General features: G+C 59.3%; 107 protein-coding genes (1 of these 107 cut by a window edge). 47 read left to right on the plus strand and 60 right to left on the minus strand.

Going from position 1 to position 113,992, the window contains the following annotated elements; translation table 11 throughout:
* Nucleotides 1-197: 197 nt before the first annotated feature.
* Complete coding sequence (locus tag ABJO61_RS03505; protein WP_348322732.1) at nucleotides 198-1,133, minus strand: hypothetical protein; 936 nt, start codon at nucleotides 1,131-1,133, stop codon at nucleotides 198-200.
* Nucleotides 1,134-1,501: 368 nt separating this feature from the next.
* Between ABJO61_RS03505 and ABJO61_RS03510 the strand changes: the two genes are divergently transcribed.
* Together ABJO61_RS03510 and ABJO61_RS03515 are read left to right on the plus strand one after the other, a co-directional pair.
* On the plus strand, nucleotides 1,502-2,686 hold the full coding sequence (locus ABJO61_RS03510; RefSeq protein WP_348322733.1) for a DNA repair exonuclease: 1,185 nt from the start codon (nucleotides 1,502-1,504) through the stop codon (nucleotides 2,684-2,686).
* 3 nt (nucleotides 2,687-2,689) lie between these two features.
* The gene (locus tag ABJO61_RS03515) at nucleotides 2,690-5,359 is read left to right on the plus strand and encodes an AAA family ATPase (RefSeq protein WP_348322734.1); all 2,670 of its coding nucleotides are present in this window, start codon (nucleotides 2,690-2,692) and stop codon (nucleotides 5,357-5,359) included.
* A 308-nt stretch (nucleotides 5,360-5,667) separates the two neighbouring features.
* On the opposite strand, the gene ABJO61_RS03520 is transcribed toward ABJO61_RS03515, so the two are convergent.
* The 8 genes from ABJO61_RS03520 to ABJO61_RS03555 form a co-directional block, all read right to left on the minus strand.
* Complete coding sequence (locus ABJO61_RS03520; protein WP_348322735.1) at nucleotides 5,668-7,839, minus strand: DEAD/DEAH box helicase; 2,172 nt, start codon at nucleotides 7,837-7,839, stop codon at nucleotides 5,668-5,670.
* Nucleotides 7,836-9,143, minus strand: a complete 1,308-nt coding sequence (locus ABJO61_RS03525) for an ATP-binding protein (protein ID WP_348322736.1) — start codon at nucleotides 9,141-9,143, stop codon at nucleotides 7,836-7,838. The genes ABJO61_RS03520 and ABJO61_RS03525 overlap by 4 nt, the downstream gene beginning before the upstream one ends.
* 2 nt (nucleotides 9,144-9,145) lie before the next feature.
* Nucleotides 9,146-11,488: a TerB N-terminal domain-containing protein gene (locus ABJO61_RS03530; RefSeq protein WP_348322737.1), complete on the minus strand. Its 2,343-nt coding sequence runs from the start codon at nucleotides 11,486-11,488 to the stop codon at nucleotides 9,146-9,148.
* 621 nt (nucleotides 11,489-12,109) lie between these two features.
* Nucleotides 12,110-12,988: a hypothetical protein gene (locus ABJO61_RS03535; protein WP_348322738.1), complete on the minus strand. Its 879-nt coding sequence runs from the start codon at nucleotides 12,986-12,988 to the stop codon at nucleotides 12,110-12,112.
* Nucleotides 12,985-14,250, minus strand: a complete 1,266-nt coding sequence (locus ABJO61_RS03540; RefSeq protein ID WP_348322739.1) for a methyl-accepting chemotaxis protein — start codon at nucleotides 14,248-14,250, stop codon at nucleotides 12,985-12,987. The genes ABJO61_RS03535 and ABJO61_RS03540 overlap by 4 nt, the downstream gene beginning before the upstream one ends.
* Nucleotides 14,251-14,253: 3 nt before the next feature.
* A complete protein-coding gene (locus tag ABJO61_RS03545) occupies nucleotides 14,254-15,099 on the minus strand; it encodes a hypothetical protein (protein WP_348322740.1) in 846 nt (281 codons plus the stop codon).
* Nucleotides 15,096-16,202: a hypothetical protein gene (locus ABJO61_RS03550; RefSeq protein ID WP_348322742.1), complete on the minus strand. Its 1,107-nt coding sequence runs from the start codon at nucleotides 16,200-16,202 to the stop codon at nucleotides 15,096-15,098. Before ABJO61_RS03550 ends, ABJO61_RS03545 begins: the two co-directional genes overlap by 4 nt.
* Before the next feature lie 73 nt (nucleotides 16,203-16,275).
* Nucleotides 16,276-16,494, minus strand: a complete 219-nt coding sequence (locus ABJO61_RS03555) for a hypothetical protein (RefSeq protein ID WP_348322743.1) — start codon at nucleotides 16,492-16,494, stop codon at nucleotides 16,276-16,278.
* A 224-nt stretch (nucleotides 16,495-16,718) separates the two neighbouring features.
* On the opposite strand from ABJO61_RS03555, the gene ABJO61_RS03560 reads away from it, so the two are divergent.
* Nucleotides 16,719-17,003 carry a hypothetical protein gene (locus tag ABJO61_RS03560; RefSeq protein WP_348322744.1) on the plus strand — a complete coding sequence of 95 codons (285 nt, stop codon included), beginning with the start codon at nucleotides 16,719-16,721 and terminating at the stop codon, nucleotides 17,001-17,003.
* A complete protein-coding gene (locus ABJO61_RS03565; protein ID WP_348322745.1) occupies nucleotides 17,000-17,188 on the plus strand; it encodes a hypothetical protein in 189 nt (62 codons plus the stop codon). Before ABJO61_RS03560 ends, ABJO61_RS03565 begins: the two co-directional genes overlap by 4 nt.
* Before the next feature lie 330 nt (nucleotides 17,189-17,518).
* On the opposite strand, the gene ABJO61_RS03570 is transcribed toward ABJO61_RS03565, so the two are convergent.
* The gene (locus ABJO61_RS03570) at nucleotides 17,519-18,049 is read right to left on the minus strand and encodes a transposase (RefSeq protein WP_348322746.1); all 531 of its coding nucleotides are present in this window, start codon (nucleotides 18,047-18,049) and stop codon (nucleotides 17,519-17,521) included.
* 157 nt (nucleotides 18,050-18,206) lie between these two features.
* On the minus strand, nucleotides 18,207-18,887 hold the full coding sequence (locus ABJO61_RS03575; RefSeq protein ID WP_348322747.1) for a thermonuclease family protein: 681 nt from the start codon (nucleotides 18,885-18,887) through the stop codon (nucleotides 18,207-18,209).
* Nucleotides 18,888-19,624: 737 nt separating this feature from the next.
* Between ABJO61_RS03575 and ABJO61_RS03580 the strand changes: the two genes are divergently transcribed.
* The 5 genes from ABJO61_RS03580 (at nucleotide 19,625) to ABJO61_RS03600 (ending at nucleotide 26,529) form a co-directional block, all read left to right on the plus strand.
* On the plus strand, nucleotides 19,625-20,953 hold the full coding sequence (locus ABJO61_RS03580) for a HipA domain-containing protein (RefSeq protein WP_348322748.1): 1,329 nt from the start codon (nucleotides 19,625-19,627) through the stop codon (nucleotides 20,951-20,953).
* A 595-nt stretch (nucleotides 20,954-21,548) separates the two neighbouring features.
* Complete coding sequence (locus ABJO61_RS03585) at nucleotides 21,549-22,229, plus strand: TnsA endonuclease N-terminal domain-containing protein (RefSeq protein WP_348322749.1); 681 nt, start codon at nucleotides 21,549-21,551, stop codon at nucleotides 22,227-22,229.
* 8 nt (nucleotides 22,230-22,237) lie between these two features.
* Complete coding sequence (locus tag ABJO61_RS03590; RefSeq protein WP_348322750.1) at nucleotides 22,238-24,535, plus strand: Mu transposase C-terminal domain-containing protein; 2,298 nt, start codon at nucleotides 22,238-22,240, stop codon at nucleotides 24,533-24,535.
* Entirely contained in the window at nucleotides 24,522-25,493 is a 972-nt protein-coding gene (locus tag ABJO61_RS03595; protein WP_348322751.1) for a TniB family NTP-binding protein, read from the plus strand. The genes ABJO61_RS03590 and ABJO61_RS03595 overlap by 14 nt, the downstream gene beginning before the upstream one ends.
* A gap of 4 nt (nucleotides 25,494-25,497) precedes the next feature.
* Nucleotides 25,498-26,529, plus strand: a complete 1,032-nt coding sequence (locus ABJO61_RS03600; RefSeq protein ID WP_348322752.1) for a TniQ family protein — start codon at nucleotides 25,498-25,500, stop codon at nucleotides 26,527-26,529.
* Between the two features lie 153 nt (nucleotides 26,530-26,682).
* Here ABJO61_RS03600 and ABJO61_RS03605 read toward each other — a convergent pair whose 3' ends face one another.
* Both ABJO61_RS03605 and ABJO61_RS03610 read right to left on the minus strand, forming a co-directional pair.
* Nucleotides 26,683-27,258, minus strand: coding sequence for a zeta toxin family protein (locus tag ABJO61_RS03605; protein WP_348330646.1), 576 nt, complete (start codon nucleotides 27,256-27,258; stop codon nucleotides 26,683-26,685).
* Nucleotides 27,259-27,266: 8 nt separating this feature from the next.
* Nucleotides 27,267-27,623 (minus strand): ParD-like family protein, encoded by a 357-nt coding sequence (locus ABJO61_RS03610; protein WP_348322754.1) that lies wholly within the window; start codon nucleotides 27,621-27,623, stop codon nucleotides 27,267-27,269.
* Nucleotides 27,624-27,786: 163 nt separating this feature from the next.
* On the opposite strand from ABJO61_RS03610, the gene ABJO61_RS03615 reads away from it, so the two are divergent.
* Nucleotides 27,787-28,311: an MbcA/ParS/Xre antitoxin family protein gene (locus ABJO61_RS03615; RefSeq protein WP_348322755.1), complete on the plus strand. Its 525-nt coding sequence runs from the start codon at nucleotides 27,787-27,789 to the stop codon at nucleotides 28,309-28,311.
* Nucleotides 28,308-28,979, plus strand: a complete 672-nt coding sequence (locus ABJO61_RS03620) for an RES family NAD+ phosphorylase (protein ID WP_348322756.1) — start codon at nucleotides 28,308-28,310, stop codon at nucleotides 28,977-28,979. Before ABJO61_RS03615 ends, ABJO61_RS03620 begins: the two co-directional genes overlap by 4 nt.
* Before the next feature lie 245 nt (nucleotides 28,980-29,224).
* On the opposite strand, the gene ABJO61_RS03625 is transcribed toward ABJO61_RS03620, so the two are convergent.
* The 3 genes from ABJO61_RS03625 to ABJO61_RS03635 all read right to left on the minus strand — a co-directional run bounded on the left by ABJO61_RS03625 (nucleotide 29,225) and on the right by ABJO61_RS03635 (nucleotide 32,603).
* On the minus strand, nucleotides 29,225-29,569 hold the full coding sequence (locus ABJO61_RS03625; protein ID WP_348322757.1) for a DUF6634 family protein: 345 nt from the start codon (nucleotides 29,567-29,569) through the stop codon (nucleotides 29,225-29,227).
* 410 nt (nucleotides 29,570-29,979) lie between these two features.
* Nucleotides 29,980-31,848 carry a hypothetical protein gene (locus ABJO61_RS03630; protein ID WP_348322758.1) on the minus strand — a complete coding sequence of 623 codons (1,869 nt, stop codon included), beginning with the start codon at nucleotides 31,846-31,848 and terminating at the stop codon, nucleotides 29,980-29,982.
* Nucleotides 31,849-32,273: 425 nt separating this feature from the next.
* Entirely contained in the window at nucleotides 32,274-32,603 is a 330-nt protein-coding gene (locus ABJO61_RS03635) for a hypothetical protein (protein WP_348322759.1), read from the minus strand.
* 35 nt (nucleotides 32,604-32,638) lie between these two features.
* Here ABJO61_RS03635 and trpS point away from each other — a divergent pair, with 35 nt between their 5' ends.
* Nucleotides 32,639-33,640: a tryptophan--tRNA ligase gene (trpS, locus tag ABJO61_RS03640; protein WP_348322760.1), complete on the plus strand. Its 1,002-nt coding sequence runs from the start codon at nucleotides 32,639-32,641 to the stop codon at nucleotides 33,638-33,640.
* 183 nt (nucleotides 33,641-33,823) lie between these two features.
* Here the strand turns inward: trpS and ABJO61_RS03645 are convergent, their stop codons facing one another.
* The 7 genes from ABJO61_RS03645 to ABJO61_RS03675 all read right to left on the minus strand — a co-directional run bounded on the left by ABJO61_RS03645 (nucleotide 33,824) and on the right by ABJO61_RS03675 (nucleotide 41,094).
* Entirely contained in the window at nucleotides 33,824-34,057 is a 234-nt protein-coding gene (locus ABJO61_RS03645; protein ID WP_348322828.1) for a type I restriction enzyme endonuclease domain-containing protein, read from the minus strand.
* 121 nt (nucleotides 34,058-34,178) lie between these two features.
* Nucleotides 34,179-34,283 carry an N-6 DNA methylase gene (locus ABJO61_RS03650; protein WP_348322761.1) on the minus strand — a complete coding sequence of 35 codons (105 nt, stop codon included), beginning with the start codon at nucleotides 34,281-34,283 and terminating at the stop codon, nucleotides 34,179-34,181.
* Nucleotides 34,284-34,429: 146 nt separating this feature from the next.
* Nucleotides 34,430-34,600, minus strand: a complete 171-nt coding sequence (locus ABJO61_RS03655) for a hypothetical protein (protein WP_348322762.1) — start codon at nucleotides 34,598-34,600, stop codon at nucleotides 34,430-34,432.
* Entirely contained in the window at nucleotides 34,566-35,249 is a 684-nt protein-coding gene (locus ABJO61_RS03660) for a TetR/AcrR family transcriptional regulator (RefSeq protein ID WP_348322763.1), read from the minus strand. Before ABJO61_RS03660 ends, ABJO61_RS03655 begins: the two co-directional genes overlap by 35 nt.
* Before the next feature lie 44 nt (nucleotides 35,250-35,293).
* Nucleotides 35,294-36,730, minus strand: coding sequence for an efflux transporter outer membrane subunit (locus ABJO61_RS03665; protein WP_348322764.1), 1,437 nt, complete (start codon nucleotides 36,728-36,730; stop codon nucleotides 35,294-35,296).
* A complete protein-coding gene (locus tag ABJO61_RS03670) occupies nucleotides 36,727-39,858 on the minus strand; it encodes an efflux RND transporter permease subunit (protein ID WP_348322765.1) in 3,132 nt (1,043 codons plus the stop codon). Before ABJO61_RS03670 ends, ABJO61_RS03665 begins: the two co-directional genes overlap by 4 nt.
* A 60-nt stretch (nucleotides 39,859-39,918) precedes the next feature.
* On the minus strand, nucleotides 39,919-41,094 hold the full coding sequence (locus tag ABJO61_RS03675) for an efflux RND transporter periplasmic adaptor subunit (RefSeq protein ID WP_348322766.1): 1,176 nt from the start codon (nucleotides 41,092-41,094) through the stop codon (nucleotides 39,919-39,921).
* Nucleotides 41,095-41,409: 315 nt separating this feature from the next.
* On the opposite strand from ABJO61_RS03675, the gene ABJO61_RS03680 reads away from it, so the two are divergent.
* A complete protein-coding gene (locus tag ABJO61_RS03680; RefSeq protein ID WP_348322767.1) occupies nucleotides 41,410-41,754 on the plus strand; it encodes a DUF6634 family protein in 345 nt (114 codons plus the stop codon).
* A gap of 2,529 nt (nucleotides 41,755-44,283) precedes the next feature.
* On the opposite strand, the gene ABJO61_RS03685 is transcribed toward ABJO61_RS03680, so the two are convergent.
* A complete protein-coding gene (locus tag ABJO61_RS03685; protein WP_348322768.1) occupies nucleotides 44,284-44,997 on the minus strand; it encodes an RNA polymerase sigma factor in 714 nt (237 codons plus the stop codon).
* A 168-nt stretch (nucleotides 44,998-45,165) separates the two neighbouring features.
* Between ABJO61_RS03685 and folE the strand changes: the two genes are divergently transcribed.
* From folE to mazG, 9 genes are all read left to right on the plus strand, one after another.
* Nucleotides 45,166-45,813: a GTP cyclohydrolase I FolE gene (gene folE, locus ABJO61_RS03690; protein ID WP_348322769.1), complete on the plus strand. Its 648-nt coding sequence runs from the start codon at nucleotides 45,166-45,168 to the stop codon at nucleotides 45,811-45,813.
* Nucleotides 45,814-45,897: 84 nt separating this feature from the next.
* Nucleotides 45,898-46,419: a DUF4142 domain-containing protein gene (locus tag ABJO61_RS03695; protein WP_348322770.1), complete on the plus strand. Its 522-nt coding sequence runs from the start codon at nucleotides 45,898-45,900 to the stop codon at nucleotides 46,417-46,419.
* A gap of 47 nt (nucleotides 46,420-46,466) precedes the next feature.
* Complete coding sequence (locus ABJO61_RS03700; protein WP_348322771.1) at nucleotides 46,467-46,754, plus strand: amicyanin; 288 nt, start codon at nucleotides 46,467-46,469, stop codon at nucleotides 46,752-46,754.
* 204 nt (nucleotides 46,755-46,958) lie between these two features.
* The gene (locus ABJO61_RS03705; protein ID WP_348322772.1) at nucleotides 46,959-47,594 is read left to right on the plus strand and encodes a YdcF family protein; all 636 of its coding nucleotides are present in this window, start codon (nucleotides 46,959-46,961) and stop codon (nucleotides 47,592-47,594) included.
* A complete protein-coding gene (gene murC, locus ABJO61_RS03710; RefSeq protein ID WP_348330649.1) occupies nucleotides 47,594-51,406 on the plus strand; it encodes a UDP-N-acetylmuramate--L-alanine ligase in 3,813 nt (1,270 codons plus the stop codon). Before ABJO61_RS03705 ends, murC begins: the two co-directional genes overlap by 1 nt.
* 77 nt (nucleotides 51,407-51,483) lie before the next feature.
* On the plus strand, nucleotides 51,484-52,539 hold the full coding sequence (locus ABJO61_RS03715) for a glycoside hydrolase family 3 N-terminal domain-containing protein (RefSeq protein WP_348330652.1): 1,056 nt from the start codon (nucleotides 51,484-51,486) through the stop codon (nucleotides 52,537-52,539).
* A gap of 41 nt (nucleotides 52,540-52,580) precedes the next feature.
* On the plus strand, nucleotides 52,581-53,231 hold the full coding sequence (locus tag ABJO61_RS03720; RefSeq protein WP_348322775.1) for an MBL fold metallo-hydrolase: 651 nt from the start codon (nucleotides 52,581-52,583) through the stop codon (nucleotides 53,229-53,231).
* Nucleotides 53,232-53,452: 221 nt separating this feature from the next.
* Nucleotides 53,453-54,871 (plus strand): MFS transporter, encoded by a 1,419-nt coding sequence (locus ABJO61_RS03725; protein WP_348322776.1) that lies wholly within the window; start codon nucleotides 53,453-53,455, stop codon nucleotides 54,869-54,871.
* Between the two features lie 10 nt (nucleotides 54,872-54,881).
* On the plus strand, nucleotides 54,882-55,688 hold the full coding sequence (mazG, locus tag ABJO61_RS03730) for a nucleoside triphosphate pyrophosphohydrolase (protein ID WP_348322777.1): 807 nt from the start codon (nucleotides 54,882-54,884) through the stop codon (nucleotides 55,686-55,688).
* Here the strand turns inward: mazG and ABJO61_RS03735 are convergent.
* From ABJO61_RS03735 to dusB, 10 genes are all read right to left on the minus strand, one after another.
* A complete protein-coding gene (locus tag ABJO61_RS03735) occupies nucleotides 55,685-56,518 on the minus strand; it encodes an inositol monophosphatase family protein (protein ID WP_348322778.1) in 834 nt (277 codons plus the stop codon). The two genes, mazG and ABJO61_RS03735, sit on opposite strands and share 4 nt — an antisense overlap.
* Nucleotides 56,515-57,846, minus strand: a complete 1,332-nt coding sequence (hflX, locus tag ABJO61_RS03740; protein ID WP_348322829.1) for a GTPase HflX — start codon at nucleotides 57,844-57,846, stop codon at nucleotides 56,515-56,517. The genes ABJO61_RS03735 and hflX overlap by 4 nt, the downstream gene beginning before the upstream one ends.
* 115 nt (nucleotides 57,847-57,961) lie before the next feature.
* The gene (hfq, locus tag ABJO61_RS03745) at nucleotides 57,962-58,210 is read right to left on the minus strand and encodes an RNA chaperone Hfq (protein WP_293330835.1); all 249 of its coding nucleotides are present in this window, start codon (nucleotides 58,208-58,210) and stop codon (nucleotides 57,962-57,964) included.
* Nucleotides 58,211-58,416: 206 nt separating this feature from the next.
* Entirely contained in the window at nucleotides 58,417-59,271 is an 855-nt protein-coding gene (locus tag ABJO61_RS03750; protein ID WP_348322779.1) for a D-amino-acid transaminase, read from the minus strand.
* A gap of 28 nt (nucleotides 59,272-59,299) precedes the next feature.
* A complete protein-coding gene (gene trkA / locus ABJO61_RS03755; RefSeq protein WP_348322780.1) occupies nucleotides 59,300-60,676 on the minus strand; it encodes a Trk system potassium transporter TrkA in 1,377 nt (458 codons plus the stop codon).
* Nucleotides 60,677-60,713: 37 nt separating this feature from the next.
* Nucleotides 60,714-62,108, minus strand: coding sequence for a sigma-54 dependent transcriptional regulator (locus ABJO61_RS03760; protein WP_348322781.1), 1,395 nt, complete (start codon nucleotides 62,106-62,108; stop codon nucleotides 60,714-60,716).
* The gene (locus ABJO61_RS03765) at nucleotides 62,098-64,440 is read right to left on the minus strand and encodes a PAS domain-containing sensor histidine kinase (RefSeq protein ID WP_348322782.1); all 2,343 of its coding nucleotides are present in this window, start codon (nucleotides 64,438-64,440) and stop codon (nucleotides 62,098-62,100) included. Before ABJO61_RS03765 ends, ABJO61_RS03760 begins: the two co-directional genes overlap by 11 nt.
* Nucleotides 64,441-64,636: 196 nt before the next feature.
* Complete coding sequence (gene ntrC / locus ABJO61_RS03770) at nucleotides 64,637-66,079, minus strand: nitrogen regulation protein NR(I) (protein ID WP_348322783.1); 1,443 nt, start codon at nucleotides 66,077-66,079, stop codon at nucleotides 64,637-64,639.
* 14 nt (nucleotides 66,080-66,093) lie between these two features.
* A complete protein-coding gene (locus ABJO61_RS03775; protein WP_348322784.1) occupies nucleotides 66,094-67,221 on the minus strand; it encodes a nitrogen regulation protein NR(II) in 1,128 nt (375 codons plus the stop codon).
* Nucleotides 67,221-68,249 (minus strand): tRNA dihydrouridine synthase DusB, encoded by a 1,029-nt coding sequence (gene dusB, locus ABJO61_RS03780; RefSeq protein ID WP_348322785.1) that lies wholly within the window; start codon nucleotides 68,247-68,249, stop codon nucleotides 67,221-67,223. The genes ABJO61_RS03775 and dusB overlap by 1 nt, the downstream gene beginning before the upstream one ends.
* Before the next feature lie 112 nt (nucleotides 68,250-68,361).
* On the opposite strand from dusB, the gene ABJO61_RS03785 reads away from it, so the two are divergent.
* Genes ABJO61_RS03785 through ABJO61_RS03795 form a run of 3 tightly spaced genes read left to right on the plus strand, consistent with a single transcriptional unit; the run spans nucleotide 68,362 to nucleotide 70,521 of the window.
* Entirely contained in the window at nucleotides 68,362-69,525 is a 1,164-nt protein-coding gene (locus tag ABJO61_RS03785) for a bifunctional 2-C-methyl-D-erythritol 4-phosphate cytidylyltransferase/2-C-methyl-D-erythritol 2,4-cyclodiphosphate synthase (RefSeq protein ID WP_348322786.1), read from the plus strand.
* A gap of 4 nt (nucleotides 69,526-69,529) precedes the next feature.
* Entirely contained in the window at nucleotides 69,530-70,030 is a 501-nt protein-coding gene (locus ABJO61_RS03790; protein WP_348322787.1) for a phosphatidylglycerophosphatase A, read from the plus strand.
* Nucleotides 70,027-70,521 carry a CinA family protein gene (locus ABJO61_RS03795; protein ID WP_348322788.1) on the plus strand — a complete coding sequence of 165 codons (495 nt, stop codon included), beginning with the start codon at nucleotides 70,027-70,029 and terminating at the stop codon, nucleotides 70,519-70,521. The genes ABJO61_RS03790 and ABJO61_RS03795 overlap by 4 nt, the downstream gene beginning before the upstream one ends.
* 1 nt (nucleotide 70,522) lies before the next feature.
* On the opposite strand, the gene ABJO61_RS03800 is transcribed toward ABJO61_RS03795, so the two are convergent.
* From ABJO61_RS03800 to ABJO61_RS03850, 11 genes are all read right to left on the minus strand, one after another.
* The gene (locus ABJO61_RS03800; protein WP_348322789.1) at nucleotides 70,523-71,062 is read right to left on the minus strand and encodes a type II toxin-antitoxin system RatA family toxin; all 540 of its coding nucleotides are present in this window, start codon (nucleotides 71,060-71,062) and stop codon (nucleotides 70,523-70,525) included.
* Entirely contained in the window at nucleotides 71,031-71,996 is a 966-nt protein-coding gene (gene lipA, locus ABJO61_RS03805; RefSeq protein ID WP_348322790.1) for a lipoyl synthase, read from the minus strand. The genes ABJO61_RS03800 and lipA overlap by 32 nt, the downstream gene beginning before the upstream one ends.
* Before the next feature lie 111 nt (nucleotides 71,997-72,107).
* Entirely contained in the window at nucleotides 72,108-73,628 is a 1,521-nt protein-coding gene (locus tag ABJO61_RS03810; RefSeq protein ID WP_348322791.1) for a sulfatase, read from the minus strand.
* 24 nt (nucleotides 73,629-73,652) lie between these two features.
* Nucleotides 73,653-74,387: a TerC family protein gene (locus ABJO61_RS03815; RefSeq protein WP_348322792.1), complete on the minus strand. Its 735-nt coding sequence runs from the start codon at nucleotides 74,385-74,387 to the stop codon at nucleotides 73,653-73,655.
* A 203-nt stretch (nucleotides 74,388-74,590) separates the two neighbouring features.
* Nucleotides 74,591-75,988, minus strand: a complete 1,398-nt coding sequence (gene lpdA / locus ABJO61_RS03820; protein WP_348322793.1) for a dihydrolipoyl dehydrogenase — start codon at nucleotides 75,986-75,988, stop codon at nucleotides 74,591-74,593.
* Entirely contained in the window at nucleotides 75,988-77,319 is a 1,332-nt protein-coding gene (locus ABJO61_RS03825) for a pyruvate dehydrogenase complex dihydrolipoamide acetyltransferase (RefSeq protein WP_348322794.1), read from the minus strand. Before ABJO61_RS03825 ends, lpdA begins: the two co-directional genes overlap by 1 nt.
* 11 nt (nucleotides 77,320-77,330) lie before the next feature.
* The gene (locus ABJO61_RS03830) at nucleotides 77,331-78,737 is read right to left on the minus strand and encodes a pyruvate dehydrogenase complex E1 component subunit beta (protein WP_348322795.1); all 1,407 of its coding nucleotides are present in this window, start codon (nucleotides 78,735-78,737) and stop codon (nucleotides 77,331-77,333) included.
* A gap of 5 nt (nucleotides 78,738-78,742) precedes the next feature.
* Complete coding sequence (gene pdhA, locus ABJO61_RS03835) at nucleotides 78,743-79,807, minus strand: pyruvate dehydrogenase (acetyl-transferring) E1 component subunit alpha (RefSeq protein ID WP_348322796.1); 1,065 nt, start codon at nucleotides 79,805-79,807, stop codon at nucleotides 78,743-78,745.
* A 162-nt stretch (nucleotides 79,808-79,969) separates the two neighbouring features.
* Nucleotides 79,970-80,323: a septum formation initiator family protein gene (locus ABJO61_RS03840; RefSeq protein ID WP_348322797.1), complete on the minus strand. Its 354-nt coding sequence runs from the start codon at nucleotides 80,321-80,323 to the stop codon at nucleotides 79,970-79,972.
* Between the two features lie 70 nt (nucleotides 80,324-80,393).
* On the minus strand, nucleotides 80,394-81,668 hold the full coding sequence (eno, locus tag ABJO61_RS03845; protein WP_348322798.1) for a phosphopyruvate hydratase: 1,275 nt from the start codon (nucleotides 81,666-81,668) through the stop codon (nucleotides 80,394-80,396).
* Nucleotides 81,669-81,782: 114 nt separating this feature from the next.
* Nucleotides 81,783-83,636: an extracellular solute-binding protein gene (locus ABJO61_RS03850; protein ID WP_348322799.1), complete on the minus strand. Its 1,854-nt coding sequence runs from the start codon at nucleotides 83,634-83,636 to the stop codon at nucleotides 81,783-81,785.
* Here ABJO61_RS03850 and ABJO61_RS03855 point away from each other — a divergent pair.
* Nucleotides 83,635-83,850 (plus strand): hypothetical protein, encoded by a 216-nt coding sequence (locus ABJO61_RS03855; RefSeq protein WP_348322800.1) that lies wholly within the window; start codon nucleotides 83,635-83,637, stop codon nucleotides 83,848-83,850. The two genes, ABJO61_RS03850 and ABJO61_RS03855, sit on opposite strands and share 2 nt — an antisense overlap.
* Before the next feature lie 49 nt (nucleotides 83,851-83,899).
* Nucleotides 83,900-86,251 carry a TonB-dependent hemoglobin/transferrin/lactoferrin family receptor gene (locus ABJO61_RS03860; RefSeq protein ID WP_348330655.1) on the plus strand — a complete coding sequence of 784 codons (2,352 nt, stop codon included), beginning with the start codon at nucleotides 83,900-83,902 and terminating at the stop codon, nucleotides 86,249-86,251.
* Between the two features lie 88 nt (nucleotides 86,252-86,339).
* Here the strand turns inward: ABJO61_RS03860 and ABJO61_RS03865 are convergent, their stop codons facing one another.
* Nucleotides 86,340-86,891, minus strand: coding sequence for a PadR family transcriptional regulator (locus tag ABJO61_RS03865; protein ID WP_348322802.1), 552 nt, complete (start codon nucleotides 86,889-86,891; stop codon nucleotides 86,340-86,342).
* A 264-nt stretch (nucleotides 86,892-87,155) separates the two neighbouring features.
* Between ABJO61_RS03865 and ABJO61_RS03870 the strand changes: the two genes are divergently transcribed.
* The 6 genes from ABJO61_RS03870 to ABJO61_RS03895 all read left to right on the plus strand — a co-directional run bounded on the left by ABJO61_RS03870 (nucleotide 87,156) and on the right by ABJO61_RS03895 (nucleotide 92,917).
* A complete protein-coding gene (locus ABJO61_RS03870) occupies nucleotides 87,156-89,096 on the plus strand; it encodes a DUF1302 domain-containing protein (RefSeq protein ID WP_348322803.1) in 1,941 nt (646 codons plus the stop codon).
* A 119-nt stretch (nucleotides 89,097-89,215) separates the two neighbouring features.
* Entirely contained in the window at nucleotides 89,216-89,929 is a 714-nt protein-coding gene (gene queC / locus ABJO61_RS03875) for a 7-cyano-7-deazaguanine synthase QueC (RefSeq protein ID WP_348322804.1), read from the plus strand.
* A 4-nt stretch (nucleotides 89,930-89,933) separates the two neighbouring features.
* Complete coding sequence (queE, locus tag ABJO61_RS03880; RefSeq protein WP_348322805.1) at nucleotides 89,934-90,566, plus strand: 7-carboxy-7-deazaguanine synthase; 633 nt, start codon at nucleotides 89,934-89,936, stop codon at nucleotides 90,564-90,566.
* Nucleotides 90,566-90,934: a 6-carboxytetrahydropterin synthase gene (locus tag ABJO61_RS03885; protein ID WP_348322806.1), complete on the plus strand. Its 369-nt coding sequence runs from the start codon at nucleotides 90,566-90,568 to the stop codon at nucleotides 90,932-90,934. The genes queE and ABJO61_RS03885 overlap by 1 nt, the downstream gene beginning before the upstream one ends.
* A gap of 10 nt (nucleotides 90,935-90,944) precedes the next feature.
* A complete protein-coding gene (gene queF, locus ABJO61_RS03890) occupies nucleotides 90,945-91,421 on the plus strand; it encodes a preQ(1) synthase (RefSeq protein ID WP_348322807.1) in 477 nt (158 codons plus the stop codon).
* Nucleotides 91,422-91,555: 134 nt separating this feature from the next.
* A complete protein-coding gene (locus ABJO61_RS03895) occupies nucleotides 91,556-92,917 on the plus strand; it encodes a HAMP domain-containing sensor histidine kinase (protein ID WP_348322808.1) in 1,362 nt (453 codons plus the stop codon).
* An 11-nt stretch (nucleotides 92,918-92,928) separates the two neighbouring features.
* Here the strand turns inward: ABJO61_RS03895 and ABJO61_RS03900 are convergent, their stop codons facing one another.
* Nucleotides 92,929-94,281 (minus strand): oxygenase MpaB family protein, encoded by a 1,353-nt coding sequence (locus ABJO61_RS03900; protein WP_348322809.1) that lies wholly within the window; start codon nucleotides 94,279-94,281, stop codon nucleotides 92,929-92,931.
* Nucleotides 94,282-94,352: 71 nt separating this feature from the next.
* Between ABJO61_RS03900 and ABJO61_RS03905 the strand changes: the two genes are divergently transcribed.
* A complete protein-coding gene (locus ABJO61_RS03905; protein WP_348322810.1) occupies nucleotides 94,353-94,991 on the plus strand; it encodes a TetR/AcrR family transcriptional regulator in 639 nt (212 codons plus the stop codon).
* Between the two features lie 18 nt (nucleotides 94,992-95,009).
* On the opposite strand, the gene ABJO61_RS03910 is transcribed toward ABJO61_RS03905, so the two are convergent.
* The gene (locus ABJO61_RS03910; protein WP_348322811.1) at nucleotides 95,010-96,179 is read right to left on the minus strand and encodes an acyl-CoA dehydrogenase family protein; all 1,170 of its coding nucleotides are present in this window, start codon (nucleotides 96,177-96,179) and stop codon (nucleotides 95,010-95,012) included.
* A gap of 252 nt (nucleotides 96,180-96,431) precedes the next feature.
* Here ABJO61_RS03910 and ABJO61_RS03915 point away from each other — a divergent pair, with 252 nt between their 5' ends.
* The 8 genes from ABJO61_RS03915 (at nucleotide 96,432) to ccoS (ending at nucleotide 102,145) form a co-directional block, all read left to right on the plus strand.
* Nucleotides 96,432-97,244 carry a crotonase/enoyl-CoA hydratase family protein gene (locus ABJO61_RS03915; protein ID WP_348322812.1) on the plus strand — a complete coding sequence of 271 codons (813 nt, stop codon included), beginning with the start codon at nucleotides 96,432-96,434 and terminating at the stop codon, nucleotides 97,242-97,244.
* Between the two features lie 202 nt (nucleotides 97,245-97,446).
* Nucleotides 97,447-99,090, plus strand: a complete 1,644-nt coding sequence (gene ccoN, locus ABJO61_RS03920; protein ID WP_348322813.1) for a cytochrome-c oxidase, cbb3-type subunit I — start codon at nucleotides 97,447-97,449, stop codon at nucleotides 99,088-99,090.
* Nucleotides 99,091-99,094: 4 nt separating this feature from the next.
* Nucleotides 99,095-99,847, plus strand: a complete 753-nt coding sequence (gene ccoO, locus ABJO61_RS03925; RefSeq protein ID WP_348322814.1) for a cytochrome-c oxidase, cbb3-type subunit II — start codon at nucleotides 99,095-99,097, stop codon at nucleotides 99,845-99,847.
* Nucleotides 99,848-99,860: 13 nt separating this feature from the next.
* Nucleotides 99,861-100,031 (plus strand): cbb3-type cytochrome c oxidase subunit 3, encoded by a 171-nt coding sequence (locus tag ABJO61_RS03930; protein ID WP_348322830.1) that lies wholly within the window; start codon nucleotides 99,861-99,863, stop codon nucleotides 100,029-100,031.
* Nucleotides 100,022-100,903: a cytochrome-c oxidase, cbb3-type subunit III gene (gene ccoP, locus ABJO61_RS03935; protein ID WP_348322815.1), complete on the plus strand. Its 882-nt coding sequence runs from the start codon at nucleotides 100,022-100,024 to the stop codon at nucleotides 100,901-100,903. The genes ABJO61_RS03930 and ccoP overlap by 10 nt, the downstream gene beginning before the upstream one ends.
* A complete protein-coding gene (locus ABJO61_RS03940; protein WP_348322816.1) occupies nucleotides 100,900-101,097 on the plus strand; it encodes a hypothetical protein in 198 nt (65 codons plus the stop codon). Before ccoP ends, ABJO61_RS03940 begins: the two co-directional genes overlap by 4 nt.
* Before the next feature lie 13 nt (nucleotides 101,098-101,110).
* Nucleotides 101,111-101,929 carry a DUF2189 domain-containing protein gene (locus ABJO61_RS03945; protein WP_348322817.1) on the plus strand — a complete coding sequence of 273 codons (819 nt, stop codon included), beginning with the start codon at nucleotides 101,111-101,113 and terminating at the stop codon, nucleotides 101,927-101,929.
* 12 nt (nucleotides 101,930-101,941) lie between these two features.
* Nucleotides 101,942-102,145 carry a cbb3-type cytochrome oxidase assembly protein CcoS gene (gene ccoS / locus ABJO61_RS03950; protein WP_348322818.1) on the plus strand — a complete coding sequence of 68 codons (204 nt, stop codon included), beginning with the start codon at nucleotides 101,942-101,944 and terminating at the stop codon, nucleotides 102,143-102,145.
* Nucleotides 102,146-102,382: 237 nt separating this feature from the next.
* Here the strand turns inward: ccoS and fdxA are convergent, their stop codons facing one another.
* Together fdxA and ABJO61_RS03960 are read right to left on the minus strand one after the other, a co-directional pair.
* Nucleotides 102,383-102,721 (minus strand): ferredoxin FdxA, encoded by a 339-nt coding sequence (gene fdxA, locus ABJO61_RS03955; protein ID WP_348322819.1) that lies wholly within the window; start codon nucleotides 102,719-102,721, stop codon nucleotides 102,383-102,385.
* 76 nt (nucleotides 102,722-102,797) lie between these two features.
* On the minus strand, nucleotides 102,798-103,307 hold the full coding sequence (locus ABJO61_RS03960) for an Rrf2 family transcriptional regulator (RefSeq protein ID WP_348322820.1): 510 nt from the start codon (nucleotides 103,305-103,307) through the stop codon (nucleotides 102,798-102,800).
* 206 nt (nucleotides 103,308-103,513) lie between these two features.
* On the opposite strand from ABJO61_RS03960, the gene ABJO61_RS03965 reads away from it, so the two are divergent.
* The gene (locus ABJO61_RS03965) at nucleotides 103,514-104,689 is read left to right on the plus strand and encodes an NnrS family protein (protein ID WP_348322821.1); all 1,176 of its coding nucleotides are present in this window, start codon (nucleotides 103,514-103,516) and stop codon (nucleotides 104,687-104,689) included.
* A gap of 39 nt (nucleotides 104,690-104,728) precedes the next feature.
* On the opposite strand, the gene gdhA is transcribed toward ABJO61_RS03965, so the two are convergent.
* Nucleotides 104,729-106,078 carry an NADP-specific glutamate dehydrogenase gene (gene gdhA / locus ABJO61_RS03970; RefSeq protein WP_348322822.1) on the minus strand — a complete coding sequence of 450 codons (1,350 nt, stop codon included), beginning with the start codon at nucleotides 106,076-106,078 and terminating at the stop codon, nucleotides 104,729-104,731.
* Between the two features lie 202 nt (nucleotides 106,079-106,280).
* Nucleotides 106,281-106,634, minus strand: coding sequence for a DUF488 domain-containing protein (locus tag ABJO61_RS03975; protein ID WP_348322823.1), 354 nt, complete (start codon nucleotides 106,632-106,634; stop codon nucleotides 106,281-106,283).
* Nucleotides 106,635-106,875: 241 nt separating this feature from the next.
* On the opposite strand from ABJO61_RS03975, the gene ABJO61_RS03980 reads away from it, so the two are divergent.
* The 3 genes from ABJO61_RS03980 (at nucleotide 106,876) to ABJO61_RS03990 (ending at nucleotide 108,839) form a co-directional block, all read left to right on the plus strand.
* On the plus strand, nucleotides 106,876-107,220 hold the full coding sequence (locus ABJO61_RS03980; protein ID WP_348322824.1) for a 2Fe-2S iron-sulfur cluster-binding protein: 345 nt from the start codon (nucleotides 106,876-106,878) through the stop codon (nucleotides 107,218-107,220).
* 96 nt (nucleotides 107,221-107,316) lie between these two features.
* Nucleotides 107,317-107,928: a TetR/AcrR family transcriptional regulator gene (locus ABJO61_RS03985; RefSeq protein ID WP_348322825.1), complete on the plus strand. Its 612-nt coding sequence runs from the start codon at nucleotides 107,317-107,319 to the stop codon at nucleotides 107,926-107,928.
* Between the two features lie 2 nt (nucleotides 107,929-107,930).
* Nucleotides 107,931-108,839, plus strand: coding sequence for a phytanoyl-CoA dioxygenase family protein (locus ABJO61_RS03990; RefSeq protein ID WP_348322826.1), 909 nt, complete (start codon nucleotides 107,931-107,933; stop codon nucleotides 108,837-108,839).
* Between the two features lie 18 nt (nucleotides 108,840-108,857).
* Here the strand turns inward: ABJO61_RS03990 and ABJO61_RS03995 are convergent, their stop codons facing one another.
* The 8 genes from ABJO61_RS03995 to ABJO61_RS04030 form a co-directional block, all read right to left on the minus strand.
* Nucleotides 108,858-110,486, minus strand: coding sequence for a CTP synthase (locus ABJO61_RS03995; protein WP_348322827.1), 1,629 nt, complete (start codon nucleotides 110,484-110,486; stop codon nucleotides 108,858-108,860).
* A 114-nt stretch (nucleotides 110,487-110,600) separates the two neighbouring features.
* Nucleotides 110,601-111,026, minus strand: a complete 426-nt coding sequence (gene secG / locus ABJO61_RS04000; RefSeq protein WP_348330659.1) for a preprotein translocase subunit SecG — start codon at nucleotides 111,024-111,026, stop codon at nucleotides 110,601-110,603.
* Nucleotides 111,027-111,187: 161 nt separating this feature from the next.
* Entirely contained in the window at nucleotides 111,188-111,409 is a 222-nt protein-coding gene (locus ABJO61_RS04005) for a hypothetical protein (protein WP_348325708.1), read from the minus strand.
* 3 nt (nucleotides 111,410-111,412) lie between these two features.
* The gene (locus tag ABJO61_RS04010) at nucleotides 111,413-111,574 is read right to left on the minus strand and encodes a hypothetical protein (RefSeq protein ID WP_293330987.1); all 162 of its coding nucleotides are present in this window, start codon (nucleotides 111,572-111,574) and stop codon (nucleotides 111,413-111,415) included.
* Between the two features lie 3 nt (nucleotides 111,575-111,577).
* Nucleotides 111,578-111,802: a hypothetical protein gene (locus tag ABJO61_RS04015; protein ID WP_348325710.1), complete on the minus strand. Its 225-nt coding sequence runs from the start codon at nucleotides 111,800-111,802 to the stop codon at nucleotides 111,578-111,580.
* Nucleotides 111,803-111,855: 53 nt separating this feature from the next.
* Nucleotides 111,856-112,065 carry a cold-shock protein gene (locus tag ABJO61_RS04020; RefSeq protein WP_293330993.1) on the minus strand — a complete coding sequence of 70 codons (210 nt, stop codon included), beginning with the start codon at nucleotides 112,063-112,065 and terminating at the stop codon, nucleotides 111,856-111,858.
* 205 nt (nucleotides 112,066-112,270) lie between these two features.
* Entirely contained in the window at nucleotides 112,271-113,203 is a 933-nt protein-coding gene (locus ABJO61_RS04025) for a hypothetical protein (protein ID WP_348325712.1), read from the minus strand.
* Nucleotides 113,200-113,748 (minus strand): RNA polymerase sigma factor, encoded by a 549-nt coding sequence (locus ABJO61_RS04030; protein WP_348325714.1) that lies wholly within the window; start codon nucleotides 113,746-113,748, stop codon nucleotides 113,200-113,202. The genes ABJO61_RS04025 and ABJO61_RS04030 overlap by 4 nt, the downstream gene beginning before the upstream one ends.
* Before the next feature lie 185 nt (nucleotides 113,749-113,933).
* Between ABJO61_RS04030 and ABJO61_RS04035 the strand changes: the two genes are divergently transcribed.
* Nucleotides 113,934-113,992, plus strand: the beginning of a protein-coding gene (locus ABJO61_RS04035) for a DUF4168 domain-containing protein (protein ID WP_348325716.1). Its footprint extends 346 nt past the window's final position; the window shows 59 of its 405 coding nt (coding positions 1-59); it begins with the start codon at nucleotides 113,934-113,936; its stop codon lies off the right edge, out of view.

Genomic DNA, 113,992 nt, shown 5'->3' on the forward strand with positions numbered 1-113,992 from the left:
ACAGAAGTCATAAAACAGCTGCGCCGGCGCCACCTGTGTTCCCATCATTGCTCTGCCCTCCGATAAGCCAGCACGATGGAATCACGCACCAGAAACCCGTTCAACCGCAGATTAAATCAACACAATCCGCCAGAAGCGGACTCTCCAATCCAACTCGACTCCCGGAGCACTCAGCCCGGTCCCCTTCGCTTCTCCACTTATCCCGTCAGAAAAATGACAAAGGTGAGCAGTGCCAAGAGAACTACTATCCAGCGCGCCGACAAATTCAGCGAAGCTAGCAACTTTGGTAGCTGTGCATCGACATCGACTGGCCTGAGATCGTTGACCTCGGCCTGATCAAGCGATGTCATTTGTTCATCATCTTCAACAGACTTAAGGCTCAATTTCGTCAGCTTCGAAGTCTGCTCTTTCTTCACGTTGATGTAGAGATTTGTTTCGCCAATCGACCCTAGTCGCGGCACATCGAATGCGACCCCCTCCGACAGCTCCACGGTGTGTTCACTGCCGCGCGTCAACACCTTTATCTCGCGAGTGGAAATTGACGGCGACCACTCGGAGTAGAAGCCCGATACTCTGCCGACGCTAAGAATGACTTCGTCTACAGCTCCGGAGGCGATCCTCTGTTCGTAGCGCTCAAATGTGCTTGGCTTCACCCTCAGAAAAAAGGTCACACAATCCTCAATTGTATCATCACGGAAATCGATTTCAGCGGTGTAGCTGACTGAGCCCCAAGCCTGACAGCTCTCGATCTTGTCCTCAGATTCGAGAGGTAAGATATCGAGTTGGAACTCTCCGATAACCCGATCGGTGCCGAACATTCGATAGGTTGTTTGTCGGAACCACATGTCATCGCCGCGAGGGTCGCCTGGGCTGAGCTTTATCGTGATTGTGCGTCGGTTAGACACCTCGGATTTTTGCGACAAGCCACCTTCGGCTTCACCGACCTCTTCCACAGCTATCTGGTCGCTCAGAACAATCTCGGTCCCGGTGAAGTAAAGGGTCCACGCCCATGGTATTTGGTCGTGGCCGATGACCTGACCATGCTCGTCGACCTCAGTGATCGCCCAACTGTAGAGACTTTTACGCTCAGGCTCAGTGAGCAAGCGTAATTGTCGATCCAAATGGAAATCCATGACGCCCCCGACCTTCAAGGTTCAATCGTGCCCGACAAGTGAGTTCCTGACAACTTGTCGAGTGCTGGCGTATGTCCGCTTTGGGTCAGAAGCTGCTCTTAAACGATGTGTCCGGACGATTCGCCAGCTTCGCACCAAAATGGCATCCGGTTGTGCCGAAGAATGTAGAATTAGCCGGCGCTAGACCGTCGTGTAGTATCCAGCCGACCTCTTTCGACGTATCGTCAATCATCGACGCCTGCTTGCCCAGATTTCCGCGGAGAGTGGAGATACCAGCTCGCTGTGAGAAACAACAATAAGTACCAAAGCTTAGGTGGCGAAGCCGATGGTTCTGTGTTTCTCGCCAACGACTGAGCAATAGGATAAGTTTGAGCACAAACTTCGGCTGTTCATGCGTGCCGCTCTACCCGACTTGTAGTGAGAAAGAGGGGTTCGAGGATTTGAGTGTCAGGTTTCTGCATACGGCCGATCTCCAAATTGGAAAGGGCTTCGGCCAGCTTCCTTCCGAGATTTCTGTCGTTCTACGCAACGCACGACTTGAGACACTGAAAAAGATCGCAGTTCTTGCCCGTGAGCGCCGCGTTGACGCGGTCCTCGTGGCCGGGGATTGCTTCGATGATATTGCGGTTGGTGATGAGACTTTGCGTCGCTTCAAAGTAGCTTTGGAGCCATTCGGGGGAACTTGGGTGCTGCTACCGGGCAACCATGACCCTGCCACAGCTGAATCTCCTTGGAGTCGGCTCAAACGGTTGACTCTGCCTGAAAATGTAATTGTCGCCGACGAACCGATTCCAATCGCACTCGGCGACAAAGCCATGATCCTGCCGGCACCACTGAAGCGTCGCCGTGACGCGGCTGACCTCACGGAGTGGTTCGATACGGCAGAGACAGATGATCACCTGATCCGTATCGGGCTTGCTCACGGCTCGGTGCGGGAGTTCCTGCCCGAAGCCAGCGAGGCGGCGAACCCGGTTGCGATGGATCGCGATATACGAGCCCGGCTTGACTACTTGGCTCTCGGCGACTGGCACGGCAAGCTCCAAGTGACAGATCGCACTTGGTATGCGGGTACGCCGGAACCGGATCGGTTCCGGGCCAACGAGCCCGGCTACATTCTCAACGTCGCCATCGACGCTCCGGGAGCCAAGCCGACCATCGAGCCGGTAGCTGTCGCTGAATATCGGTGGATGGAACAGACCAGAGACATTATGCCCGGCGGCACTGACGATGTGTCTCAGGGGTTGGATATCCCAGCAGCTGAGTTGTCGCGCCTTATTGTTCGGCTCGAGTTGCAAGGAACGATCGATCTCAGCACGCGCGCTGCTCTCGACGAAGCCCTCGGAGACCTGAGGGCGCGCGTGCAATATCTTGAAGTCGACGATGCCGGATTGGTGGTCGAACCGACCGAAGATGATCTCGACATGATCGACACCACCGGATTTGTTCGGACCGGGATGGAACGGCTGCGCGAGCAGCTGAACGGACCCGACGCGGAGACGGCGCGCCGCGCGCTTGCGCTGTTGTATGGCCTTCATCACCAGACCGGCGGTTGAATTATGCTCTTTCGCCGCATTGCCATCCGGAATTTTCGCAAACACCTGTCACCGGTGGTGATTGACGAGCTCGGCGAAGGTGTGACGGTGATTGCCGGCGACAATGAAGAAGGCAAGAGCACGTTGCTCGATGCGATCCGTACAGGACTCTTCGAACGTCATAATCTCGGCGGCAAAGCCGCAGACACCATGCAGCCGTTCGGATCAACAGTTCGCCCGGAAGTCCGGATAGATTTCGAGGTCGATGGTTCTCTCTACTCGATCACTAAGGGATTTATCCAAAAGGCATCAGCGCGCCTGACGACGCCAGCCGGTACATTCGAAGGTGCTGCGGCCGAAGAACGGCTCGCCGAACTTCTTACGTTCCGGCTATCGCAGCGCGGGGAATCCAAGCCAGATGATCGGGGCATTCTGGGGCTGTTCTGGCTGGAGCAGGGCCGTGTGCTTGATGGCCTCGGACTTGGCGAGACCGGAAGGTCGACGCTACGTGGTTCGCTGGAAGACGAAGTGGGCAATGTTCTCGGCGGCACCCGCGGCCGCAAACTTCTGGAAGCAGCGAGAGCACAGCGTGACGCCCTTTTGACCTCTACCGGCAGACCGCGTGGTGATCTCTCGGCTGCCAACGACGAAGCCGAGAAGGCGACGGCGCGTGTCTCGGAATTGGAAGCAGAGCGAGCCGAGTATGATCAGGAAATCGATCACCTGACGCAAGTCCGCCGCGACCTTGCACAGATCTCGCATGATCGCGTGCTCGAGAAAGCCGAGGAGGCTCTGAGCAAGGCTGAAAGCGAGGCCAGGTCGATCGCGCTGCTCAACCAGCGACACGAAGCGGCGGAGCAGGCGGTCGCTTTGACTAAGGCCCAGCTGGACAATGCAACGGACCATTCCGATCGTCGGCAGGCGCTGATCCAAGCAGTGGAAGGACGGGAGCGTGACCTGATAGATAAACGGGACGCGCACACGCGATTGAGCGATGAGGCAAGCCCCATTGCGGACCGCCAACAAGCGGCCGAAATCGAGATGATGGCAAAAACTGAAGCCAGGGAGACGGCGGAAACTCGCGTTGTTGTCGCCCAAGGCCGCTCCCGGATCGAGTCTCTGGACAAGCAGATCGCGGAGCTACACCGGAAAATCTCGGAGATCGAGAAGCTGGCTTCACAACGCAAGGCTGACCAAGATCGTATTGCCCAGATCGTGATCGACCAGCGCGGCTACGAGAAACTTCAGACTCTTGAGAGCGATATTCGAGCGGCCAAGGCAGCGCTCGGGGCTGTAGCCACGCGCGTGCGCTTCGCACCGACCGGCGGCCAAAGAGTGAAGAGAAACGGCATGGAACTCACGACTGGCGATACGGTGCAGGTTACCGACAGATCGCATTTTGAGTTGGATGGGTTCGGTGAGATCGACATCGAACCCGGCACGTCGGAGTTGGCCGATCGGCGTGCGCGGCTAAAAAAGGCTGAAGATGCGCTCGACAAGGGACTGACCGGGGTGGGTATGGCAGATATCGCCGCCGCCAAAATCCAACTCGAACAACGCACGTCGCTAGACGCACAAGTCAAGGAAGCCAAACGGTTGATTGATGCCTTGGCGCCGGAGGGCGCTGAGGCACTAGCAACGGTACTTGGAGAACAAAAGGCCGAGCGAAGTCGCCTCAGCGACACAACAAGTGCTCTCATGCTCGCCGATACTGCCGATCCGGAGACGGAAAGCCGCGTGTTGACCGCAGCCAAAGATGCCGAGAAGGAGGCAAGAGCAGCGCTAGATTTAGCTCAGAAGGAACATCAGGAACACGTCATTCAACTAACTGTTGCTGTCACAGCTTTAGAAGCGGCCGCTGAGGCGGTCACGACGGCCAAAGCCGATCTCCAGAAGGCGCGTGACGACGCAAGCGATGCTGAACTTACAACCAAGCTGGAGAGCGCGAAGGACGCGCTGACAAAGGCACAGAATACCCACGCTGAATCTACAAAGCGGCTGAATGCTGCGAATCCCGAAGAGGTAGAGCTGCGGCGAGAGCGGGCTCAATCAACTCTCGCGACCGTTGACGCCGAGCGGCGCCAGTTGCGCGAGGAGCAAATCGGATTGCAAAGTCGTCTGACGGCACTTGGCAAGAACGGGATCAGCGAGCTACTCGAAGAAGCCCGAGGCCGTGAGACACGAACCCTTGCGCGTCGAGATCGCTTGCAGCGGGATGCTGCGGCCTGGAACCGGTTGGTGTCCACCCTCGTTGACGCTGAACGCGATGCGAAAGAGGCCTTCCTGGAGCCGGTTCTGAAGCGGGTCGATCCGTTTCTGCGCCTTCTGTTTCCTGACGCTCGGGTCACACTCAATGAAGAAACATTGGAGATTACGGGTGTTGTTCGTGGGGGCTGCGAGGAACCTTATCCATTGCTGAGCATTGGGACACGGGAGCAGCTTTCGATCCTCGTTCGACTTGCCTTCGCCGTCTATCTGCGAGAGAAAGGATTTCCTGCCGCCGTCATCCTCGACGATGCTCTGGTGTACGCAGACGACGACCGCTTCGAGCGAATGCAACTTGCGTTACGAAAGGCAGCGGAAACCGTGCAGGTCCTGATTCTGACCTGTCGTCCCCGGGATTGGCGCGAGTTTGGAGCTCCGATTCGTCGCTTGGGTGATGGGAAGACGAAGAAATTTGGACCGCTTCAATAGACCGCTTCAATAGAAAGACTACGACTAGCAAATATGTGCCATCGGATCCTTAATCTCTGGCTAACGGTTCATGTCTCCCTGCCGTTGTCTCCCACTTTGAACACCGTGACATCTTCTGCTCCCGCAGGTTCGCGATGATCCGCTCTTCCGTGAATCTCGATCGCTTCATCGTCCGCCCCCTTCGGTTGACGGACTCTACTCAAATCGAAAGGAAGTTCAGGAACTCAGGTCAGTCCTAGCCACGTGGGAGAACGACCGCTCTTGGCGCATTAATCATTTCCGATACTGGAATTGAAAGTTTTTCCGCATCATCCGCCAAGGATATCGGCACAAATCCGAGGAAGAGACTGCTGATCCAGCTTAGACGATACGACGTCCAACCGAAGAAGATCGTCTGTCAAATAAGGATGGAACTTCTCGGATATCAAATTCGGGTCGGATGAGAATAAGTCAATATTTTCTCCTCGCGCGATGGCCTTCAATGTATCGATTGGTGATGACTGGGCCTCGCTGAGTGCCCCCTCGATAAAGCCGTCATGAACATGAACGCGATATCCTTGCGAGCGGAGAGCAAGCGCAAGTGTTTCAGTTTTGATGGTTCCGAGCCGGGTTGCGATGAGGAATTCGCTGTCCGCAGTCTGGACAATGCCGCCGGTATCGAAGCGTATCTGGGCGTAATTTCCACGCGCCTCGTCTAGAAGATCGAGCGCGGTGCGGTCCATGTAAATCGGCCGTTCCCGGGACTCCAGAACCTCGAACATCCGTTCGACGACCCGGTCGTGAATGATGCCGGGATCGCCGCCAAATCTTGGCGGTACGCCTGCCTTCGCGGGCACGACGACGATGACGCGTTCGCGATCGTGGATTTCCTGAACATGCCAGCGTCTGCCGGAGAATATAATCAGCATTCCGGGAGCGAGAAGACTATCGATCGAAATTGTTCCCAGCGCCTTTCCGTTCGCGACAATCCGGTATTCCTCTGGCGTTTTAAAAACGGCAAAGAAGCTGTAATGGTCGGTCAACTTCTCGCCGGCCTCGCCGAGCAGCAGAATACCTTCCTCGCCTTGTTCGATGAGCGCTACATCCGGGCGCCCGATTGCGCGGAGCACGTCGAGAAACATTGCCGACGAGACCGATCGGAAGGGGCCATACTGACAAAGGACCTTGTAGATATCGGGAGCCTTTGCGCCACCCCGCCCGGATATCACCGAAAGAATTTGATGAACCAGGGTGGAAAGATGAAGCGCGCCAGGCCGCGGCGGCTCACACCATCCCTCGAGGAGGAGTTCGATCATCGCAACGGCCCGCACGAGGCCAAGTCGAAGCCTGTCTACGACATTGCTGTCCGCGCGCAGTTCCGATTCGATGGCGTATTGCCGCAGTATGGCGGGACTGCCCTCTCTCCGTCCGGAGCGTCCCAATCGCTGACGAAGAGAGGCGACGCTGAAGGGGGCGCCTATCTGTGCGACACAGGTCACGTCTCCGATGTCGATCCCGAGTTCAAGCGTCGATGTGCAAATGGCGGTGGTCGGCACGGTGCCTTCCTTGAGCCTGCGCTCCACGAACTCGCGATGTTCGCGGGAGAGGTTCGCGTGATGGGGATAGAACTCTTGCGGCAGATGTGCGTCCTCGCACAGCGTTCGAAGCCTGTCCGCGTAAATCTCGACGGACTGGCGCGTGCCGGCGAAAACAAGGTTGTCGCTCCCGCGCAGATGCGTAAAGAGATGGTCGGAGATGGCCCCAACCGGAGTTGGGACTTCGTCGTCCTTGTCGCCGGAAACATAGCCACGAAGTTGAATCCGGAGTTCCGAACTACCTTTGTCCGCCTCAATGACATGAACGTCGTCAGGCGTGTCGGGACGCAGGTACTCCCGGGCAAGCTTCATGTCGCCAAGGGTCGCCGAAAGCCCCACACGGCGGATAGGCCTTCCGGCCGCAAGCTCCAGGCGGGTAATCAGGGAGCGCACCTGGACGCCGCGCTCTGCATCCAGAAGGCTGTGGATCTCATCGATGATGACGGCGCGAGTACTCCTGAAAAGGCGTGGAATCTCGAGGCCACGACGGACGAAGAGTGCTTCCAGCGATTCCGGTGTAATAAGCAGGATGCCGCGCGGATTTTTGACCGCCCGCGATTTCGATGAGGCGGCAATGTCGCCGTGCCAAGGCACGACGGGCAGTTCTGCTTCCTGGCAGATATCCTCGAGTCTTCGCGCCTGGTCGGATATCAACGCCTTGAGAGGGCCGATATAGAGGAGGTCGAAGCCGGCAACTGCCGCGGGGTCATCAAGCACTTGCGAGATGAGCGGCAAAAATGCTGCCTCGGTTTTCCCGCCTGCCGTGGACGCCGCAATGATGAGGTCTCCCTTGTCTTCGGACAAGATATGAATGGCGCGAGTCTGTATGTCGCGTAATTCTCGCCAGCCTTGCGCGCGAATCCATTTCTGAACGGGCCTGGCAAGCTTGTCGAATGCTGGCGTCACAAGCGAAAGCTCGCCATTTCGTCACCTTCCGGCTGCACTCCGCCAACGCTCTCATCGACATCGCTCATGTCTTCGCCGCCATCCGCCCCGACATCGACATCCGACACCAGATCCGTCCATTTGACGTCGGGGTTCTGCTCGAGAACAGCCAAGAGATTGACGAAGGCGGTAATAGTATTTCTTGGTGTCCGGAAATACGCCTCACCAATCCGCTCGGCGCAATGGGACATGAAGGCTTCAAGCGCCTCATCAGGCAGGTCATTGCCGCTACTCTGCATAATCGCTCTTATGTTTGAGAGCAGAATGAACAAGTCTTCCGGCGTGAGGTTCGCGAGGCGAATGACCGGTCCCGACAGATCGACCAGTCCGTCGCGAGCGAAGCTGTTGGCGGCAAGCCGCGTCTGAAGTGCCTCGTAGCTGTAGAGCCCGCGCCTCGTATTCATCAGGAACTCCGGTGTCCCTCCCATGAGAAAACCGAGATGGCCGGCGCTGCCCTGAAGCACGTCGTTCAGAATGCGGAGGATCTGCTCGTAGTTCGCGTTTCGCGCCTGCGCCGAGCTGAGCTTGTAGAGATTGACCATTTCATCCAGGCCAACCAGCAGACCCTTATAGCCTGCGGCTTTGACGAATGACGACATGAGCTTCAGGTGGTCATAGACGGTGGCGTCATCGACAATCGTGCGCACGCCGAGCGCCTTGCGCGCATCCGTGCGGGTCGAAAACTCGCCCCGTAGCCATCGCAGAGCAGAGGTCTGGAGCTCCTCGTCTCCAGCTTCGTGACCTTCCCAGTAGCGCTTGATGACGGTAGCGAAATCAAAGCCACCCGTCAGTTCCTGGATATGGGATAGCCGCTCGTGGATGACTGCTCCGGTCGCGAGGTCCCCTTTTTCAGCGTCATGATGTGCTTGGCTGACGAAGCGTTCGACAACGCTGGAAAGGGCGCCGCCATCCGCCTTTGTTCTCGTTGCCATGTTTCTTGCCATTTCGGCATAGAGACTTCGTGCCTGTCCGCCGGAGGCGTGAATGCGCCGGTCCGGGGCGAGATCGGCGAACATCGCAACGAGCCCCTTTTCCAGAGCGACGAGCCGGATGAGGTTCATGAAGAAGGTTTTGCCGGATCCGTATTCGCCGATAATGAAGCGAATAGTCGCCCCGCCATCCGCGATATGGTCGATATCCTTGACGAGTTGTTCGATCTCCATGGCTCGGCCGACTTGGATGTGCCGCAAGCCCTGTTTCGGAACGACGCCCGCGCGCAGAGCCTGAACAATTGCGTCACGCTCTCGTGGTTTAATGTTGACCATGTTCACGCCTCTATTTCTTTCTTCAGCGCCGCCGATATGTTCGGCGACACGTCATATCCGTCATACTCATCAAGCAGGGCTTCATCGTACCTCTCGAAAGCCCATTCATTGAGTGCTTCCAGGGTGCCGGACGGCATTAGCTCGTGCCTGCCGGAAAGCTCCAGAAATTCCTCTTCAGACCAGTGTTGCCGTTCGATGATCTCGACGACAAGGCCGGCATGTTTCACGCTCAATCCCGCAAGGGCCGATGACAAAGCGGGCGGTTCGTCCCCATTGGTATCATTGGTTTCATCGGTCGAGAAAATATCGCCCAGAACCGAGGAAACGCGCTTTGTATCTGACCTGATGGCGGCAATACGCTCTGGGTCTAGCCTGGATATCACCGAGGAGTGGTCTGGCGGGATGGCTTCTCCGGGAGCGCCCGGTTCGGCACCCCGCATGGCAACAGGTCCATCGAGGACGCGCCCGGCATGCAAGTCGTTATAAGCGGCCTTTGGGTCGATACCCAGGGCCTTGTAGATTTTCTCTATTTCAGCCACTTCTTCGGATTGAACAACGGTATCAGCATGAGCGATGGCAACCACCGCGGCCCGAATTGACGCCTGTTGTTCGAGGCTTGCGCTTTTCAGCTTTTGACGCAGAAGCGACATGTTGGGCGGCACCGCGACGAGCCAATCGAGATTGGCGAATAGCCTTCTCTGCTCCTGCTCGTCCAATCCATTCGTGTTGAGGATGCGGTTGCGCAGGGTAAGACGCTCCGCTTCGGCAAAATGTCCGTCGGCATGGGCAACGAATGTGCCGATGGCAAGCTCGATCAACGCTTCGTGGAACCGGGAAGAAACCTCTTCGAGTTTCTCGACGGATGTCCCGAGATCGAAAATGACGACGGGCTCGTCGGCCTTTGGCGTACGCAATGAGAAACGCGGATCGGGCGCCATCCCAAAGCCGACGCGCGCAAGCGCATCGGCGGCATCCATCAGCTGACGCTTGCCTATCTTGCCGCTCTCTCCACCCTCAAGTCTAGCGATGACGTCCGTCACCGGTGTAAGTCCGCCGGCTTCAGCTCTGGAGCGGGCCCAAGTCTTGAGGTTCTCAAGCTCAGCGGAAGGGAAGAGTTGACGGAGGTCTGCGGGCAGCAACGCCTGCGCTTCGAGACTTCCTCTTCCATCCGGTTTACGCCCGATGAAACGGGAGAACTTGTCCAGTTCGTCGGTCACTTGATCGGCGATCTTCTGGGCGATATTAACAGGCTTTTTCAGATTTGAGATGTCGGGTATCGGCTGACCATCGAGTGCGGGACTAAGGTCAACATGGAACTCGCCAGATGCGGCTCGGTAGCTTTCCTTGAGGATTTTTTTCGGTGTCTGGACCTTTAATCCACCGGGGAATTTCTCGTCGAAACGCAGCTTGAACAGGGCTTTAAACTCTTCGGGGCATCTCGTCGCGGGGGTGCGGAGATTGCGCTCCGGGTGACACATCAGCCAACTGAGGACCCAATCAGATGAAAGCGTTTCGCCCGCCGCGACGCTGGCGCCCAACGTCATCTTAAGCGACAGGGGAATTTCCCACCCCGGATTCTCGAAAATTGGTTCCTGAAGAGATTTGTCATTCAGGTCCAGCTTCGCAATCTCAATGAAGCTTCCGAGATAGCGTCGAGCCGAACCGCTACTCTCATAGAGTTTCTGAAGCCGGAGAACCTCGTCGAGAATTTCTCTCTTTTCATCATCGGACGGACGGTCGACCAGGAATCGCCGCTCGAGACCATAGAAATAAAGGAACATGTATCCAGGATTGTACGAGGCATCCGTGCGCCCTCCCGCCAACCAGTCGAGATAGGTGGCACGGCACTCCGCAGGGATGTCAGAGTATCCCGGCCAGTAGGGCAACGAATTCCCAGCCATGTCTGTTCCTGCCTTGGTCACCGGCAGCGAAGGATCGATATATGCCCGGCACTTGCTGTATCCGCCGGGGCTCAGAAGAGGAGGCGCACCAACATAGATCATGCCGCCAAGGTTGCGGCCGCCGATATCGACGGTCTCGTTTTTTGGTATCCAACCCTTCGAATACTTGGGCTCCATCCAGCTGGCATTCTTTCCAACAGCCCCACGAGTCAGCGGATGTGATCCGCCGACAGGCAACCTTTCCGGCGAGGGCTTCGGTTTATGCGGCTTTGGATTTTTCCTTGCTGATCGCCGACGCTCACCAACCCAAACCAGCAATCCGGGAACAACAAAGGCAAACAGCGCCTGTGTCCCATCGGACCAATCTTGAAGGACTGTCACGACGGCAAACATGCAAGCAATGAAATAGAGGCCGTACAGCGATACAAGGCGTATGAATGTCACGGTGAAATCCGAATAGAGCTGACCAAGAGAAAGCTACTAAGGAACACCCATAAGCTATCCGTACACAAAGCTACATTCTATGCAAAACGTCCTTCTCCTAGTGTGTGACAGGTCGCCCAATCCTTTCAAAACTCCATCTCATCTGTATCGATCAGCTACCGACGCTGGTGCGGCGTCATTTGAGCTGAGTAGGAGAATGAAAGCGCAGACCCAGTGCCGATTCTACGCCGGCGGCGGAGTGAAAGCCCTTTGCTCGTCACTTGGACTATTTCAGTAGAGAACCCCATTCGTATCGGAACCTTTCTTGCCGTTTGTTGATGTTCCTTTTAGCGCGAAGCCGACGAATCGCACGAACTCATCGTTTAAGGACCGCTTCTGACCCGAGACGACTAAAAGTCAACTGGACGCCTTTCCAGCCCCACACTCGTATCATTTGGGTTTGGGCTCGAAGTCTATGGACCGAACCATGCACGGATGCGCGTGCTTATCCATGGCCCAGGCGCTTCATCGATCAACGTCGTGTCTGAAATCGCTGAAGATGCCACTTTACGGCGCGCCACTTCCTTTAGGCGCGCCAGCGACCGCGCTAAGGCTGCTTCCGCTTCGTTGGGCGACATATTCCTACCTCACGTCCAGGATATAGAAATAACCCTCCACCGTCCGGCGCAAGCCCTTGTACCGCTCGCGGCCGCCAGTGTCGAAACCATCATACAAACGCACGTAGAAACGGCATTCGTGTTCGTCGCTCCATTTCAGCAGTGGCTGAGATGCCGAGGCAAAACGCTCATGCTCCATTCCCTCGCCATACACCATTCCCTCAAGCGGCAGAGCCGCCTGATCCTCTTCCCGGCCGGGCACCTTGTTGTCCTTCAGGACAACACCATCATCGGTCAGAACGGCATCGAAAATATACTGGATACGGCCGTTCTCATCCGCCCAGCACGGCGGCAGGCCGAACCCGCCAATTTGTTCGTTCAGACGCCGGTTGAGATAGGCTGTTTGTCCCTGACAACTGGACAGCTCGGTCCTGCACATCGCAGCCGATTCAAGAAGTTTTTCTGCGGAGCCTCCCGACTGCTCGACCGCACGGCCAAGAAGCGCGTCCTTGCGAAAACTCTCGATCACTTCCGATACCGACATTTCCGGACCATGCTGTTCGCGCACCTCTTCGATGAGCGCGAGTGCGGCTTCGGCGTCCTCAAGGCGCTTGTTTGCCGTAGCGAGCTCTTTCTTCGCGCGCACATATTCTTTTGTTATGTCCAGCGCGTCGACGCCCGTACGTTCAATAATCTCGACGACCGGACGAAGCTGTTCGAGTTCTTCCGCGGCATCGGCGGCGCGGTTCTCCGCTTCCTCCCTTGCTTCTCGCTCCTTCGTAATCTGTGAGGCGAGTAAAAGCATAAGAAGAAATGTGAGCAGCAGCAGAATTTCGGCCATGGTCAGGCCGAGGACCACGCCGCGTCGGAAATGACGATCATCCCTGGAAGGCGTAACGCTCATCCGATCCGCTCGACCACGGAGTCCGCGAGCTCGCTCAGCGCCGCTCCCGTTTGAGCGACCATGCGCCGCGAGCGCTCGAGTTCGCTTGCAAATTCCTCGTTATGCGCCTTGAGAGTGCTCGTTACTTCCGAGAGAGACTTGTCGAGCGCTCCCACTAATGCCCTCTGCTCCGCGAGAAGCTCCTCGACAAGATTGCGGATACTCTCTTTCGCTTCCGCGGCCCCACGAAGCTGTCCGTCGATCATGTCACCCGTCTGTTCGAGTGCCTTTGCCGTGTTCTGCGCCGCGCTTTCCGTGGCCTTCGTCGCCCCCTCCATACGTGTGGCGGTGTCGGCCAGCATATTTGTTGCCGCCGCAATCTTCTCTATGACCTGCTCGATTCGCTCGACGGTTGCGAGGCTCTTGTCCGCCGCCTTGGAACGAATTTCCTCTTCGTTGCGCAATAGCCCATCCATCCGTTCGATGGCCTGCGCTGCCTTCTCCATAGCTGGCTCAAAGCGTCGGCTCACGAGGTCGGACGGCGCCTCTATCTTGTCGATCTTCTTCACCAGACTGCCGAGACCCTTCACCGTTTGAGCGGAGGCCTCGTTCAACTGCGCAGAATGATTTGAAAATTGCTCGAAAGCTTCGTCGATGCGTCCCAGTACGCGATTGGCGGAACTGCCGACCTTCTCCACCGCCTCGTCGAGAGCGCTTGCCGCATGATTTGCCGAGGCATTTATCTGCTCTTCAATGGTCTGGCGCGCGATGTGGAAGAACCCATCCAGCGCAAGGACTGTGTCATCGATCTTCGCACGTAGGCGCATGACCGCCTGCGCGAGTTCCATCCGCGCGTCTTCCTCTGTTTCGAGGACGTCCTTTCGCACCTGATTGATTGTAACGCGCAGCAGAACGCCGGCGATGGTCGAACCGAGCGCAAGTCCGAAGTTGGAAATGATAACCGAAACATCCGGTCTTTCGGCAAACTCGTAGAGCGCGAAGGAGAGGCTCGCGAGCGTGAAAAGAAAGCCGAGGTAGTAGCAATTATCCCCCGCAACGTCATCGCGCAGCCGCAATTGCGGGACGGCGGTGACGGCAACCAAGTAGCCACATATGATGGCGACAGCGGCAATGGTTACCCATAGCTGGGGGACTTCATAGGCCTTCATCGCGATTAGGATGCCACCGCCACCCAGGGATGCGAACAGGAACGGTGCGCGCGCGAACCAGACATACTGTGTCGGCGTGAGCCAGCCCCGCAGACGGGAGTCGAAAGAAGCCATGACTTATCCTGGTAATGGTGAATAGCGACCGATGATGGCACCCTGGTCTTCGAGCCATCTCATCCAGAACCCGACGAGATCCTCGGATTGCCTGCTTCGTTCCGATTTCCGGTGAAGAAGGTGAAGTTCAACCTCAACGCCCGAGAGGTCCGCCATGCTGGAGACGCCGTAGGCACTCCGGCGGAATGTCTCGTAGTCGGGTATTCCTCGATAGAGACTGAACTCCGGCACGTATTGGAGAAAATCACTGACGATAATGAGTTTGCGCTCATGCGCGGAGGTATCCGGCCCGAAGTTCGTGACAGCGATTGATTGCACGGCCTCGAAAATAGGCGAGCGGTCGGCCTCCGTGTCGGTGCGCATCGCGGCAAGCATGCCGCGTACCGGCTTTTCGAACGTCTCCTTATAGCGTTTCTTTGCCATTTCCGGATTTGCGGTCAGAACCGACAGGTCCGATCCGTCACCTGGATTGCACAGCGCCACCACCGGCTTCAACAGAATTCCGTCCGCACTCACCTCATAAATCTCGAACAACCCCTGCTTTGGCACCTGTCTGGCCCACATGACGATTCGGCGATGAAGTGCCTCGGCCTGTATCGGCCCGAGGCCGTCCGTCCTGTCGATGAGTACGGCGTGAATAGCGGCCGGCCCATCCTTCGGACAGAAGGTCTCCGAATCGAGCCCCGCCTGTTCGGCCTTTTGTTCGCGCGAGAGCAACAAGATACCGCCCAGCACGAGAAGAACAGCACCGACAACAATTCCTGCGACGAGCTTTGATACGAAACCGCTATCCTCGCCGTCGTACTTCGAACTGCGCGAGCGGGGCCGCCGCCTTTGCGAACGGCTCATTCGGCACTCCCTGCTTCTACCGCACGCTTTTCAATCCAGGTGATGCCCTCGCCGTAGGCATTCTGGAGCTTCTTCGTGGCCTCTCTCAGCGCCTCATCCGCTGCCCTGAAATCTTCGTCGGGGAAATTGTAGGCCGCGTCATCGAGAGCGGGCACTTCGAAACCATCGAGAACCCAGCTCTCCGAGAAATGTGCAGGCGGCGGCGCCTTGCGGGCCTTGCGGTTCGCATCCCGGTAGATGGAAAGAAGCGCACGACCCGTCTCCTGAACATGCGCGCGGAAACTCGCATAGCGCTGTACCAGGCGTTTCCTTCCCTCCAGAATGCGTGGAACCTGCTGCCGGCGGTCACGAAGCGAGGAACGCTCATTGCCCACCTTCTCAATGAACTCTTCCTCCAGATCCTTCAGATCCGCCAGACTGTCACCAATCATGCGATGAAAGTTCCTTGCCGCCCGGCGGCGTGCCTCGGCCGCACCTTCATATCCAGGATAGGGGTCTCTCCACGCACGCCCCTCCAGCAGCGCTCCAAACGCGAAGAGCATGCCGAGACCGGCTATCAGCACCGAATTGATGTCGCCCAGATTGAAGGGGTCGGATATCAGCGAAGGCAATGTCTGCGCGGCGGCCTCGACGGACGTCGCGCCGGCGATGACGGCGGCGCGGAAATGTGCGAGCGAGAGATTTATCGCCAGCACCAGACAAATCAGAACGGCAGTCACCACCCATCCGACAACACGAAGCGCAACTTTCCTGTGACCGGCATATGGCAGGCTGAGTATTCCCGTCAGAAATCCGAGTGTCATGCTGAGGAAAGTGAAGATGACGGCGCTTGCGAAACCGCCGAGAAGGCCGCCTTCGTCGCCTGGCGCTATCATGAAGGCGCTCGGGACTACCTCAACTAGCGCCATAACAGCCAGGCCTGCAAGCAACCAGTGCTTCGGCTTCTTCGGTTGCGGCGGGCGTCTTAGTCCATTGGCTTCCCTGAACTCCATGAGAGCCGCTTCCGCATCCGTGAGGTCACGGCGGGCGTCTGTAAGTCTTCCTTTCCATTCGGCAAGGCGGGCCCTGAAATTGGCCTCCGCCTGGGTGCCGAGAGAATCCATGTTGGCAGCCGCGCCCGAAGGGTCGACCGATGCCAACCGTTCCGCGAAAACCGCGAGTTGGTCTATTGTCCGGCTATGCGCGCGCGGCTTCTTCCCGCATGCGCATGACGACCTCGCCCTCGACAGAGTCGAGAGCGGCATAGTCCTGACCCGGCTGATCAGCCAGCCCGTTGTCGCGGCCGCGCTTTTCAAGCTCCATCTTCTCCGCAATATTGTCGACGCGAAGAGACAGAAACTCGTCCGACGAAGACAGAAAGTCGCTTTTGAACAATTGAGCGACGGTCTTGCTCATCGATTACCCCCCATAAAGTAGAGGGACTTATACCAAAGAACTCACATCGCACTAAGCGGCAAATGGCAAGCTCTTCATTCAATAGATGACGCACCTATGAACCAAACTCAGGTGATTCCCAGCCATAATTTGACTAACATCTACATCTTGTGGCGTTTGAAAGAAAATTATGGCAAGAAGTGCTGGAGTGGCTCGGGTAAATTTTCCGCTTTATGGGAGACGAAATGGCGCTGTCGTTACCACCTGGCCTGAAGCCTGTTGGCGACTTTTCTGTTCAGGTTATCGTTGGTGCGATTTTGTTCGTTTTGATCGCACTGGTCGCGGTCGCGCTGGCTGGTCTCGTTAAATGGATTGAAACCTGGAATGTGGCACCAGAGTGGCTTCTCGGCGGTCTGCATTGGGTCGAGTGGGGTATCTTCTGGGTTGACGTCTTCAGTTTCGGCTTGTTTTTGGTAGCCGAGGTCGCCAAGTTAATTAGAGCACTATGGAACGGATGGAGGTCGCTATGACCAACGGCAGAGAACAGCCCGCCTCGGTGGAACCTAAGAATGGGGCTCGATTTGTGGTAGATGAAACCTATCTTCGGAAGCAGGCTTCCGAAGCCGTTGCGCTGTTCCTTACGCCGCTTTCCGGAGTTTTTGGCGCCTTGTTCGGCAACAAGGCGCGCGATCGGACGCATAACAAGGCTGCGTAATACGACAAGCTGTGATTGATGTGAGGCCGCCAAGCCGTAGGTTTGGCGGCTTTTGTTGTGCCTTCGCGCCTGTGAGTCAAATTCAGTGGCCACGCTCACGGGTTAAGAATCGTCGATGCTTATAGGGCTGGCGTCGGTTTTTTGGGGAGGTTGAGCGGGTACGGCAACGCTGCCAGTTTCGTGCGGCGCAGCTCCCGGCCGTGACTCCGCGAGAACAAAATCCGCATAAGGACGATGGATGGGACGGTGACAAGTTCGCGCCGCTTGCCCCTGCCTTTGGAAATCGGGCGATAGTCCCAGTGGAACTGGAGCTCGGCGAGGTAGCGCCGCCTATGCTCGTCGCTCCAGACATGCCACACGCCCATCTTGGCGCGGCGAAGAAAGAGGTTGAATGCCTCGGCCGTGTTCACATGGACGTCGCCGCGCACCGCCTGGTCCTTGCCGGCGGCAATCTAATGTCCTGTCTCCGTCCGTCATGAGGCGGCCTTCCGGCTCCACGAGCTCGCGCATCAATGGTCCGACTGTCGAGGCGCTGCCATCCGCCATTTCGGCCGTGCGCACGCGCTCGCCACGCTCGACCGCAATCAGAATCTGCTTCTTGCCGCTGCCGCGGCCAGGCGCGTTGTAGATGAATTTCGCGGTTTTCTCGCCGTATTTCGCCCGGTTCTTGCGGGCCGGCTTGCCGCCATCGGCAATATCGTCCGCCTCGACGATCCCGGAAAGTTTCGCTTCGCCGGCGGCCGGGTTCATCAGAAGCCGGATGGCATGCCCGAGCTTCCAGGCGCTGCGCTGCGTGATGCCGAGGTGCCGCTGCAGGTCCGTCAGCGACCTGATGCCTATTGGGTCGAACCGTCCGGTCATGCCCCAAGGCTAACCATGGGGGCCTCTACAAGATATTGATTTGGCGGGAGCTTGTGCGGAGTGAGCCCGACGAAGAACCTAATTCATTGATTGGAAAGAGATTATCGCGATGTCACCTGCGTTTGGTTCATAGGTGCGATAGATGAAACGACGAGCTTCAGCGCGGCGCACGGTGCCAGCCGGCTGCCTTCGCATCGGAAACCGAACAAAACCAGCGCTCGCCCTTGGATGTATCGATGCGGGTCGCCTCATAATACTGGTCGCCGGGAATGTGGTAGGTGAAGTTCCCAGACTTCCCGATATTCCCCTTGATGACGCATTCACCCGGCATGCTCATTTCAGAAGAACTACTGTCGAGGCGTATTCCGCGCCGATAGTCCCAAGGCATCACAAATGCCCCCGACCAGATTCCGAGCTTCTCTCGTTTTGCCTCGTCCTCTGCATGGACGTAATCGGTTGAGTAGCGACGGTAGGCAACCGCATAGCCCTTCGCGACCATCGCCTCATTGACGTTGGCACCGCCAGCGAAGCACACCGCGATGGCCCGACCATACCTGTCCGTCTCGCTACTCTCACACGAGACACTTCGACGTCCGATCATCTCGGCAAGCAGGTTCGCCGCAGTCTGCCCGCAGCGCCACTCGTCACCGTTCTCCCTGCGGCAACGCTGGCTGCTCTCGGGCGCATCGATACCATGAAGGCGAATGCGTGTGCCGTGAACTTCAAGAGTGTCGCCATCGGTGACGCTGGCCACTCCAGCCAGATTTTCCGCCACTGTGATATCAGCCGTAGCCACAATCGGACAAGTGATGCACAGCATTAAGATGTAAAGCTTCATTTTCCCTCTTCTCCCCACGCAAGGCGGCAACTCACCATGAGTTCACCGCCTGCTTCTCAACCGAGGTGCGTCACGGTTCTTGCCAAGCCTTACCCCCTAGGTCGCCGCCGGACGTTTCGGCAGGCATTGTTGCGCCTAATGAGGCGGCAGTCGCTCTTGGCGCAAAGCGGACGTTCTTGCCCCTCCCCCCGCCGACAATCCCAATAACCCAGATTTAGTCGCCGCGAGCCAACGGCAACGGTGTTTGGCCAACACTCCCATAGAGACTGGCCTGACGAATGTTTAGTTCCATCAAGGCTTATCCCGTTGTCCCAGCCAATCAATTGAATTGACCAGCTGATAACGGACAAGTTGAGGCTAACGGCAAGCTTTGGCTCAAATTTTGAGCCATATTCGCCTCAATTAACGGTTTCATGGCCTAGCAGATAGTTTTGAGCCGTATTCGTCTCATTTTCCTTGATTTTCGACCTGCGTCTGTTATATGAGCCGTATTCGTCTCATTTCATGGTAACGGCAATGGCTATTCCAGTTTTTGTGACATCGCCTAAGGAATTCGGCGCCGAGATTCGGCGGCGTCGCAAGGCCGGGAAGCTTACTCAGGCTGAGCTCGCCTCAGCCACCGGCGCATCTCGCCGCTTGATCTCGGCTCTCGAGAACGGTGAGCGCGGGGTCTCGATCGAAATGGCGTTGGCAGCTGCCGTAGAGCTCGGTCTCGATGTACGGCTGGAGCCCAGAACATGACACGAGAGATTGATGTCTTCTTCGAGGGCGAGGATGAGCCGGTCGGACGCCTCTCCGGCGACGAACAAGGCGCGCTCGCATTTCGCTACGGCTCCGGAGCGAAATGCCCGCTCTCGCTCGCCTTACCCCTCGAGCGCGAGATTTTCAGAGATAACGAGGCCCGCGCGTTTTTCGACAACCTGCTTCAAGAGAATTCCTCACTCGAAGCGGTGATGGCCAAGCACGACATCGATCGTTCCGATATCGCCGGACTTCTTTATTATCTCGGACGGGACTGTCCCGGAGCGATCTCATGCGTGCCCGCCGGCGAGGGCCCCGGCAAGAAGCCGGGGAGGCTCGATAGGGACTACGAAATTCTGAACGCAAAGGATCTCGCCGGCATCATGCGCTCGCTGCGCGATGAACGGCGCTTGCCGCCCGATACCAAAGACCCGTCGCCGCTGGCGGGTGTTCAGGGAAAAATTGCGCTTGCCAGGCTCCCCGATGGCAGCTTTGCGCTTCCGTCGCGTGAAAGCGGCGTGCCAACCACGCATATTCTGAAGGTCCCTCGCCGCGGCGAAGAGGTACTCGTCGATTATGAGTATTGGCTGATGTCGCTTGCGGAGAAGATTTATGCGGACCAGGTTGCTCAAGTAGAGCCGCTGGAAATCGACGATGCGCGCGGCCTTCTCATTACACGGTTTGACCGTAACGTGACGAATGGCGTCGTGAGTCGAATTCATCAAGAAGATTTTTGCCAGGCAATGGGTCTGCCGAAGGGCCTGAAATACGAGCGATACGGAAAAGGCGAACGTATTTTCAATGCTGCCGCTGTTGGCAAACTGCTCGGACAAACGCGCCTGCCGGCGAGAGCCCGCCGGCTCTTTCTTCAAATGACGGTTCTGAATCTTGCTGTCGGGAACACCGACAACCATGCCAAGAACCACGCTCTCATTTATCGTGGAAGCACGCCCGAGCTCGCGCCGCTTTATGACGTCGTGCCCGTGCTTCTGGATCGAAGCGCCAATCACGACTTCTCCCTGCATGTCGGCGCCGCCGGCCAGATGGAGGCACTTACGCGAGACGCATTCTTCGAGTTTGTGCGGGCGGTAGGCATAAGATCCCGCGGCAAATCCGCCGAAGAAGAAGTCCTGAACAGCGTTCGGGATACCCTGACCGCCATTGCCGGCAATGTCGATACGTTCCAGGGCGGTCAGATGAAGATCCTCGGCGACATGATCGCCCATCAGATCGCGCTCGTTGCCGACGCGCTCGCCATATCCGTAGAAATACCCGAGCGCGACGCGTTTCTCAGGCGAGGCGGTGCATTTCGTTTGCAGAGCTAAGCGAACCAGACTTTGGAACTGCAAGCTTGGCCCGGAAAATCTGATCAAGTCCCACTACCTGCAATAGAGAGATGGGACAACGGGATAAACCTCGTTCCATCCATCGCCTCCGATACCTCTAAGCCTGCTATCCCGCTCATATATCGAACTACGGGTCCGTTGCCGAAAGGTTGGTGGCGGTCCAGCAACTTGGAAGAGGGTCTCGAGGTACAGGTATCTGTCGGTAGGCCCCTCCCTCCCCTCAGTTAACAACCGGCGCTCGCTCACGACCTGAGGCTACGCCCAGTCCGCCCTGCAGCGCTGGCGCATGCCCCACATCTTTCGAAATCGTTTCGGCAGATTTCGAAAACGCGCCCTGCCCTTTTTTTCTTCTGTAGTCGGCTCATATCACCGCGACAGCCAACTCGCTTGGCTTCGCTGGTCGTCACACCATAAAGAATTAGGGCCGGATATACCGTGTTTTTCCGTTTTCTATTTTTCCGTTTTTCTATTTTTCGTTTTTTTACTTACCATCTTGGAATTTTGACTCAACATCGACTCATGTGGTTGAATTTCTGCTTGATTTTTACTTACACCGGATACCGCGGAGAACCCTATGTTTGACGTCCATGAAACACGATATGCAGCACGCATCGATGAGTTTGGCCCCGGTGGCGCTCGGCCGGTCGTCACGGGGCGCCGGGATATCCCAACCTCAAAGGTGCTAACGCGGTCTGGTGAATACGTCGATTGTGAGCACAATGTAGAGCGCGATTTTGTAACGATCGTCGACCTCGACCCACGTGTCACCCGCATCCGCCATCAACCACATCGATTGTCATATCTGTGGTCGGGCCAACGCGTGTCATACGTACCCGACTTCGAACTGGAGACGGTGAGCGGTAACTACATCGTCGAGGTAAAGACCAGACGTGAATACGAGCGTAAGGAAGCCCTAAGAGAACGTCTCTCTCAGATTCGACAGGTCTATGAGAGCATCGGACTATCCTTCTTCATTTCGTTCGATGATGTCATTCGAATCGAGCCTCGCTTTTCAAACCTATGCGAGATGAGGCGGTACCGCTCCACGGCAGTGTCATCGCGTGATCGAGCTGCCATTCGCGATCATTTGGCACGTTGCAGTTCCGACACTCTTTCTAACTGCGCCGCTCTTGTGACCGATTCACACGGGAACTCCGCAGTCCTTTCACTTGCTGCAAACCAACTCATTGACCTGGATATGTCGGAGCGGATCTCGGGGAACACTCTCTGCCGCCTGCCCCATCCTATCGTTTGATTTTCCAGATGAACAAGAATCTGCACCCTTCACATCGTCCATCGGATGTGGCGTTTCATATTCCCCAAGGCGAAATCGTTATGCTCGAAGGCACTCGCCTTCAGTTCAAGAAACGATACCCTTCCGGCAACTATGAGTTTGTGAATCCGGAAGATGGTGAACCCTTTATCATCGAGGTCGCAGCCCTTCTTAAAAAGTGGCTCGAAAACAAGCTTGTCTTGCAAGGCAACGGCGATCTACATCCGCTCGAACAGAAGCGGCTCGAAATTCCTCTGGATCAGTTGACGAAAAAAGAGTCAGCCGAAATAGAGTTTTGGCTTGCCTGTGTGAAAGCTTTCTACGCGGTGCATCCACGCCCCAAGAAAACCAAAAAGGGTCTCACCCCAATCCTCGAACGCATCAGAAGGGAAACCGGCGACAAGAGGCCGCGATCATGGCAGGTCTTCCAGAGCAAGATCCGCAAATTCGAAATGGGAGGACGAGATCCGCGCGCCCTGATCAGTCTCAATCGATACAAGGGAAACCCACATCAGTCTCGGCTTCTACCTATCGTAGATCAAATTATCGATAACGCGATTTCAGAAGTTTATCTGACTCCTGATAACTACAATCGCAAGGTGTTCTGCGGGAGGGTTTTAGCCGACATCTACAAGTACAATCGAAACGTCGGTTTGAGTGGACCGCATATTCCTGTTCCCGACCGCTCCACCCTCTATCGACGTCTCCACTGGATAGACGGCTATCTAGAATTATACACGAGGGAAGGAAAAGAGGCTGCCGATCAGAAGTATCGGCCTGCCTATGCTGGGAAGCCAGCTACACGCATCGGCGAGGTCTATGAGATAGACCACCACAAATGCGATACTCATCTTTGCGACGCTAAAACCGGATTGATGCTCGGCCGGCCGTGGTTGACATTGGTTGTCGACAGATTCAGTCGTGCGATTGTCGGCTTCTACCTCTCATTCGCCACGCCATCCTGGCATTCAACCGCACAAGCTCTTCGCATGGCGATCATGCCGAAAGAACCGTTCCTCGCGTCGGATGGCCAAACGAGGCTTGTATGGTTCGCACATGGTGTATGCGAATGGATCGTTACCGACAATGCGCCCGAATTAAAGTCTCCAGATCTCGTACGTGCTGCCGAAGCGGTTCAAATCGGCGGGATAACCTGGGCACCACGGTATAAGCCAAATTACAAGGGCATCGTTGAACGCTTCTTTGGTTCAATGGAAGAAGACTTCGGCCAAAGCTTGCCCAATGCAGCAAAGCAACCAAACAGAAAAGCTTCTCCCCGGAAAAAGACGGACCCCAAACACGCCATCACGCTGGACGAATATCGCGCAAGATTCATTGAGTGGGTGCTGCAGGTCTACAACCGCAGCCTACACACAAAACTGCATTGTTCCCCGGAAATGATGTGGCGGGAGGGTGCTAAACTTCATCCGCCGAGATTGCCCAGATCTGCCCGGGATCTGAATGTGCTAATGATGTATGTGAAAGAGCGGACGCTGCATCAATACGGAATTGAGCTGAATAATCTGAGATACAACAGCTCCGACGTTGCGAGACTGCGTTCAGATTTCGGAGGCTCAGTGAAACTCCCGGTGCGTTTCGATCGATCGGAACTGGGATATATCTACATCCAACATCCGACATCAGGCGAACTCTACAAGATACCCTGCACAACTCCGATGTATGCTGATGGCTTGTCTCTTGATGTACACCTAGCGGTTTGGGAGACGATGCGTGAGAAAGGCATTTCTTCTACGAAAGATGCGGATCTCGTAATTTATCGCGATAACATCATTCGGGAGGCGCAGAAGGCACGCGGCCACAAGAAGCTTACAATACGAAAGCAGAGCGAAATTCTTCTGTCTGGCTTCGACGACTTTACGCCAGGAAAGGTGATTGTTAATCGAGCCGAAAGTCAGTTGAATGCTTTCGACCAGATGATGGGTGACAGGGATAACGCAGCACCTTCTCCATCTCATACTGTCGAATTTCCATCATCTCTTGAACCGGATGCCTTGCCCCGGACAGTGGGGAAACTGAACGTCGTTCGCGTACAGAAACCAAAACCCAAGGATCGCTCCGAGATTCCACACCCCAAGAAGATCTCGATCGTCGAGGATGAATTTGATGAAAATTCTTTTCACTCCCCAAAGATCGAACCCATATCTCCGCTCAAGCAGAGCTATTCGCCGCGTGTAACGACTGGACTCTCCGGTATCCCGATGACGCGGCTTGATGCTCATCCTCGTAACGCATCATCCGACACGGACAGCGAAGATGACACCAATTGAGCACGCAGAATCCATTGAGCACAAATCCCGTGAACGCGCGGCCGCCCTGAAGAACGCATTCCTCATGTTTCCCCGGGTAGAGCACGCATACACTGAAATCCGCAATCTCCATCGCATGGGGGTTCCGGGCCCGAGAGCCGAATGCATCGTCCTATATGGCCAATCTGGTGCGGGGAAATCTCACATCCTGAAATTCTATCTTGGAGAACATCCCACCCGGAGGGTCCCAATAACCGATGGCAGGGATCCCACAAAGAGTGGCACGCGTCTTCAGGATGAAGTCGTGATGGTCGAGGCGCCTTCGCCCGCTTCGCGGAGGGCTTTGATCGATCGGATTCAACGCGCTATGCAGCCGGAACCACTGCCCATTCGTCTCACGCTTGGTGAGCGCCGCGAGCGTTTGGTCGAGATGCTTCAAAAGGCGGGTACACGGTTGCTCATCATAGATGAGTTTCAACATCTAATCGACCATCGAAGCAAACGGGTGATCCTGGAGGCGAGCGATCTTGTGAAGTCTCTTCTGAACGCCGCAGTTTGCCCGATCGTGCTCTCCGGCACACCGGAAATACTGAAGATCCTCGAAGCGGACAGCCAGCTCAGAAGCCGCGTTTACTCCATTCCTTCAATCACTCCCTTCGATTGGGATGACCCGTCTGATCAGGAGCAGTTTCTTGGCTATCTTGTTGAGGCAGAAGCTTGCCTGAAATTTGAGAAGACTTCGAGCCTCTCAGAGCCCGACTGCGCGAGGCGCATTCACATGGTCTCCGGTGGTCTCATCGGAGAAACGCAGCGTCTCGTTTCCGCTGCTGCGGAAATTGCCACACGGGCGGATCTTCCATGTATTTCCAACGAATGTCTGGCTTTGGCCGTCGACAGAGCCTGGCTGCAGCACAAAGGAAAGCAGGGTAACCCATTCCGGCAGGTTACCGTCCCCGCGCGCCAGGTCGAGTACAGGTGACATCATGTACAAGCTGCGATCGCTACTGGACCCCATCGCGGATGAGAGCCTGCTCAGCCATATCGTCCGTACCGCGGAGGAGAACTGCCTGAAGCCGGACAATATGGCCGAGCTTGTCGGAACGAAAACCGGAGGCATCGTTCCGCTACTCTTTGACCGAAGCTTGGCTGAAAAGCTCGCGCCCCTGCTGGGCTTAACTCTCGACGAAATCCAGCTAAAGATGTACCTGCCGCTCTCAGGCGAAGCACCACAGCAGGCACCAAGGACCTCACGCATTGGCGCACGTTTCACAAATACGGGCGTCCTGAACCTACCTAGACAATCCACCATGCATTCGTTCTTCGGGACGCCGGTAAACCGTGAGGATTTCTATTTCTCCAGCCGCCGTTTTGCACCCGGCGCCTTAGCTGAAGGCGGCTATCACCGGGCGTCGTGGGACATCGACTTCATCTTCTCCAACCGGGAAACCGGCGAGATGCTTCAAACTACGTGCGGCTATTGCAAGAAGAAACCCAACTGGCGTACGAAAGGCGTGACGAGCTGCACATGCAAGGAAGATCTTCGACATGAGAAAGCAATTCCGATTCCGGAGGAGCTTCGGGATTTATCTTCCTTTCTCCACGGTCTGATCGATCCGTGCTCCGAGGTGCGGGCACGATGCCGTTCAAATCTTCCCCGCCCCCTCCGGGATCTCAGTGTATCCACTTTGGTCGACCTGATGGCCACGGTCGGTCATTTAGCCAGCCGATGTTCTGCCGAAGCGAAAGCGGTTCTGAAAGATCTGACGGCGGATCGCAGGATCGGACTGATGCTTTTGGGATATCAGCACTTGGCTGAATGGCCTGGCCAGATTCTTCCGCTAATCGAGCAAGCCCTAAACGAAGGAGTTTCAGGCTCCTTCCGGCAGCACCTTGCGCTTGGCCGCATCTTTCCCATTGCGGAGCGTGCGGAATATCCAGAGACCAAATCCATCCTGCTTTCCATAGCAATGGAAGTCTGGGCAGGCTCGCTCGAACCTTCAGCTATGGCGAGTTAGGAGGGCCGCGGCACTTTCCTCTTTGTCTCCAGAATGCCGCGAAAAATGGGTTCCCTTACGCAACTACAAAGCTCCTTGTCTGCCCGACCCCGCGACTACAACTGATTATTATGATAGGCGCCGCTTCGACTGCAAGTCCCGGCAACAAGCATCCTAGACGATGAGGTCTGAGTCGTAAGTTGATCTGACCCACGTCGGCAAGCGTGGCAAGGCGAACACCAACCGTCCGTTCGCAAATGTCAGGCAGTGGCGCGGCGGCAGGTTGAGGCGCGAATTGTCAAATACCATCCCGCGGTCGGCCTGGAGAACAGCTTCACGGATGAGGGGCGCGCTGCGGTTATAACGCGCATGGATCTTGTCCACCGGCACGATATGCCCGCCTTCTTCGACTCTCGCTTCGACACGGGCCACGGAGAGTTCGGGCGTCTCGACCCCAACATGCATCACGATGACGGTAAACCCGTTGGCGCGGGCCTCGCCGATCAGTTCAAGCTTGGAGGGGTGCGAGAAGACGGTTTCGGTGACGAAATCCCGCCGCTGGATGACAAACGCCGCACGACGCGAGGAGGCGATGCGCGCCGCTTCATAGGACGCATCTGGCGAAGGATCGCGCAGTTCGTTGCGCTGGATGATGTCGGCGTTGATGAACGGACCCGCGAAGCCGGGAGCGACGCGTGTGGCATAGAGCGTAGACTTGCCGGCACCGTTCGGCCCGGCAAGGACAATCATTGTCGGTTTCAAGTCTCGCCTGCGGTCTTCTCTCGTACGAAGTTGCCATCGGTATCCAGACCGACACCGAGGCCAAGCTGCCGTCGCCGGGCAAACCAGGCTTCTTCATCGGATCCGGGCTGTCCCATTTTCTCGACGAAGCTGTCGAGCCAGACGTCCTTTTCCTCGCCGGTGAGCTCCACAGTCCCGATTTCCCCCGAAAGGGCCGCCGTTATCCGGGCGTAATCGAAATTACCCGACTTCTCGATCGCGCGACCGATACGCACCCAATGTGCAACCTGTCCCGAGACCGATCGGCTCTGCATCTCGGATTCGTGCCGCACGATCTTCATGATGTCATCGGCAAGCTTGATGGATTGGGCCATGTGGAACCTCCGCACCAAAGGTAGCATTTTGCCACCTCATTTTCAAGTCTGCGGACACAGGCTCGAAACGGAGGCGGGCGCAAACCCGAACCCGATGTGCCGTTCAGCATTGTTGTAGTTTGTCCATATATGGATTATATCTATATTTGGATTGGAGGCGAAGATGGCTGGTCAGAAGAAGCGGCCCGTTAGTGAAGCAGATGGCCTTCGGCGGCTCGACGCGTCCCGGTTCGCACCGGCCAACCGCCGCCGCCTCAGCGCGCCTGCCTTGCGGACCTTTGTCACGATCGCGGACCTCTGGGGTCTGACCGAAGAACAGCGCCTCCTGGTCCTGGGCTTTCCGGCCCGGTCCACCTATCACAACTGGTGCAAACGGGTGCGCGAGCATGAGGACATCACGCTCGATGTGGACGTGCTTTTGCGGATTTCCGCGGTTCTGGGCATCCACCAGGCGCTCGGCATTCTTTTTCCCGATGAGCGCTCCGGCGTCGAGTGGCTGACGACACCGCACGGCGCCCTTCCGTTCGGCGGCAGACCGCCGCTCGATCTCCTCACAAGCGGCTCCCAGGACGGATTGCTGAGCGTGCGCCGTTTTCTCGACGGCGCCCGCGGCGGACTCTATATGCCGCCGGGCAGCATCGACGAAGCGTACGCGCCCTATACCGACGACGAGCTCGTTTTCCAGTGAAGGATGCCTATGCTGCCGCGCCGCAGCCCTCGCATCGGCTGATCCCTTCGAGATTTCCGCCCGTCGGACTGTTCGACACGGTTGCCACCGCGGCCGACCTCGAAGCCGTGATGGAACTTGCCGGCTGGACCAATGATCGGCTTGTCGCCGAACGCATCGATCGCTTGCCCAGGGACGAATGGGTATATGGCCTGCCGAATGCGAGTGTGGTCATGGCCGCCTTTCTTCATGCCGCACCCCTCGGAATGCGCTTCAACGGCCCGGATCTCGGCGCATGGTATGCCGCCGGCGATATCCGCACCGCGGCTGCGGAAGTCGGGCATCATTTGCGCCGTGAAGCGGTGGCCCGCGGCGTACCGGGAATGTCCCGCGTTTACCGCGCCTACACGGCGACGCTTCAAGGCGAGTATCTCGACATCAGGGGACAACAGTCAGTCCGCCCTGATCTCTATGCGAGCGATAGCTACGCCGAAGCGCAAAAATTTGGCGAGGCGGTTCGCGCGTCGGGCGGCGCAGGCATTCTCTACGACAGCCTGCGGCGGCGCACAGGCGTCAATGTGGTCACGCATCGGCCGCGCAACATTGCCGGTATTGCGCAGACGGATCATTTTGAAATCACCGTGTCCTCGACTGGACGAGATATCAAAATCCGCAAATTGAAGGCCTGACCTGCATAAAGCCCGAAGCATTCGGTTGCCTTGGGCACGAAGGCTGCCCCAAGCAAAGACCCAATGGTGCGCCGAGGACATCAAATCGGGATAATAGACCCCGCAGGGACCAGTTAGTGATCACACGGCTACTACGCTCTGAAACAAGCCAATAGATCGCGTCTTTATCCAGCCCTACAACCTTCAGCAGCGCTGCGACAGTTCTTGCCACACAAGAATATTTTTGTGTGGCAAGGGCTCCCATGTCAGGAGAACCTCCGGGCGATCGCATCGCAGGGTGAACCGAGCCTGTAGAAGCGGGAGGTTGTACGGGCCCAGCCGAGGCCGGGAGCCATCACAAACACCTCCGATGTGAGCGCGGTCGTTGTGCCGATAATCGGATGCGCTACGACCCTTCCCTTCAGAGCGGGTACGCCCCGCATGGCGAGTTCATAGTTGTCGAGAAAAGGTGCATCCTCAAGGCTCTCGACAGACGGCAGCACGCCGGCCCGTAGCCTCTCGAGGTCAAGGCAGAGCGCCGTCAGCCGCTCGATCTCTTCGTTCAGATAGCGAGTTTGCAGAACGCCTTCACGCGCAACCACGATAAGCATGCCAGTCCTCCTGTGCGGTGAAGAGGAGGCTATGGCGACGACGAGAACATAACAAGAACGAAGGTGCGGGCGATATCCCGAGTCGAAATCCTTCAGCTTCACAAAGCCAGCGTTTCCGCGGCTTCAGCGAAGCGCAGATTGCTGCTTTCTTGCGGAAGTGTCAGCCGGCCGCAACAACGACATCTCGACGTCGGCGCTGCTATTTGCTGGCGTGACGTAGACGGATCGGCGTGACGCAGACGGATCATTGTGGAACTTTCAGCCCGCGCTCCCGCTCGTTTTGGCTAACCTGTTGAAAATAAAGGATTTGCCCAAAAATGCCGGTTTTCCGGTGATTTTGGGGCAAACGCTGCAATATCAATGAGTTAGAGGTTCTGGCGGGCCGAAAAGGTCACTGTTGTCCCGCATCTCTACGAAGCCTCCCATACCTTGTTGAGGACCTGCGCCGCCAGCGCCGCCTTGTCCTGCGGCAGGAACCGGCCGTAGTGCTTCGCCACCATGTCGGGTGTGTCCTGGATGGCGTAGCTCGCCTGTTCGTAGGAGCCGGTCTTCTTCAGGATATGAGTTGCGAGCACGTCCCGGACGTTGTGCGGACCATGCGGCAGCAGGCCTTCAATGGCACCTCGTCCGGTGTAGGGGTTGTAGATGCCATATCGCTGGATCGTGAGCCGCCAGGCTTCGTAGAAGGTTGTCTGATTGTAGGCCGCATTGGCCGACGTAATCTTGACGGTCTTCACGAAGAAGGTTGCCGGATCGGATGCCTGGCGGAGAAGCCGCGGCCGGTGTCGGCGGACATAGGCATCTATCGCCTCATAAAGGCCGCCGAGGTCCGGAAGCACGAGCTGGAACGGTTTGCTCCCGAAGTAGGAGGAGTTCGCGTTCTTGAAGGCGGCGGACGGAATGAAGAGCTCCCAGACCGAAGAGCGGTTGTTCCAACGGAGCTGACCCCGCTTTAGTTCTGTCAGGCGCCGTTCCGACAAGGGCACCTCATCGCGGCCGCAGATGAGAAGCTGGCGCAGGTTCTTCTGACGGAGACCGGAGTGCAGCCCGATCCGCAACATCAGGAACGAACGCACGGCCTCGGATGCCGCAACGGGATACCGCCGCTCGTCAGGCATGTTGCGGAGAATCTCTTCGGTGATCTTCCGGTACTCGGCGAGGGGGCTGTCCGCCTCCAGGATCGGAAGGATAGGCTCGAACGGATCGCGGTGGACGCGTGACACACGCTCGATCTCCTTCGCGCGTGCCGTGGCAAAGCTGTGCAGCCTGTCGCAGGCTGCGTTCCAGTCCGCCCGTGCCTCGGCAATATCCTCTGCCGACACGAGCCCCTCGACGGGCTCCAACATCTCTGCGAGACGCGGTGTCTGCCGGACCCAGCCTGTATCCTTCCGGGTGAGCGCCAGGGCCGTCCGCAGCATGTCGACCTCCCAGTTGGTGAAGAAGCCGCGGCGGCGTTCTCTCCATCGGAGGTACCAGTCCCATACCGCCGGAAAGACCAGAAGGCCCAGCGTCAGGCTCTCGAGCGGAATGCCGTATCCTCTGACTTCGCTGTCGGGCGGGGCCGTGAGCGCACCGAGCATCAGACCAAGGTGCTCCAGTTTCTGAGACGCGGTCTCCTCGCCCCATTGTCCCTGTCTCTGGAAGCCGATCGCCGTCAGGGTGGCCGTCTTGAAGCCCATGAGGTCGGTCATTTCTTGCCTGAGTTGAGCGGGGGCTTCGACTGGCGTTACAAACCCGGTGGTGCTTTCGCTTGCAGGACGGCGACGGCGGACCTTCGTATTATCGAGCCCGGTGAACTGGACGGAGAAGCGCTGCTTGCACATCGCCGCCTGGTAGCGGCGATAGTCCGTCGTCCCCGTGATGATCACCCGCCTTACCCAATCGACGATCTCGTTGCGCTCCTCCTCGGAGCGGCGGTCGAAGTCGTCAGGCAGATGCCAAGCCATGCGCCGGCGTTCCGACGCCGAGATATCCGGCAGGTGCCGGTGTCCGGAGACGGAGCGTTTCCGGCCCAGCAGCTTTGCCTGAAAATAGCCGGCGGGCAGACGGTACCGGTGCTCGATCCGCCGCAGCATTTCGAGGCTGTCGACATTTGCGGGAAGGTTTTCTCCTCGCGCCCAGGCCAGGATGGTCCTTCTGTCGAAAGCATCCTTGGGCTTCGCGATCGCCTTGTGCAGGTGCCAGGCGCTGTCGCCGTGCCTTCGCATGTGAAGCTGCAGCGAGGCGTGGAATTCCACCGGATCTTCCCAGTCGCCCGGTTGAGCTTCGGGAAACTCCACGACAGGTCTTGGAGTTGGCCCGGGCTTTCTCCGTCCATCCTTCCTTTGCCTTGTTCTGACTTGCCGGCGCGGCGCTCGTTTCCTCGGACCTGCCTCAGACGCCTTCTCAACCCGTTTGGATGTTCGCTTTGCGACTGTAGCGGTGGAATGCGCTTCGGGTATTTGCGGAGGCAGGAATTCCCTCTCCGGCAGCCTCGGGATTTCGCGCGCGAGAGCGTCGAAGCCGTACGCAAGGCTTTTAGCCACTGCCCTGAACCTTTCGGGATCAACCCCGGCAGCAAACGCTATCGACCGCCAATCGAACTTCGTTCCCGTTCTTGGTGGAAGCTGACGCTCTTCAATAAGCCATTGGCAGTACCTGCAGAGGTCCTCGACCTCATCTTCTGAAAGTTCAGCTGCCGCACGCTGACGGCAGAAAGTTTCGATCATCCGGACAAGCAATTGATCTGGCCCCATCGCAAGCACTCCAGGTTGTGAGTCGATCTTGCGATGATGTCATGCACCACGGCATGCCAGATGGGCGCCGCGATGCTTGATGATGGGTGAAGACGAGCGAAGGGACCGCTTTCCGTCCAAAGCGACGCCTGCGCAACTTCCCGTTGACTTGTACCCCCGGTGGGCATACGGAGTTGCCCATGAAAACGGAAACGAACATCGCCAATTTCTGGTGGCTGGCCTGCTGACAACGCGGCCGGACGTTTCTTTGCATCTTCAGGGCCGCCGTATTGGGCGGCCTTTTTTGATGATCCCTCCATGCGGCGTCTCCCTCATCTCGAGAGGACGACTTCCCATGACCAGACCCGTAATCCTCACCGGCGACCGCACAACCGGTCCTTTGCACATCGGCCACTTCGCGGGATCGCTGCGCAATCGGCTGCGGTTTCAGGACAGCCATGAACAGTTTCTGCTCCTCGCCGACACGCAGGCCCTCACCGACAATGCCCATGATCCAGGCAAGGTGCGTCGCAACGTAATCGAAGTCGCTCTGGACTACCTTGCAACAGGGATCGATCCGGAAAGGACGACGATCTGTCTGCAATCGGGTCTTCCTGCCCTGGCCGAGCTCTCGATGCTCTATCTGAACTTCGTGACTGTCTCCCGGCTGGAGCGCAATCCGACGATCAAGGACGAGATCAGGGCACGTGGCTTTGGGCGCGACATCCCGGCAGGTTTCCTTTGTTATCCAGCGGCGCAAGCAGCGGATATCACGGCCTTCAAAGCAACGGTGGTGCCGGTGGGCGAGGACCAGGCTCCGTTGATCGAACAGACCAACGAAATCGTGCGCCGCATCAATGCGACGGCGGGCAAGACGATCCTGCTGGAAGCACAGGCAATCATTCCGAAAGCCGGTCGTCTGCCGGGGATCGACGGCAAAGCCAAAATGTCCAAATCGGCGGGCAACGCCATCGCATTGTCGGCTCCGCCCGAGGTCATCTCGGCAGCGGTAAAGGCGATGTTCACCGACCCCAATCATCTGAGGATCGAAGATCCGGGACAGGTGGAGGGTAACGTCGTCTTTGCCTTCCTCGACGCCTTCGACGAGGACCTCGCCACTCTCGAGGAGCTGAAGGCTCAGTATCGGCGCGGTGGATTGGGAGACGGCAAGATCAAACGGCGTCTTGACGAAATTCTGCAGGCGCTCATCGGACCGATCAGAACGCGGCGCACCGAACTCGCCAAAGACCTGCCGTACGTGCTCGACGTGATACGCAGCGGGACCGAAAGGGCGCGGAGCCATACCGAGACCACCAAGCACGAAGTGGTCGAGGGCCTCGGTCTGTTTGTGCTGTAGTACACCCCAGCACTACTGATCCCGCACTGGCAGGGAGCGCGATTTTTTGCTATACTTTTATAGGTATTAGTTCCTGGCACTAGTGGGAGACTCGGTTTCTACGCAGCCGAGCGTTGGGTGATTCATTTTCCCTGCGAATTGATTCTTTTCCTACGCGCCTCGCCCTTCAATAAAATCAATCTGTTAGCCGCTCGCCGGATTCGTTTCCTGTGCGATCCTACACCACCCAACTCGCGGACAGCGCCTCGGCCTGACGCAGGACGGCCTGCACGGCAGCATCCTGCATGTCCGGCGGATAGCCGTGCTGCGAAGTATGCGCTTCACCAGAACCCGCATGCGGGCCCGTGCGCTTTCACGGCGGGACCAGTCGACAGTCACATTGCCCTGCAGGCTCTCCAGCAGCTCGTGAGCAATCAGCTTGAGAACTTCATTTCCATAGCTTCGACAGCGCTTTCGTTCTCTGCAAGAGCGTCATAGAACGCAATCTCGTCCTAGGTGAGCCCCTCCTCCGCGCCGCGCGCTGTCCGGCGGCGTTCATCTAGCAAAGCCGCCGGGTGGCGTAGTTCGACTCCTGCCCATAGACAGCGATGTCCCCTATCCTGCCTTCATGCTCCGCGGCGAATTTCTCAGACTGGACGAACATTCCGCCCGAGCCCGCAGCAGGGATCGTAGACGCGGCCCTTTTGGGGCTAATGGAATGAACTCAAGTCACCGACGAACCGCATGGTCCGCCTCGAAGTCTCACGGCATGGTGCTCATCACAGCGGCATCGGTCAGGCGACCGAGATGCTAGTTCACGATGTCGTTGGTGTAGGTATTGACCGTCGTCTTCGTTGCGCCATCCGGCATGGAGATCACGATCTCGGTCGGATTGCCGAAGCCGTCATACTGATAGGTGGTGGTCACCGGCGGGATCGCCAAGCCGTCAAGGTCGAAGCTTGCCTCCACACTCTGCGGCATGATCACCACCTGCCGCCCAATGTTCAGGACCATAAATCTTCAGGAAGGCGTCGAGCGTGTAGTCGAGATATCGATCCACTTCTTTCGGCGTGAGTTTCACGTCTTCGCCGCAAAGTACTTTCATCTGGTACTCTCCGAGCACGAGAGCAATGAAGACGTCGGCCGCGCGATCGGGATCGTCGACCGCAAGCAAGCCGCGACGCGATTGCTTCTCAAGATAGGTCGAGACCATTTCGCGGCCCCGTGCGGGACCAACGCTGTAGAAGGTGGCGCCGACTTCGGGAAAATGCGGCGCCTCGGCGACGACGACGCGGAGCAGTGACATTTTCGGCTGCTGGATCACGCCGTCGAAGAACTGTCTAGCGACGATGTGCAGCGCTTCACGGAGCGGCTGTTCGTCTATATCTCTGGAGTCGAGCACGCCGAAAAAATTCTGGCACTCCTGCTCGATCATCGCCTGAAAAAGGCCGGCCTTGCCGCCGAAAAGATCATAGAGAGTGGCGAGCGAACCGCCCGAGACACTGACGATGTCGTTGAGGCTGGTCGCGCCATACCCCTGTTCCAGAAAAATCTCGCGCGCCGCATCGAGAATGGCCTGACGCCGTTTCTCCCGCCGGTTCGGCGCGCCGCTGCGGGCTACCTTGGTCATGATATGTCCTCCCCCGTCATAGCGGCGCGGCTCCCCACCCGCGGCTATTCCCCATCGCCCGTCTCCGCGAATCCGCCCCCGCCGAGAACCTTGTACAGATTGACGGTATTGCTGACGCGCGCAAGCTGCGTGCGAATAAGTTCCTGTTCCGCTGCGTAAAGGGATCTCTGGGCGTCGAGCAATGTGAGAAAGCTATCAATCCCGCTGCGGTAGCGGCGTTCGGCGAGCGCATAGCTTTCATCCGTCGCATCGACCAGCGCCTGCTGTGCCGCGACCTGGGCATCATAGGTGCCCCGTCCCGCCAAGGCGTCGGCCACCTCGCGAAAGGCGGTCTGGATCGTCCCTTCGTAGCGCGCGATGTTGATGTCCTTCTGGATTTCGGCCACTTCCAGATTGGCGATATTCCGGCCGCCTTCGAAGATCGGCAGGCTGACCTGCGGCACGAAGCTCCAGGCGCCGGAACCCGGCTCGAAGAGGCCGGACAAGGAACCGCTCGCCGTTCCACCCGACGCCGTGAGCGTGATGCGTGGGAAAAAGGCCGCCCTTGCCGCGCCGATATTGGCATTGGCGCCCTGAAGAACATGCTCCGCCTGCTGTATGTCGGGGCGATTGCGCAGGAGATCGGAGGGAAGTCCTGCCGGCAGATCGGCGACGAACCTGTCAATGTCATCCGCCTTGTCGAGCGCGGCCTCATCAATCGGCGCACCGACAAGCAGCGTCAGAGCATTGCGGTCTTGAGCCACCTGCCGGATGAAGGCATAGCGGTTGACCCGCGCGGTCTCAACGGCTGTCTGCGACTGCGCGAGATCGAGCTTCGAGGAGATGCCCCGGTCGAAGGTCATCTGAACCAGCTCGAGTGACTTCTCCTGCGTCTGCATCGTCTCCTCGGTGAGTGCGAGAAGCCGCTGGTCGGCCTTCAGCGTCAGATAGGCGTTCGCGACCTCGGCGATCAGCGCAATCTGTGCAGCCTGCCGGGCTTCTTCCGTCGCGAAATATTCCTGCAGCGCCTGTTCATTGAGGCTGCGGACGCGGCCGAAGAGGTCAAGCTCATAGGCGGCGACATTCGCCTGCACATCGAAGCGGGTGCCGGTGGACGCTTGCCCCGTCGCGGAGAGATCGCCCGGGATACGCTCGCGCGCCATCGAACCCTCTGCCCGAATGCCCGGCAACAGATCGGCGCGCTGGACGCGATAGAGCGCACGCGCCTGCTCGACATTCAGCATCGCCTCGCGAAGGTCGCGATTATTGGCGAGCGATTGTTCGATCAGCGAGCGCATCGCCTCAGAGAGGAAAAAATCCCGCCAGCCGAGATCGGCGAGCACGGGCTCGCCTGGCTTTCCGGCGGTCCCGTCCGCATCATACGCCTGCCCTTCCGGCCATGTGGAGGAGACCGGCGCGGATGGACGTTCGTAATCCGGCGCGAGGGTACAGGCACCGAGCAACAGCGCCGAAACAGCCGATATCAGGAGAGACTTGTTCATCGTTCAATTTCCGGTGCGGGCGCCGCCGGTTCGCGCTTTGGGAAAAAGCGCTGCACGACGACGAAGAAGAGCGGCACGAAGAAGATGGCCAGAACTGTTGCGGAGATCATGCCGCCCATGACGCCGATACCGATGGCGTTCTGGCTGCCCGACCCCGGACCGGACGCAATGGCGAGGGGCAGAACACCCAGCGTGAAGGCGAGTGACGTCATGATGATCGGCCGCAGGCGTAGTCGGGCCGCATGCATCGTCGCTTCGATCAGGCTCTCGCCGCTCTGGTAAAGATCCTTTGCGAACTCGACGATGAGAATGGCGTTCTTGGCCGCCAATCCGATCGTGACGAGCAATCCCACCTGGAAATAAACGTCGTTGGACAGCCCGGTCATTGTCGCAGCAAGGACGGCGCCGAGAACGCCAAGCGGCACCACCAGCATGACCGAGATCGGGATCGACCAACTCTCGTACAAGGCCGCAAGGCAGAGGAAGACAAAGAGAATGGAAAGCGCGTAGAGCGCCGGAGCCTGCGCGCCCGCCTGACGCTCCTCGTAGGACAAACCTGTCCATTCATAGCCGACGCCCGCCGGCAATTGCGTCATCAGTTCTTCCATCGCGGCCATGGCGTCGCCCGAACTCACGCCCGGCGCGGCCGACCCTTGAATCTGCCGCGACGACACGCCGTTGAAGCGTTCGAGACGGGGCGAACCATAGGTCCAGTGCGTGGTGGAAAAGGCTGAGAACGGCACCATCTCGCCATTCGCGTTCCGGACATAAAGCTTGAAGACGTCGCCCGGCAGCATGCGGAACGGTGCATCGGCCTGAATATAGACGCGCTTCACGCGCCCCTCGTCGATGAAGTCGTTCACATAGCTCGACCCCCAGGCCGCCGACAGCGTGCTGTTGATCTCTTCCAGCGACAGGCCGAGAGCGGCCGCCTTTTCCTGGTCGACATCGACACGAAATTCCGGCGTGTCGTCCAGACCGTTCGGCCGCACGCCGACAAGGCTCGGGTTCTGAGCGGCGAGACCCAGCAACTGGTCGCGCGCCTGCATGAGCTTGTCGTGACCGATACCGGCGCGGTCGACCAGCTGCATGTCGAAACCGGACGCAACGCCCAATTCCGAGATTGCCGGTGGGATAACCGCAAAGGCCATGGCGTCCTTCATGCCGGCGAAGAACCGCATGGAACGCTCCGCCACGGCGAACGCACTTGTTTCAGCTGTGCCGCGATCCTCGAAGGGCCGCAGGTTGATGAAGGCCAGAGCCGAGTTCTGACCGGCGCCGGCAAAGTTGAATCCGACAACCGAGAACATGCCCTGAATCGAATCCTTTTCCTCTTCGAGGAAATAATTCTCGACGAGCTTCATCGACTCCCTTGTCCGCTCCGCGGTCGCCCCTGCGGGCGTCGTGACCAAAGCCAGCATGAAGCCCTGGTCTTCGTCGGGCAGGAAGGATGACGGCAGGCGCAGGAAGAGGAAGCCGAGGACGAGGAGGATGACGCCATAGATCACCAGATAGCGCATCGGCCCGACGAGAAAGCGGTGGACGCCGTTTTCATAGGACTTCGTGCTCCGGTCGAACATCCGGTTGAACCAGCCGAAGAAACCGCGCCGGGGTTCACCATGATTTTTCGTCGGCTTGAGAATGGTGGCGCAAAGCGCAGGCGTCAGAACCAGAGCGACGATAACCGAGAGAACCATCGCGGAGACGATCGTGAGAGAGAATTGCCGATAGATTGCGCCGGTAGAGCCGGAGAAGAAGGCCATGGGGATAAGAACCGCACTCAGCACCAGGCCGATGCCGACCAGCGCACCGGTGATCTGCTTCATGGATTTTCGCGTCGCCTCGCGGGGCGGAAGCCCCTCCTCGTTCATCACGCGCTCGACATTTTCAACGACGACAATTGCATCGTCCACTAGCAGGCCGATGGCAAGCACCAGGCCGAACATGGTCAGCGTGTTGATGGTGAAGCCGAACGCCGCCATCACGCCGAAGGTGCCGAGCAGCACGACCGGCACGGCGACAGCCGGAATGAACGTCGCCCGGAGGTTCTGCAGAAAGAGAAACATCACAAGAATGACGAGTATGACCGCTTCCACGAGCGTCTTGATCACCTCGTTGATCGAGAGACGGACGAAGGGCGTTGTGTCATAGGGGACGACCGCTTTCAGGCCCTGCGGAAAGAATGGCTCAAGCTCGGCGAGGCGCGCCCGCACGGCGTCGGCTGTATCAAGCGCATTGGCACCGGCCGCCAGCCGGATCGCGATGCCTGATGAAGGGGAGCCATTGTAGCGGCCGATCGTCTGATAGTTTTCAGCGCCCAGTTCGACGCGCGCAACATCCTTGAGGCGAACTTGCGAACCGTCTTCGCTTACCCTGATCAGGATATTCTCGAACTGCTCCGGCGTTTCAAGGCGCGTCTGTGCAATGATGGTCGCATTGAGCTGCTGGCCCGGCAGCGCCGGGCGCGCGCCGAGCTGGCCGGCCGATATTTCCGCATTCTGCGCCCGGATCGCCGTGGTGATGTCGGCGATCGACAACCGGAAGCTCTGCAGCTTCTGCGGATCGATCCAGATGCGCATGGCATGCTGGGGACCGAAGAGCTGCACTTCGCCCACGCCGTTCACGCGGCTGAGCGGATCCTGCACATGTGAAGCCACATAGTCGGCAATTTTGGTTTCATTCATCTGACCGTCGGTCGAAATGAATGCGACAACCATGAGGAAGTTTCTCGCGGATTTCGCGACCGTCACACCCTGCTGCTGCACTTCCTGCGGCAGGAGAGGCAGAGCCGATTGCAGCTTGTTCTGCACCTGCACCTGGGCGATGTCTGGATCAGCTTCCGGCTCGAATGTCAGCGTGACGGTACCTGTTCCCGATGAATCGCTGGTGGACGCCATGTAGCGCAGGTGATCGAGACCGCTCATCCGCTGTTCGATCACCTGGGTAACGGTATTTTCAACCGTTCTCGCCGAAGCGCCGGGGTAAATCCCCGTCACGGTCACGGAAGGCGGCGCAATCGGCGGGTATTGTTCGACCGGCAACTGAAGGATCGAGAGCACGCCGGCAAGCATGATGACAATGGCAATGACCCAGGCGAAAACGGGACGGTCGATAAAATAACTCGCCATGATGAACTTGTGCCTCGTTGAACCTGGAATCGCATTTGCCGTCTGGTGACGCCGTCAGGACTAGTCGCGCTGCGGCGAGGAAGCCGGTTGCTGCTCCGGCTGCTCACCTGCCTCGACCGCCGTCACCTGTCCGCCGGGCCGCAACTTCTGCAGCCCCTGCACCACGACACGGTCTCCGGCCTTGAGGCCATCGGTTACCAGCCATTTGTCGCCAATTGCGTAGGGCGCGGACACTGGTCTCTGCTCGACCTTGCCTTCTTCGCCGACAAGCCATACCTGGGCGCTTCCATCCGCCGTGCGGACCACCCCCTGCTGGGGAACAAGGATGGCATCATCCAACTCGCCCTGCTGCACCACCGCCCGGACAAAGAGTCCCGGCAGAAGCTCGGCATTGGGATTGGGGAAAATCGCGCGAAGCTGGACCATGCCGGTATCGGGCGCGACGGTCACGCCGGAAAACTGCAGTTCGCCTGTGCCGCCATACTGCTCGTCGCTACCGTCGAGCTTCAGCGTCACCGGCGCTTTGCCGTCCTTGATGCCCTGAACGCGGCCGTCTTCCATTGCGCGCTTCATTCGCAGCATGTCCGCCGCCGTTTGCGTCAGATCGACGTAAATCGGATCGAGCTGCGTCACCGTCGCAAGTTCAGTCGCCTGATTGGCGGTTACAAGCGCGCCCTCTGTAACGGACGAACGGCTGATGATGCCGGAGATGGGGGAGAAGACTTTCGTATAGGCGAGATTCGTGGCCGCCGTGTCGAGATTGGCCTTAGCCGAGGCCACATCCGCGGTGCTTTGGGCGAGCGTTGCGACGACATCGTCATAGTCCTGCTTGCTCACCGCATTCACGGCGACAAGTTCCTTGTAGCGAGCCGCGCGCGCCCGGGCCGTCTTTTCATTGGCTTGCGCCTTGGCGAGCGCTGCCTTGGCGGAATCGAATGTCGCCTGATAGAGCGCCGGGTCGATCTGGTAAAGCTGCTGCCCTTCCTCGACCTTGCTGCCCTCTTCGAAGAGGCGCTTCAGCACGATCCCGTTCACCTGCGGCCGGATTTCGGAGGCGCGGAACGCTGATGTCCGGCCTGAAAGCTCCGTCGTCAGTTCGAGCCGTTCCGGCTTGATGGTCACGACGCTGACTTCCGGCGCCGGTGGACCCGCCTCTTCCTCGCTGCTGTCGCAACCCGCCAGTATTGCCGCCGCCACAAGGTAAGCCGCGAACTTCACAACCACTCCGCTACGCATCTTGGCTCCTGTCGGTACATCACGAGATGTAACCGTCCCGGTTGCGCAGAGGAGGAAGGGGGTGCGCGCACATAGCGGGGAGCTATGCCCGGGACGGAATTTATGTAATGTATATTACACTACATTATAGTCAACTGCCTTTCCGCGATACGGGAAGCCCCCGTCATCCAGATCGCGCCCTTCCGCAGGTAACGTCCAGAACCAACAGCACCGTGGATAACCTCGTGAGACTCGGGATATCGCCCGCATCTTTGTTCTTTTTATGTTCTTTTCTGGCTAATAGCCTGCTTCCGACAATGGGAAGGAGGACCGAACATGGTTATCTATGTTGGAAGAGAAGGCATTCATCGGCCTGAATACCTGCATGAAGAGCTGACTCGGTTAAAGGCGCTCTGTATCGATCTCGAGTGGCTGAAAGTCGGCGCTCTGCCATCATTCGATGAACTCGAAAACGCTCCCTTTATCGACAACTACATTTTCGTTCAGCGCGGCGTGACCTCTCTTGCCGGAGAGATATCGGGTCATCCTCTTCTCGGAAAAACAAACGCCGTGACGTCGGATCTCTGTGTATTCGCACCCGATCTCGGCTGGGCGCGAACACTCTCTCGCTTCTACCGTCTCGGCTCACCGTCCCACCAAATCGCCCGATGGTTCACATGATTACGGAGTCTACCAGTCATTCCCTAAGAACATCGGGCAGCTCCGGTTCTGCTCACCACCAGATCGATACGGATGCGGGCCTGCTTCAACACAAGCTGTATCCCGAATGTTTCCAACATCCTGGCACGAGGCTAACCCGTCAAGTCGCAGGCGATATCTCGTTGAGCGGTCTGGCGCCTTGGTGTGCCGCCCTCGATTGCAGCGACAAACTAAGCGAGCCCTAACTACAAGCAGGCATCTTTCCATCCAGGCAGTCTATTTGGGTCGTCGCCCGCCACTGCGCTTGCCTCGGCGGCTTTCCAGTTGTGACATCGTCCCGCCGATTGACAGCAATATCGCACCAGCCGATGGGGAATCCACACTCAAGAAGTCGACGAGGCGCGCCGACTAAATTCGTACCATGATTTCGAAAAGTGGGCCACCCATTGAATTCATAGTGTCAGGGCTCACATCCGCCTCGTACGCAACAACTCGGTGTTTTTGTTTCTCGCGTCTTCGGGCCAATTTCGCGATCAAAGCAAACTTGTCAGTCCAGCCCTTTTGCACGGAAAGTCGCTATGCACAATGCACTCAATATCGAGACTGTCTTTCAGTCTCCGCTCCTGAAAATCTCCGCTCATCACGGGCACGTTTTTCTGCAAGCGGTAAACAGCTTCAATAGCTCGCGGCTCATTATCGTTCTACTCCACCGTGCGAAGAAGATGTTCTTACAGCCTTGGCTATTCGGGGTACTGAATTTCTGCCAAGGAATACGGCTCCCGGCCCTCGCTAATCAAACGCAATCGTCACGAACGAGCGCGAGCTTTCGATTTGTTGAATCTCCGAATATTCGGGCTACACCTCGGCAAGGTTCCCGTTTGCGGCATCAATATGAGGCACCTGTTCTCTTGCAGAACTCGTTGACTCAATTGCGGTCGAGGTTCAACCGTATATATCACAATGGCTTTTGGAGGAGGTTTTCGCCGTCTATCTACATCACGCTTTGCTGCTCCCGCCGAGCACCTTTCTGATGCGCAAAAACTACTGACGCCTACCGCAAAACGGGAGCGCACAGAATCAAGAGACGGTAAGGACTGCGCCAAACAGGGAGAGCGGCGCACTCGTGGAAACCGCTCTTGCTTAACAGTCTCTACAAGATCAATTTTTAATGTTCGGAACCTTACAACTAAGCACTTCATCGACTTCAAGGTCGATCTGCTTTTTTGGATGACCTCCAACTAGTGCTGCTTTCAATCATCAATATGACCGTTTCGTTCCACATGTAGAGTGGAAGAACCAGGGCCCTTGTCGCGACCTGCCGCATATGGTCCTTGACGAACAGACCGAACGCTGCAAATCGGCAGCGATAGTCCATCAGCAATTTTCCAAATATCTGTCAACGTTGAGCACCTGGGATTAACCCGGCTGGCCAACCGTCGGCTTTTTGCTGTAATTTTAAAAAGGTATCAGTTCCTAGAACTACTAGGAGCAGGTGGAAGATTCGGTTTCTGCGCAGCCGAGAGTCGGGTGATTCATTTCCCCCGCGAATTGATTCTTTTTCTGTGCGCGTCGCCCTTCAATAAAATCAGTCTGTTAGCCGCTCACCGGATTCGCTTCCTGTGCGATCCTACAAGAGCTTAGAAACTACTTGCCGGTTACTTGGGCTCCCTCACCCCGGTTACAGCCTGTAAAATACAAAAAAATCAAAGTCGAGATGCCTCCGCGCACCCATTCTGCGTTTGCGGACTCGCTGGATGCCGCCGCCGACGCCCTTGAACGCGAGGCGCGACGGCTCAGGCGAAGCGCCGACGAAGCCCGAACCCGAGATAAAAACGAGCGTGAGTTGCGCCAGCGCCTCGATAGCGCGCGCGATATCGCCCGCGCGGAGGGTTTAGGAGCGAGGCTGATTGGCCTTGGCGAGAACACCGGATAGCCAAGAATCGCGTCGAAAACACCTTGGCTCCATGGCGGAAAATTCAATCAGCCGACACGGATATCCCAGAGCGTTTTCGTTGTTTAGGTCGAGAACAAAACCTCTCGACTGCATGCAAATCCGCAAAGCCCGGTCGTAACTCGACAAGCCCTGCGTACCGCGCTCTTCGATTTGGCATTGGGCAAAGTTCCGACGAATTTCGGGGCCATCGTCACACCCCGCAAGCGTCCCCGCCACTATCGCCAACGCTACAAATCTCAATATGCCCATCCCCTCCGCTCCCCTTTATTGCGCTCTAGGACAGTTCATCGACCGGAAATGGCTCCCAATCTTTCATGACAATGCTGGGGCGATGAATTCTCGCCCCTTTTGTCCCGCATTTCGTGCATTTAAGCGAGCGCCGCAGCACATCGCTTGGCGTCTCCGGTCGGCCCACCGGGTCTTGAGGGACGCAATCGGCAATGCCGAGTTGTGACTGTGACTGTAGCCGATTTTCTCGCAGCAGGCGCGGGGCCAGCCGCGGGAGGCTCGCTGATTTTCTCGCGCCGGGCTGACGGCAGATGGATTCCGCCGGCCCATTGCTTTTGAGGCAACGCACAGAGCGCTTCTTTATTTTATCAGCCGTCGATGAGCAGTCTGTGCTCCGACAGCCTTGCGAGAACCGTCTGGTTGATCCTCTCGCAGCGTTGTCCGAGGAAAGGAAATGCGTCCTGGATGGAGGAACTGAAAACTTCGCTTAGCTGGATACGCAACTGGCGACGAGCCCGGTACAGGCGGGTTTTGACCGTCTCGGCCTTGATCCCCAATGACGCTGCCGTCTCGTCAACGGAATAGCCCTGAATTTCCCGGAGGACAAAAACGAGGCGAAACGGCTCGGGCAACTCGTCCACCGCATTTTCCATGAGGCCGCGTATCTGCGTACGGGCGACCTCGGCTTCGGGATTTTCCATCACATGCGCTCCCCGAAACGGAATGACCAGCGAACCATCCTTCTGTGCAGTTTCAACTTCGGCGAGATCCACCGTCTTCCTCCGGCTTCTCAAACGCCCCCGTGATTCATTGATTGTAATTCGCGTGAGCCAGGTCAGGAGAGTCGAGTCGCCGCGAAAAGTCGCGAGGGCCTTGAACGCCTTGAAATAGCTTTCCTGCACGACATCTTCGGCTTCTGAATCGTCCGACATTATTGCGCGCGCGACCCGGAACAAGGATTGATTGTAGCGCTGCATGATCGCGCCAAAAGCGCCGCTCTCGCCCCGGCGCGCATGGATGACAAGCTGAGCTTCTTCCATGTCGCTATAAGCAGGTACAGCTTTCGTTCGGGCAACCGGCATGGCGTGATCCTCCCAAATAAAGATTAGATGAAAAAAGACCGCACAGGTTCCCGGAAAACATCTCTTTTATGCGCTCATTAGTGCATTCCGGCCCGAAAGGGACTTCGGGAACCTTGCCGGCTCTTCTTCGTCAAATGGGCATTCCCATTCTCTATAGTGAGAAAAGACATGCCCTTGCGCCCTCTTCCGTCAACGGACGACACCCCTGCCCTCGAATCCGCCGGCCGCAAATGCAACAGCTCAACGCGGCTTGGCCGCGCCAGCCGTGAAGAAGCCGAAGCCGCCGTGCGCACGCTGATCGACTGGGCCGGAGACGATCCGTCCCGCGAAGGCCTTGCCGACACGCCTGCACGTGTCGTGCGCGCCTATGAGGAATGGTTTTCCGGCTATGCACAGATGCCGGACGCCATTCTCCAGCGTACGTTTGGCGAGGTCGCCGACTACGACGAAATGATCGTGTTGCGCGACATTCCTTTTGAATCCACGTGCGAACATCACATGGCACCCATTCGCGGCGTTGCGCATGTCGCCTACCTGCCCAGGGAGCGTGTTGTCGGCATCTCGAAACTCGCCCGTCTGGTCGATGCCTATGCGCGGCGCCTCCAGATCCAGGAACGTCTGACCGCGGAAATTGCGGGCACGATAGACAAGGTGCTCAAGCCTCGCGGCGTAGCGGTAGTCATCGAAGCCGATCATGCATGCATGACCTCTCGCGGGGTACGAAAGCATGATGGATCGCTTGTCACCCGATCGTTCAGGGGGGCCTATAAAAATGAAATCGCCCGCCGCGAGGTATTGAAAGCCCTTGGTGTCTGACGAAACCCGGCAGGGAACCTTTTCCGCCATACCCCATCAAATGAATATGCCCGCAACCGGGCAATATTCATCGGGAGACGAACCATGCTTAAACACACGGCAATTGCCTTCATCTTTTCACTTGTGAGCACAATTTCGCTGGCGCAGGAAGCGCCGCAGCTTAATGACGCCCAGATTGCTCATATCGCCTATACCGCCGGACAAATCGATGTGACCGCCGCGAAACTTGCGCTGGAGAAAACCGAAGACCCGAAAGTGCGCTCTTTCGCCGAACTGATGGAAAGCGATCACAGCGCCGTCAACGAGGAGGCGCTCGCGCTCGTCACCCGTCTGAACGTCACGCCGGAGGAGAATGCGGTCAGCTCTTCGCTCGCCGGTCAGGCCGTTGAAGCCGAAAACCGTCTGCGTTCGCTCTCGGGCGATGAGTTTGACCGGGCCTATGTCGAGAACGAAGTCGCCTATCATCAGGCCGTGAACGAGGCGCTCAAGAGCGTGCTCATTCCCAATGCGCAGAACAGCGAGCTGAAATCGCTGCTTGAGACGGGACTTGCTCTGTTTCAGGAGCACCAGACCCATGCCGAGCATCTTCTTCACGAGATGAAATGACCATGTCTCTCATATCTCGTCGCACGATTCTGGCGCTATTGGCGGGAATGTCTTTCACTCCCGTCTTCACCGTGCGCGCCGAAGCGCAGCTTCACGTGATCGAAATCGACAAGATGAAGTTCGGTGCCGCGCCAGCCGGGATTCATGCCGGAGACACGATCATCTGGAAGAATGCCGATCTCGTGAAGCATAGCGCGACCGCGCGCGACGGATCGTTCGACATCGACCTTCCGCGCAAATCGCAGGACAGCATGATCGTCAAAAATACAGGTACGGTGGACGTCTATTGCCGCTACCACCCCGGCATGATCATGACCCTTGTGATTACACCGTAAAAAGCACCTTTCGCCCGGAGGAAAACCCTCCGGGCGGATATTTCCGGCGATCAGCGCCCCTGCCGTCTTCCATTCCATTGCCCCGGAATGGGCGAAATCCCACGACCGGCTTTGCCAAATTTTCGGTATTGTTTTCAAAGGTTTCGATATTGTCGCGGCCAGCCTATAATGGGTGCGCGTAACAAGGGATGTCAGCGTGTGCGGATGAGCCAGTTATACAAGCGACTCATACGCTTTTGGCCCAGAAAATCCGAAAAGCAGCGCCCCTCCGCATCAGCCTCTCCCTTCGAATCGCGAGATGCCATTACGCGACTTCTCTTCATCGAGGACGCACCGGAGCGTGTCGATCTCTGCTTCGTGCTCGGATGCCCGACGCCGACAAACATGGATCCGGCGATTGCGCTTCATGAACGCGGCCTCGCGCCCCTGATCATGGTGGCGGGCCATGGCCCTGCCCCGCAAAAGGTACCGGAAGCGATCCTCTTTCGCGATTATGCGGTGAAGCGCGGCGTGCCCGAGGCCGCGATCATGCTGGAGACCAAGTCCACCAATACGCGCGAGAACTTCGCTTTTTCTGCACCCATCATAGAGAAGCAGATCGGTTGGGACCGCATCCGCAGCGTTGCGCTGGTCACCAAACCCTTCCATGCGCGCCGGGCGCTCATGACGGCGCGGCATCACTGGCCCGCGCATCTGCGCTTCGTCATGCAGCCGACGCAGGAAGCCGATGACTTTCCCGCCGAGACCTGGTGGCGGAGCGATGTGGGCCGCGCTTTTGTCATGCGCGAACTGATCGCTATCGGCACCTATGCCCAGCAGGGCGATATCGGAGATTTCTGATGCTACCGGCAAAGATTCATCTGGTGGGCATTGGCGGCTCGGGTATGGCGAGCATCGCGCAGTATCTGCTGGCCTCCGGTCGCACGGTGAGCGGCAGCGACCGCGCGCGCACGGCGATCACTGACGAGCTTGCGCGAGATGGCGCGCGGATCGCGCAGGGCCACGACGAGGCCTTGCTCGACGGCGCGGAGCTGGTGGTGGTGAGCGATGCCATTCCCCCCGGCAATGTCGAACTCGAAGGCGCACACAGCCGGGGTATCCCCGTCATGCGCCGCGCAGAATGCCTCAATCTCCTGCGGGAAGACCGTCGCGCCATCATGGTCGCGGGCTCGCACGGCAAGAGTACGACGAGCGCGATGATTGCGTGCATTCTGGACGAGGCGGGCCTTGATCCCGGCTTTGCGCTTGGCGCCGATGTGCCATGTCTCGATGGCAAGCGGGCCCGCACCGGCGACGGCGGCCTCTTTGTCGCCGAGGCCTGCGAGGCCTTCCGCAATCTCGACGCCCTCACCGCCCACATCGCCATCATCACCAATGTGGATGACGAGCATGTCAATCACTACGCCTCGCAAACGGCGCTGGAAGAGGCTTTCACCAGCTTTGCCCGACGTGCGCGCTCCGTCATTGCATCCGGCGAAGACGCCGGCGTAGCACGCCTCGGGCTGCAGGAAAGCAAGGTCACCTGGTTTGGCCTCGATTCCGGCTGTGCCGTTTCAGCGGTCCCCTGGCCCGCCCCTTTCGCGCCGCTCGTTAACGGGGTTCAGTTCCCCCCTATCGCACTGCGTCAGCCCGGCGACCATATGCGCCGCAATGCGCTGGCCGCTATTGCGGCTTGCGACCTGCTGGGCGTCGCGCCTGAAGCCATCGCGCGTGGCCTTGCGCGCTTCACGGGTGCTGCCCGCCGGTGGCAGGAGCTTGGTGAAGTGCCGGGCATTCGCATCGTGGATGACTATGCGCATCACCCGGCGGAGATCAGCGCGACATTGCGTGCCGCCCGGGCCGACGCGCCGGAACGCCGTCTCGTGGCGGCCTTCCAGCCATTGCTGCATTCCCGTGTGCAGCGGCTGGAAAATGAATTTGCGGAGAGCCTCGCCCTCGCCGATCGGGTGTTGCTTCTCGATGTGGACGGTGATGGCGAGAGCGCGCGCTCGGCCGGCAGCGCGGCGATTGCTTCGGGACTGCGAGAGCGCGGTATTGCCGTCATTCAGCGCGAGGATGCCGAGAGCCTCGTTGCTCATATTCGCGGCGATCTCCGCGACGGCGACTTTCTTGTGGTCATGGGCGGCCCCGGCATGTCGGGGACAGCGGAACGGCTGCATCAACGGTTGGCCGCATCGCCTCCATGCCCGGTAGAGGCTCTGGAAGAAGCACCCTCGCCCGCCATTTCACACGCCCCGCAGCATTGGGGGCAACGCATCGCACAATCGTGGCGTCCGCAGAGCTTCGCCGCGCTGTTTCGCGCTCGCGTCCGCGCTCAACCCGATGCGCCTGCGCTGCTCGGGCGCGACGGAACATTGTCCTACGCGGAACTCGATCAAAAAAGCGATGAACTTGCCGCCGGTCTGGCGGCCAAAGGCATGACCGGTACTGTCATTGGCGTTGCTTTGCCGCTTGGGGCGGAACTTGTCATTACGTTGCTTGGCGTAATGAAAGCTCAGTGTACGTATCTTCCGCTCGACCTGACACTGCCGGAGGCGCGACGCACCTATATGCTCAAGCAGGCGGGGGCTGCGGCCATGATTGCCGATGAGGGAGCAACAGCCGGCATACCCGTTTTCTCTATTGCGGCATTACGCGCGATCGGAGGCGTTGTTCCGCCGGCGCCGCGTGGCGATCAAGGCGCCTATATATGCTTCACCTCCGGGTCGACGGGGTATCCGAAGGGAATCCAGACCTCGCATATGGCGCTGGCGGCGCTGCTGCGCGACACGGTGAAGCGTTTCGAAATCCGCCCCGGGGACCGGATGCTCCTCAACACGTCGATCGGTTTCGACGTGTCGCTGGCCGAGATATGCAGCACACTTTCGGGCGGTGGCGCGCTGGCCGCCGCCGGGGCAAGGCCGCTGGCCGGTGAGCCACTTGCGGACACCCTGGAGCAGCTTGGCACGACCCATCTCTCGATCACGCCGAGCCTGCTCGCGAGTGCGCGTCCGCGCGCGCTCCCGCAACTGCGCTGCATTATCGCCGCCGGCGAGCCTTGCCCGCCGAAACTCGTGGCGGACTGGGGACAGGGGCGACGCTTCTTCAACGCTTATGGTCCGACAGAAGCGACCATCTATGCCACCGCAGCCCTGTGCGAACCGGGCGGCGAAATTACCATCGGTACCAACCTTCATCACGTCGAGGCGCATGTGCTGGACGAGGCGATGCAGCCTGTCGCCACGGGCGAGCTGGGCGAGCTGTGCCTTTCGGGGCCGGGAGTATCGGCAGGATATATCGGCATGCCCGATGAAACAGCCCGGCGCTTCGTGCAGACGACCATCGGACGCAGCCGCGTACGCCTCTACCGCACGGGCGACATGGTGCGGCGCGGGAGCGACGGCATCTTGCGTTTTATCGGGCGCGCCGACACACAGGTAAAGATAAACGGGGTCCGCATCGAGTTGAACGAGATCGAGCGGGTCGTGCTTCGCGAGGAAGGTATTGCCGATGCCGCGGTCTGCCTGACCAAAGCACCTCGTCCTGCGCTCGTTTGCTTTGTGCAGGCCGCTTCCGACAGCACACCGGACCTCACCGCCCTTTCAAAGCGGCTTTCCGAATGGCTGCCGGAAAGCGCCTTGCCGTCCCGCATCCAGCTCGTGCCCGACATTCCGCTCACGCCAAGCGGAAAGAAAGACCGTCAAAAGCTCATCGCCAAACATGGCAGCCGCACGATTACGCGCGCGCCGGAATACTGGCCTCCGTTGAACAAGACCGAGAAGCGCCTTGCGCGTTTGTGGAAGGAAGCTCTCGGCCTCACGAAGCCGGTGGGGCGGCTTGACCGCTTCTCTGCACTCGGAGGAGACTCGCTTGCTTCGCTGATGCTTATTCTGCTTGTTGAGGAACGTTTCGGCGTCAACGTGCCGCCGGGCTATTTTGGCCGGATCGGCGCGTTGCCGCAGATGGCCACTCAGCTCGACGAACTATTATGGCATCACGACGGCGCCGCCGATGGCGGAAAAGGTTTCACCGCGAGCCGGATTTACCGGCGCATGCGCGATCTTTGCGGACACTGGCCAGGTACCCGTCTCTCGCCTGAACATCTGATCTCCAGCCTCGGTTCGCCCGGCGCCCCGCTCGATCTTTTTCTGTGCTGTCAGATGGAACAGGAGTTCAAGGCGCTGGCGGCGCGTCTCTCGCCTGCCTTCCGAGTGCATGGAATGCGCTCGGGCCACCTCGTCATCGATAACGGGCCGGGCGATATCCGCCAATTGGCCAGCCGCTACGCGGAAGAGATTGCCGCTCTCTCGCCGCGCGGGCCCGTTATTCTGGCCGGGGTCTGCCAGGGAGGCGCCATCGCCAGAAGCATCGCGGAACTGCTCGTAGCGGAAGGCCGCCCTGTGCCGCTGCTCGTGCTGATCGAGGCTGGCCGTCCGCAGCCCTATGAAGGGCGCGTCGCGCTGATCTGTGCCGAGGACAGCTTCATCAACCCGCTTCGGCCTGGCGGGCAAGGCCTTGCGCCCTACGAGGCGGCCATGCCCGGCGGCGTCAGCATCGACCTCATCCCCGGCATTCACGGCGCTGCCTGTGTCGAACCGGCGGTGCAGTTCCTCGCCCATCATCTGACGCGCCGAGTGGAGGCGGTGCTTGGCCGCTCCGTCGTCGAAGCGTGAGAGCCTTCAGCAGATTCCTGCAACGGCTCAGACGGTTGAGACGGTATGCGCGCGCCGGGCTCGGCATAGCCGCCGGCATGATCGCCTATCCGGGCGCCTGGCTCGGCTGGTTTCGGCCGCGGGACGAACTGGCCGCAGCAGTGGGAGATCTGCTGCTTGTCGGCTTCCACGGTTCGACTTCCGCATCGCCTTCAGCCCGCCTTCTGGCCCGGCAGGTGCGCCGGGGACAAGTGGGCGCGGTCTTCTTCGTCAGTGAAAATATCGGCACAACCGAAGATGTGGTTGGTTTGCTTCGCCTGTTTCGCGCCGGAACGGCGAGGCCGCTGCTGGCGATTGACCATGAAGGCGGGGTCGTGCAGCGGCTGACGAAGGCGCATGGCTTCACGCGCGTACCTGCGGCCCGCAAGGTTGCCGCCAAGATGTCGCCGTCCGGGGCGTGTTCCCTTTACGCACAGGCCGGGCGCGATCTCGCCACATTCGGATTCAATGTCAATCTCGGGCCTGTGCTGGATGTCGATGATCCCACCAACCCGGCAATCGGTTTCCACGGACGCGCCTACGGCAAGGATCCCCGCCTCATCGCTTCCTATGCGCAAGCATTTGTGGAGGGCTTCGGCAGCGCAGGCGTCATGTGCGCGGCCAAACATTTTCCCGGTCATGGCCGCGCAGTGAATGACAGCCATGACGAAGCAGCCGACATCTCCGCCACCTGGACGGAAGCCGAACTGGAGCCTTTTACTCAGCTACTTTCCTCTTGCCATGCTCCAGCCATGGTGATGACAGGGCATCTCCGGCTCAGCCAGTTATCTCCAGATGGCAGGCCTGCAACCATCTCCGCGCCTATCGTGACCGGCTTGTTGCGGGGGCGCCTCGGCTATCAAGGTGTGGTCGTGACGGACGATCTCGACATGGGCGCGCTAAGCCGCAGCATGGGACGGCGGGAGGCTTTCGTGCAGGCAATCGCTGCAGGCAGCGACCTTCTGATGATCAAAAACCTCTTCGGTTATGACCCGTTGCTGCCGCAACGCGCCGTGGGATGGGTCCGATCGGCCATCGCCCGAGGCGAGTTGAAAGAAGAACGGGTCATGGAAGCGGCGGAAAGGGTGCGGGCCCTGCGCGAGAAAATGTTCTAGGTTCAATTCATCGACATTCATAAAGGCGAGGCTTTTCGACGATGGGACTGAAGGCAGCTATTCTTCCCGTAACGCCGTTTCAACAGAACTGCACATTGCTCTGGAACGACGAGACCATGCGCGGCGCGGTGAGCGACCCCGGCGGAGATCTCGACCGGATCAAGGCGGCGGCGGCCGAAGTGGGCGTCACCATCGAAAAGGTGCTGCTGACGCATGGCCATCTCGATCACGCATCGGCGGCGGGCGACCTCGCGAAGGAACTGGGTGTGCCTGTGGAGGGACCGCATGAAGACGATCTCTTCCTGATCGAGACCCTGCCCGACCAGGCCGCCAAATACGGGTTCCCGCCCGTCGGTGCATTCCGCCCGGACCGCTGGCTGAAGGATGGCGACACTGTGGAATTTGGCGGGCTGACGCTCGATGTGCGGCATTGTCCGGGGCATACGCCGGGACATGTCGTCTTTTTCCACGAGGCCTCGCGGCTCGCCATTGTCGGCGATGTGCTGTTTCAGGGCTCGGTGGGGCGAACGGATTTCCCGCGCGGCGACCATAATGCACTCGTGACCTCGATCCGGGAACGGCTATGGCCGCTTGGCGACGATGTGACCTTCGTTCCGGGACACGGACCGCTCTCGACGTTCGGCGTCGAGCGGCGAACCAACCCATTCGTGGCGGACGAGAACTTCGCCTGACAGTCCAACCTGGCTGGCCACCCTGACTGGCCCCCTCTGACAGGCCGATATTGCATTTCGCATGACGAAGAACACCGCCTGACGCTGCGAAATTCATGGACAATCGCGCCGCAATCGGTTTCCTTAGCGCACTGACAAATAATCAATAAAGGTGCCGCGGACGTGGCTTAAAGCCCGCCGAAAGAGCGCCATTGACCAAGTCTCTGGTTTGGGGGAAACGAGTGAATCAACGTCGCGTAACACGTCTGCAAATCGGCGCCTTCGGGCTTCCCTCCATTCCGATCTCGGCGCTGGGCCTGCCGATCGTGGTCTACCTGCCGCCCTTCTACGGACACGACATGGGGCTGAGCCTCTCGGTCGTCGGCACGGTGTTCATGCTGGCGCGGTTCTGGGATGTGTTTACAGACCCGGTTCTCGGCATGGTATCGGACCGTTTTCCGAGCCGCTGGGGACGGCGACGCCACTGGATCGTGCTCTCGGCACCCATCCTGATCGGCGCTGCCTATATGCTGTTCATGCCGTCGCCGCCCGTGACGTGGATGTATCTCGCGGGGTGGATGTTCATTCTCTATATCGGCTGGACGCTCATCACGATCTCGCACATGTCGTGGGGGGCGGAACTTTCGGAAGATTATGACGAACGCTCGACCATTCAGGGCGTGCGCGAGTTCCTGCTGATTTTCGGTATGTTCACGGTGCTGGCGCTACCGGCGATCATCGAACAGGTGTCGGACGCCGCAGCGGCGGGACCAGCGAAGATCGCCGCGATGGGCTGGTTCATCATCATCCTGCTGCCGATCACCATCGGACTTGCTGTGTGGCTGACGCCCGAATTTCCGAGCAAGGCGCATCAGCAGATTCCCTGGAAGCGCGCCTGGGCGATCATTGCCAAGAACCGGCTCCTGCAACGCGTATTGGTGGCGGACCTTCTGGTCAACATTGCGCCCGCCATTACTGGTTCGCTCTACATCTTCTTTGCGTCCTATGTGATGGAGTTGCCGAAATCGGCGAGCCTTCTTCTCCTTGTTTATTTCATCGCCGGGTTCGTCGGCATTCCGGCGTGGATCCGCATGAGCCACTGGGCGGGCAAACACAAGACGCTCGCCATCGCCATGGTCTATGGCGCGGTGACGCTGCCACTGGTGGTGTTCTTTCCGCGCGGTGAATTCTGGTGGCTCTTCGTCGGCAACTCGCTCTATGGCGTCGCATACGGCGCAGGCTCCTTCCTGCTGCGTTCGATCATGGCCGACGTCATCGACATAGATTACCTCGAAACCGGGCAACGGCGGACGGGCCTCTATTACTCGCTGCTCAGCATGACAGCGAAGGTGGGCGCAGCACTCGCCGTCGGTATTACCTATCCGCTGCTTGACCTGATCGAATTCACGCCTGCGGGAACGAACACGCCCGAGACACTCGATCTCTTCATGGCGATGTATGTCACCCTGCCCGCCATTGTCATGCTCGCTTCGGCGGCCGTGATGTGGACCTTTCCGCTGGACCGCGAAGCGCAGCTGGACCTGCGAAAGAAAATCCAGGAGCGCGACGGCGTTCACACATCGCATGATGCGAGCGATGCGGCGGCTGCCGTCACGCAGGTTGGCACATCGAGCGGCATCGCCGACCGGCCCGCCGAGTGAGGGTGCTTGCATGACCCAGGACACCGGACGGATCGAAAGGCTGCTCGCCATCATGGCGAAACTGCGCGATCCGGACGGCGGCTGTCCGTGGGATCTTGAACAGACCTATGCGAGCATTGCGCCCTACACCATCGAGGAAGCCTATGAAGTCGCCGACGCCATCGAGCGCGGTGACATGGACGACCTGAAGGACGAGCTTGGCGACCTCCTGCTGCAAGTCGTGTTTCATGCGCAGATGGCAGAGGAAGAAGGAAACTTCGGCTTTCGCGATGTCGTCGATGCGATTTGCGAGAAGATGATCCGCCGTCATCCGCATGTCTTCGGCGATGAAGGCGAGCGAAGCGCGGGCGAAGTCGAGGGACGCTGGGAAGAGATCAAGGCTCTGGAAAAAGCCGCGAAAGGCAAAAGGGCGGAGAGTATTCTCGACGATGTGCCGCGCGCGCTGCCCGCCCTTGTTCGCGCGATCAAATTACAAAACCGTGCCGCGCGCGTCGGCTTCGACTGGCCAGACACGACACAGGTGATCGAAAAACTGAACGAGGAGATGCTTGAGGTCTCCGAGGAACTTGCCAAGGGTGGCGATCACGACCGGCTGGAAGACGAAATGGGCGACCTGCTTTTCGTCTATGCCAATCTTGCGCGACACCTGAAGGTCGATCCTGAAACAGCGCTGCGGCGGGCGAACGCAAAGTTCCGCCGGCGCTTCGGACGTATAGAGCAGAAGCTCGCGGCGGCAGGAAAGCGCCCCGAAGAGTCGACGCTCGAAGAAATGGATGCCCTCTGGGACGAGGCAAAGGAAGAGGAACGGCAAATCTAGCCGCGCCTGTTTCTCCTGATTTCTTCCGCCACTCTCTGCCAGCTCTCTTCATCGCGCGCAACGAGATGGGGCCCTTTCAGGGTTCGCGGCGCGTAGTCTTCGCCCGTCTGGATGTTCCGCACGACACCGCCTGCTTCACGCAGGATCAGCGTTCCCGGCGCATGGTCCCAGGGAAGCATGCGATGATAGGTGACGAAGTCGTGAAGCCCGCGCGCGACATTTGTATAGTCCACGGCGGAGCAGAGAAACGATGTCGCGGAGCCGACACCCGTCGCATAGGCGCCGATGCCCGCTTTCCAGTCATCAGGCATGAAGCGAACATAGAAACTCGCGCGCTGCTCCCCAGGGGTGACGGGCGCCCTGCCCGCATCGAGACGCCGCACACCCGATGCGTCGCGCCAGAATGCGCCCGCACCGCGCTCCGCAACGGCGAATGCGTCAATCACCGGCAGGTATATCCAGGCATGGGTGGTTTCTCCGCGCACGACAAGCGAGACCATAAGACCGAAAGTTTCCCGGCCGGCGGCAAAGTTTCCCGTCCCGTCCACGGGATCGACGGTCCAGAGCGGCAGGTCATCTTCGAGATGCTCAAGCAAGGCGGGATCGGCGGCTGCCGCCTCCTCGCCCAATACGCGCGAGCCGGCGACGAGCTTTTCGAGACGGGGCGAAAGCCAGAGCTCCGCCTCGCGATCCGCGATGGTCACGAGGTCGCCCTTGGATTTTTCCTCGATCTCATGCGCGGCAAGTGCACGAAAGCGCGGCATGACGATCTCCGCCGCTGCCTGTTTCAACAGCGTTGAAACATCATCCGTCAGCTTGTCCATGTTCATTCGACCGCGAGGGCAGATGCTTCTCCCAGCCGCCGCGAGAGATCGGGAAAACGCTTTTCAAAGCGGCCAGCAACAATAGGCGTCAGGCCGAGATCCAGATGGACGACGCCATCTTCGTCATCCTCGCGGCTTCGGATATGGGCGTTTGCATGAAGCCAGGCAATGGCCTCGCCTTCGCCGGATGGCAAGTCGAAATGAACAACATGTTCCTCATCGACGATGAGACTGTCGATGAGGGAGAGAAGCTCCTCAGCGCCCTCCCCGGTCAAGGCCGACACGGCAGCGGTGAGCGGCTCACGCTCGGCCAGATTGACCGCGGCGTCATGAACCTCACCTTGCAGCAGGTCGATCTTGTTGAGGACATCGACAACATGCTGATTGTTTTCAGCCGTGGATTCCTTCGTTACGCCCAGCGAAGCAAGCACGTCCTCGACATCGCGCTTCTGGATATCCGTTTCCTCATGCGCGGCATCGCGCACATGGAGAATGACCTCAGCTTCCAGCACTTCTTCCAGCGTTGCGCGGAAGGCGGCGACGAGATGCGTCGGCAGATCCGAAATGAAGCCCACCGTGTCGGACAGAATGATCTTGCGGCCGCTTGGAAGAAGAAGCCCGCGCATCGTCGGATCGAGCGTGGCGAAGAGAAGGTTCTCGGCAAAGACCCCCGCCTCGGTCAGCCGGTTGAAGAGCGTGGATTTTCCCGCATTGGTGTAGCCGACGAGGGCAACCACCGGGTAAGGCGCCTCCCGGCGCGTCTTCCGGTGAAGCTGGCGGGTACGCTTCACCGTTTCGAGCTGGCGCTCGATCTTGGTGATGCGTTCCTGGATCATGCGGCGGTCGGCCTCGATCTGGGTTTCGCCCGGTCCGCCAAGGAAGCCGAAGCCGCCGCGCTGCCGCTCAAGATGGGTCCAGCTGCGCACGAGCCTGCTCTTCTGGTAGTTCAGATGGGCAAGTTCGACTTGCAGGGTGCCTTCGCGCGTTCGCGCACGCTCACCGAAAATTTCGAGAATGAGGCCCGTACGGTCGACGACCTTGACCTTCCAGGCGCGCTCCAGATTGCGCTGCTGACCGGGCCCGAGAGAGCCGTCGACCACCACGAGTTCGATCCGGAGTTCGGCGAGCTGGCCTTTAAGCTCTTCGACCTTGCCTTCGCCAAAGAGCGTCGCCGGGCGAGGCTTCGTCAGCGGCACAATGGCGGAGCCGACGACATCGAGCGAGATGGCAGCGGCGAGGCCTACTGCCTCATCCAGCCGCGACTCAGGAGAGCGCGTCGCCTCACCCGCGCGCTTCGCCTGATGTTCGGCAGACTTGAGCAAGGGAACGAGCACAAAGGCTCTCGTCGGTTCTTTCGGGTTTACCTGAAAGCCCTTGTCCCCGCGCTGGCGGGTCTCATTCGTATCCTCGGTCTCGTCGCTCAATAAGATCTCTTCTGGCGGAGGACTTTCAGGCCTCTTCCCCGTTCGTTTCGGGTTCGAAAAGCTGAACGGGCTGGGCCGGCATTATCGTCGATATCGCATGCTTATACACGAGCTGCGAATGTCCGTCCCGGCGCAACAACACACAAAAATTATCAAACCAGGTGACGACACCCTGAAGCTTGACGCCGTTCACCAGGAAGATGGTGAGGTTCGTCTTGTTCTTGCGAACATGATTCAGGAAGGTGTCCTGGAGATTATGGGTCTTTTCATTCATGGGTAGGCCCCATTTATCGAGTTGGGTGGGGCCGGACACATGCCGCGAGGGGTCCGGCGTTTTTGTTCGCACTGCCCTTCCTGAATGGCGGGGCAGGCTGCGGCTCTCATTTGATACAGTCCGGTTTTTCCCCTGATGCTGCAAGTGCGAAATTGAATTCGCAGCTGCAAATCGGCAAGGTTTTCGCTACATCCGGCGTTTTCCTGTCAAGAAAGCTCGCCAAACCGGCCATAAGCCTCACGCAACCGCAGTGTCACCGATCCGGGCGATGCATTTCCTACGGCTTGCCCGTCGATACGGATCACGGGAATGATGATGGCCGAAGATGCGCTTATGAAAGCCTCGCGAGCCGATTTCGCCTCTTGCGGCGTGAACGGCCGCTCCACGACCTCTATGCCCTCGCTTCGCGCCGCCTGCAGAAGTACGCGGCGGGTGATGCCGCTCAGGATGCCGGGGCCTTCGGGCCGGGTAACGAGCCGCCCTTCCCCATCCACAATCCAGGCATTTGTCGAGGAGCCCTCGGTGACGAAACCTTCCTCATCGACGAGCCAGGCCTCATAGGCGCCCGCCTCGCGCGCGGATTGCTTTGCGAGAATGTTGGGCAGGAGAGCGATCGACTTGATATCGCGCCGGGCCCAGCGCTGATCCGGCATGGTGACGACTTCCACTCCATGCGTGACGGCCACGGCAATACGCGTTTCGTTCAACCGCTTCGCGGTGACGACGAGCGAGGGGCGAGCGTTTTCCGGGAAAGGATGATCGCGCGGGGCGACACCACGCGTCACCTGGCAATAGACCATGCCGTTCAGCACATGGTTACGGCGAAGCGTTTCGCGAAGGATGTGTTTCAGCGCCGGAAGAGGCATCGGCATTTCCATGCGCAGCTCATGCAGCGATCGCTGGAGCCTTTCGAGATGCAGCGTCTCATCCATCAGCTTACCGCCGCGAACACCGCAAACCTCATAGACGCCGTCTGCAAACTGGTAGCCACGATCCTCAATATGAACGCCCGCTTCGGCGTGGCGGACATAGTGACCGTTTACATAGGCGATGCGCGACAAGGGAAATTCCTCCTCCGGTCCGGGCGGCTCAGAAGAATTCAAGGCTGACGCGGAACATCTGCTCCACTTTTCGCACCTGATCGGAACGGGCAAAGAGCACCACACGGTCGCCCGCCTCGACTTCCGTGCCGCCATTCGGAATAATGACCTCCTCGTTGCGGATTACTGCGCCGACAAGAATGCCGTCCGGCAGATTCACTTCACGGAGCGGCTTTCCGACAAGGGGCGAGGTTTCGAGTGCTTCAGCCTCGATCACCTCGGCGGCGCCGTCATGGACCGATTGCAGGCCACGGATACGGCCACGTCGGACATGCTGCAGAACGGTGGAGACAGTTGCGCCGCGCGGATTGATGAAGGCATCGATGCCGAGGGGGCGCATCAGCGGTGCATAGGTATTGTTGTTGATCAGCGCCATGGTGCGCTGACAACCCTCGCGCTTGGCGACGACGCAGGAGAGAATATTCGCCTGATCGTTGTTCGTGAGCGTGACGAGCGTTTCCGTTTCGGAGATGCCCGCCTCCTGCAACAGCTCGGGATCGAGACCGCTGCCATGGAGAACAATGGACCGCTTGAGCTTGTCGGCGGCCTGCACGGCCTTGTCCCTGTCGTTCTCGATGAGCTTCACGCGCGTGCCCGCATGGTTCGCTTCCAGTTCGCGCGCGACATGGAGGCCGATATTACCTGCACCGACAATAATGATGCGGCGTGCCGCCGTTTCCTCATGGCCGAAGATGCCGAGTGTACGGCGAACATCGCGGACGTCCGCCGCGAAATAGGCTTCGTCGCCGACGAGCATTGGGTCGTCGCTCTGGGGTACGAAGAGTTCGCCATTGCGAACGATGCCGACGACGCGGGACTTGAGATCGGGAAACAAATCCGTCAACTGACGAAGCGGCGTGTTCACGATGGGGCAGTCTTCTTCCAGCGTGACGCCAACGACGCTGACCTTGCCATCCGCGAAGTTCAGGATGTCGAAGGCGCCCGGAACGGCGAGACGGCGGAGCACTGCCTTGCCGACTTCAAGCTCCGGCGAAATAATCACATCAATGGGCAGGTGATCCTGCGAAAAGAGATCCTGGAAGCCAGGCTGCAAATAACTCTGCGAGCGGATACGCGCGATCTTGGTGGGCACCTGAAAAACGGAATGCGCGACCTGACATGCGATCATGTTCACTTCGTCGTGGAAGGTGACGGCGATCAGCATATCGGCGGAAGAAGCACCTGCACGCTCCAGAACATCCGGATGTGCGCCGTGACCGACGATGGCGCGGACGTCGAGCGTGTCCGATATCTGGTGAACGAGCTGGGGCGACTGGTCGATCACCGTCACGTCGTTCTGTTCGGAAGCGAGCTGACGCGCAATACCGAATCCGACCTGGCCGGCACCGCAGACTATTACCTTCATGATCGGGCTTTCCCGTTTCGACGCATTCTGATGGAAATCAAGCCGGAACGTCCGGGCGGTTGGCAGCCGCAACACCAAGCGACTTCAGCTTGCGGTGAAGCGCGGAACGCTCCATGCCGATAAAGGCCGCAGTGCGCGAGATATTACCGCCGAAGCGGCTGATCTGCGCCATGAGATATTCCCGCTCGAAGGTTTCGCGAGCCTCACGGAGAGGGAGCGCCATGATGTGCTCGCCACCGGCACCGTTCACCGTCATCTGGGCGGAGGCGCCGACCTCGGCCGGCAGCATATCGGCCGTGACCATCGCGCTCGGATCGCCCGTGGTCAGGATGAGCAGCCGCTCGATGTTATTGCGCAACTGACGGACATTGCCCGGCCAGTCATGCGCCTGCAACGCAGCCATTGCGTCGTCCGAGACGCGGCGGACCGGCAACCCCGTCGCGTTGGAGATCTGGGCCATGAAATGTTCCACGAGCAGCGGAATATCCTCGCGCCGGGATGCCAGCGGCGGAACGACGATCGGCACCACGTTCAAGCGGTGGTAGAGATCCTCGCGGAAGCGGCCTTTGCCGATTTCCTCCAGAAGATCACGGCTCGACGAAGAGACGACACGCACATCGACCTTCACGCGCGAGCCGCCTCCGACACGTTCGAAGGTCTGATCGACCAAGACACGGAGAATCTTGCTCTGCGTTTCGAGCGGCATTTCCGACACTTCATCGAGGAAAAGCGTACCGCCATGTGCCTGTTCGAAGACGCCAACCTTGCGCGGACCGGTAGCGCTTTCCTCGGTGCCGAAAAGTTCCGCCTCCATGCGTTCGGGCGCCATGTTCGCCGCATTGAGCGCGACGAAAGCATGGTTTGAGCGGCGGGAGCGCGAGTGAAGAAGACGCGCGACAACTTCCTTGCCCGCCCCGGCGGGACCGCTTATCAGAATGCGGCTGTTCGTCGGCGCCACCTTGTCGACGGTCTGGCGAACCTGCGCAAGTGCAGGCGAAACACCGACCAGTGTCGTATCGTCGCCGACACGCACACGCAGTTCGTTGTTTTCGCGGCGCAGCTTGAACGCCTCGATGGCGCGCTGGATAACGAGGATCAGTCTGTCAGCCTTGAACGGTTTTTCGATGAAATCATAAGCACCTTGCTTGATCGCGGATACCGCGGTCTCGATGTTGCCGTGGCCGCTTATGATGACCACCGGCAGGTCCGGGTGGCGTTCGCGAATGACATCCAGAAGCTCCAATCCGTCGAGCCTGCTACCCTGGAGCCAGATATCGAGAATGACGAGACCGGGACGCCTCGCCTCAATGGCGGCGAGCGCCTTGTCGCTGTCACCCGCGCTGCGCGTGTCATAGCCTTCATCGTTCAGGATGCCCGATATCAAATCGCGAATATCGGTTTCATCATCGACTATCAGAATATCAGACGCCATCAACCGCCTCTTCGGTTACATCCCCGGCAACGCTTTCCGCATTGCGCACAGCTTTTTGTTTTTCCTTGCCGTCCACGAGACGCCGGCGCGGGAAAACGAGGCGAACACGTGCGCCGCTCTCCCAGCCCTCCGCCGCCGGTGCATCTTCAAGGACCAGCGCACCGCCGTGGTCTTCCATCACCTTGTTGACGATTGCGAGGCCGAGCCCGGTGCCTTTTGCATGGGTCGTAATGTAAGGCTCGGTCAGCCGCGACCGGTTGCTATCCGGCAACCCGCATCCTGAATCCGTCGCAACGACGGTGACGTTCTGCTCATCCTGCACAATGGTGGCGTGGATGCGACCAATCTTGCCTTGATCGCGCTTTTCGCCTTCACCCTCATCTTCCTCATTGTCATGCCCGCGGATCGCTTCCGCCGCATTCTTGAGAATATTGGTCAGTGCCTGGCTCACCAGCCGCCCGTCGCATTCTATGACAGTCTGTTCCGGGGGCAGCACGAGTTCATAGTCGATTTCCGGGTGGCCGATCCGCTGCAGGAAAACGGCCTGACGCAATATCTCGTTCAGGTCGAGGGATTTCATCGAAGCAGAGGGCATGCGCGCGAAGGAGGAGAACTCGTCCACCATGCGACCGATATCATTCACTTGACGGATGATCGTCTGTGTACATTGCTCAAAAATTTCGGGATCGGAGGCAATTTCCTTGCCGTATTTCCGGCGCAGACGTTCCGCTGAAAGCTGGATTGGCGTCAACGGGTTCTTGATCTCATGCGCGATGCGGCGCGCGACGTCGGCCCAGGCGGAGGTGCGCTGCGCGCGCACAAGTTCTGTGATGTCGTCGAAGGTGAGCACGAAACCGCCCTGCCCCGAATCCGTCATTTCGCGCGTTACACGCACGTTGAGAGTACGATCCTGGCCGCCTTCGGGAATGATGAGCTGCGCCTGCGCCGTGCGCTCGGGATGCGCACGCGCATCTGCCACGGGGGCAGCCATTTCGGGGATCGCAGCCGCCACGGCACGGCCGAGAAGCTTTGCCTCCGTCAGCCGGAAGAAGCGAAGTGCCGCACGGTTCGCATGCGTCACCCGGCCTTCATTGTCGAGGCCGAGCACACCAGCACTTACGCCAGAGAGAACGGCTTCAGTGAACTGACGGCGCTCGTCAAGCTGATGGTTTGCCTCGATCAGGTCGTTGCGCTGACTTTCGAGCTGGCTCGTCATCCTGTTGAAAGCGCCTGTGAGCATATCGAGTTCATCGCCCGTGCCACTGACGGGCACACGGGCACGAAGGTCGCCTACGCTGACGCGTTCGGCGGCGCGCACGAGACGCGAGATCGGGTCCACGATCCGGTTCGCCGCCCAGAGGCCGAGCCAGATCGCCGCCAGAAGCGTGATGAGGGCGACCGTTACATAAATAAGGGCGAAGGTGATCTGGAACTGGCTGCGCCGCGTTTCCAGACTCTCATATTCGCTGACGGCAGCGCGCGTCTCCGCCAGATGTTCAAGCACCTGCGCGTCTACGAAGCGGGCAACATAGAGATAAGTATCGTCCAGCGAAGGCAGGGCCACGAGCGCACGGATCTGGTTGTGGTCCTCGACGATGAAAAGCGCGACATCATCCGCTTTCGCGGTTTCGAAATAGCCCGCTGCCGGCATGCCCACATCGACGCTGCCCCCCGCCTTCGCGAGAATGCGCCCGTCGGACTTGATGACATAAGCGCCATGAAGAGAACGAAGCCGCATCTGGCCGGTGAGCAAGCGGTGAAAATAGGGCGGTTCGGTCGCGAGAAGCGCGACCTCACGGTCAAGGTCGGTCGCCATGGCCAGCGTGTCGCCGCGCAGTACCTGCCTGTGCTCGTTCAGATAGGCTTCGGCCACTGTCTCCGCATTGGAGATGATGAGCTGCGCGCGCTCCCCGAACCAGGTGTCGAGGCCCCTGTTGAGGGTCACGGCGGCGAAGACGGCGACGATGATCGCCGGCATGACCGCCACCACGGCAAACATGGTGACGAGGCGCGCATGGAGCTTGGCGCCCGCCGTGCCGCTGACGCGGGCCAGAATCACCCGGATCAGGCGCCAGAGAATGAGCGCGAAAAGGATCAGAACGAGAGCGAGGTTCGCGACCAGAAGCGAGATCAGGACTGGCCGCGTGGGCGTGAAGGGCGTCAGCCCTGTCAGCAGCATATAGGTGAATGATCCAAGGCAGAGCGCCACGACGACCAGACCGATAGAAAAGGTCGTGGAAAAGCGGCGGCGGTTCACAAACTGCCACAGCCTTCCTTCCCAGCTTCCGGCCCGGTCCGCCCCGGGTTCATGCGCCTGATCTGTCGGTACCATGCCTGTTCCTGCGTGGCGGCCCAGGCGGTGCGGGGGACTTCATGTCCCCGATGCATCTGTCCTGTGCCCGATTCGCCACGCTCCCTCTGCGGCAGGGGGGCATTCTGTATCGGCGGACGATACCATTCAACCACAATGTTGCTTGTTTACATCAGTGTCACACAAGGCTCGTGAAGAAGGCAAAAGCAGCCCCTCCTCATTTGAGCCCGCGGATCACCTGGATGTCGAGTTCGCGGATCTTCTTTCGCAACGTATTGCGGTTGATGCCGAGGAGGTGCGCCGCCTTGATCTGGTTTCCGCGCGTGGCGGCCAGACTCATGCTGAAAAGCGGCCTCTCGACCTCTTTCAGCAGGCGTTCGTACAGCCCCGGCGGCGGCAGGTCGTCGCCATGAGACGAAAAGATGCGGTTGAGCGTCCGCTCGACCGAGGAGGCGAGCGGCTCGTCGACAGCGGCCTGCGTGGCGGGCTTGCCGAAATCGGGCTCGGCGAGTTCCGTTTCGAGGATGTGGGAGCCGATAGTCTCCTCCGTGTAGAGGGCGGCCAGCCGGCGCACGAGGTTTTCGAGTTCGCGGACATTGCCCGGCCAGCGATAGCGCTTCAGCAGTTCCATACCCTCGGAGTCGATGGTCTTTGGGGGCAGGCCCTCGTCTTCCGCCTGGCCGAGGAAGTGGCGGATGAGATCAGGAATATCCTCTGTGCGTTCGCGAAGCGGCGGCAGGCGGATCGGCACCACGTTCAGGCGGAAGAACAGATCTTCGCGGAAGAGGCCCTGATTGATGAGCTGACGTAGATCGCGGTTCGTGGCCGCGACGATGCGCACATCCGTCTTGATCGGGGTGCGCCCGCCAACGGTGGTGTATTCGCCCTGCTGCAAGACACGCAGAAGACGCGTCTGGGCTTCCATCGGCATATCGCCGATTTCGTCGAGGAAAAGCGTACCGCCTTCCGCCTGTTCGAAGCGGCCCGTGGCTCGCTGGCTTGCGCCGGTGAAGGCGCCCTTCTCATGACCGAAAAGTTCGCTCTCGATAAGTTCACGCGGGATGGCGGCCATGTTGACGGCGACGAAGGGACCGTTGCGCCGGCGGCCGTAATCGTGAAGCGCGCGGGCGACGAGTTCCTTGCCCGTGCCGGACTCGCCCGAGATCATCACTGTCAGGTCCGTCTGCATGAGGCGGGCAAGAACGCGGTAGATGTCCTGCATGGCGGGAGAGCGGCCGATCAGCGGAATCTTTTCGCCTTCTTCGGGCTGCTGCCGCGCAATGCCGGGTTCTCGCGGGGCCGCCATGGCGCGGTCAACGACGCGGATCAGTTCGTTGAGGTCGAAGGGCTTGGGCAGATATTCATAAGCGCCGCGCTCCGCTGCCGTGATCGCTGTCTTCAACGTGTTCTGCGCGCTCATGACCACGATGGGCAGCTCGGGCCGCGCGCGCTTGATGCGCGGAATGAGGTCGAAGGCATTTTCATCCGGCATCACCACGTCCGTGATGATGAGATCTCCCTCGCCCTGGCTCACCCAGCGCCAGAGTGTCGCCGCGTTACCGGTCGAGCGAACTTCATAGCCAACCCGTCCAAGTGCCTGATTAAGCACGGTCCGGATCGCCGCATCGTCATCCGCGAGAAGAATTGTGCCGCTTGGCATGGGGGCCACTCCTGTCAGTGCTCAGTTTCATCATGAGTCACGGTCGCGCCCGTATGCATGGGCAGCAACACGCGGAATATTGTTTTTCTCGGCAGGCTTTCGCATTCGATGATGCCGCCGTGATCGCCGATGATCTTCGCGACGAGCGCAAGGCCGAGGCCGGTGCCGGAGGATTTCGTCGTCACGAACGGGTCGAAGAGATGTTCCATCAGATCGTCGGGTACGCCGGCACCGTCATCGATCACGCAGATTTCGAGCGGCAGGCTGACGCGATCACGGCTGCCGGGCATGGCAAGACGAACGCCAGGCCGGTAGGCCGTGGTCAAGACGATTTCGCCATCAGGACCGCCGATCGCTTCGGCGGCGTTCTTCACGAGATTGAGGAAGACCTGGATGAGCTGATCCTTGTCGCCAAGCACCGGCGGCAGCGAGGGGTCGTATTCCTCGTGGATGCGGATGTTCTTTGCAAAGCCCGTTGCGGCGAGCTGTTTCACGTGGCCGAGTACAAGATGAATATTCACCGGCTCACGCGGGACGGGGCGCTCGTCGGAGAAGACTTCCATACGGTCGACGAGTTTGCAGATACGGTCCGTCTCCTCGCAGATGAGGCGCGTCAGCGTCTTGTCTTCGGGAGTGCCCGAAATTTCGAGGAGCTGGGCCGCACCGCGAATGCCGGAGAGCGGGTTCTTGATCTCATGCGCGAGGATTGCCGCCATGCCGGTGACCGAGCGCGCGGCGCCACGATGGGTCAACTGACGGTCCATCTTCTGCGCCATGGTGCGGACCTGCAGAAGCAGCAGCACATGGCCGGGATATTCGGTGAGCGGTGTCACCTGGATATCGACCTGGCGGTCGCCGATGCGCGGCGTACCGATCTCGACGCCGTATTCATTCACCGACACGCCACGCTCGAAGACCTGATCGATCAGCGCAAGAACCGGGCTGCCGAAGGCCACTATTTCGCTCAACGGATGACCCAGCAACATGGCGGAACTGGCGGCGAAGAATTCCTCGGCGCTATCGTTCACATATTCGATGCGCATTTCACGGTCCACGAGGATGACCGGATGCGGCATCGATTTCAGGATCACATTCGCTTCCGGCGGGCCGCCGGGGCCAAAGGCGCGAACCACTTGCGACATCAAGCCGCCTCCCTGTTCGTTGATGGGGTTGCGGGGGCGGCCTCCCCTGCCTGCTCGTAAAACGAGGCGATGGCCGCGAGCACATCCCGCGGGTCATTCATGCGCACAACCGCGCGCTTCGTTGCCATTGCTTCTTCCGGGAAGCGCCGCGAGGCTTCCTCGAGGTACCAGACGAGGTGTTTGCGGGCGACGCGCACACCGAGGGGCGCGCCGTAATGTTCGATCATGTCGCGATAGTGAGCAGCAGTGATCTCGCCCTGCGCCTTCCATGAGGGAGCAGCAAGCTTCTCGCCCGTTGCGAGGAAATGCGCGACCTGAGCAAGGAACCAGGGGCGCCCCTGCGCGCCCCGGCCGATCATCACGCCGTCCGCGCCGGAGGCTTCGAGGATCGATTTTGCGTCTTCCTCGCTCATCACGTCGCCATTCGCGATGACGGGAATGGACACCGCCTTTTTTACTTCAGCAATGAAGTCCCAGTCCGCCCTGCCCTTGTAGAACTGGCAGCGGGTGCGTCCATGCACCGTGACCATCTTTACACCCGCGGCTTCCGCCCGCAGGGCAAGCTCCGGCGCATTGCGCTTGGTCTCGTCCCAGCCCGTGCGCATTTTCAGCGTCACCGGCACAGCGGTCGCGCCGACGGTTGCGTGGATCAGGCTTTCGGCATGATCGAGGTCGCGCATGAGGGCCGAACCGGAGAGGCCGGACGTTACCTGCTTTGCCGGGCAACCCATGTTGATATCGATGATATTCGCGCCCGCAGCTTCGGCTACCCGCGCCCCTTCCGCCATCCAGTGAGCCTCACGGCCAGCCAGCTGGATCGAGAGCGGCTCGAATTCACCCGCCCCCGCCGCCCGGCGGACGACATCCGGCCGGGCACGGACAAGCTCGTCGCTCGCCACCATTTCCGATACAACAAGACCGGCGCCAAGGCTGTGGGCAACCCGGCGGAACGGCAGGTCCGTTATCCCGGCCATAGGCGCCAGAAGAACAGAATTTTGAAGCGTGTGTGGGCCGATAGAGATGGTCAAACTTTGGGCACTCGATAAAATTGCACAAATTTTGTCCAATTTAGCGGTTGCCTAAAGTTTCGGCAAGGCAAATTGCTTGCCTGGGGCCACACAGGGTGCGAAATGAGCAAATATGCTAGCAAATCCAAAAGTTGCCGCGCTGATTGTGGCTGCCGGCCGTGGCAGTCGCGCAGGCCCGGGCGCGCCGAAACAGTATCGTCAGCTTGCCGGTGAGCCTGTGCTGCGCCGGACGCTCGCCGCCTTTGCCTCTCACCCCGGTATTTCGAGCGTTCTGGCCGTCATCCACGAGGACGACCGTGACGCCTATGAGGATGCCGCTGCGGGCCTTCCAAAGCTCATGACGCCCTGCCCCGGCGGGGCTACGCGGCAGGCATCCGTGAAGGCGGGGCTGGAAGCATTGGCGGGCACGGCTCCCGACCATGTCCTCATCCATGACGGTGCGAGGCCGCTGGTCCCGGCCAGTCTGATCACCGACTGTATCGCAACGCTTGCAGACCATGCTGGCGCGCTCGCGGCCATTGCGCTGACCGACACGATCCGCCGGGCGACTGGAAAAGGGCGCGCGGGCGAAACGGTGGACCGGAGCGGGCTCTGGCGCGCGCAGACGCCGCAGGCTTTCCATTTCAGCGCGATCCTCGAAGCGCATCGCCATGCATCCGGCAAGGATTATACGGACGATGTAGCGGTGGCTTGCGCTGCAGGCATCGAAGTGGCGATGGTCAAGGGCGACGAAGACAACATCAAGATCACGAGCGCGGAGGACTTGAAGCGTGCGGAGCGGATACTGATGCGAGGGGGTGATACGAGAACGGGCACAGGTTTCGATGTCCATCGCTTCGGACCGGGGGATCATGTCTGGCTTTGCGGCGTTAAAGTCCCACATGAGTTTGGTCTCGTCGGTCATTCGGACGCCGATGCGGGCCTTCACGCGGTTACGGATGCTATCCTCGGCGCAATCGGCGCGGGCGACATAGGCCAGCATTTCCCGCCGAGCGATCCAAAATGGAAAGGTGCGTCATCCGATATTTTCCTGGCTCACGCCGCCGAACTTGCAAGAAAGCAAGGCGCCGCAATATCCAATGTCGATCTCACGCTCATTTGCGAACGTCCGAAAATCGGCCCGCATGTTTCCTCGATGCGACAGCGCATTGCCGGCATTCTAGCGCTCGACATGGCGCGCGTGAGCGTCAAGGCGACGACGACCGAAGGTCTAGGCTTCACGGGACGTGGCGAAGGCATCGCCGCGCAGGCCCTTGCGACACTCGTCTTCCGGTGACCGCATGAGCCGTTTGACCGCACTCCCCCCTTCGCTTCCGTTCCGCCACCCGGCGGCACTTGTCGCGACCTGGTTCGGCAGCGGCCTCATCCGGCCGGCGCCCGGCACCTGGGGCACGCTCTTCACGTTTCCTTTCGCGCTTGCAATCGGCTGGACGGGCGGCGCTTGGGCGCTGCTTGCCTGCTCGCTCCTCGCCTTCGCAGGCGGCATCTGGGCGGCTGGATATTTCTGCCGGGCGGCAGAGAAAGACGATGCACCGGAAGTCGTAATCGATGAAGTCTCGGCGGTGCTGCTCGTTCTTGCCGCGTTGCCTATGACGCCTGTCGGCTGGGTTTCGGCATTCTTTCTCTTCCGCTTTTTCGACATTCTCAAACCCTGGCCGATCAGCGCCATCGAACGGCGTTTCAAGGGTGGTTTCGGTGTGATGATCGACGACATGATCGCGGCACTTTTTACGATCTTCTCCTTCCTTCTGCTCGACCTTATCTGGATGGTTCTGACATGAGCATCTTTTCCCGCCGCCTCATCCATCTTGCCGAACTCACGCTTGCTGACGCTCGCGAAGCGAACCTCAAGATCGTGACGGCGGAGAGCTGCACGGGCGGGCTTGTTGCAGGGTTGCTTACGGAGATTGCAGGATCATCGGATATCGTGGAGCGCGGCTTCGTCGTTTATTCGAATGAAGCGAAGCGCGACATGCTCGACGTGCCGGGCGATCTCATTGCCGATTTTGGCGCGGTGTCGGAGCCCGTTGCGCGCGCGATGGCAGAGGGGGCATTGAAGCATTCACGCGGGCACATCTCCGTTTCCGTGACGGGTATTGCAGGGCCCGGCGGCGGCACACCGATGAAGCCGGTCGGCCTCGTTCACTTTGGCGCGGCGCGGCAAGGACGCAGCATCATCCACGAGATGCAGCTTTTCGGCGATATCGGGCGCGAGGAAGTCCGTATGAAGGCAATCGAGACGGCGCTCAATCTCGTACGGCGGATGATCTAGGCTATTTGGAAGAAGGGACAGGGCTGCCCGTTTCAAAGGACGGCCCGGCCCGCTTGCCACCATAAAGCTCGTCCGCGCGGTCGATGAAAGCCTGCATCATTTTCGCGAACGCCTTGGAGAACACCGCGCCGATCATCTTTTGCAGCGTGGCGCTCCTGAACTCGAAATCGATGAAGAAATGGATGCGGCAGCCGCCATCCGGCAGCGGTTCGAATTGCCATTTATTGTGCAAATAGCTGAACGGACCCTGCACATAGCCGACATCGATGAGGCGAGTTTCCTTGTCGAGTTTCACGCGGCTGGTGAACTGCTCACGGAAAACCTTGTAAGACACAATAAGGTCTGCCAGCAGAACTTCCTTGCCGTTCTCTATTTCGCGGCGGCGGATGCGCGCGCCGGTGCACCAGGGCAGGAATTCGGGATAGCGGTCGATAGCGGCCACAAGTGCGAACATGTCGTCCGCCGAATAAGGGACGTCGCGGGTTTTCTCATGCGCCGGCATGGCGATTTCAGCCCCTTGCGACAGCCGCGTTGCGCGCATCGCGGAGGCGCGCGAAGTCCTCATCCGCGTGATAGGAGGAGCGCGTCAGCGGGCTCGACGAGACGAGGAGAAAGGCCTTGGTGCGTGCGATGCGCTCATAGGACTTGAACTCTTCCGGCGTCACGAAGCGGTCGATAGCAGCATGCTTGCGCGTCGGCTGCAGATACTGGCCGATAGTCAGGAAGTCGATGGAGGCCGAGCGCATGTCATCCATGACCTGAAGGACTTCCTCGCGCGCCTCGCCGAGACCGACCATGATACCGGACTTGGTGAAGATCGTCGGATCGAGCTCCTTCACGCGCTGGAGAAGGCGCAGCGAATGGAAATAGCGCGCACCGGGACGAATGTTCAGATAGAGCCGGGGCACGGTTTCGAGATTGTGATTGAAGACATCCGGCCGGGCGGCCACGACCTTTTCCAGCGCGCCTTCCTTGCGCAGGAAGTCCGGTGTCAGGATTTCGATGGTCGTGCCGGGCGAGCGGCGTCGGATAGCCTCGATCACCTCGACGAAATGCTGTGCACCGCCATCGGCGAGATCATCGCGGTCGACAGAGGTAATCACGACATGGCGGAGGCCAAGCTTGGCAACGGCATTCGCCACATTCTCAGGTTCGTCCGCATCCAGCGGTGCGGGAAGACCCGTCTTCACGTTGCAGAACGAACAGGCGCGCGTACAGGTATCGCCCATGATCATCATGGTCGCGTGCTTCTTCGTCCAGCACTCGCCGATATTCGGACAGCCCGCTTCCTCGCAGACGGTCACGAGATTGTTCTCGCGAACGATCTGCTTCGTCTCTGCATAAACCGCGGAGCCCGGCGCCTTGACGCGGATCCATTCGGGTTTGCGCAGAACGGGCGTATCCGGGCGCTTTGCCTTTTCGGGGTGCCGGGGCTTAACCGCGCCCGGCTGCAGCGTATCTACGATCGTGACCATGGAACTCGGTACCGTTTGCCGACAGGACATGGATAGCCGCTCGGCACGATTCAAGCAAATCCAGCTTGTTCTTGCGGCTTCAACGGCAGTTTACGGCTCATTCCTCAAGTATCAGTTGAGACCGAGCCGCACAAACTGGCTTTCCGGGACTTCAAGTTCCATCAGAGCAGCACGCAGCCGCTCCGCAAGATCCTTTTCGATGGCCTCACCGGCCAGATTGCGGTTTTCAGCCGGATCTTCTTCCAGATCGTACAGGTGATGGCCGGTGAACTTCGTCAGCGCCCAATAAGGCACCATGTCGCCCTTCTGCCATTGCTGGTGGATCACGGGAACGCTGCTGCCCGGCATCCGGTCCAGGAAAGCTCGCTCGTCCGGCAGGGGCAGCTCCTGCTCACGCGAGAGGAAATGCGTTGGCATTGTCGACCAGCGATTGGACATCATACTGAGCGGCGCGTTGTCGCCCGCCGGGCCGCGCGCATATTTGTAGCGTCCGTCGATATAGTGAACCTCGCGCCCCCAAACGCCAGTCAGCAGCCAGTCGCGGACGGACGATTTCGTGCCATGCATCAAAGGCAGCAGTGAGCGGCCATGGGTTCGCTGGCGCACCTCGACACCGAACATATCCGCCAGGGTCGCGAAGAGATCGACGCTGGTCGTCAGTGCATCGCAGCTGCCAGGCGCGACATCTGGGTGGGCAATCATCAAGGGAATATGACCGAGCGGTTCGTAGACCGGGACACCGGGCTTTCCCCAGATGTCCTTCTCGCCAAGATAGTGGCCGTGATCCGTGCAGAAGATGACGAGCGTATCCTTCCAGAGATCGTGACGGTCGAGTTCGTCCAGAATCTTGCCGAACCACTTGTCGATCATTGTGAGCTTGCCGCCATAGCTCGCTCTGATCTGGCGAGCCTGACGTTCATCAATTACGCCCTTCGCAATTGCGCCCTGCATATAGGGCGGCCAGATGAGATGCGCGCCTTCCCATTCCGGGTCGTACATGGAGGCATAAGGCTCCGGCGTGTCGAAGGGCTCATGCGGATCGAACTCATCGACAAAGAGCATGAAACGCTCATGATGGCCTGCGTTGTCCGCGAGCCAGCGCGCGGCGCCTCCCATTGTACGGGGCCCCGGGAAATCTTCTTCGCCACGAAAATAGCCGCGCGAGTCGTCGTAAGGCATGTGCTTGCGCATGAAATTCGGGGCGCCGGCCCAGCTTGGATCGGGGCGCGTCTTCCAGGGGTCGCCTTCATGTCCGCGCTGATAGTCCCAGGCGGTAAAATCCACGTGGTAATTCTCGCCGCCCGTCTCGAAGAGATGCGGATGGTCCGAAAAGAGCTGTGTCACCACACCCTTCTTGCGGAGTTCATAGGTTATCGCGTCTTCCCACAGCTCGACGGAGCCCCATGGCCGCCAGAGAAAGTCGAGCGAACCGCAAAGAATGTCGTGCCGCGCGGGCATGCAGGGAAGCGAACCCGTGAAATGCCGCGTGAAACGGGTTGCACGAGCCGCGAAGCGATCGAGATTGGGCGTCGCGAATTCACTGCCACCATAGGCACCAAGCATATGGCGATTGAGGCTATCGAGAAGAACCACCACTGCATTCTTCGGCGTCGACACTGAACTGTCTTGCAAGGCTCCCCCCTCCCCGTTTGGACGTCAGGCGCCGTTTGCCTGCGCCGTGCGTCTTTTCTTCGCCCAGAGATTCAGCATCTCCACACCCATTGAGAAGGCAACAGCAAAGTAGAGATAGGCCTTGGGGATGTGGAAGTGCAATCCATCCGCGACAAGCGCAATGCCAATCAGGATCAGGAAGCTGAGGGCAAGCATCTTCACCGTAGGATGCTGTTCCACAAAGCCGCTTACCGGCTCGGCAGCAAAAATCATGACGATGACGGCAACGATGACGGCGGTGGCCATGATCGGAAAATGATCGGACATGCCGACAGCGGTCATCACCGTATCGAAAGAGAAAACAATATCGATGATGGCGATTTGCAATACGACGCTCATAAGGCCGGCTGCGACGGCTTCCTTGCCGTTTTTGTCGTTCTCCTCGCCTTCAACGGCGTGGTGGATTTCGACCGTCGCCTTCGCCATGAGGAAAAGACCACCGGCCAGCAGCAAGAGGTCGCGCCAGGAAAGTTCATAGTCGCCAAAGTCCAGGACCGGACTTGTCAGCGTGACGATCCATGCGGCGGATGCAAGAAGGGCAAGCCGAGTGACAACCGCGGCTGCGAGCCCGAGGCGGCGGCCGAGCTTCTGCTGATGCGGCGGCAAACGGGAAGCAAGGATCGAAAGGAAGATGAGATTGTCAACACCGAGAACGATCTCGAGGATCGTCAGCGTTGCGAGACTCGCCCAGTTCTCAGGCTGCAGAAAAATTTCGAACATGATGGCCGGGAAGTTGCGACGCCGGGATAGCTTAATCGGTGCCTGTGACTAAAACACTTTCATGTCATACATATCAGCCAAAACCTTCAAGTCGCCATTTTCGTTCCGCACGGGCGAAAACTAAAGTCCTGAAAGGGCTGATTCGAGCCCGTATTCAGGCTCGGCGGGAAAAAGCGCCCGGCAACCCTTAATGACGCGGGGCATCAGGTATGGAGAACCCGCCCATATGCGTCGAGTACCGCCTCCCCCATCATCTCGGAGAGAGTGGGATGCGGGAACACGGCCTGCATCAGTTCGGCTTCCGTAGTCTCCAGCGTCATGGCGACGCCATAGCCCTGAATGAGTTCTGTAACCTCGGCACCGATCATATGCGCTCCGAGAAGTTCTCCGGTCTTTCCGTCAAAAACGGTCTTCACGAAACCTTCCGTCTCACCCAGTGCGATGGCCTTGCCGTTCGCCCGAAACGGGAAACGGCCGACCTTGACCTCGTAGCCCGCCTCTTTCGCCTTTGCCTCGGTGAGTCCGACGCTTGCGATCTGAGGCGTCGAGTAGGTGCAACCCGGTATGAGACGCGTGTTGATCGGATGAACATTCTTCACGCCCGCGATACGCTCGGCAGCGAGAATGCCTTCGTGACTGGCCTTGTGCGCAAGCCAGGGCGGGCCGGCGAGGTCGCCGATGGCATAAATGCCCTTTACGCCAGTCTCCAGCCATTCGTTGACAACCACATGGGTCTTCTCGATCTTCACGCCCGCCTTCTCAAGCCCGATATTCTCTACATTGCCCACAATGCCGACGGCGGAAATGATCTTCTCAGCGTCGAGGGTTTCGTCTTTGCCGTTCACGGTTACGCGCATTTTCGCACCGCTCGCGGTGACTTCCGTCTTGCCGATCTTCGCACCGGTGAGCAAGCGGATGCCGCGCTTCTTGAACGCCTTTGCCGCTTCCTTCGAAATCTCTTCGTCCTCAACGGGCAGGATGCGATTCAGTACCTCGACCACCGTCACTTCGGCGCCGAAGGCGCGATAGAAGCTTGCGAATTCAATGCCGATGGCGCCGGAACCAACCACGATAAGCGATTTCGGAATCGCCTGTGGCACCATCGCCTCACGATAGGTCCAGATCGCCTTGCCATCCGGTTCCAGGCCTTCGATGGTTCGCGCGCGGGCACCTGTCGCGAGAATGATGTTCTTCGTGGTGATTTCGCTCGTCTTCCCGTCTTTTGCCTCCACCGCAACCTTGCCGTCGCCGGCCAGCTTGCCGCTGCCTTCGATGACATCGATCTTGTTCTTCTTCATGAGGAACGTAACGCCATTCGAGAGCTGTCCGGCGACATTGCGGCTGCGCTTCACGACCGCCTCGGCGTCGTACCCGATGTTATCGGCTTTCAAGCCAAACTCATCGAGCTTGTGCAGCGTCTCGTAAACTTCCGCCGAGCGGAGCAGCGCCTTGGTCGGAATGCATCCCCAGTTGAGGCAGATGCCGCCCAGCGCATCTCGCTCCACGATAGCAGTCTTGAGGCCGAGCTGCGATGCACGGATCGCGGCAACATAACCGCCGGGACCGGACCCGATTACAACGAGATCGTATTGCTCGGCCATCAGAGAAGCATCCTTGCGGGATATTCCACGTAAGACTTGAAAGCCTCGAGAAAACGCGCGCCAAGCGCGCCGTCGATGGCGCGGTGGTCGCAGGACATGGTGACTGTCATGACATTGGCGATTTCAAGTTTGCCGCTCTTCACGACCGGCCGTTCCTCGCCCTTGCCGACGGCGAGAATCGCTGCCTGGGGCGGATTGATGACGCCAGTGAAATGCTTGATGCCGAACATGCCCAGATTGGAAATCGAAAAGCTGCCGCCTTCATACTCGGCAGGCTTGAGTTTCTTGTCGCGGGCGCGGGCAGCGAGCGATTTCGCCTCTTCCGAAATTTCGGCGAGGCCTTTCTTTTCCGCGCCGCGAATGATCGGTGTTATGAGGCCGCCGTCGAGCGCGACCGCAATGCCGATATCGGCCGATTTGTGCTTCAGGAGCGCATTGCCTGCGAAGCTTACATTCGCATCCGGCACCTTTATCAGTGCAAGAGCGGCGGCACGAATAAGGAAATCGTTGACCGAAAGCTTGATGCCCTCGCCCGCCTCCTCGTTCAGCTTTTTCCGCGCGGCGAGCAATTCATCAAGCTCGCAATCTATCGTCAGATAAAAATGCGGAATTTCCTGCATCGACTGCGTGAGGCGACGCGCAATGGTCTTGCGCATGCCGTCGAGCGGCACTTCCTCATATGTGCCTTTCTCGTAGAAGGCGCGCGGGTCGATGGATGGCATCGGACCTTGCGTCGAACCGGACGCACCTGCCGCTTTCTTCGGTGCAGATTTTGCCGCACCTTCCAGATCGGCTTTGACGATGCGGCCATGCGGACCGGAACCTGAAACCGCCGTCAGGTCGATACCCTGCTGGTCCGCGATCCGGCGCGCGAGCGGCGAGGCAAACACGCGTTCGCCTTTCGCAGTCTCCGGTGCAGGGGGCGCCTTGCCTCCTGTGTCCGCCGCAGGTTTCTTCGTCTCGGACTTTACAGGCGTCGGTTCGGACTTTTCCCCGGCCGGTTTTTCAGCCTCCGCTTCCGTGTCTTTCGGCGGCGCCACAGGCGTATCCTTCAAGGCATCGTAGCCTTCGAGCGCGTCCTCGCCCTCGCCTTCTTCGAGCAGCACGGCGATAGGTTTGTTGACGGCCACGCCTTCCGTACCTTCATCGACAAGAATCTTGCCAATGGTCCCCTCGTCCACGGCTTCCACTTCCATGGTCGCCTTGTCCGTTTCAATCTCGGCGATGACATCGCCGGCGCTTACGCTGTCGCCTTTCTTCACGTGCCATTTGGCAAGCGTGCCTTCCTCCATGGTCGGCGAAAGGGCGGGCATCAGGATGGGTGTGGGCATGACCGCGCTCCTCAGCGATAGCAGACGGTTTTCACCGCCTCTATCACTTCTTCGGCGCTAGGCAGCGCGAGCTTTTCGAGATTGGCCGCGTAAGGCATCGGCACGTTCTTCTGCGCAACGCGCAGGATCGGCGCATCGAGATAGTCGAAGGCCCTTGCCTGAACCTCGGCGGCAATTTCCGCGCCGATGCCGCAGACAGGCCAGGTCTCCTCGACGGTGACGAGACGGTTCGTCTTTTTCACCGATGCGATCACCGTGTCCATATCGAGCGGGCGAATGGTACGCAGGTCGATCAGTTCGACATCGAGCCCTTCTTCTTCGAGCTTCGCCATCGCTTCAAGACAGTAGGTGATGCCGTGGCTGTGCGAGACGAGGGTCACGTCCGCCCCCTCTTTCATCACCCGCGCCTTGCCGATGGGAAGCACATGATCGTCGAGCTTCGGCACATCGAAGCTCTTGCCGTAGAGCACTTCATTCTCAAGAAAGACAACGGGGTTCGGGTCGCGGATCGCAGCCTTCAAAAGCCCCTTGGCATCAGATGCCGAATAAGGTGCGATCACGACCAAGCCCGGAATATGCGCATACCACGACGCATAGTCCTGGCTGTGCTGCGCACCGACGCGTGCCGCAGGGCCGTTAGGACCTCTGAAGACGATGGGACAAGACATCTGCCCACCCGACATGTAGCGCGTCTTCGCGGCCGAGTTGATGATCTGGTCCATCGCCTGCATGGCGAAATTGAAGGTCATGAACTCGACGATGGGACGGAGCCCAGCCATTGCAGCGCCGACGCCGAGACCGGCAAAACCATGTTCCGTGATCGGCGTATCGACCACGCGCTTGTCGCCGAACTCGGCGAGCAGACCCTGGGTCACCTTGTAGGCGCCCTCGTATTGCGCAACTTCCTCGCCCATCACGAAGACGCGGTCGTCGCGTCGCATCTCTTCGGCCATCGCATCCCGCAAAGCCTCGCGCACCGTCTGCGAGGCATATTCAGTGCCTTCGGGAATGTCCGGATCGCTCTTCACCTCGACTTTGGGTGCTGCGGTTTCCTTTTTCGCCTTTTCACCGCTTTCACGGCTTGTTTTTTCACCCTGACCTGGATCCGTCTTCGGCGTTTCTTTCTTCGGCTCCGTCTTTTTGGGTTCTTCCGATTTCACGTCGGCGACATCCTCATCGTCGCCCGCAAGCAGCGCGATGACATCATTCACCTTTACATTCTCTGTGCCTTCATCGACAAGGAGTTTGGCGACGGTGCCTTCGTCCGCTGCCTCGACCTCCATCGTGGCCTTGTCCGTTTCAATCTCGGCGATCACGTCGCCGGCGCTGACCGTGTCGCCAACCTTCACGTGCCATTTGGCGAGCGTGCCCTCTTCCATGGTCGGTGAGAGAGCAGGCATGAGCACTTCAATCGACATAAGCGTCACGCCTCCACGTCTGCAAGAACATCGGTCCAGAGTTCAGAGGCATCCGGTTCCTCGCTCGCCTGCGCGAACTCAGCGGCCTCATTGACGATCGCCTTGATCTCCTTGTCGATTTTCTTCAGGTCGTCTTCCGACAGGGCTTTCGCTTCGATGAGCCGCAGCCTTACCTGCTCGATAGGGTCGTGCTCGGCGCGCATCTTGTTCACTTCTTCCTTGGCGCGGTATTTCGCCGGATCGGACATCGAGTGCCCGCGATAGCGATAGGTCATCATTTCAAGGATGTAAGGGCCTTTGCCCGCACGGCACCATTCGGCGGCGCGCTTGCCGGCTTCGCGCACGGCGCGCACATCCATGCCGTCCACCTGTTCACCTGGAATATTGAAGCTCACGCCGCGCTTGGCGAGGTTCGTCTGCGCACTTGCGCGCGCAACGCTCGTACCCATGGCGTACTGGTTGTTTTCGATCACGTAGATGACTGGCAACTGCCAGAGTTCGGCCATGTTGAAGCTCTCGTAGACCTGGCCCTGGTTCGCGGCGCCGTCACCGAAATAGGTGAGGCAGACATGATCGTTCTCGCGGTACTTGTTCGCGAAGGCGAGGCCTGTGCCGAGCGGCACCTGCGCACCGACAATGCCGTGTCCGCCGTAGAAGGCTTTGTCGACGCTGAACATATGCATCGAGCCGCCCTTGCCTTTCGAGTAGCCGTCTTCACGGCCGGTCAATTCCGCCATGACGCCTTTCGGGTCCATGCCGGTCGCGAGCATATGACCATGGTCGCGATAACCAGTGATGACCTGATCGCCTTCCTTTATCGCGCCCTGCATGCCGACGACGACGGCTTCCTGTCCGATATAGAGGTGACAAAAGCCGCCGATGAGACCCATGCCATACATCTGCCCAGCCTTCTCCTCGAAGCGGCGGATCAGCAGCATGTCGCGATAGGCCTGCAGCTCTTCATCCTTCGAAAGCGACGCCGGGCCGCTATCGGATTTTCTCGGGGGTTTCTTCTGAGCCTGCTTGGGAGCGGATTTTGCCGCTTTGCCGGACGATGATTTGGACGTCATTCAGGGGGCCTCGACGCCGGAAATTGAAGACAAGCACGACAATAGTGGCACAAATGGCCACCCGCGCCACACTTTAGAAGTGGCTCATAAATATTTGGTTTCAATGACAAAAACAGAAATTAACTTGATTTCAGTTAAGTGCCGCCGGGGAATAGCCGCCCGCTAGCGCGGGGATTGCATCCTGCCGGGCTGCGGCTCCAGGAAAATCACGACCTCGTTTGGCCCGCCATACCCCAGAGCCGCGCGCGCACGCTCATCGAGAAGGTCGGGATCGAGACTTTCCGGGCGCAACAGCGCGACCTGGCGATCGAGCTGTTCGCGCTTGGTCTGCACCTCGTCAAGCTGGTGCTGAAGCGTGTCGGTGCGATTCTGGATATCGAGCCAGGAAATAAAGCCGTGGCGCCCATAGACAGCGTGATAGGCGAAATAGCCAAGAACGATGATGCAGACGAACGGGATCAACGCCTGCCGCAGGCGAAGAGGTTCGGAAGTGCGAATCACCGTGTAACTGTCCATGAACAAGAGGGAATCACATAGTGATTCCAACGGTCAAGCAGGATTCATGTAAATCGGAGTCTGGTGTGACTCAGACCTTCAGAATGCCCCTGCCGGCATATTCGGCCGTCGCCCCGAGGGCCTCCTCGATACGGATGAGCTGGTTGTATTTTGCGAGCCGGTCGGAGCGCGCAAGCGAGCCGGTCTTGATCTGACCGCAATTGGTCGCGACCGCGAGATCGGCAATCGTCGCATCTTCCGTTTCGCCGGAACGATGCGACATGACGGCCGTGTAGCTCGCCTTGTGCGCCATCTCGACGGATTCGAGGGTCTCCGTGAGCGAGCCAATCTGGTTCACCTTCACGAGGATGGAATTTGCGACGCCCTTTGCGATACCGTCTGCGAGGCGACGCTTGTTCGTGACGAAGAGATCGTCGCCAACGAGCTGAACTTTGCCGCCGATGCGGTCTGTCAGCGCCTTCCAGCCCTCCCAGTCGTCCTCGGCCATCCCGTCTTCGATGGAGATGATCGGGTACTTGCCGGCAAGGTCCGCCCAATAATCGACCATGCCGCCGGCATCGAGCTTCTTGCCCTCACCCTTGAGGTCGTAAACGCCGTCCTTGAAGAACTCTGTCGAAGCGGCGTCGAGCGCAAGATACATGTCGTCGCCCGGCTTGTAGCCCGCTTTCTCTATCGCCTTCATGATGAAGCCGAGCGCTTCTTCCGTCGAAGCGAGGTTTGGCGCGAAGCCGCCTTCATCGCCCACATTTGTATTATGGCCTGCGGCCTTCAACTCGCCCTTGAGCGTGTGAAAGACTTCCGACCCCATGCGCACTGCATCCGCGATGGAGCTTGCCGCCACGGGCATGATCATGAATTCCTGGATGTCGATCGGATTGTCGGCATGTTCGCCGCCATTCACGATGTTCATCATCGGCACGGGCAGCACACGCGCGGCAGGGCCACCCACATAGCGGAAGAGCGGCAGGCCAAGCGAGGCAGCCTGTGCCTTCGCCACGGCGAGGGACACGCCAAGGATCGCGTTCGCGCCAAGACGGGCCTTGTTGTCCGTTCCGTCAAGTTCAATCAGAGCACGGTCGATCTGTATCTGCTCGGATGCGTCCATGCCGCCGATGGCATCGAATATCTCGCCATTGACCGCGCTCACCGCGTTCAGCACGCCCTTGCCCATGTAGCGCGGGCCGCCGTCGCGAAGCTCCACGGCTTCGTGCGCGCCGGTCGAGGCACCTGACGGCACACCCGCGCGGCCGAGCGCCCCATCCTCCAGCAGCACATCCACCTCGACTGTCGGATTCCCCCGGCTATCCAGAATTTCGCGCCCGATGATGTCGATGATGGCGGCCATGTCGTTCCGTCTCTTGTTACGATTGTTTCGGCAGGTCAGGCCCGTCCGGCCCGGTCGCGGTTTTCATAGCGGAGTGAAGTCCGGGGCGAAAGGGGCTAATCGCTCATTTTCCCATCAGGGCCGGCCATTTTCGGTGTTCTTCGCCGCCTCATCCTGCTCTGCCGCCTTGCACCACCAGCTCTGGTCGCCAATGCCGCTTTTTGGGCGACTGTCCGGCATGGCGAAGCGGTCCCAATAAGCGATCCGGCCCATCGCATAGGGGTCGTGGAAGGAGGGAATCGCGTAATTTCCCCATTGCAGCGCCCGGTCGAGCACCTTCGCGTAAAGCCGTTTGTCCTCCAGGGTGCGCGCCTCCGCGAGCTTGCGGGCGAAGCTGTCGATCATCGGATTTTCAAGACCGATCAGATTGTCCTTCTCCGCACCGCCCCCGGCTGCTCCCCACATGCGAAGCTGTTCTTCACCGGGAATGACCGGCGGAATGTAGAAGCGATAGGCAATATCGAAACGGCGCGCCTTCAGCCGCGCCTCATAGGCGGCGTTATCGATTACTTCCAGCCCTGCGTCTATGCCGGCGCGGTTCGCATTGTTGAAGAAGGGTGTCAGCACCGCCTCCTGCGACTGGCTGTTGGTGAGGATACGAAAGCGAAACACATCGCCGGCATCGTTTCTCAATTTGCCATCCCGATAGCGCCAACCCGCCTCGGCAAAGAGATCAAGCGCCTTGCGGAAATTATCGCGGTCGCGGCCACTGCCATCCGTCACCGGCGGTGACCACGTTTGCCGGAAAGCCTCATCGGGAAGCCGCTGGCGCCACGGCTCCATCAGCGCCTTTTCTTCCGCCGTCGGCGGCTCGTCCGCCGCGAACTCCGAATTCTGGAAATAGCTGCGCGTGCGGCGATAGGCACCGTGAAACACATTCTCGTTCGGCCATTCGAAATCGAAAAGCAGCGAAAGCGCCTTGCGAACGCGAATATCGGCGAAGCGCTCCTCGCGCAGGTTGAAGAAGAAACCGTTCATGCCGAGCGGCCACCACGCTTCGACGGTGAAGCGCTTTATGCGGCCGTCGCGCACCGCAGGCGTGTCGTACATGGTTTCCCAGCGCTGGGCGCTCATATCCACGAACTTGTCGATGTCACCTGCGAGAAAGGCCTGAAACGATCCTGTTTCATCGAAGAAATATTCAAAGGCGAGTTCGTCGAAATTGAACAATCCCTTGTTTACCGGCAGATCCTTCGCCCAATAATCCTTCACCCGTTCGAGGATGAGCCGCCGCCCCGCGTCTATGCTGCCAAAACGGTAAGGTCCATTGCCGAGGAAGGGATCGAGCGTCGTCGCGCCGAAATCACGGTCGCGCCAATAATGCTCCGGTATGACAGGCATCTCGCCGAATTCGAGAATTGCCGTCGGTTCCATCCCTTGGGGAAGCCGGATCTCGACGGTGCGCTCGTCGAGTGCCTTCACTTCGATCTGCTTGAGCATCAACTGATAAAAGGGCCGCGCGTCCTTCTGGAAGGTCTTTGCGGTAAAGACCACATCGGACGCCTTCACGGGCACGCCATCGTGAAAGACAGCACGCGGATCAATATAAAAGCGCACTCGGCGGCCATCGTCGAAGACCTCGACACGGTTCGCGATCAAACCATAGGAAACCATATCCTCGTCGGGTGATGCGACCAGCAGCCCGTCATAGAGGGCACCGTGAATCGGGGTCGGCGAACGTCCCTTCACGATCCAGGTATTGAGACTGTCGAAGGAGCCGCGCGCCGACTCCGTCATGCGGCAGCCTTTCGGCGCCGCCGGATTGACCCAGGGAAAATGTTGAAAGTTTTCTCCGTAAAGCGGTTTGCGTCCGATCGAGACAGAGGGATAGGCCGGCTCCTTCGAGGCTTCGACGTGGTAGAGCCCTTCCGCTGCCTCGGCACCACCGCTTGCCCCCAAGGCGCAGAACGCGAGGCAGAGAAATGCCATGAACCGCTTCGTCGAATTCATCCAAGCGTGGTTCTCAAGCCGCATCATTCCTGCTCGCTCCTTTTCTCGTTTGCCCTGTCCGCCGGTGCGCGGCGCAACATGCCATGAATTTGTTGCGATTGGTTCTCATTTTGATATTGCGAATGACTCTTATTTGCAATATGAGTCGCCCCGCGTTTCGAATGGCACGCCGAACCGCATCCCGGCCGCTTGAACTTCAGTTTGAGCGGCGTCCAGTCACGACCGAACCCGGGGGGCGTTCCATGTCATCCAGCACAAGCACACGACGAGTCACGTCCGGCCTTCTTGCCGGCACAGCCATCGCACTCACTCTCACCTTCGCCGCTCTCTGCAGCGCAGCCATGGCGCAAGAGTTAGCCACCGGGGACGATACCGCCCTGGAGAAAAACGAAACGGAAAACGACGAAAAGGATGCCGATGTCAGCGCCTACGTCTTTTCTCCGATCACCGTCACCGCTGCGCGAGGCGAGCGTTCGCTTTTCGACACACCGGCCAACGTATCGCGTATCACGTCCCGGCAGCTGGACCAGCGCATGGACAATACGGTGAAAGAGCTCTTCCGTTACGAGCCCGGTATCGCCGTTTCCCGACAGGTCAGCGCGGCCGATCCCTTCGATAGCGCAGGCGGAATCCAGATCCGCGGCGTCGGCGGCAATCGCACCCAGATCATCGTCGATGGATCCCGCACTATTGAGGGCATCACCGACAACACCCGCGACATCGTCGACACGAGCAACATGAAAGCCGTCGAAGTCGTGCGCGGCCCCTCCTCCGTTCTGTGGGGTTCGGATGGTATTGGCGGCGTCGTCAATTTTGTCACCAAGGATCCCTCCGACTACTTCAAAAACGCTGACGATATGGTCGCTGGCTCTGCAATGGCTTCCTACAGCTCCCTCGACAATTCCTATGTCGAATCCGTGACCGGCGCGTTCCGCCTTAGCGACGCCCCGAATGCCGTGGAAGCGCTTCTCACAGTGACGCGACGCGACGCAAACGAGCCGGAGCTCACGACCGCGCGCAATGAAGCGACGCCGGGTGGAACCTGTCCACGCGATCCGCTCGCCACGCCCTGCAATGAACTCGATGAACAGGACATCGCGTCGAACAACATACTGACCAAATTCGTATGGTCGCCTTCGGCGGGGAACCAGTTCCGACTGACCGGCGAGTACTACACACGCGAAACGGATGTAGACCAGAACGCTGCCAACGAAACGGCGGCAACCTATGTACAAACCGGCTATCGCCGCACACAGGACGTGGAGCGCTGGCGCGTCTCTCTGGACCAGCAATGGGATGTCGGCGCCGCATGGCTCGACACGCTCGATTGGCAGATCACCTACTCGCCGCAGAGCATCGACCGCAAGGGCGACCGCCGCCGCACACTTCTGCCCTCCGGCGATTTCGAGCAACGGATCGACAGCCTGAAATATTCCGAAGATTTTTATGAAGCTGATATCCAGTTCGGATCGAGCTTCGCTATCGGCGGGGTCAACAACCGGCTCACCTATGGTTTCGACGGCGATTATGTCGAAACGGAATATGAGCGCGTCGATATCACCAACAATCTCACGGCCAATACGTCGACCGTTGCGGTTGCTGGCGGTTTCAACTTCGCGAATGCCGACACGACACGCGCAGACGTCTACCTCCAGGACGAAATCGGATTCTTCGGAGACCGGCTGACGCTCATTCCGGGTGTACGCAACTCCTACTACAAGATCACGCCGCATCCAGACGCGAACTACCAGATCGTTCCCGGCGCTGAGCCGCGGCAGATGGAGGAATCCGATCTGCAACTGAAATTCGGCAGCGTCCTGGATGTCTGGGGGCCCTACTCCATCTATGCCGGTTATTCCGAAGGCTTCAAAATGCCGACGGCCCAGCAGCTTTATCAGTCGCTGAACAGTCTTCCGTTCTTCGCGCTGGTTCCCAATCCGAACCTCAGGCCAGAGTCGGTCAAAAGCTATGAAGTGGGTCTGCGCGGCGAGTTCTCTCGCGGCTTCTTCTCGGTTAATTACTTTCAGGCTGACTACAAGGACTTCATCCAGAATTTCGTTTCCGTTCCTGGCTCGGCAACGGACCTCACCTACGACAATCTGGCGAGCGTGAATGTCCAGGGCGTGGAAGCTTCGGGTGCGTGGCAGCTTGCCCCCCACTGGCGCACAAATTTTGCCGCTTCACATATGCGGGGCACACAACAGGCGACGGCTGGCGCCGCGGAAACCAACTTCAACGGAGCCTTGCCGCTCAATGTCGTGCTTGGCCTCAACTACGTCGAACCGGAGCACGGTCTCGACATCGAACTCGTGACAACACTCCAGAAGGCAACAACGCGCGTCGCAGACCCGGCAACCGACTTCGCGCCGTCCGGATACGTCACCTTCGACTTGCTTGCCTCATGGGAGTTCATGCCCGGCGTCAAGCTCAAGGCCGCTGGTTACAACCTCCTCGACCAGCGCTACTTCCCGGCGGAGACGTCCGGCTTCCCGATCGGCACGGACGCGACCCTCGCCGTCCAGGTTCTCAATCCAATCGAGCAGCAGGTCGGCTTCGGCCGGTTCGTAAAGGTCGGTCTCGAACTGACCTTCTGACGCGGTCCGCAGTACCGCGTCGACTTGAGCGCCCGGGCCGTGCCAGCCCGGGCGTTCTTTTTTGCCGGCCGCCTCTGGCCGCGGTCTGTCAGCCGTGCGACGCCATCGCCATCGGCACATCCTCGGGACAACTGCTGAGCAGCTCCGCCCCGTGTTTGAGGATGTAATCGCGCTGGGCTTCCATCATGGCCCGGCCGAAACCGATACAGAATTTCTGGCCTTTCTGGAGGGTTTCCTCTGCCTCTCGCCGGTCGAGATCCCGCAAGGTTTCGTTGGTATCCGCGAGCCGATGGTCGAGCAACTCCTTCACCCGCCAGCGCGGCAGGAAAGGAGCAAAACTCAAAATGAAGATGAATTCGGAGCGCAGCCTGTGGCGTGCATCTCCGGACATGAGCCCATTGAGGCAGGTATTTCGGCCAGCCTCAGTCAATTCGTAGACTTTTTTGTTTGGCCGGCTGTCCTGCTCCACCTTGCGGTAGGTCACCAGCCCCTCCGCGGCCAATTCATTCAAAGCCGGATAGAGATTCGAAAGGCTGACGTCGAGTAGCGTCGAGACCTCGTTCTCCATCGTCTTCTTGATGTCATAGCCCGTCGCAGGCCCCCCCATGAGGACACTGAGCAACAGTTCCTTCGTATTCAATCCGCTTCCTCCCCCGTCAGCAGATCAGGCATTTGATACCTGTGCCGTTTCAAGATAAGTCAACCGTTATTAGGTGTTTCTCACCTATAAATCTTTGTAACAATAATGATTGACCTAAAGCGAAATCCCTCCTCGATCCCTCGCAAAAGGCCAGCATCCCTCACCACCTTGTGGCCGGTTCCGGCGGAGCCGGCCGCTACTTCTCAATCCGCCATCAGTCTCAGGGGCAGACCAAGAATCCAACCAGCGGGAGGAAACTGCAAAATGATAGTATCGGCAGGACGTTCGCCTGTCACGAATGAACCGGCGCGTGAGTTTTTTCGCCGGTCAGGGGCGCAATTTTCCGTAGCGGCAGCCTTTGCTTCCGCTCTTCTTTTTTCCGGGGCAGCACACGCCGAATCCTACCGGTTCGGCGAGATGAACCTCAGCATCGACACCACAATCTCGGCGGGCGTCACGCTTCGCGCGAGCGACCGGGATTGCACGAAGTACAATCCGGTCAATGGCGGCTGCGCGACCAGCGACGGCCGGACGACGGGCCTCAACTCGGATAACGGCAACCTGAACTACGACCAGTGGGACTTCGTCAACAAGACGGTGAAGGCCACCATGGACGTTCAGGGCACGTGGGAGAATTATGGCTTCTTCCTTCGTCCGACGGCCTTCTACGATTTCGTCTACGACGACAACGATCTCGATTTCCGCAATCTCGAACCCGATGCGAGAGACCAGCTTGCCTATGACGTCGATATCCTCGACGCCTTTGTCTACGGCAACTGGGACATCGATGGTCACTACACGACCGTCCGCTTCGGCAATCAGGTCCTGAACTGGGGCGAAAGCCTTTTCATTCAGGGCGGCGTCAATGCCTTCCAGGCGCTCGACGTTACCCGTATCCGTACTCCCGGCGCGGAACTCAAGGACGCGCTGACCCCGATGCCGATGATCTTCGCCTCGACGACGATCACGCCGAACTTCTCGGTCGAAGCCTTCTGGCAGTTCGCCTATGAACAGACGGAGCTCGATCCGGCGGGTTCGTTCTTCTCGACGGACGACATCACCGGCCGCGGTTCGCTGCCGGCGTTGCTTAATGCGCTCGTCGACAATCCCGATCTCGCTTTCCCGCCCGGAACCTTTCCGCCCAACCCGATCGTTCCCATCGCGGTTCAGCGGACGGGGGACCGTATCGAGAGCGAAACCAATCAATTCGGCGTTGCGCTTCGCTATTACGCGGAAGACCTTGGCCAAGGTGTCGATTTCGGCTTCTACGGCATTCGTTACACAAGCCGCCTTCCCTATCTCGGCTTCACGACGGGACCGGACGATCTCACCAGTGCGTGCGCCGTTGTGCAGGCAGCCATTCCCGGGCCCGCTTGCGGTACTCCCGGCGATCCTCTCAACAATGCGGCGTTCGCCTATGCAGCGGGTCAGTTGAAGTATTTCTACAGCTTTCCCACCATCGAAACGCTTGGCGCGAGCTTCGCAACCACGGTCAGCGGCACTGCCGTCTCCGGCGAACTCACCTTCTCGCCCGACATGCCCTTCGGCGTGTCGGATCTCGAGCAGAACGCCTCGCAGCTCGACGGTACTGGCGCATCGGGCGGCCTTCTCGGCTCACCCGGCAATGTCAGCGCGCTGCCCGCCGCCGGTCCGAACGAGGACACGGTTCACATGATCGAACTCGATGCCGTTCAGGGTCAGATCGGTACTGTGAAGCTCTGGGGTACGAGCGATCCGATCCCGGCCTTCCTGCGCGCCGATACGGCCGCTCTCGTCTTCAACGCCGGCTTCGTCTATGTGCCGGAGGCGAGCAACTATCCGCTCAACCGTTCGGGCCCCGAGGCCGCGATCCGCAACCCGTTCGCCGCCGGTCTCCTGACCAATGGCGTTACGAATGCGGAATATGCCGACGACGTGTCCTATGGCTACCGGATCGTCTTCGCGCCGACCTACAACAACGCATTCGGTACACCGTTCACGCTGACGCCCAGCATCTCCTGGCGGCATGACGTGCAGGGCAACTCGCCCGGACCGAACACGGCGAACTATCTCGAAGGCATGAAGCAGGTCTCCATCGGCATCGCTGCCGACTATCAGAGCACCTGGCGGGGCAGCCTGAGCTACACCAACATCTTCGGTGCCGGCTTCGACAATCCCACTCATGACCGTGACTTCGTCATGGCGAGCGTTTCCTACTCGTTCTGATACAGTCTCGGCACACGACAACAAGGCCCCGGAAAGTCAGCACTTTCCGGGGCTTTTCCTTGCCTGCTTGACGGCGCGCGGCCGCTCCTGTTCAACACCCCCGACGGAGCATCCAGACGATGACAAAAACGGCCAGAACCAGGGCGCTTGTGCTTTTCTCCGGCGGGCAGGATTCGACGGTCTGCCTCGCCTGGGCGCTTGCGCGCTATGACGAAGTCGAGACTGTCGGCTTCGACTACGGGCAGGCCCATGCCGTGGAGCTCGATTGCCGTCAAACGCTGCTCAGCCGCCTTTCGACGGTTTTCCCGGAATGGGAGGCAAAGCTCGGGCCCGATCACATGCTATCGCTCGCGGAGCTTGGCCGGATCAGCGACACTGCGCTCACCCGCGACGTCGAGATCGAGATGGGCGAAAACGGCTTGCCGACGACTTTTGTGCCGGGACGCAACCTCCTCTTCTTTACCTATGCCGCGGCCCTCGGCTATCGGCGGGGAGCTGCCGCCCTCATCGGCGGCATGTGCGAAACGGATTATTCCGGTTATCCGGACTGCCGTTCCGACACCATCAGGGCACTGGAACAGGCCATCACGCTCGGCATGGACAAGCCTTTCAGGCTCGAAACACCGCTCATGCGGATCGACAAGGCAGCCACATGGAAGCTGGCGGAAGAGCTCGGCGGCAAGGCGCTGGTCGACCTCATTATCGAGGACAGCCATAGCTGCTATCGCGGCGACCGTTCAAAGCGCCATGACTGGGGCTATGGATGTGGCGCCTGCCCTGCTTGCGAATTGCGCGCAAAGGGTTATGCCGCCTATGTCTCGGGCGAGGCGTAAGCCCATGTATTCGGTGAAGGAACTTTTCTACACACTGCAGGGAGAAGGCGCGAATGCCGGGCGCCCCGCGGTCTTCTGCCGCTTTGCAGGCTGCAATCTCTGGACCGGCCGGGAGCAGGATCGCGCGAACGCGGTCTGCACCTTTTGCGATACGGATTTCGTTGGAACGGACGGCGAAGGCGGTGGAAAGTTCGCCAATGCGGATGCTCTTGCGGGCGCTATCGAAGCCGTATGGGCAAGCGGCGTGGCGCATGACCGTTTCGTCGTTTGCACCGGCGGCGAGCCCCTGCTGCAACTGGACGCGGCGCTTATCGCCGCTCTTCATGATAAGGGCTTCGAGATTGCGGTCGAGACCAACGGTACGCTCGCGGCGCCGGACGGCATTGACTGGATCTGCGTCAGCCCCAAGGCCGACGCGGAACTGAAGCAGCTTCGCGGCGACGAGTTGAAGCTCGTCTATCCGCAAGCGAAAGCACAGCCGGAGCGGTTCGAAGGACTCGACTTCCGGTATTTCTTTCTGCAGCCGATGGATGGCGCAGAAGCGGAGGAGAACACACGCGCGGCGACGGCTTATTGTCTCGCCCATCCGAAATGGCGGCTCAGCCTCCAGACGCACAAGTTGATCGGTATTCCCTGATGCGAATCTACAAAGAGTTCTTTTTCGATGCGGCCCACTTCCTTCCCTATGCGGAGGAAGGTCACCCCAACCGGCGGATGCATGGACATTCATTCCGCGTCGTCGTCTGGCTGTCAGGCAAACCCGACATCTCGACGGGCCTCGTGCGTCATTTCGAGGATCTCGAACGCGAAGTCATGGCTGTGCGCGAAAAACTCGACCATCATCTTCTCAACGAAATCGAAGGTCTGGATCTGCCAACGCTGGAACATATCGCAGCCTGGATATGGCGTGAACTTGCGGCCCCTCTGCCCGAAATCGCACGGGTCGAGATCCATCGGGCGTCTTGCCGGGAAGGCTGCGTCTATGACGGCCCGGAAGCTGAGTAGGAAACACGAGATGGCGAAGGCACCGAAAAAAACTGCGGCGAAAGGCGTCACCCTGCTCGGAACAGCAACGCCTGTTCCCTCCTCTCCCGAGGATGCGATTCTGGAACGCGTACCCAATCCCCATGCAGACTCGAATTACGTCGCGCGCTTCACCGTTCCCGAATTCACTTCCATCTGTCCGGTAACCGGGCAGCCTGACTTCGCGCATCTCGTCATCGACTATGTGCCGGGCAAATGGCTGGTCGAATCCAAATCGCTGAAACTCTACATGCAGTCCTTCCGCAATCACGGCGCCTTCCACGAGGACTGCACCGTGGCCATCGGCAAGCGTCTCGCCACGCTTCTCGTCCCGAAATGGATCAGAATAGGCGGATACTGGTATCCGCGCGGCGGCATCCCTATCGACGTCTTCTGGCAGAAGGGAAAGCTGCCGGCAGGCGTATGGATCCCGGATCAAGGCGTAGCGCCCTATCGCGGCCGCGGCTGACCGGCCGATTTCCCGCTTTTCAATTAAGTTTTAATTTACGCCCGGATTCTAGTCTGTCAGCCGGGGGAACAGAACGCGGATAGCATGAGCCGTCCGCGCGCATGGAGTGTTCCGACGTGCCGCAGAAAAAACGGATGACGGAAAATCCGGAAGCGGATCACGTCAGACGCGAACTGAATGCGGCGTTCCACGAGTCGCTTTTCCCTATCTCCATATCTGTCGCGGTCCTGTTCGTGATTTTCGCCGTTGCGCACGCACTCGTACTGCCCGCCGATCTACGCCGAGAAATGATCGCCATTGCGCTCGGTAGTGCTGCAATATCTGCGGCGATAGGTTTTGGCGTCAAATCGGGACCTCTGGATATACGTTTTTCTCTCGCCGCCGGATTTACGCTCGTCGGGTTATGCGTGTTGAACTCGGCCATCCAGATGTATCTGACGGACGATGTGCATCAATCGACCAATTTCGGCCTCCTGCTCGTCGCCATGGGGCTCTTCTTCCTTTCCCGCTTTCACCTTCTCCTTTCTTTCCTTCTCATCCTGTCTATCTGGCTCGCCTCGGCGTATCTAACCACCGGGTTCGAGCGTGAAGCCCTCCATTTCAGTTTCATGATGTTCATGGCGATGGCCATGGCCACGCTTGCGCAGGATATCCGTCTCCGCAGCAATCGACGCCTGATTGCAATGCGTGCCGATGCCGCCGTGCGCGAGGAAAAGCTGGCGAATGCACTCGCCAAGGCACAGCTTTTTGCCTCCGTTGAACGTGAGAACAAGGCGAAGACGGAGTTCCTTGCCAATATGAGTCATGAACTGCGTACGCCGCTCAACGCAATCCTCGGTTTTTCCGAGACCATGCAAAAGGAAATCTTCGGCCCGCTCGGCAGTCCCCGCTATCTGGGTTACAGCCACGACATCCACAATGCCGGCTCACACCTGCTTTCACTCGTGAATGACATCCTTGATCTTTCGCGCATTGAACTCGACGGCCTCGCCATCACACCGCACAAGATCGACTTCGCGCGCGTCTGCAACAACTGTCTCGCCATCGTTCGCGGGCGTGCGGAACGAGGAAATGTGAAACTCATCTTCGATTCCGTGCCACCCTTCCCGATCATTGAGACCGACGAGCGCCGTCTGAAACAGGTTCTGATCAATCTGCTCAACAATGCGGTGAAGTTCACGCCCGCAGGCGGATCGGTCACAATGGAACTGTCGGCAACACCGGATGGTGGCGCGGTTATCCGTATTCGCGATACCGGTATCGGAATGTCGAAAGAAGAGGTCGAACAGGCACTCACGCCCTTCTGGCAGGCCGATGCCGGGCTCGACCGTGCCTTCGAAGGCGCAGGCCTCGGGCTTGCCCTTGTTACAGAGCTGCTTCGCATGATGAAAGGCCGCTTCACGCTCGAAAGCGAGCCGGGCGCCGGTACGATAGCGACCGTCACGTTGCCGCGCTCGGTCATCACCCTGCCTGCAAGCGAAAGCGCGGTGGCCTGAGCCGTCTTTGTCTAAGCTGCCTTGGCCTGTGCGTTGCGAATCGTCTCGTCCTTGTATTTCGACGCATCGGTCGTGTATTCCGCGTGACCATACTCGACCAGCAGACGATCTATTTTCCTGATCAGGCGGCGGTCCGTCGCCTGGCGGAGCGCGGGAATACGCAACGCAAGCCCATAGAGCTTTTCCCGTCCGAAAACGAAAATTCCGAGCGCAATGAAGACCGGAAAATCATAGGGCCGCAACTGAACGCCCATGAGCCTGGCCTTGCCCGTCTTGTCGCCGCGCAGGAAGGCGCGATTGAAATAGACGCGCGCGAATACGCGCTCCAGAGCGTTGAAGATACGGCTCTTGAGCGAGCGATCCGAGGGGAAATAGGCCGCCATCGTGGCCCGCACCAGAGCACCGCAGGTTTCGTCGTCATAACCGTCGCGCAACGTCCCCGAATAGACCGCCATCGCCTCGTAAATGCCTTGCGGCGTCGTGGGCAACAGGTCTTCGGGCAGACCAAGCAACCAGCAGCGATAACGGTTGAATTCCACGAAGGCGCGCTCTGCAGGCGTGAATTCCATGCGTCCTTCGCGGATCATCTGGAAGGCAAGCAGGAAGACGGCAATGGTGCCCGCCGGCATCTGGTCCACCTGCGGTACCGGAATGCCATAAGTCGCCACATCCCACGAGCGTCCGCTCCTGAGAATGTTGTAGCGCACCATGGAATGCATAAGCCGCACCATGGCAGCCGCCTTGAAGCCGGTTCCGAAGCGCTCCAGCGCGCCGGGCAGCGATGTAGTTGTAAAGAAGCTCGCCGTCTCCTTGATCCGGCGCACCGCTGTCTCGTGCGACAGCGTGCCGGTCATCGCCATGGGGAGCGCGGAATATTTGTTGAGGAAGGTCGCCACAAAAGCGCCCCGCACAACGAAGGGCGCGAGATTGGCCGTCGGGTTGCGGCTTACCCGCGCGCCCTCCTCGATCATGCTCATGTCGATCCAGTCCGGCGTCGCTTCCATTTCGCGGATGAAGGCGACAAGCTCGCGCGGTGCGTCGGCTACGTTTTCCACGCCCTTGTCGCAAGCCTCGGTCAGCATGGCAATTAGCCCGCGAAAGCCGTATTCCGGCATCAGCGCCGCATAGGCGTCGGATGTGGCGTCGCCCAGCATCGTATAGGCACGGGCGCGCGCAACGGTTTCGGGGTTCGAGAGAAGCCGCGTGCGTTCCTTGCGGTCGTTCTCGTTCAGCTGCATGCATGGATCGTCCAGACCCCCCGCAAAGCGCTCCGGCGTGATTGTGAAATCCACCTTGCCGTACATCTCGGGCAGGTCTTCGCGCTGGGCCGCGACCCGTGCTTCGAGCGCTGTGAGGCTTTCCATCCGTCCCTCCAAAACTTACGATTCATAAGTTATATTTTGTAAGTTATACTCGGGGCGTAATTGGAGCAAGCATGAATCGATCCGCAAAGACCTCTCCAAAGATCACCGGGCCCGTTTCCCGCCGCCGGATGAGCGTCGAGAAGCGGCGTGAGCAGATCATGGATGCTGTCCGTGACCTCGCGGATGCCGAGGGTTTTCACGCTGTCACGCTCGACCGGGTGGCCGAAGCCTGCGGGATCACGCGCACCCTCATCTACCAGCAATTCGGCAATCTTTCGGGCCTGCTGCTCGCGATGGTGGACCGGGAGTATGCGCGTGCCGCCGAAGACTTCGCCAAGGCCGCTTCCCGCACGCCGGTCAAAGGCCAGTCTCGCTATGCGGCGGGCGTGGCGGGCGTCATTGAAGCCGTGGACGCTTCGCCTGCCACCTGGCGGATGCTGCTCATGCCGAGCCAGGGCGGCCCGCCCGAGCTTTATGAGAGGCTGGAGCAAGCCCGCGACCTGACACAGGAGCATCTGGCTTCAGCTCTCGCCGCGGGCGGCGTTGACGCGGCAAACACCGCCAATCCCGACCCGGAACTTGCCGTGCGAATGCTTCTTGCCGTGTCGCAGGAGCTTGTCCACCTCCGGCTCACCCGGCCAAAGACCCACACGCCTGAAAGGCTTGTCGCTCAGGCCGAGTGGCTGATCAAGGTCATGTTCCCGCACTGATCCGGCAGAAGGCCACTACTAGTGCGACGACTTGGCTGTCCAGTCGCGCTTGATCTTCTTTGCGAGCGACCATTTGTGAACTTCGGTCGGACCGTCATAGATGCGGAAGGCGCGAATCTCGCGGAACATCTTTTCCACGATCGTATCGCCCGATACGCCCATTCCGCCCATGACCTGCACGCAGCGGTCCGCGATCCGCATCAGCGCTTCGGAAACGGCGACCTTCGCCATCGAACTTTCCGCCGTGCCGAGCGAGCCCGTATCGAGCACGCTCGCACACCAGTCGATCATCAGTTCGGCCTGTTTCAAGTCGATCAGGTTTTCCGCCAGCATGAAGCCGACGCCCTCATGGTCGATCAGCGGCTTGCCGAAAGCGTGACGGCGATTGGCGTAGTTCGTTGCGATTTCGTTTGCCCGGATGCAGCCGCCAAGCCAGCGCATGCAATGCGAAAGGCGCGCGGGGCTCAGTCTGATCTGTGCGTATTTGAAGCCCTCGCCGCTGTCGCCGAGCATCTGGTCGGCAGGGACGCGCAATTCGTCGATGACAACGGTCGCATGGCCACCCGGCATCGAATTGTCGATTGTATCGAGTACGCGCTCGATACGGATCGAGGGGTGCGGCAGGTCGACCAGAAACATGCAGGCGCCATCGTCGCCCTTGGCCATGACGATGCCGACCTTCGCGCCTTCCGCGCCGGTGATGAATGTCTTGCGCCCATTGATGACCCAGTGATTGCCGTCCTGACGGCAGGTCGTTTTCATCATCGAGGGGTCGGAGCCCGCCCCGCCCTCGTCTGCCGGCTCCGTCATGAAGAAAGCGGAACGCGCATCGCCGGAGACAAGCTGCTTGAGAAACCGGCTCTTGATATCGGGGCTGCCGATCTTCCCGAGAAGATACATGTTGCCCTCATCCGGCGCGCCCGTGTTGCAGGCAACGGGGCCGAGCGGTGAAAGGCCGGTCATACGCAGAACGAGCGCCGTTTCGAGCTGCGTCAGATGGCTGCCGTCTTCGAGGATGTGCGGCGTCATGACGCCTGCGGCTCTCGCCTTGTCGCGCAGTTCGGCGACCAGCTCTTCCGTCGGGCCGTGGGCCGTGCAGCGGGGATCTCGCTCGAAAGGAGCGACCACGTTGCGCACGAATGCCTCGACCTTCGCGGCTATCGCCTCCGCCCTGCCTTCCACTGCCATCGCATTTCCCATTCTCTTCCGGCTTGCGCCTCTCCCTGCTGAAATCCCCATATCGCGCGCGCCGCGCCACTTCGATATGATCTCAGGCCTATAGCACAGCTGCGCCCCGACGACGCCACCTGACCGCCGTACTTTTCGCGCGCCCTTTTGTTACGCAACGTAAAGCAGCACATCTCGCGGCGGTCTTGTTTTCATTCGCAGGCCCGCTAAGACTTGTGCCAACGAAACATCAAAAAGCCGGGAGAGAGATACATGGAAGAGCGTATCAAGACCACCATCACCGATGGCGTGGCCGATGTCCGGCTCGTGCGTGCCGACAAGATGAATGCGCTCGACGATGCGATGTTCATGGCGCTGCTGGAAACCGGCGAGAAGCTGAAATCCGACAAGTCCGTGCGCGCCGTCGTCATCTCCGGTGAGGGCCGTGCTTTCTGCGCCGGTCTCGACATGGGCAATTTCGGCCGCATGGCGAGTGGCGAACGAGAGGCGAACAAGTCGGAAGTCACTGGCCGCCTCGAAGAGCGCACACATGGCATCGCAAACCGCGCACAATATGCGGCGCTGGTCTGGCGCGATGTGCCCGTGCCCGTGATCGCCGCCGTGCATGGCGTTGCCTTTGGCGGCGGGTTCCAGGTAGCGCTCGGTGCCGACATGCGCTTCGTCGCGCCCGGTACGCGCTTCTCGGTCATGGAAATCAAATGGGGCCTTGTGCCCGACATGGCAGGCATGAGCCTGATGCGCAGCCTCGCCCGCGAAGACGTTATCCGCGATCTCACCTATACCGGCCGCATCTTCGAGGCCGACGACGCTCTCGCCTACGGCTTTGCGACCCGGCTTTGCGACGACCCCTATGCCGATGCACTCGCCACGGCGCGCGAGATTGCCGACAAGAGCCCGTCTGCCATCCGCGCCGCGAAGCGCATCCTGAACGCAGTGCCGGACAGCGACGCCGCTTCGATCCTCATGGCGGAGTCGGTTGAGCAGGACAAGCTTATCGGTGGCACCCACCAGAAAGAAGCCATCATGGCCAATCTGGAAAAGCGCCGTCCGAAATTCGCGGATTGAGGCCTTTGCCCAGGGTAGCGCGCTGACCCTGCGGATGAATTGTCTTCGTCCGCAGGGGGCTTCACGGCTGCGACAAACAAGCTCATTGGCTCCTTGCCCAATAAGATGCATTAGATATATATCTTATTGAGACGCATTCAGACGCCACGTCCGCAATGCGTTTCCGGCCGCTCCTGAAACAAGCACAAGAACTCGATGTCCCATGGTTTCAACACTGACACGTAGTGAGCGGCAGGCAGCAATCGCCATCTCCGTTCTTGTCGCCATGTGCGGTCTCGCATTTGCAGCCCTCGGCCGGCACGATGTGCTGGAAATTCATGGCTTCCTGATTCTGGCCTTCGGACTTCTGTGTGCATTTACTGTCATTCATGGCTATTACGAACCCGAGCCAGCGCCGGAAAGACTGTCGAGCTACTATGACGCACCGATCAAGGCGGGGATCGCCCTGTCAATGGCGTGGGCGGTGTTCGCCATGTTCATCGGCGTGTGGGTAGCCTCGCTACTTGCCTGGCCCGAGCTTACATTCGATGAGGCATGGGCAAGTTTCGGGCGGCTTCGCCCGGTTCACACCACAGGCATTATCTTCGGGTTCGGTGGCAACGCTCTCATCTCAACCTCTTTCCATGTGATGCAACGTACATCGCGAGCGCGCATGCCAGACCAGTTCTCGGCCTGGTTCGTTCTTATCGGCTTCAACCTCTTCTGCCTGCTCTCCGTGACCGGATATCTGATGGGCGTCACACAGTCGAAGGAATATGCCGAGGCGGAATGGTACGCCGATATATGGCTCGTCATCGTCTGGGTGGTTTATTTCGTTCTCTACATCAGGACCATCGCCCGGCGAAAAGAGCCGCATATCTATGTCGCCAACTGGTATTTCCTGGCGTTCATTCTCGTCGTGGCCATTCTGCATATCGTCAACAACATTGCCGTTCCGGTCTCTCTCGGCCACGCCAAGAGCTACACCGTCTGGGCCGGCGTGCAGGATGCAATGGTGCAGTGGTGGTATGGGCACAATGCCGTCGCTTTCTTCCTGACGGCAGGATTTCTCGGCATGCTCTATTATTACCTCCCCGTCAGGGCGCAACGGCCGATCTTTTCCTACAGGCTTTCGATCCTCAGCTTCTGGGGCATCACGTTCTTCTACATGTGGGCCGGCTCACATCACCTCCACTACACGGCTCTGCCACATTGGGTGCAGACGCTGGGAATGACGTTTTCGGTGATGCTTCTGGTTCCCTCGTGGGCATCGGCCGGCAACGCATTGCTGACCCTCAACGGAGCCTGGCATCGGGTACGCGATGACGCGACACTTCGCTTCATGATGGTAGCGGCCGTGTTCTACGGCTTGTCCACTTTCGAGGGGTCGTTCATGGCGATCCGGCCGGTCAACTCGCTGTCGCATTATACGGACTGGACTGTCGGTCACGTTCACGCAGGTGCGCTCGGGTGGGTTGCCCTGATCACATTCGGTTCTTTTTATACGCTGGTGCCCGGGCTGTGGAAGCGCGAGCGCATGTATTCTCCGGCGCTTGTTGAAGTCCACTTCTGGCTCGCGCTGGCGGGAACCCTCGTCTACATCTTCGCTATGTGGAACTCCGGCATCATTCAGGGTCTGATGTGGCGGACGTACACGGAAGAAGGCACCCTCGCCTATTCCTTCGTCGACTCTCTTGTCGCGATGTATCCCTACTACATTGCCCGGGCTTTTGGAGGACTTCTCTTCCTTATCGGCGCCGTCCTCGGTTCCTACAATATCTGGATGACGGTGCGGGTTGCGCCCTTGGCCGCAGATCGCGGGTCGGACATTCCCGATTCCAGTGCCATTGCCGTTGCGGGGGAATGAAGCAATGCCCGAACTCTTTCACCGCAAACTCGAACGCTCCACCATCGGATTCGTTCTCGCCATCATCGTCGTCGCCAGTATAGGCGGCATCGTCGAGATCGCACCGCTTTTCACCATCGACGAGACTGTCGAGGAAGCGCCCGGCATGCGGCTCTATACGCCGCTGGAGCTCGCTGGCCGCAATATCTATATCCGCGAAGGCTGTTACGCCTGCCACAGCCAGATGATCCGTACACTGCGCGACGAGGTCGAGCGGTATGGCCCCTATTCGCTCGCCGTGGAGTCGCGTTATGATCATCCGATGCTCTGGGGGTCCAAAAGAACAGGCCCGGACCTTGCCCGGATCGGGGACAAGTATTCCGATCTCTGGCATGTCGCCCATCTGACCAACCCTCGCGATGTCGTCCCGGAATCGAATATGCCGGCCTATCGCTGGCTGGCGCGGAACGAACTGGAAATCGAAGACCTTCCCCTGCACCTTGCGGCCCAGAGCGCGGTTGGCGTTCCCTATACCGAAGACATGATCGAAAACGCCGCAGAAGATGCATACGGCCAGGCGACGCCCGATAGCGACGCCGCATCTGGTGTCGCTGAGCGTTACGGTGAGGAAACCCAGGTTCGCACCTTCGATGGCGTCGCCACGCGCCTGACCGAGATGGACGCTCTGGTTGCCTATCTTCAAGTGCTCGGCCGTCTGACGGACGCCGCGTATGAAAATACGGCCGCTCCCCAGAAACCGCCCGAGCCAGTCGAATGAAGGAGCGCGCGTGATGGGTCTCGACCACGACACTCTGGTCTTCTTTTCCAAGAGCTGGGGACTGTTTTACCTGCTGGCTTTCGCAATCGGCGTCCTCGCCTACACTTTCTGGCCTTCCAACAAGAAGCGTTTCAACGAGGCCAAGAAAAGCATTCTCGACCCGGAAGACAAGCCATGGAAGTAGAAGAGCGCGATCCGGTCAGCGGCCGCAAGACGACCGGGCACGAGTGGAACGGCATCAAGGAACTGGACACGCCAGTGCCCAAGGGCGTGTTGATCTTTCTGATCGTTACGCATGTTTTTGCCGTGCTCTGGTGGTTCCTGATGCCGAGCTGGCCGCTTGGAACCACCTACACAAAGGGGCTTCTCGACGTCGATCAGCACAAGACGGTAGAAGAACAGCTTGTCGGTTCGGCTGCGCGGCGATCCTCCTGGATGGGCCCGATCGAGCGTTTGAGTTTCGAGCAGATTCAAGCTGACCCTGAACTCATGTCGATTGTGAAAAGCAGCGGTCATCAGCTGTTCGGAGACAATTGCGCCGCCTGCCACGGCATCGATGGAAAAGGCCGCGCCAATTACCCCGATCTGACGGATAACGACTGGCTCTGGGGCGGAGAGGTCGAAACAATCGCCGAGACGATGCGTGTCGGAATCAACTCCGCGCATCCCGAGAGCCGGTTTGCGCAAATGCCCTCGTTCGGCGCCGATGGAATGCTCGACCGCGAAGAAGTGAGAAGCGCTTCCGCCTACGTCTACTCGCTCAGCCATGAGGATTATTCAACCCCGGAGAATGTCGGCCGGATCGAAGCCGGGAGGGAGGTCTTCAAAGCAAACTGCGCGGTCTGCCACGGTGAGAATGCGCGAGGAAACCGGGATCTTGGCGCGCCCAATCTGACGGACCCGTACTGGGTCTATGGTGGCGACTTGCAGACGATCGTGGACTCCGTTCATGGCGGCAGGCAGGGGCACATGCCGACATGGGACGAACGGCTAACCGAGGGCAATATCAAGATCCTTGCCCTCTACGTCCACTCTCTGGGAGCGGACGAGAAATGACGAGGCGCCGCGAAAAGACCCGTCGCAGTACAGTGCTGTTTGTCTGGGTTCTCGTTCCGGCGGCGCTGCTTCTGTTCGTCGCCGCCAACGCCCACCTCGTTTACGTCGCCTATGAGTCCCGGCCCGACTGTGTTCCGCATCTGAAGGAAGCGGGCAACGAGGGAAAGTTCAGAGCTGCGAAGTCCGCTTGCTGAGGAGATTCGACCGATGAACGAAGCCGACGGTTCCTATGGGCTGCTGAGCCAGACCTCCACCATCGCCGAAACGAGAAACGAGCGGTTGCAGAGGCACCTGCCCGTCTTTGCAAGCCTGCAATGGCTGCGCGCAGGCTGGCGCGACCTTGCCAACCGGCCGGCGCAGAGTCTTGCTTACGGTCTGGGGGTTTTTCTCGTCTCCGTGAGCCTTGTCTGGCTGCTCGCCTATTTCGGTCTGGATTACATTCTCTTTCCCGCACTGGCAGGATTCATGATCGTGGCTCCCGTTCTCGCCATTGGCCTTTATGAAAAAAGCCGTGCGCTCGAAGAAGGCAAAAGCATAACGCTGGGCCGCATGGTCCGGTCAAAGCCGCGTGCCGGTGCGCAGGTCTATTTTGCCGGTGTGATGCTCTGCCTGCTCATGCTTTTGTGGATGCGCGCCGCCGTTCTCATCTATGCCCTTTTCTTCGGCGTGAAGCCTTTTCCGGGTTTGGATCACATAATCGAACTGCTCCTTACGCAGCCAATCGGATGGGCGATGCTTTTCGTCGGCACGCTCGTCGGCAGTCTCTTCGCTTCATTCGCCTTCGCAATCAGCGTCTTTTCGATTCCCATGCTGCTCGACCGTTCGACGGACGCGATGACGGCCATGGGAACGAGCATGGCGCTCGTCTGGAACAATTTCATTCCAATGGTGGTTTGGGGGCTGATCTTGGTTGCCCTCTTCGGGGTGAGTGTCGCGACCGGACTCCTTGGCCTGATCGTCATCTTTCCGTTGCTGGGACATGCCACATGGCACTCTTATCGGGTGGTTTCCCGGCCGGAGGAATGAGGGGCCTTGGCCATGAACATATTGATGTGGCTCGTGCCGATAGCGCTCGCAATGGGGTTCGGGGGGCTTTGCGCCTTTTTGTGGTCGATCGGAAACGATCAATATGATGATCTGGAGGGGGCAGCGGAACGCATCCTTCTCCATCAGCAGGAGGATTATCCGCTCCTGGACAGGAGCAATCACATGTCCACGGAGGGAGATCGCGAAGATCGGTAGTGTGCGGGAAAAGTTCCGCATCTTGACGCAGGCAATACCGAAATTGCCATCAGATTGGGAATGCTTCCATGCCAGAGATCACGAAACTTAAAATCGACCCGGTTGCAGCGGTGGCGTTTTTATTCGGAGCGGCCGTTATCCTTCCCAGTCTGATCTCACTCACGCTTACCCTTTTCGCTGTCGCTCGCGCGCTTTTGGGCTGACCCGGAACGGGCACACTCGCGAAAGCCCGTCCGCTCAGTCTCCTTCACCGGCGTTCGGGCTGAAATCAGCGAGCTTTCCTGGAACACCGTTCAACGCATCTGCCTCGGGCATAGGCGGCTTCTTCCGGGTGATATTGGGCCACTTGTTTGCATATTCCGCATTGAGCTCCAGCCATTGCGGTGTAGCCGCTGCATCCGTATCCGGGAATATCGCCTCTGCAGGACATTCAGGAACGCAAACCCCGCAGTCGATGCACTCATCGGGATGAATGACGAGCATGTTTTCGCCTTCATAGAAGCAGTCGACGGGACAGACCTCTACACAATCGGTGAACTTGCACTTGATGCAGTTATCCGTGACCACATACGTCATCGTCGATGCCTTCGCCATTAAAGATATACTTTACATATATCTTTTTGGGCAAGAAAATCCAGCGGTTTCCATTCCCTCAATCCGCCTCGCGAACACGCTCCCGATTCATGCCGCTCTTCGTTCCCGTCTTTCTAAAATCGGGACCGCGGGTCTCGTCATCGACGGGTGGCAGGCGGCGAAAGTCCCTCTTGCGAAGAGCAATGTCAGCCAGCGTGTATCGGTCCAACGTATGGACAAACGAATTCAGCGCTTCATTGAGAACGCTCGCCAGCTCACACTTCCGGGTAAGGACGCATTGATTGCCAGTCGCGAAGCATTCGACCAATGCAAAATCCGGTTCCGTTGCGCGAACCACCGCACCGAGACTGATTTTCTCGGGAGGCAGCGCAAGCATGAACCCGCCCGATCGGCCTCTTACACTTTTCAGATAGCCGGCTCTGGTCAGGATATTGACCACCTTCATCAAATGCGCTCTGGAAATGTCATACACTTTCGCCGTCTCATCGATCGTAACAAGCCGCTCATTCTCGGCGGCCGCATACATGAGAACGCGCAAGGCATAGTCGGAAAGTGTCGTCAAACGCATAAGTCACCCATTTCATAGACCTCCAGCCCGGTCCGGCCCGGCCCGGCCCGGCATTGTCTTGTTGTAGCGGAACGCCCTGGGCCAGCCCCTGCGACAAACGGCATCATAGCGTTCCGACGCAGAATCTTATGATATATTTTATATATATCTAATAGCCGCGGGCAGAATATTGCAGCTTTCAATCAGACCGGAGCGGGAAGGTTCAGATGAGGATAGACGCAGCACGAACAGAAGCATGGCCGCTCCTCAGCTACGGCTTCCGCCCGTTCTTCTTCGGCGGCGCCATATGGGCGGTCGCGGCGATGGTGCTCTGGATCGGCATGATAACGGGCAATCTCGATCTCGCTCCAGGGCTGCCTCTGGTGTCCTGGCATGTTCATGAGTTCCTGTTTGGGTATGTCGGCGCGATCGTAGCGGGCTTTCTGCTCACTGCCGTTCCCAACTGGACCGGGCGCCCTCCCTTGCGGGGCGTTCCACTCCTCGCCCTTCTGGCTCTGTGGATCGCGGGAAGATGCGCCTTCTTGTTGTCGGGATGGACTGGCTATGCAGCAGCGGCGTTTATCGACGCTCTCTTCCTTCCGGCCCTTGCCCTGCTGATCTTGCGCGAGGTTCGGGCCGCCGAAAACAAAGGCAATGTGCGGATAGGCATTCTTGTTTTCGTATTGGCTCTCGCCAATATCCTTTTCCACACTGAAATGATTGTCTACGGGCAAGCCGCGTTTGCAACGCGCGGTTCCATTTCTCTCATCATTCTCCTGATCATGCTGATCGGCGGACGTATCGTTCCAAACTTCACCAGAAACTGGCTTGCGGGAAAGGGAAGCCACCGCCTGCCTGCGCAAATGGACCGGTTTGACTATGCGGCGCTTGCGACCGGTGCCGTTGCGCTCGCATTGTGGACTTTCCTTCCGGCGGCCCCCCTCACCTGTCTTTTTCTGCTCGCCGCCGGCGCTCTTCATACGGTGCGTCTCGGACGCTGGTCGGGCTGGCTGACGATGCGGGAGCCTCTCGTCTTCATCCTTCATGCCGGATACGCATTCATACCCCTGGGCTTCGCACTGGTCGGGCTCTCCCTGATCTGGCCGGATGTTCTCTCCCCCTCCGTTGCCCTTCATGCATGGACGACCGGGGCAATGGGCGTGATGACGCTGGCCATCATGACGCGTGCAACCAGAGGGCACTCGGGCCGCCCCTTGACCGCTCCTCCGTCAACTCAGCTCATATATCTGTGTGTTGTTGCGGCGGTTACCTTCCGGCTGACGGAGCTTGTCTTCCCCGATGCGGCACTCACGCTTTATGCGCTTTCCGCCATCGCATGGATCGCCGCCTTCGCCGGGTTCCTGATCATCTACAGCCCGATGCTTCTCTTTTCCCGAAGCTGACGTCCGGTCTCGCCTTAAAGCGAGACCGGACATATTCGCTCAGATGACGCCCAGTGCCTCCATTGCCTCGGCAACGCGCACAAAACCGGCAATATTCGCCCCGAGGACATAATCTCCCGGCGAGCCGTACTCGTCCGCTGTCTCCGCGCAGAGATCGTGAATGCCAATCATGATTTCCGTCAGACGCTTCTCGGTCCGTTCAAACGTCCAGCTATCCCGGGACGCGTTTTGCTGCATTTCGAGCGCAGAGGTCGCAACCCCTCCCGCATTTGCGGCCTTTGCCGGACCGAACAGAACGCCAGCCTCCCTGAACGCCGCAATGGCGTCAGGCGTGCACGGCATATTCGCGCCCTCGCCGACGGCCACAACACCATTACGGATCAAGGTTCTCGCATCTTTTCCGGTCAGTTCGTTCTGCGTGGCTGACGGCATTGCGACATCGCAGGGAACGTCCCAGACAGTTCCGCCGCCGATATAGCGAGACGCTCCCTTTCTGGTTTTGGCGTATTCGGAAACGCGCTCGCGCCTGATTTCCTTTATTTCCTTGAGCAGATCAAGATCGACACCGTCTTCGTCGATGATGAATCCGTTGGAATCGGAACAGGCCACAACCTTTCCGCCGAGGCTGATAATCTTTTCCATTGTGTAGATCGCAACATTTCCCGACCCGGAAACGACAACCTTCTTACCCTCGAAGTCTGTGTTCCTTGTACGGAGCATGCACTGGACGAAGACCGCCGCTCCATAGCCGGTGGCTTCCTTGCGTGCCCGGGATCCGCCGTAGATCAGCCCCTTGCCTGTCAGAACGCCCGCTTCGTAGCGGTTGGTAATGCGCTTGTACTGCCCGAACATATAGCCAACCTCGCGGGCGCCCACGCCAATATCGCCCGCTGGCACGTCGGTATATTCACCCACATGTCTCTGAAGCTCCGTCATGAAAGACTGGCAGAAGCGCATGATCTCGCCGTCGGAGCGATCGCGGGGATTGAAGTCCGAACCGCCCTTCCCGCCGCCAATCGGCAGCCCCGTGAGTGCATTCTTGAAGGTCTGCTCGAAGCCGAGAAACTTGATGATGCCCAGATTGACCGACGGGTGAAAACGAATACCCCCCTTGTGCGGTCCCAGTGCGGAATTGAACTGAACCCGGAACCCGCGCGCGATGTGATGACGCCCCTTGTCGTCCATCCAGGGCACGCGAAATATAATCTGCCGCTCAGGTTCGCAAATCCGTTCGATCAGCGCGCTGTTCGCATAGTGGGAGTGTTTCGCCACAACGCGGCCAATGCTGCCGAGAACTTCCAGCACTGCCTGATGGAATTCCACTTCACCGGCATTTCGGCGCAATACCTCTGCAAATATCGGTTCGATCTTTTCGTCGATTGCGGTCATTTTCTTCTCGTTGTTAACGCTATTACGACTGCGGGGTAACCCGTGCTGGCATGCCCCCCGCCAGAATCAGGGCGAGGCGAGAGGCCACCCTCCTGGCGGAGCGTCTAGGCGATGCGGGTATGAAGGTCCACGCTTCTTCTTGTCGCATCCGCGCGGGTCCGCCCCCCTCCGGGGACGTGCCGGAAGGCCAGTTCTTTTGCCCCTAGTCTTTCTTGCCTCTCAGGTAATCCGCGAGAACGAACGCATGATTGTGGGCCTCGTCGCGTGCGCCATAGAGAAGCGTTGCGCGCCTGTCCCCTAGCTCTTTCTTCAAGGAGGCTACCTTTTCTTCATTCTCGTCGAGCTCGCGGCGATATCTCTTCTTGAACTCTTCCCACCGTGCGGGATCGTGACCGAACCACTTGCGCAGTTCCGCACTGGGCGCAACGTCCTTGTGCCACGCTGAAAGAGCGGCCGCCTCCTTCGTCATTCCGCGTGGCCAGACCCGATCGACCAGGATTCGCATGCCATCACCGCGTTCTTTCTCTTCGTATATCCTCTTCACCTGAAGTTTCATCGCTCACCACTCCCGGCCGGATTTCCAGAAAAGATGCTTCAGCCGAAGAATAACATGTATATAATATATTTCTTTAAGGCGTCCTGTCGATATCCCCACGGGCCATAAATGGCAGGCACCAGAACGGCAGAAGAACCCTCCAGCGAAATATTCGTTGCCATGATTTGAAGGAACAGCAGTCCGGGCTTCGCGAACGCTCCCGCGAAAGCCGGTTTCTCCAATGGATAAAATCCCTATACAGATGAATATCGAACGGATCATGCTTCGACTGATCTTCATACATCCCGATGGAACCGAGACGCAGCTGAGCGTCCCCCCGGGCACGAACATCATGGATGTAGCGGTCAAGAACGACATCGACGGCATTTCCGCAAATTGCCGGGGCAATTGCGCCTGCTCCACATGCCACGTCTATGTTGAGCCGGAATGGCTGGAACGCGTCGGCGCGGCAGCCGGCATGGAAGAAGACATTCTCGACTTCGCGCCCGATGCGAGACCCGGAAGCAGACTGTGCTGCCAGCTTGTCATGTCGAAGCCTCTCGACGGCCTCAGGTTGCGCATTCCCGATTGGCAGCGCTGGAACTGACCGCCCGAAGCCGTTCAGCCCCGCTCGGCCGACGCAATCTCCCTGTTCCTTTCTTCGCCGCTTGCGCTTTGCGGCTATTTTTATATAATCACGATTATGCCAAAAAAGATCGACCATGATGAACGCCGTCGAGACATTGCCAGAGCGGCCATTGCCGTGATCGGCGAGCAAGGCATCGACAATACGAGGCTCATCGATGTCGCCCGCGCGGCGGGTGCGACGACCGGCAGCATCACCCATTATTTCGAGGACAAGGACGCGGTGCTGCTCGCAGCGCTCGACCATGTCGCCCAGAATATCCTGTTCATGCTGCGTCACCCGGAGAAGCCGGAAGACCTCGTCGAGCTGGCAGCGCTTATCCTGCCTGTGGATGAGGAAAACCGTCGTGACTGGCGCGTCTGGATGAGTTTCTTCAGCCGCGCGATAGGCGATCCCGTCCTCGCCCGCATCAACAAGGCTTATTACGACGAGTTCCGCGACGGGCTCGCTGCCATCATCCGCCGCCAGCAGGATGATGGCACCCTCTCGGCACATATCGATCCTGCCGTTACGGGCGATGCGATCATCTCCATCATCGACGGCTTCTGCATTCGCGCCACGCTCGAACCAGAAGAGTGGCCGGTCAAGCGTCAGAAAACTCAGCTCGAAGCCATGCTGCGCCCGCTCCTGCCAAGACCGGAGAAGCGGCGCAAGCAAAAGGGAGGATAGAAATGCCGAAGCTCGAAACCTTGCCTGCCACGGCAAGCACGGACGAAATTCTCACCGTCTTGAAGCGCGACGGCGCGCTCATCCTGACCAACGTCCTGACACCGGAAGATCTCGCCCAGGTTCGCGCCGAGACCATGCCCTATATCGACGCGACGCCGAACGGCGCGGACGATTTCGTCGGCCACAACACCACCCGCACCGGCGCGCTCGTCGCCCGCTCCGCCAAATGCCGCGAACTCGTTTCGCATCCGAAGATCGTGAGCGCAGCCGAAACCTTTCTCAAGCCCTTCTGCGAGCGCATCCAGCTTCATTTGACGCAAGTCATCCGCATTCGCCCCGGCCAGACGAAGCAGCAATTGCATCGCGACCGCTGGGCATGGGGCACCCACCTGAAAGACATTGAACCGCAGTTCAACACGATCTGGGCGATCAGCGACTTCACGAAAGAAAACGGTGCTACACAGGTCTGCCCCGGCAGCCTTGACTGGCCTGACGATTATCAGGCCAAGGACGAAGAGATCGGTTATGCCGAGATGCCCGCCGGCTCCGTACTGGTCTATTCAGGCGGCGTCTTTCATGGCGGCGGCGCGAATGTGTCGAATGGCGACCGCGTCGGCATCAACATCACCTATACGCTCGGCTGGCTTCGTCAGGAGGAAAATCAGTACCTCTCCTGCCCGCCCGAAATCGCGAAGACGCTCTCGCCGGATTTGCAGGCGCTGATCGGCTACTCGATGGGCGGCTATGCGCTCGGCTATTACACGCCTCCCCTCGCCCCTGGCGAAGGCCCGGAAAGCGTGCCGCCCGAATATGCGTTGGGTCACACGGAAACGGCCATCTCAACGCTCGGCAGCGCCGATCTGCTCGAAAGCATCAGAGACGAAATAAAGGGCGAGAAGCAGACGGCGTAAGCCGTCTGCCCTGTCCCGTCAGACGAGCCGGCTTTGCTCCACCGCCGCTTCCACGAAGGAGCGGAACAGGGGGTGCGGCTCGAACGGCTTCGACTTCAGTTCGGGGTGATACTGAACGCCGATGAACCAGGGATGCGTCGGGATTTCGACGATCTCAGGCAGCAATCCATCGGGGGACACGCCTGACATGACGAGCCCCGCGGCCTCGATCTGGTCGCGGTAGGTCATGTTGACTTCGTAGCGATGGCGATGGCGCTCGGAGATGGTCGTCGAGCCGTAGATCTCCGCGACCCGGCTTCCTTCCTTCAGCACCGCATCATATGCGCCAAGGCGCATCGTGCCGCCGAGATCGCCATTGGCTGCGCGCTTCACGAGTTCGTTTTCGCGCATCCATTCCGTCATCAGGCCGACGACAGGCTCGTTTGTCGGCCCGAACTCGGTCGAGCTCGCGCCTGTGAGGCCGCCTATGTTCCGCAGCGCCTCGATTACCGCCATCTGCATGCCGAAGCAGATGCCGAAGTAAGGCACGTTGCGCGTGCGTGCGAATTCGGCCGCGCGGATCTTGCCCTGGCTGCCGCGTTCGCCGAAGCCGCCCGGCACCAGAATGCCGTTCACGTCTTCGAGGTAGTAAGCCGTTTCTTCCGTATCGAAGATTTCGGATTCGACCCATTTCAGGTTCACGCGAACCTTGTTCGCAATGCCACCGTGAACCAGCGCCTCCATCAGCGATTTGTAGGCGTCCTTGAGGCCGGTGTACTTGCCGACGATGGCGATGGTCACATCGCCTTCCGGTTCGCGGATATTATGCGTGATGCTCTGCCAGCTCGCGAGGTTTGGTATCTCCGCATCCTTGATGCCGAAGACGGAGAGCACTTCGTCGTCCAGCCCTTCAAGGTGATAGGCGTTCGGCACGTCGTAGATCGTGTCGACATCCATCGCCTGGATCACGGCGCTTTCACGCACGTTGCAGAAGAGCGCGATCTTGCGCCGCTCATCCTTCGGGATCGGCCGGTCGCAACGGCACATCAGCACGTCGGGCTGAATGCCGATGGAGCGCAGTTCCTTCACGGAGTGCTGCGTCGGCTTCGTCTTCATCTCGCCCGCCGAGGGGATGAAGGGCATCAGCGTCAGATGGATGTAGCAGGTCTGACCCCGCTCAAGCTCGTTGCCGAGCTGGCGGATGGCCTCGAAGAACGGCAGGCCCTCGATGTCGCCCACCGTGCCGCCGATTTCGCAAAGTACGAAGTCGACACCCTGATTGCCCGAAAGCACGAATTCCTTGATGGCGTCCGTCACATGCGGAATCACCTGCACCGTGCCGCCCAGATAATCGCCGCGGCGTTCCCGCGTGATGATCTCCTGGTAGATGCGTCCGGTGGTGATGTTGTCGGCGCGGCTCGCGGGCACGCCCGTGAAGCGCTCATAGTGACCGAGATCGAGGTCGGTCTCGGCCCCGTCATCCGTCACATAGACTTCGCCATGCTGGATCGGGGACATGGTCCCCGGGTCCACATTGAGATACGGGTCGAGCTTCCGAAGCCGCACGGAATAGCCCCGCGCCTGCAGGAGTGCGCCAAGCGCCGCCGAGGCCAGACCTTTACCGAGGGAGGAAACCACGCCGCCGGTGATGAAAATGTACCGCGTCATGGGCCCCTAGATTACACCAAGCAGAATGATTCGAAGCGGCAATTGCAGCTCCGGGCAAAAATAGTCGAACCGGCGGAAAACGGCCCAAAAGGCCGGTTCCACCGGAAAATCTCGTTATTGAGCGCGCGGGACGCTGGGTTCGGCAGGCTCGGGAGCGGTCGCGGGGCTCTCGTCGGCATTGCTGCCGGCGGGGGCTTCGGCCGGCGGTACGTCCGGTGTCGAGAAGTCGGAGCCGATCGGGGCGGGAACCGCGACGTCGCCTGCGTCTTCTGTCTGGGACGGGGGCACAACCCGGTCGAGCACGCTGTCGACCGAACCGCCGCGCGCAGCGATGATGCCGAGCACAAGGCTGGTGGTCATGAAAAGCGCGGCAAGGATCGCCGTTGCACGTGTCAGCGCATTGCCTGCGCCGCGGCCGCTCATGAAGCCGTCGCCGCCGCCGCCAATGCCAAGCGCGCCGCCCTCGGAACGCTGGAGCAGGACGGTCGCGACAAGCGCCACCGCGAGCATCAGGTGAATGATCAGAATGATGGTCGCCATGAGACCTCGGGCCGCCCGAATCCGGAATTTGAACGAAAATTAAGCCTCGGCTGCCTCAAAAGGCGACCGGGCCAGTCGCGGCGCGTTGTAGCGCATGAAGGCGCAGGTTTCCAGTCCCTTGGCGCTTTCCCCGGCTCTCCGGCCGCAACTTGTCTGGCGTGTTAGCTGGCTTGGGCTGCCGACTGCTGTTCCTCGGGGGAAAGCTGACCTTCCCGCACCATACGCTCATGGCCGTCGGCAAGGTTCTTGACCCGATACTGATAGCCCTGCCCTTCGGAGGGAAGCTGCTTCAGCACGGTGTAGCGGCCGCGGGCCGCCGGCGGATAGGAACCGCCTGCCGTGAATTCAACGGTCTCGCCGATTTCGTATCTGTGTTTTTCCATGGCTCAGTCCTCTGGGGTCTCGTCCGCCCCGGCGCCCTCTTCGGTCTGGGCTTCTTTTCGGATCGCGGCTTTGTCTTCGCGTTCCTTCAGCTTCTGCTGCGCTTTGGCAGCCTTCGCGCGATCACGTTCGGCGCGTTCGTGCCGGTAGTTCGGTTTGAAGGCCATGTCTCACTTTCGTTTGACGCGTTCGAGGGTTTTCACGCGCCCGCGCGGACGGCCGGACTTCTCTGCGATGTCCCGGTCCTGTGCCTCGATCACGGCCTTTGCGCTCGATGTGTCGGCAAGGCCATCAAGTGCCGATGTCGGCACCTTCCGGTTGGAACTCAGCGAACCATCCTCATAGACGACATTGAATGCGATGAACTCGCCGTCCATGGGCTTCTTGCGCGCCATATTCTTCCCCGAGAATAGAAAAGGGGCGCCGAAGCGCCCCTTAAGCAGTTGGTTCAGGCCGAGCGAAGATTCGCGGCCGAAACCTTGCCGCTGCGCTGATCGGTCTCGAGGTCGTAGGCAATCGCCTGACCTTCGTCGAGACCGCGCATGCCGGCGCGTTCAACTGCGGAGATGTGGACGAAAACGTCCTTGCCGCCGCTTTCCGGCTGAATGAAGCCGAAGCCCTTCTGGGAGTTGAACCACTTAACTGTTCCGTTCGCCATGTATGGCATTCCTTATAACGTTGGTATTACCGCCGGTGCTTAATGCAAACCGAAGGATCAAAATTTTAGGGATCGGGAGAGACAGGTCCGGCGCTCGATCGCGAGCGTGGAGAGCAGCCGAACCGGTAAAATTCGATGGTGCTCATATAGACGGTAAACTGTCATTTTACAAGGATTAAGCGCATGCCCATGTTTAATTCCCTGCTTATGATCCGCGTTTGTCGCCCGCGGGCGATATGGGAGCCGTCCCGGAAGGCATGACAGGCCCGCTCGGCGCGGCCATATCCGCGGCTGGAAGCGGCTCCGCAATCGGTGCCACTTCGCGCATTTCCGGCGCAAGAACAGGCTTTCCTGCCGTCAGCGCCCAGTTCCCGCCCGAGGAGGCCAGCCGGGCAAGCGCGCCAAGGTCCGGCCTGCCCTTTTGCGCCTTGAGCCCATAGGCCAGGTGTCCGTCAGACCAGAATATCCGGCTTTCATCACCCGCTCCTCCGGTCTCCGGCGGAATGGAATTTTGGGGCATAGGCATCACCGCCAATTCGACGGTCTCGCCCGATGCCGGGTTTTCGTAACGTGCCCTCACCATCGTCTTTCCTTCCGCTGCCGTGCGGCTGACCCGGGAGAGAGCAAAGCCCGCGCCGGAAAAGTCCGGCAGGTTGCGGGCCACGGCCAGCCGGTCGGGTTCCGTTCGTGCCCGTACCGCCTCGACACCCGCCATTGCCGCGTCGGCGGCCATCCGCCCGGGATCGGGGTGGTCCTTCATCAGAGCCGCAACGGTTTCCTCGGGCATCTTCCCGCCCGGAACACCGCCGGATAGTTGCCCCGCAAAAAATCCGATCGCCAGCGCGGCTGCAACGGCCGCCGCCGTGTGGCCCACGCGCGGGAGCGACGGCCAGGCTCGCGGGCCGAAGGCGCTTGCGAACCTGGCGGAATTGCTTTCCTCGACCGCAAAGGCTGCCTTCAACGCCTCGTTGATCGTTTTTATGTCCTCGACCTTGCGGCGGGCGGGCGGATCGCGTTCGAGCCGCTGTTCCACAGCGAGCTTGCGCTCGGGGTCACGCTCCAGCAGCCCGTCCGCGTAGGCATGCAGGATTTCCTCGAACCCGTCGGGAGCATGTTCGTTCTCGTCCCGGCCTGTCATTTCACTCTCCTCAAGCGAGTGGTTGTGCGGCGATCGGCGGTCTCGCGTGCCGGCATGCGTTCCGCATCGCTCACCATCTGGCGCAGAGCTTCGCGCCCCCGGAACAGCCGCGAGCGAAGCGTTCCTATCGGCACGTCGAGCACGACAGCCGCTTCATCGTAACTCACGCCCTCCAGTGCCACGAGCAGCACCGCCGCGCGCTGGTCGTCTGGAAGAGACGCGAGGCCGCGCAACACATCGTCCGCCGCCAGCCGCGCTTCCTGCGGCGGCAATCGTTCGTGAACCGGATCGGCCATTATTTCCGGATCGGTATCCGCAAGCACTGGCTTCGCCTTGCGGCGCGAGTTCAGGAAGACCCGGTAGAGGATCCTGAAAAGCCAGCCGCGCACAGACCCTTCGCGCCGCCACGAGTCGCGTTTGCGCCATGCGCGCTCAAGCGCATCCTGCACAAGGTCGTCGCCTTCGTCGGCCGATCCGCACAGCGAGCGCGCAAATCGCCGCATATGCGGAATTTCTCTCGCTACGTAGCTTTCAAGTTCGTCCATGCACCGGCGTCTCTTCGGGTGTGCTTCACCCTTCGAACGCAACAGACACCTGTGACGAAAAGAAGTTCCCTGAAAGAAAACCTTATTCCGATGAAACTTTTACGCGCGCCGCCCTGTCTCTTTCCCGGTGCCGTCATCATGCGTGCAGCGCATTTCGGCAACAGGAAATCAATCAAGGAGCAGTTATGCGCAAGAAAGAAAGCAACGCCCATTCCACGATTCTGGGTGCCGTCATGCTGGGGTT

It is taken from the genome of Parvibaculum sp. (assembly GCF_039973015.1).
Classification (GTDB): domain Bacteria; phylum Pseudomonadota; class Alphaproteobacteria; order Parvibaculales; family Parvibaculaceae; genus Parvibaculum.

Bases quoted from the DNA above. Each gene is read 5' to 3' on its own strand.
- ABJO61_RS03505 (WP_348322732.1), bottom strand. From the start codon at position 1,133: ATGGATTTCCATTTGGATCGACAATTACGCTTGCTCACTGAGCCTGAG.
- ABJO61_RS03515 (WP_348322734.1), top strand. From the start codon at position 2,690: ATGCTCTTTCGCCGCATTGCCATCCGGAATTTTCGCAAACACCTGTCA.
- ABJO61_RS03525 (WP_348322736.1), bottom strand. From the start codon at position 9,143: ATGGTCAACATTAAACCACGAGAGCGTGACGCAATTGTTCAGGCTCTG.
- ABJO61_RS03535 (WP_348322738.1), bottom strand. From the start codon at position 12,988: ATGAGCGTTACGCCTTCCAGGGATGATCGTCATTTCCGACGCGGCGTG.
- ABJO61_RS03540 (WP_348322739.1), bottom strand. From the start codon at position 14,250: ATGGCTTCTTTCGACTCCCGTCTGCGGGGCTGGCTCACGCCGACACAG.
- ABJO61_RS03545 (WP_348322740.1), bottom strand. From the start codon at position 15,099: ATGAGCCGTTCGCAAAGGCGGCGGCCCCGCTCGCGCAGTTCGAAGTAC.
- ABJO61_RS03550 (WP_348322742.1), bottom strand. From the start codon at position 16,202: ATGGATTCTCTCGGCACCCAGGCGGAGGCCAATTTCAGGGCCCGCCTT.
- ABJO61_RS03555 (WP_348322743.1), bottom strand. From the start codon at position 16,494: ATGAGCAAGACCGTCGCTCAATTGTTCAAAAGCGACTTTCTGTCTTCG.
- ABJO61_RS03560 (WP_348322744.1), top strand. From the start codon at position 16,719: ATGGCGCTGTCGTTACCACCTGGCCTGAAGCCTGTTGGCGACTTTTCT.
- ABJO61_RS03565 (WP_348322745.1), top strand. From the start codon at position 17,000: ATGACCAACGGCAGAGAACAGCCCGCCTCGGTGGAACCTAAGAATGGG.
- ABJO61_RS03570 (WP_348322746.1), bottom strand. From the start codon at position 18,049: ATGACCGGACGGTTCGACCCAATAGGCATCAGGTCGCTGACGGACCTG.
- ABJO61_RS03575 (WP_348322747.1), bottom strand. From the start codon at position 18,887: ATGAAGCTTTACATCTTAATGCTGTGCATCACTTGTCCGATTGTGGCT.
- ABJO61_RS03580 (WP_348322748.1), top strand. From the start codon at position 19,625: ATGACACGAGAGATTGATGTCTTCTTCGAGGGCGAGGATGAGCCGGTC.
- ABJO61_RS03585 (WP_348322749.1), top strand. From the start codon at position 21,549: ATGTTTGACGTCCATGAAACACGATATGCAGCACGCATCGATGAGTTT.
- ABJO61_RS03590 (WP_348322750.1), top strand. From the start codon at position 22,238: ATGAACAAGAATCTGCACCCTTCACATCGTCCATCGGATGTGGCGTTT.
- ABJO61_RS03595 (WP_348322751.1), top strand. From the start codon at position 24,522: ATGACACCAATTGAGCACGCAGAATCCATTGAGCACAAATCCCGTGAA.
- ABJO61_RS03600 (WP_348322752.1), top strand. From the start codon at position 25,498: ATGTACAAGCTGCGATCGCTACTGGACCCCATCGCGGATGAGAGCCTG.
- ABJO61_RS03605 (WP_348330646.1), bottom strand. From the start codon at position 27,258: ATGATTGTCCTTGCCGGGCCGAACGGTGCCGGCAAGTCTACGCTCTAT.
- ABJO61_RS03610 (WP_348322754.1), bottom strand. From the start codon at position 27,623: ATGGCCCAATCCATCAAGCTTGCCGATGACATCATGAAGATCGTGCGG.
- ABJO61_RS03615 (WP_348322755.1), top strand. From the start codon at position 27,787: ATGGCTGGTCAGAAGAAGCGGCCCGTTAGTGAAGCAGATGGCCTTCGG.
- ABJO61_RS03625 (WP_348322757.1), bottom strand. From the start codon at position 29,569: ATGCTTATCGTGGTTGCGCGTGAAGGCGTTCTGCAAACTCGCTATCTG.
- ABJO61_RS03635 (WP_348322759.1), bottom strand. From the start codon at position 32,603: ATGGAGGGATCATCAAAAAAGGCCGCCCAATACGGCGGCCCTGAAGAT.
- trpS (WP_348322760.1), top strand. From the start codon at position 32,639: ATGACCAGACCCGTAATCCTCACCGGCGACCGCACAACCGGTCCTTTG.
- ABJO61_RS03650 (WP_348322761.1), bottom strand. From the start codon at position 34,283: ATGTTCGTCCAGTCTGAGAAATTCGCCGCGGAGCATGAAGGCAGGATA.
- ABJO61_RS03655 (WP_348322762.1), bottom strand. From the start codon at position 34,600: ATGCCGCAGAGTGTGGAGGCAAGCTTCGACCTTGACGGCTTGGCGATC.
- ABJO61_RS03660 (WP_348322763.1), bottom strand. From the start codon at position 35,249: ATGACCAAGGTAGCCCGCAGCGGCGCGCCGAACCGGCGGGAGAAACGG.
- ABJO61_RS03665 (WP_348322764.1), bottom strand. From the start codon at position 36,730: ATGAACAAGTCTCTCCTGATATCGGCTGTTTCGGCGCTGTTGCTCGGT.
- ABJO61_RS03670 (WP_348322765.1), bottom strand. From the start codon at position 39,858: ATGGCGAGTTATTTTATCGACCGTCCCGTTTTCGCCTGGGTCATTGCC.
- ABJO61_RS03675 (WP_348322766.1), bottom strand. From the start codon at position 41,094: ATGCGTAGCGGAGTGGTTGTGAAGTTCGCGGCTTACCTTGTGGCGGCG.
- ABJO61_RS03680 (WP_348322767.1), top strand. From the start codon at position 41,410: ATGGTTATCTATGTTGGAAGAGAAGGCATTCATCGGCCTGAATACCTG.
- ABJO61_RS03685 (WP_348322768.1), bottom strand. From the start codon at position 44,997: ATGCCGGTTGCCCGAACGAAAGCTGTACCTGCTTATAGCGACATGGAA.
- folE (WP_348322769.1), top strand. From the start codon at position 45,166: ATGCCCTTGCGCCCTCTTCCGTCAACGGACGACACCCCTGCCCTCGAA.
- ABJO61_RS03695 (WP_348322770.1), top strand. From the start codon at position 45,898: ATGCTTAAACACACGGCAATTGCCTTCATCTTTTCACTTGTGAGCACA.
- ABJO61_RS03700 (WP_348322771.1), top strand. From the start codon at position 46,467: ATGTCTTTCACTCCCGTCTTCACCGTGCGCGCCGAAGCGCAGCTTCAC.
- ABJO61_RS03705 (WP_348322772.1), top strand. From the start codon at position 46,959: ATGAGCCAGTTATACAAGCGACTCATACGCTTTTGGCCCAGAAAATCC.
- murC (WP_348330649.1), top strand. From the start codon at position 47,594: ATGCTACCGGCAAAGATTCATCTGGTGGGCATTGGCGGCTCGGGTATG.
- ABJO61_RS03715 (WP_348330652.1), top strand. From the start codon at position 51,484: ATGATCGCCTATCCGGGCGCCTGGCTCGGCTGGTTTCGGCCGCGGGAC.
- ABJO61_RS03720 (WP_348322775.1), top strand. From the start codon at position 52,581: ATGGGACTGAAGGCAGCTATTCTTCCCGTAACGCCGTTTCAACAGAAC.
- mazG (WP_348322777.1), top strand. From the start codon at position 54,882: ATGACCCAGGACACCGGACGGATCGAAAGGCTGCTCGCCATCATGGCG.
- ABJO61_RS03735 (WP_348322778.1), bottom strand. From the start codon at position 56,518: ATGAACATGGACAAGCTGACGGATGATGTTTCAACGCTGTTGAAACAG.
- hfq (WP_293330835.1), bottom strand. From the start codon at position 58,210: ATGAATGAAAAGACCCATAATCTCCAGGACACCTTCCTGAATCATGTT.
- trkA (WP_348322780.1), bottom strand. From the start codon at position 60,676: ATGAAGGTAATAGTCTGCGGTGCCGGCCAGGTCGGATTCGGTATTGCG.
- ABJO61_RS03760 (WP_348322781.1), bottom strand. From the start codon at position 62,108: ATGGCGTCTGATATTCTGATAGTCGATGATGAAACCGATATTCGCGAT.
- ABJO61_RS03765 (WP_348322782.1), bottom strand. From the start codon at position 64,440: ATGGTACCGACAGATCAGGCGCATGAACCCGGGGCGGACCGGGCCGGA.
- ntrC (WP_348322783.1), bottom strand. From the start codon at position 66,079: ATGCCAAGCGGCACAATTCTTCTCGCGGATGACGATGCGGCGATCCGG.
- ABJO61_RS03775 (WP_348322784.1), bottom strand. From the start codon at position 67,221: ATGTCGCAAGTGGTTCGCGCCTTTGGCCCCGGCGGCCCGCCGGAAGCG.
- ABJO61_RS03785 (WP_348322786.1), top strand. From the start codon at position 68,362: ATGCTAGCAAATCCAAAAGTTGCCGCGCTGATTGTGGCTGCCGGCCGT.
- ABJO61_RS03790 (WP_348322787.1), top strand. From the start codon at position 69,530: ATGAGCCGTTTGACCGCACTCCCCCCTTCGCTTCCGTTCCGCCACCCG.
- ABJO61_RS03795 (WP_348322788.1), top strand. From the start codon at position 70,027: ATGAGCATCTTTTCCCGCCGCCTCATCCATCTTGCCGAACTCACGCTT.
- ABJO61_RS03800 (WP_348322789.1), bottom strand. From the start codon at position 71,062: ATGCGCGCAACGCGGCTGTCGCAAGGGGCTGAAATCGCCATGCCGGCG.
- lipA (WP_348322790.1), bottom strand. From the start codon at position 71,996: ATGGTCACGATCGTAGATACGCTGCAGCCGGGCGCGGTTAAGCCCCGG.
- ABJO61_RS03815 (WP_348322792.1), bottom strand. From the start codon at position 74,387: ATGTTCGAAATTTTTCTGCAGCCTGAGAACTGGGCGAGTCTCGCAACG.
- lpdA (WP_348322793.1), bottom strand. From the start codon at position 75,988: ATGGCCGAGCAATACGATCTCGTTGTAATCGGGTCCGGTCCCGGCGGT.
- ABJO61_RS03825 (WP_348322794.1), bottom strand. From the start codon at position 77,319: ATGCCCACACCCATCCTGATGCCCGCCCTTTCGCCGACCATGGAGGAA.
- ABJO61_RS03830 (WP_348322795.1), bottom strand. From the start codon at position 78,737: ATGTCGATTGAAGTGCTCATGCCTGCTCTCTCACCGACCATGGAAGAG.
- pdhA (WP_348322796.1), bottom strand. From the start codon at position 79,807: ATGACGTCCAAATCATCGTCCGGCAAAGCGGCAAAATCCGCTCCCAAG.
- ABJO61_RS03840 (WP_348322797.1), bottom strand. From the start codon at position 80,323: ATGGACAGTTACACGGTGATTCGCACTTCCGAACCTCTTCGCCTGCGG.
- eno (WP_348322798.1), bottom strand. From the start codon at position 81,668: ATGGCCGCCATCATCGACATCATCGGGCGCGAAATTCTGGATAGCCGG.
- ABJO61_RS03855 (WP_348322800.1), top strand. From the start codon at position 83,635: ATGAACCGCTTCGTCGAATTCATCCAAGCGTGGTTCTCAAGCCGCATC.
- ABJO61_RS03850 (WP_348322799.1), bottom strand. From the start codon at position 83,636: ATGGCATTTCTCTGCCTCGCGTTCTGCGCCTTGGGGGCAAGCGGTGGT.
- ABJO61_RS03860 (WP_348330655.1), top strand. From the start codon at position 83,900: ATGTCATCCAGCACAAGCACACGACGAGTCACGTCCGGCCTTCTTGCC.
- ABJO61_RS03870 (WP_348322803.1), top strand. From the start codon at position 87,156: ATGATAGTATCGGCAGGACGTTCGCCTGTCACGAATGAACCGGCGCGT.
- queC (WP_348322804.1), top strand. From the start codon at position 89,216: ATGACAAAAACGGCCAGAACCAGGGCGCTTGTGCTTTTCTCCGGCGGG.
- queE (WP_348322805.1), top strand. From the start codon at position 89,934: ATGTATTCGGTGAAGGAACTTTTCTACACACTGCAGGGAGAAGGCGCG.
- ABJO61_RS03885 (WP_348322806.1), top strand. From the start codon at position 90,566: ATGCGAATCTACAAAGAGTTCTTTTTCGATGCGGCCCACTTCCTTCCC.
- queF (WP_348322807.1), top strand. From the start codon at position 90,945: ATGGCGAAGGCACCGAAAAAAACTGCGGCGAAAGGCGTCACCCTGCTC.
- ABJO61_RS03895 (WP_348322808.1), top strand. From the start codon at position 91,556: ATGACGGAAAATCCGGAAGCGGATCACGTCAGACGCGAACTGAATGCG.
- ABJO61_RS03900 (WP_348322809.1), bottom strand. From the start codon at position 94,281: ATGGAAAGCCTCACAGCGCTCGAAGCACGGGTCGCGGCCCAGCGCGAA.
- ABJO61_RS03905 (WP_348322810.1), top strand. From the start codon at position 94,353: ATGAATCGATCCGCAAAGACCTCTCCAAAGATCACCGGGCCCGTTTCC.
- ABJO61_RS03910 (WP_348322811.1), bottom strand. From the start codon at position 96,179: ATGGCAGTGGAAGGCAGGGCGGAGGCGATAGCCGCGAAGGTCGAGGCA.
- ABJO61_RS03915 (WP_348322812.1), top strand. From the start codon at position 96,432: ATGGAAGAGCGTATCAAGACCACCATCACCGATGGCGTGGCCGATGTC.
- ccoN (WP_348322813.1), top strand. From the start codon at position 97,447: ATGGTTTCAACACTGACACGTAGTGAGCGGCAGGCAGCAATCGCCATC.
- ccoO (WP_348322814.1), top strand. From the start codon at position 99,095: ATGCCCGAACTCTTTCACCGCAAACTCGAACGCTCCACCATCGGATTC.
- ABJO61_RS03930 (WP_348322830.1), top strand. From the start codon at position 99,861: ATGGGTCTCGACCACGACACTCTGGTCTTCTTTTCCAAGAGCTGGGGA.
- ccoP (WP_348322815.1), top strand. From the start codon at position 100,022: ATGGAAGTAGAAGAGCGCGATCCGGTCAGCGGCCGCAAGACGACCGGG.
- ABJO61_RS03940 (WP_348322816.1), top strand. From the start codon at position 100,900: ATGACGAGGCGCCGCGAAAAGACCCGTCGCAGTACAGTGCTGTTTGTC.
- ABJO61_RS03945 (WP_348322817.1), top strand. From the start codon at position 101,111: ATGAACGAAGCCGACGGTTCCTATGGGCTGCTGAGCCAGACCTCCACC.
- ccoS (WP_348322818.1), top strand. From the start codon at position 101,942: ATGAACATATTGATGTGGCTCGTGCCGATAGCGCTCGCAATGGGGTTC.
- fdxA (WP_348322819.1), bottom strand. From the start codon at position 102,721: ATGACGTATGTGGTCACGGATAACTGCATCAAGTGCAAGTTCACCGAT.
- ABJO61_RS03960 (WP_348322820.1), bottom strand. From the start codon at position 103,307: ATGCGTTTGACGACACTTTCCGACTATGCCTTGCGCGTTCTCATGTAT.
- ABJO61_RS03965 (WP_348322821.1), top strand. From the start codon at position 103,514: ATGAGGATAGACGCAGCACGAACAGAAGCATGGCCGCTCCTCAGCTAC.
- gdhA (WP_348322822.1), bottom strand. From the start codon at position 106,078: ATGACCGCAATCGACGAAAAGATCGAACCGATATTTGCAGAGGTATTG.
- ABJO61_RS03975 (WP_348322823.1), bottom strand. From the start codon at position 106,634: ATGAAACTTCAGGTGAAGAGGATATACGAAGAGAAAGAACGCGGTGAT.
- ABJO61_RS03980 (WP_348322824.1), top strand. From the start codon at position 106,876: ATGAATATCGAACGGATCATGCTTCGACTGATCTTCATACATCCCGAT.
- ABJO61_RS03985 (WP_348322825.1), top strand. From the start codon at position 107,317: ATGCCAAAAAAGATCGACCATGATGAACGCCGTCGAGACATTGCCAGA.
- ABJO61_RS03990 (WP_348322826.1), top strand. From the start codon at position 107,931: ATGCCGAAGCTCGAAACCTTGCCTGCCACGGCAAGCACGGACGAAATT.
- ABJO61_RS03995 (WP_348322827.1), bottom strand. From the start codon at position 110,486: ATGACGCGGTACATTTTCATCACCGGCGGCGTGGTTTCCTCCCTCGGT.
- secG (WP_348330659.1), bottom strand. From the start codon at position 111,026: ATGGCGACCATCATTCTGATCATTCACCTGATGCTCGCGGTGGCGCTT.
- ABJO61_RS04005 (WP_348325708.1), bottom strand. From the start codon at position 111,409: ATGGAAAAACACAGATACGAAATCGGCGAGACCGTTGAATTCACGGCA.
- ABJO61_RS04010 (WP_293330987.1), bottom strand. From the start codon at position 111,574: ATGGCCTTCAAACCGAACTACCGGCACGAACGCGCCGAACGTGATCGC.
- ABJO61_RS04015 (WP_348325710.1), bottom strand. From the start codon at position 111,802: ATGGCGCGCAAGAAGCCCATGGACGGCGAGTTCATCGCATTCAATGTC.
- ABJO61_RS04020 (WP_293330993.1), bottom strand. From the start codon at position 112,065: ATGGCGAACGGAACAGTTAAGTGGTTCAACTCCCAGAAGGGCTTCGGC.
- ABJO61_RS04025 (WP_348325712.1), bottom strand. From the start codon at position 113,203: ATGACAGGCCGGGACGAGAACGAACATGCTCCCGACGGGTTCGAGGAA.
- ABJO61_RS04030 (WP_348325714.1), bottom strand. From the start codon at position 113,748: ATGGACGAACTTGAAAGCTACGTAGCGAGAGAAATTCCGCATATGCGG.